Raw genomic sequence first — 109,630 nt, forward strand, 5'->3', positions numbered from 1 at the left:
GCATACTCCTGTTCAGCCATCTCGCAGAAAAACGAGCAAGACGGCAGTGCTTCATTGCGGCGGACGGGGCCATCCGGGATGTCTCGCAGGGAGCAACGCTCACCCGTCTTCCGGTTGCGGAACAGGTAGGCGCCTTCTCCGATTTCGTCCTGAACTTGGCACAGCGCCTCAAACTCGGCGGGGAAGTCCTCGCGGATCGCGCGGAAATACCCCTCGCCACCCTTCACGCACCCAATGCAATTGGCGTTGTCATAGCCCTTGCGATACATGAGCGGAAGTTCGATGCCGGCGCGCTGAATCATCGCCTTGCAGTCATCCTTGCCAAGCCCCTTTTCGATCAGCGGCGCAATGACTGGGCGGTCAGGATTGCGCTCGATGAAGTCTTCAAAGCGGTCCTGTTCTTCAGCCGTGTATCCGAAAACCATCACATCGCCGGGTTGCTTCCAGCCATCCAGAAGTTTCCGCTTCAATTCGCGCGAGCACGGCGCACCCGCAAGCCCCTTCATGAATTGCTTGCGTCGGAATACCTGGATGATGTCTGCGTCGAACTTCTGGTCGCGCAATACCGTGATGGTCCGGCCGAACCACCGTTCACAATCAGCTAGGAATCGGCGGTTGTCTTCGTGCTCGTTCTTCAGAAAGGCATTGACGATCTGCACGTCTTGTCCGGCGTACTCTACTAGGGCCAGCTTGGTAGCAACCGCCGACGCCGCGCCGCATGAGAATTGGCAAACGATCCTGCTCACGATGCATCCCTCTTGTCGCTCTCTGCCGCAGGGCGCAGATAGAGTGCAGTGGTTCCAACGCCGTTGTAGCGGTACAGACGAACGCCATCGAGAACTAGCAAAGGCGGCGTTAGTCGGGCAAGCGCGTCGTCAGGGATGTACGCCACCGCCCCCGCATCGGCATGCACCTGCTGAACGTTCGCAAGATTCTGGTACTGAGTTTTCCAGAAATGAATCGCCCGCTTTGCGTCGTCAAGTTTTACCAACAGGTCCGCCTCGCGCTCATCCTGCTGCGCCGATGCGCTATAGGGAGTCAGCGTGAAGTCACGCTTCCAGCCGGGCCACGTTTCGACAATCGCCTTTGCGCGTGCGAATGTGTCCGGCACCCCTGCGTCTACTTCCCCAGGCTGGCGAGGGAGGGCGAGTATGGCGCGGGCAATGTTCCTTGCATCGATGTAACCCCAGCCTGTACGCCCCATTCCAAGCGACGATTCGGCATGTTCAAGAATCGCGTCAATCTGCACATCCGTCAGCCCATCCCCCGCCGTTTGGCGTTGGGGGGCGGCGAGGATGGCGCGCAGTTCGGACGCGTGCAGATCAAGCCCTTGATTATCGGCGGTGTTCGCTGCCCACATCAGCGCGACTTGCTGCGCGCCCGTCAGCCCATCCCCCGCTGGGAGCCTGTCGGATAGCGCATCAGCAATAGCTGCCTCACGGCTCGCATCATTGGTCACGTATTGGCCTGTGCGATCCAGAAACGAGGCGATTGCTTCATGTGCAACAGCCTTAGCAAATCGAAGGTGGCGCGACCACCCAGGGCGTCCGCGGCCGTCTTTGCAAGCCTCGTCCCATAGCGTCTGCGCTCGCTCATCCGTCAGCGCCCCGCGCGCTTCGTTGTCGTTCGTCATGTTAAATCTCTTCAGTTCAGGGGGCGGGCAAGCTGCACCCGGGCGAATCTGGTCCACGGACAACCGGCGACTGTGTGATCGCCGGCGCCGCAATAGCAGCAGATGAAGGTGTTCATCGCAGCAGGCTCAGCAACGGCACGCCGACAACCAGAAAGAACATGCCGGCGGCGCAGATCATCACGAAGTCATCCATGTGCAGACTCCCTGTGGTTGGAGCGTGATCAGGCGGCGGTGGCCGGCTCGATCTTGGTAAAGGGGTACTTGGTAACCTCCGGCTTGATGAACTTGCCGAAGTGGGCGCCGATCGATTCAGCGCTCTTGAACGCATCGAACTCGGCGGCCGGGAAGTTGGCGTAGTGGTACAGGCTGCCGGCACCGGCCTTGCTCTTGAAGCGGATTGCCAGGGTGCTGGTCGCGGCGTCGTGGCCGATGCTGTGGATCTGCGACGACTCGACTTCCTGCATGGTGATTTGGGGCACGGTGGTTCCTTGTCAGTGAATGAAGCTGGGGAGGTAGGGGACTGCGAGGTTCAGCGCGCCAAGGACCAAGATCACTACGATGGTCCAGCGCTTCAGCGCCTTGTTCGCGCGCATATGGCGAATGGTTGGGTCGTCCATGTCGATCACGATTGCGACTCGCGGGCGGCGAGCATGGCGTCTGCGTACTCGTAGGCGAACTGCGCCAAGCGGGGAACCGCTTTCTTGCCGCAGTTCTCAGGGGCCTTGTGGGGCTGGCTGATCATTGCTGCCAGTGCCTTCGCCGCGAAGTAGTCGCGCAGGGTCATGCCTTCATGACCACGAACCACCTTTTCGTTTGGGTCGCACGTCCTGTGCACGTAATCGCCCTTTGCGAATGCTGGGCCGCCGGTCTCTTTCTTCTCGGTCATTGCGAGCACTCCATCGTTTCGACGATCAGCTTTGCCCAGCACTCGGCTCGGATCAGGCGCTCATCGCCGTTGTAGGGAAAGCGGTGCGGGCCGACTTGGAGAATGGTTTCCGTGACCTCGATTTCATTGGCGTCTTCGTCGTGGATGAAACCCACGCGAAGGAATCCGTCGAGGACCGCGCCATGCGGACCGTTAAATGGCGCGTCGAGGGTGAATGTGTGGCCGGTTCCGATCACGATTGCGCTCCAGCTTTGGCGAGGGCGGCATCGGCGGCGCGGATCTCGTCCGACTTGACTGCGTCCGATGCGAGAAGGCGCTCATGCGCGCGTTTTAGATTGGCGAGAGCCTGGACAAGCTCAGGCAGAAGGTTCTCGTGCGCGGCTTGTCTGGCTGCTGCTTGGTTGGTGTTCATCGCGCCACTCGCATTCGTTATCAACATGCACACATGTTAGCACACGCGTTAGCAAGTGCAAGGGGTGTTAGCACCCCTCGAACGGATTACTTAGAGGCAGCCGCGAATTCGTCCCAGGCGTTTTTGGGCGTGTAGCCGGCCTTGGCGTCGTGCTCGGGGATCCAGCGCCCGTAGTGCTTGATGATCATTTCGGTATCGACGTGGCCCATTTGCTGGGCGACCCAGAGCGGGTTTTCGCCCCTCGACAACAGCGTTGAGGCGAAGGTGTGCCGCGTCTGGTACGGGTTCCGGTACCGGACCTCGGCGTCCTTCAGGACGTGGGTCCAGCAGTTGACGCGGATCTGCTTGTCACCTGTCCAGGGCTTTCCGTTCCACGGGCAGGTAAAGACCCTGCCATGCGGCATTAGCGCCGACCACTGTTTCTGCGCCTCCAGCGCTGCTCGCGCGCTCGGCAGCATCATGACGTCCCGCGTGCCGGCGTCAGTCTTGGTCGTCTTCTCCGTGCGCACGACAACAGCCTGGCGCACACGGATTAGCGCGGCGTCGAAGTCGACGTCCGCCCACCGCAGGCCGATCAGTTCGGACGTGCGCAGACCGGACCAGAACGCGAACTGAAACAGGTTGCGCGCCGGCCCCTCGCAGGCCGCGAGGATAGCCGTGATCTCATCCAGCGAGAATGGGTCCACCTCATAGGTGGATTTTCGCTTCGTCCTCGTGAGGATCTTGTTAAGCGCCAAGCGGTCGAGCGGGTTCGCTTCGATCAACCCGTCATTCAGGGCGTCCTGAAGAACGCTGTGCAATGGGCTAATGACGTTGCGCGCTGTCTTGGCGGTGCAGTCCATGGCGCCGATCCAGGTGCGCAGGGCGGCTGGCGTAACCTCATCCACCGCCAACCGACCCCATTTCACCTTGAGGTTGTTGTCGACGATCTTGCGGTAGCCATGCAGCGTACTGGGGGACATGGCACCGCGCTCTACCGCTGCAGCGCAGTCCTTCATGAAATCGCCGAGGGCATCGAAAATCAGGCGCTTCTGTGTGCCCTTCGTCAGCGACTTCGCATGCTTGCTGTCGGGGAAGTACGACGCATAGTCGAAATCGCCGCGCGCGATGGCGTTCAAGATCTCGCCCCGTAGGCGGGAGGCGTATTTGAGGTTGGCTGGCGTCGCCTCCAACTTCAGGGACTCGCGGCGCTCAATGCCCCGGTATTGGAAGCGGACGCGGATCGTCGACCCCGTTGCGCCGTCCCGGACTTCGATACCTTCGTATTTGGCGTGCTGTTTGCCACCCATTCGTCTACCGCCTCTGTGTTGATCCAGATGCGGCCGTCTCCGGCCGTCTTCCACTCGCGCCCCTCGGCCCAAATACCCCCGCGGCGCTTGTGCATCACGGAGTCTCGGGTCTCGCCGGACATTTCGAGGTACTTCTCCAAGCGGACCCACTTCATACCGGCCCCCCGATCCAAGCAGCAGCCGGGTCGCGCCGCGGGGTCCAGTTGGCCGCCCACTTGGCGTGGGCATTCATGATCTCCGCGCGCGCGAGTTCAGCGACGTCCTTGTCCAGTTCGGCCCGACTTCTGCTTCTGCAGCCCATCGCGTACTTGGTGATTGGCCTTGGCATATCGGGCAGGGTGCCAAGAGCATACGCCGGCTGACCGTTTCGCCAGTCCGCGACGTATAGGCGACCTTCATCCCGCAACCTTTTGACGACGGCCATCGAGCCGCACAGACCGATATCGATTCCCCTGTCCAACTCGGGGCGCGTCAGACCGTGGGCTCCAGCCTTGGTAAAGGACTCGACGGCTGCCTGCAACAATCGATCAAGCTCTTCACCGATAGCCGCGCGCCGCCTGATTCGGTCAGCGCCATCGACTGTCTTGCCCGGCTCCGGACGTCTCCTCTTCGTCATGTCCTACTCCTCCAGATTCATGGCTTGCGCCACTTCTTGCTTGATGGCCAGGCGGACGGCAGTACCCCCGTGCCTGGCTCCCATCTCGTAACAGCGGTCGTGGTCGAGTCCCTTGCACTCGTCGGGCGCGACCGCGATATGCGCAGGGGCGTCGAGCGCTTCAAGAATCCTTTCTCGCTCCACAGCGTGCGCCGCTGCCATGGCATTGATCAATTCGGCCAACTGGCCTGTCATCTTGGAAAGAGTCGCGGCAATGTCCGCGCGTACGTACTCGACGCCGTCAGGCACTGGTGCGAGGCTGACTCCAGCGCCGCCGATGTAGATGCGCTCCTCGGCGGGGTTGTCGTCTACGGGCGCCGAATCGATCGCCACATTCAGGCAGTGCGCGATGTAGCGCGCGGCGGCGACCTTCTTGTCGATCGAGGCGAACTCACCTTCCACGGAAAGCCGGACATCCGGCAGCAGGCGGGCGTGCACGACGTCGCCGCGCTCGTCCGCCAGCCAGTGACCGGTTGCCAGGCTTTCCATGATCAGTGGCCGCAGTGCGGCGTTTCCTCGTCCACGATCTCTGCGCCGCAGCCGAGGCAGCGCTTCGCATGCGCGGCGTCGTCTTCGGACAGAGAGATGTCGGGGGTGATCCAATCGATCAGGTCAGGTTTGGCATCCATGGTGTTTCTCATTTGTGTGCGAATCGCACATGTGTTAGCCAATATGGCGAAGAACAAACGCGTAAGTGAGCAGAGCCAACACCAGACCATAGGCGCCGCCGGCGAGATACTGTCTGGCGCTATCGTTCACAGGTAGCCCCTCGACTCCATCCAACGGTCCTCGCGTATTGCGTCAGCGTGGTCGCAGCGATAGCCTTCCTCGCGAACACGCCACGCGCGCAGGGCAGCGTCCGCGAGCTCGTCGTCGTCCAGGTCATCGACGGACACCGGTTCGTCGGCATCGGCCTGTTTGACGATCTCGGCCTGATGGACAGAGAACGATTCAGGCTCGGGCGGCGAGGCGTTGCCCGAGTAGCCGGCGTAGTGGTAGCCGAGGACCGTTACGGTATGGCCGTCGAAAGGGAAGGTGAGTCGAGTGAGGTTCATGCCTGGCTCCTACAGCGGCAACTTGATCTGCCCGCGTTGGACGTGAGTTGCCAAGATCCGCAGGTAGCCGACTGCCTCCACCAGAAGAGCGGCAACATTCCCCGGCGGGATCTCGAAGGACTGTTCGATCACCAAAGGATGCGCTGCCTCCTGAGGCTTGGCGGCGACTTCAGGTGCACGCTCATCCAGCCACGCGCGCGGCACGTAGTAGACCGGCTGCTCGCCAGCGCCCGCGATGTTCTCCAAGGGGATGCTGTTCGCCATGCACAACTGCAGTTCCTTGGCCTTGTCATGCGGCGAGGACAACTTAAGCCGGGTGAGCGCCTCGCTGGGCGGGACGTGCGATTCCCCGCCGCGACGCGCGATGGCGCGCGGGCCGGTTGCAGCCCCTTTGCGCCAGACCATTACTGCCACCTTGCGCCGGCCGGTCGCGCCGTCGTACGTCTTTTCACCGGGTGCGTGAACGATCCCGGAGGTTTCCAGGTGGCGGAGTGCGTTGGTGATCATGGCTGGCTTGTGCTCCGGCATACGGTGGGCAAGCGCGCGCACATTGAAGTCCTGGGGAAGCTGTTCAAAGTGGTGCAACATGATGGCGCGCGCGCATTCGATGTACTCGGGCGTTCTTCTTTCCATGGTCTCTCTCTGTCAGGGGAGGGGATCAGGCGGCCTGCTTGTGAAGGGCGGCCTCAATGTGGCGCGTCAGTGCAGCACAGATGAGTTCGAAATCACCTTCGTGATACAGCTTGGCGGCCTTGTCCGTAGCTGCGTGCTTAAAGCCGAGGGTCGCTAGGCCCTCAGCAGTCAGCGCGATCGGCGCCAGGCGCTCATTGATCTGACCGAGGCGGAGCGTGGGGGCGCTGGTCGGAGCCGTGCTGGTAGACGCGATCCAAGGCGGGGTCGACTTACCAGTGTCGACGGCAGCGGCAGCCGGAGCGGCAGACGTCGAGATAGGAGTGGGCGCCCCACCAACGTTTCCCGCTGCTGCCTGCGCCGCCTCGTCCGCCTTGCGCTTTGCTTCCTTCTCGTCTTCCTGCCGCTTGTGCTCCGCAATCCGCGTCGTGACGGCCAGTTGAAAGTCCTCGGCCGGTTTCTGAATCAGCGTCTGTAGATCGCGGAACAGGAACGCATGCTCGGCTTGCGGCTTGTACCAATCCAACTTGGCGCGCAAATCCTTGGCGGCGGCATCGGCGGCGATCTTGCCGTTAGCCAGCGCAGTGTCGAGCTTGTCGTAAAGGCTGGCGATCGACTTCAAGCCCTTGATCGCGCCTACGAAGTCAGGTGCCTGGACAACGATGCTCACCTCGCGCAGTTCGGCATTCAGCGCGGCGACGTGGTCGACGTACTTCTGGCGGCGCTCCGCGACGGCGCTTTCTTTGATCTGCTTCTTGCGCTGCTCGACCAGCCTGTCGAGCGCGAGCCGCTTGTCGCGCAATTGCGCCTTGATGTGGTCGACTGTTCGCATCAGTTCGTCGATGCTTGCAGTCTGTGCGATGGCGGCGTTCTTCGCGAGTTCGAGACTATCCTCGGCCTCCTTGCAGAACTTGACGGTCGCGTCAGCCTGCGCGAAGTCCTCGTCCGTCTTTAGCTCGGTCTTGATGTTCGCGATGAACGTCTCAGCGGCAGACCGGAAGGCTGGCAGGTTGCTCGTGATGACTTCGCCGCGTATCTGAACAGCCAGCGCCGGCAGCGCCATGATCGCATCGGCCTTGGGCTTCTCGGGGATGTGGACGGGCACGTATTCGGCGAGGTCCCGTTCGAACTGCGCCCAGCCGGCAACGATGCGCTCTTGCCATGCCTGGTCGGGAAGGACCTCCATGTATTCCATGTTCTCGCCGGTGCCGTCGGAAACTGTGAAGATCACGCGATGGGCACCGTGCACAAGCATGATTTGCTGGCACTGAGGCTGGAATTCTTCCGGCAACACCTTGCCCCGCACCGAGGCGGCCAGCGCCTCGTTCCATTGCTTGTGCTCGAAGGCAGTTTCGTCGTCGAGCGTCAGTCCGTCACAAGACGCCGACAGCAGGCCGAGAGACCGCGTCACCGGGTACAAGTCCTGGCCGATGACTTCCTCGATGATCGGGCGAGCGAGCGCTTCGACCTCATGGCCGTAGTCCAGAATGTTCGTCTGTACCCAGTCGCTGAACTCCTGCGGGGTGCCCGTGTGCTTCATGTGAAGCAGTTCGTTACGCTTGACCTTCGTCGAAATGCCAAGCATGGCGGCGGCTTCGCTGGCGCCGAACTTCGTGAGTCGGAACTGCTTCCACTCATCCGATCCCTGGATCAAGGAATGCGTTTCGCGTTCAGTCATTTTCATGGCTCCAGGCGTCGATCGCGAGCTTTTGGCCTTCGGAGAGCTTCATCTTGGTCTCGATCATCGCGATGAGCTCGGACGGGCCCTTCTTCTTTTCAATGATCAGCTTTCGCCATTCCGGGGACTTGTTCTTAAAGTCCTCTTCGCTGCAAGGCGGGATAACCTTGCCTTCCGTCTTAGGAGCGTCGCCGCTGCCGGCGCTCTGCTCCGCCTTGTTGTCCATTACCGACTTCCAGGTGGCTTCGCCGTCCTTGATGGCGCCGTAGATGCCGCGCAGGTCAACAAGCTCGGTCGGCGAGCAGTTGTCGAGGGCGTGGCCGAGATAGGCAACCAGGTCGGAAGCCTTGACACCGATGCCGGCAAAGGCGTCGGCGATCTTCTTGCGCTCGGAATCGGGATCGCGGGCAGCTTCGTCCATGCGCACGGCCTTGATGATCTCCTCGGCCTCGTCCTGCATATCACCAGGGATGATGCGCAGGCCGAGGGTCCGAATGGCTTTGGAAATCTGGGCGGCCCGCTTGTTCAGCAGATCGTCGTCGTTGGCGGGGACGGTATAGGTCGCCTTGCCGTAGCTGTTTTTGCGCATGGAGATGAAGCTGCCATCGTCCATCGGCTTGGAACGCTCGACCGTCTTCGATACGCGTACGTCGAGCGGGTAGGTGAGGTTCGATTCGAGATCGGTGACCGAAACGCGGTGCACTTCCTTGCCGTCGTCCTCGAAGATCATGGTCGTCTCGACCAAGACGTTCGTCATGCAACGCAGCGCCACCTCGACGAACCGGATGCCCAGACCCTCCACCCCTTGGCCGATCGGCTTGCGGTAGTAGGCGCTCTTGTTGTGGGCGAACGACGGCCGGCGGCATTCGCGCAGGAGCGTCTGACGGACTTGGTCCCAGTCGCGCGGACGTTGCATGGCCATGACATAGCGGGCTTCGACCATTGCCTTTGCCTGTGCAGCAACGGCGGTCGAGGCGGTTTCGACCAGTGCATGGGTGGTGGATTGGGACCCGAATTCGTTACGGGTAGCCAGGGCGGTTCCTGTAGTCATCTTCTCCTCGCTGGTTGGTTGCTAACGTGCATGCACATACGTTAGCAAAAGAATAATGAGTGCGCAAGAGATATTCTGCGCCGCCGTGGTTGGGGCGGCGCCGGATTTCGTCAGTGGAGTTGGTTTATCGCGCTGCTGCGGGCGGTCAGCCAAGCCGCATGGCCCAGCGTTCCGAAGAAGCCGCAGTAGTGGCCTTTGAGGATGTAGAAGTCCAACGGCCCGTGGTCGATCGGAGCATCGACGAACGCAGCTCCGTTGATGAACTGGAACCTCTTCATGAAAGATTCGAGAATCAGGCCGATGTAGCTGCTATCGGGCTTGCGCGAGGTGTTAGCGCTGAGGAACGCCAAGTAGGCGAGCGCCATAGTGCGACCCTTCTCGTAACCGGCAAAGTAGTCGCCTTCAAGCGGGAGGCACCAGAAGCGGTAAGGGGAATTGACGTCGACGAAGGGGAGGGACAGGAATTCGGTCGGCGCTCGCATCTTCCGCGGCGCCGGCGCTGCCTGAACTTCGTAACGGCCAGTCTTGCGAATCGCGGGCAAGACTTCAGCCGTGACCCATTTACGGAATTGGCGGGCCTCGGGCTTGCGGCTGCGGAGGACGAGAGCGTAGAGGCCGGATTCGTTGATGATCGTGACTCGCTGATCACCGCCCAGGGTACTCACATTGTGAGTACCCTTTTCGTCGGCGTCTAAGATGCGTACGGCATTGAAGGCGTCTCGGTAGTCGAGCACCGTGCAGACATCCGAAGCGACGAACCAAGGAGATTCTTCGATCATGACGACCCGAACGTCGTGTCCCTCGTGGAAGCGGAAAGATAGTGTCGACATGTCACGCTCCCTGGCCAATAGAGCGGGAGCGGGGTGCCGTAGCAGCCGGCTGCTGGGAAAGACGCTTGGTATGTTCGATGTCAAACCTGGCTTCGCGAGCGCATTCGATAGCGCGGAAGAGGTCGAACTGATTGCGCGAGGGTGGGCGACGAGTCGATGCGTGCATGGCATTTCCTTGAGTGCGGTCTGTTACCGCCCTCCCGACGCCAATCGGGGTGGCGGACCGAACGAGGTTGGCGTGCCGGACTCAAGGAACCGGTGGGCCTTTCGGCCCCCTCGCCCGGCCCGCCATAGGGTGCCAAGCGTACGCAAACAAAAAAGCCGCGTGCTGATGCGGCGCGGCTTGTTGCGCCTTGAGAATTCCGGGACGCCAATCCCGAATCGCTGTTGTCTCAGCGATGAGCAAAGGTTAGCCACGAGGCGCACACGTGTCAAGCAGCATTTTATGCTAACACGTTAGCAACACGAAACGCAATTGCCCTCATCGTAGAATGTTGCAGCTAGGGAGATAAGAACATGCTGACCTTTTTGTTCTTTGCGGCGGGATTGGGGCTTTTGCTGATCTGCGCATGGGCGCTTTTCAGGAAGCGGGTGCGGTCAAGCGCAGTGATACTGGGATTTTGCGCGGGCCTGATAGTGACCGCCGTCGGAGGTGGGCTAATTGCGTCCAGCCTGTCCGGTGACAACGGTGTCGAAGCAGCGAGGCGAGCCGAAAAGGCAGCGCAACTCGCCGCCGACGAGGCAGCATGTAAAGAGAACCCCAATTGCTGGGGCGCTCGTTTCATCGAGCAAGCCAGCGTGCCGTGTTCGCAAGCGATCGAACGCTATTCGAAGTTTAGTTTCCGATGGAAGGACACACCGACGGAAACGCGTTTTCCACGAGCTGCCTGGGAGGATGAGCCGGCTGGACGGATCGCATTCATTGGGGACCGCATTCAATTTCAAAACGGCTTCGGGGCCTACCAGGACATGAAGTACATCTGCTCCTACGATATACAGGGCGATCGCGTCATCAGTGCGCGGGTGTATGAGGGGCGCCTTTAATCATGGATGGCACCACCCAAGCCTTCGTCACCGAGATCGTGTCCCGCCGGATCGCCGAGAACTGGCTCTACTGGCTGCTGTTCCTGGCATCTTCATTCCTTGCAGCTTTCGCCGGGGCATACATCAAACGTCGCGCGGAGAACCTTGCGACACGTGATGATTTCGAAGAGCTGAAGCGGCAACTGCACCAGACGACAAGGCTGACCGAGGAGATCAAGACTGAGATTGGTCATTCCGAGTGGAAGGCTAGGGAAGTGAATGCGCTCTTACGTACCAAATTGGAGGAATTCACGGAAAACCTATGGTCTTCAAGTACTGCCTTATCCATGTATCTCCGCAAGGCATCAATCGGTGAAGCTAAAGGAGTTGATACCCCCGAAATGACCCGACTCCGCGCGCTTTCTGACCTGTATTTTTCAGAGTTTTCGGAAGCGTTGGAGGCGTACGACAAGCACTGCCGAGAAACCTATATCTGGGGAATGATTCGGAGCATTGAACATGGCAAGCTAAAGGGGCCTGAGAATTACGAGAAGAGTTGCGCGGCGGTAGCAATCACGATGAAGGGGTTCGAGGAACGAGTTCCAGTGCACGATGCCCTCAGAAACGCGCTTGGTACGTTAGCTGCGAAGCGAATGCAGTCCCTCCTTGAGGAGGGGCGCATCAAGACTAAGTCGCTCTCCTAGCAAGTTCCAAGCAGACACCTACCACGCGCTGGCACTCCGCCACATCAAAATGCCCGATGTGGCATTCGTCGACGCTGGCGATGCCAAGTTGCCCGGCCAGCCACTTGTAAGCCTCCGTCCGCGTCATGTGCCCGCTCTACCAGATCGGGTTGAAGACCTGTTTTGCCTGGCCGCGCGCTTCCCGCGTCGGCCCATCGGCCAGCGTCCCGAGCGGAATGTTCGTGAACGGGTGTAGACCGACGTACGCGCCGCAAAGTCGGTTGCCACACAGGAATGCCCATGGCCATTCCCCGAACGGCTTGCCGTATATCTCGCTGTTGTTGACGATCGAGACACGGGCGCCGCAGTACGGGCAGTGCGTCGGTACGGGAAGCGGGCTTTTGACGCGAGCGACCGCTTTCGGGCAGGGGTTCGAGGGCGAGAGGGCTGTCATATGGTCTTTTTCCGTGCTCGGTATGCCTTGGTCAGACCGAAATCAACAGCATGTCCCCGGCTACGAATGATCTTCGCGAGTCGTACGCGCGCGACGTGACTGGACGTCGCCTGCCTGGACAGCCCTAGATAGCTGTTTGCTGCAGCGAAGACATCGCTATCGGGCATCTGCGCTAGCCGTTGCTTGCCGACATTCATCGTCCGTGGCCGCGTATGCCGCGCCCATGGCCTGATCACTTGACCGACAAAGTCGATGCCGCGGTCGATTGGTTGCAGGATCGTCTTGGACGGATTCAAGCGGGCGTTAAGCCGTGCCGGCAGGAATGCTTCGATGTCAGAGAGTGCAGCGTTTAGCCATTGCGGAGACTCATGCAGCAATACGAAGTCGTCCACGTACCTGATGTAGTGGCGAGCGCCGATTCCATGCTTCACGTGCTGATCTAGGACGTCAAGGTAGACGTTCGCAAAGAACTGGCTACTGAGATTGCCGATCGGTAACCCGAGATGCGCGGGTTGCTCCATCAGCCGTTTGTGCGGCGGCACCAGATTCAGCATTGCTGGGTCGCCTCGGTAGGCGAAGTCTTCCCGTGGATCGTGCATCAGCACGATCTCGGTCAACGCGCGCCAGAATGGCTCGGAGATCTTCGCGAACAGCAACTCGCGCAAGACGCGCTTGTCTATGCTGACGAAGAAGTTGGCGAGGTCGCACTTCAGGTAGAACGCGGGCCGTGACCAGTTCTGCGTGATCGATCGCACCTTTCCTTCGAGCCGCTTTGCGGCGTACAGCGTGCCGCGCCCTTTGATGCAGGCGCAAGTGTCGGCGATGAAAGATCGCTCGAACCGAGGTCCGATGCGGTTGTACAGGAGGTGGTGAACGATACGGTCGCGGAATTCTGCTGCCCACACCTCGCGCGGCTTCGGTCGCGTGATGACGAAGCACTTCGACCGGCCCGGAATGTATCCGCCGCCGGACAGTTCGTCGTATAGGCTGCGTAGATTGCTCTCCAGATTGAATTCGAAGGCGAGAGCACTCGAACTGCTGCGCTTCGTGCGCCGGCAGTCGAGATAGGCTTCGACAAGCTCGATGAAAGAAAAGGGGGCGCTTTCGTTCCAACCTGCGGACGGCTCGGGCGCGCAACTCGTTGTTCTGGTTGTTGTTGTTCTGGTTGCCGTTGTTGAAGTTCTGATACCAAGCCCAGCCGGAATGTTCGTGCTATCTACGTCGCCCGTCCGATTGCTCAGTCGGGAAACTGCGCCGGACCTCATCGCACTCTGGCGACCGGTTTCCGTTGTGCGCATGGCGGTGGCCTCGTGAGCCAGCGGCACGACCAGGTTGAAAGATCGCTCAGTCATGACGGCCTTGACCTCCATGAAGCGGGCGATTTGCGAACTTTTTCCAGCCGTTGGCCTGTTTCCCAATCCCGGTGGTTAGCTCGATCGCGTTGGCATACCCCTGCCTCGAGATCAGTCGCTTGTCCATACAAAGGCGCAGAAGCAATTCGATCACCTGGAGGCGTTCAAGCAATTCTTCCAGGTGTGGCGACTTGTCGGTTGCCACGTTGGCACGGAACACCAGCGTCATGATCTCAATGCACTCGACGTTGATCTTCTCGCCGATGTTGCGTTTGAAATCGCGGGCCATGTTCTTGACCAAATCGGTGACAACATCCAAAAGACTGTATGCCGCCTTGTAGATCGGAAGTTGGGTGTGCAGAGCCACGGCGGTTCAAATGGTTAAATTACTGAAGGAATAAACCTGCGGACGGCTCGGGCGCGCAACTCGAGGCCCTGGAAGTTGCGGTTCTGGAAGCCGTCGTCGAAGTACTGATACCAAGCCCAGCCGGAGTTGCCGGCGCGAATCTCTCCAGACCAGTAGGCGCCTTCCTCGAACTCGCTCTTGAGATTTGCGAACAACAGCGCTTGTTCGCGGCGAGTCGGCAGGCCGCCAAGTTGCTCGTCAGCCCATTTGCAGGCATCAGGCCAACTCACGTCTTCTGCTTCTCCAGGCAGGAGGATTAGGTGATGGCTGAACGCGCCGCTCTCGTCGAGAGCGATGCCGGCATATCGTTCGCCAGGGTTGAGTTTGATGGTGGTGCCGCCGATAACAAACTCGCTGGCGGCCTGCTTCTCGAATGCCGAGATCATGTCGCCGAGTCTGGCGTGCTCGGTCTTGATTGCGTCAAGCGTGATCGTCATTTCTGGACTCCTTGTGAAATGGATGAAGGGTTAAATGGGCAACCTGCGGACGGCTCGGGCGCGCAACTCGTGGTTCTGGCTGCGGCTGTGCTGGCCGCCGTAGCCGAAGCCCTGATACCAAGCCCAGCCGGATTCGCGGTGGTGGACCTCATTGCTCCAGTACCAATCCTTCTGGAACTGGTCGCGGAAGTTGGCCCACAGCATGGTCTGCTCGACGCGGGTAGGGAGGTCGCCGCCGATCGACTTAGCCCATTCCATCTGGGCTTGCCACGTCGCATCTTCGCTATCGCCAGCAAGCAGGATGAGGTGGTAGAAGTCGCCATTGGCGTCGCCGATGGCACCGACGTAGATTTCGCCTTCGGAAAGCGGCGGGCGTTGAATTTGCTGCATGCGTTTCTCCTTGCGTGAAAGAAAAGGCGACGCCCGCGGGGGGAGTAGGGCGCCGCAAAAAGGGGGGTGGGGTTAGAAGCGGTACTTGAGCATCAGCGTGCTGGTGCTCTTCCAGATCGCGAACTGCGGGTCGTTGCGGGTCTTGTTGAAGTAGTGCATCAGGGCAAGGCTGAAGCCGTTGCGGCCAATCGAGACGCCGACAACCGGCGCAAATTGGATCGTCGACGGCGACGAGGCGGTCAGCGTCTGACCTTGACAAGCCTTGCAGGGCGGCACGTCGTAAATCGTCGCGTGCCAAGTCGGGCGATACACGTATGCGCCGGCTTCGACACCAAAGCGCCAACCGTTGAACGTGTAGGTCGGCTCCAGCGTCAACTTTGCGCCGATCGAATGTCCGTTCGCTACGTACCGACTCATGTGGTAGCACTCACCTACACATGACTTGGTTTGCGCGCTGTAATTGCTGTCAAGCGGCGTCGCCCACGCGTCGGAATGGACATTCCCCAGGTAGACGCCGCCAACGTGCCAATCCAGCCCCCACCGACCGCGCGTAACAAACGTGTCGGTCAGACCGATTTCGACGGCCGGGGCGCGCAGTTCCAGCTTGTGCGCGAAACCATCTTGATACCAAGTACCATCGCCGCGCGTGGTGTACTGCGCGACCCCGGCGCCGATCTCGAAATCCACGGCCTGAACCGTCGTGGTGGACGCGATGAGGCTCGCGAGGACCGCAAGAATGAGACCTTTTTTCACGTCGTCTTCTCCTAGGTGTCTCAGGGATTGATCTGCTCGGCCCTGAAGGCCGCTACGTCTTGCACAGCTGTGCGCATGGCCTCGTCGACCAGGCGCAGCACTTCGGCGCTGTCCTTGCGCGCCCACGCGGCCACGATGGCCGGGACAGTGGTCGCCGCGCCCTGGAACTCGTCAGCGATAGTCTGGATTGCCGCCGCGTCGCCCTTGGCCAACTGGACGTTGATCAGGTGCACCTCGTCCTCGGTCTGCTCGGCGTAGAACCGGTCGACAGCCTGATTGGCTGCGAAAGCGCGGTCTGCTGCTGCTTCGAAGTGGTTGTCGGTTCGGTTCATGGCTTATCTGTTTGCTAACGTATGTGCACACTGTAGCAAACGGATAACATGTGTGCAAGAACATTAGCAAAAGAAATCACAAGGTGATCAGTCCCGCTCTCGCGAAGTACGGGTCGAGTTCGTCAAAGAAACGCGCCGTCACGGCCTGCATTGCCGATTTCACGGTCGGCTCGTACCGCTGGATGGTCCGCTTGTGGACGCCGATTTTCTCGGCGATGCGTTCGCAGGACATGCAGCGCGCTTGGCCGAATTCGATGTGCCGACGCATCAACAGAAACCGCATGCGGTTGTTACGGATGCCGGTGGAGGTCGCGAGATGGTTGTCCAGGACGTGGTTCCCGGCCTTCCGTTCTCTGTCCTCCCACGAGTAGGCAGCCCATCCATAGGCGCTGAGCAGTTCCGGCAAGCCTTCTACGTGGCCACGAATCATGGCCGCCTGGGCGTGCTGGTCCTGAATGGTTAGATCGCCGTCGGCGCTCTTGTTTGTCGCGCTGGCGCCGGCCATTGCGCGCTGGGCGTCTGACACCTTGCAGATCGGTTGTTGGGGCAGGGCATAGGCCCAGCGCAGTACGGCATCCGTGTCCCGAAAAGCCTTCATGTTCTCTCCCGGTCGTTGTATTGGCGTTCAGCGGGCGCCGTAAAGTTGCTGAATAGTCCAGGCGAGGCAGTCGAGTTCACTCAACTTCATCACTTCCCACATGCGGCGCTGCCCGTGGATTCCGTTGAAGCTGCCTTGATGGCAGTCTTTGCACAGTGGGATCACGCAGAAATTCGGGCTCTTGCGGCCCGGCGTTCGACCTTCGAGGATGTGGTGTGCGTCGCTGGGCCCGGCTGCACCGCAGACGGAGCAATCCATATTCTTGACGCGATCGATGTGCCGCGACTCGGCTTTCGTGGCGGTTTTGCTCATGCGGCCTCCCACCGGAGTTTTCCCTGAGTGGGGTGCATGTCGACTCGGGGCCGGCTTGGGCAATTCCATGAGCCGCCAGCAGTCTCCGCAACTACGCGCCAGCCAGCTGCGCGCAGCGATGCACCACCTTCCTCGGGGAGGGTGTAAGTGATCAACTTGCGATACCCCAGAGCACGCGCCGCGCGCCAAGCGGCTGCATAGAGCTTCGAGCAGGCATTGCGAGTTCCGTCTGTGCAGACCCGGTTCACTTCCAAGGTCCAGCCATCGTCGAGTGCGCGCGCGACCGGCCGCCCCACCATGGCCACGCCCACTACGCGCGCCGTGTCTGCCACCGCAACGCAGAACTTGGTGCCGGTGACCGGCTTGTGGTGGCGGTGGTTCGCCGCGACGAATTCATTCGCCTCGGCGAAGCTGATCGGGACGATGCGCAGGCTCATCGCTCGAACTCCGCGAGCACTGCCTCGACCGCCTCCTCGGCCGCGCCAGGCTTCAGCGCTGGCCAGAGGTAGCGCTGCGCGTGCGGCGTGCGGAGGAAGGCGACGGCCGCCTGGTGAAAGTCACGCATGTCGTCGTCTTCCAGCTTCGCGTACGAGATCGAGCGCGGTACCGGAAAAACGCCACCCTTCGGCCCCGGCATCCAGTCGACGTGCCCGGCGCCGAGCTTCAGCCACAGGCGGAACTGTTCGAAGTCGGTGATGCGCTCCTGCGCTTCGAACACGCGCTGCTCCAGCGCCATATGAAAGCGATGGAATGGGCCGCTGCGCGCCTTGTGCGTGACGATTTCGACGATCTCGCCGGGCTCCATGTTGAACAGCCCGTTGACGAAACGCCGCCATTGCTTCTTGCCCTTCTCGCCGAGGCCGTCCACCGCGCCGAATAGGACACGGCGCGCGGCCTCTCGATCCGGCTGCGAGATCTCGGCCGTCGGCATGCGCACGAGGGTGATTTCACTCATGGCGCTTACTCGACGCGCGGCGCCTTAGCGCTGTTGCTGCGCCATTCGTGGCGTTCGTCCGGCTGTCTGATGTCGTAGCGTTCAACCTCACCGCTTGCATCAGACTTCGCCGTTTCAGCGAAGCCTCGCACCATCCAGCCAACGATGATGCCGATGGTGAACGTAGCAACGAGCGCCGCGATTACTACATGCAGTGCATCCATGACTCTCCTTACATCACAAAGGTTGTAAAGCGGATTTACAACGGATCGGTTGTGAAAAGCAGTTTTGCCGTCTGGCGCGCGAGCTCTTCTTCGAGATAGCGGCTGACTCGCGCTACTTCAGGATCGAACACATATGCGACCGACTCGTGCCCGAAGAACTCAGCCATCCAGGCATTTATCTCGGCTGCAAAAGCAGCCGGAAGGTTCGCGGCAACCTTGGGCGTGAGTTGCATCCGTGGCCGCTTGAGATCGAACGGCACGCGGACGACGCTCATCCCGAACAGCGCGGATGGAGCCGGATCCTTTGGCGGTTCCACCTTGCGAAAGACGGGCTCGCCAACCACGAACACGCTGGGCTTCTGCGACGGACACAAAGGAGACATGTCCGACCAAAGTAATTTGGTGAGGGCTGACAGCGATAGAACGTTCAGGTCATCGGTGATCATTTGCGTTTCCCAATCACGCGCCAAGCCGCGACATAGCCCTCCATCCAATTGGCATGCAGCACCGAGCCTTGCGGGTATGGATTGAAGGCGAAGCCGGTCGGCATCGCATGCATGCACATCGCCTTGCCGTGCTCGAAGGCGGCTGCGCCTTCCTTCTCGACTTCGGGGAGGGAGATCAGCGGCTCGGTCATGCGGGCTCTCCGCTGAACAGGCTCGCAGGCACCACATGACCGAGACGCGAAGCGAGCAACGTGCGCGCGTTGGTCTTGCCATAGGCCACCAGGCAGATTGGTGCGCCAGAATTGAAGCCGGCCCGACTGCCGTCCACGCGGTGGAAGTGCGGCCGGCCCTTGACGAACAGCACGGCATCGGCCTGGCCCCACACGCATTCGTAGAACATGGCCGTCTCGGTGCGCGCGGGAATCAGTGCGATGCCGTTGCCGTGCTCGGCCATGCGGCGCAGCCACTTCACAGCCTCGCGGCCAAACGGCGGGTTGCACCAGACGCGGCCGCCCCATTCCTGCGCGAGGCCATCTTCTTGGATGGTGTAGTGCCGGCTCGCGGTATCCCACGGCCGAATCACTGGCGCGCATGGGTCCAGATCAAAGGCCCCGAGGGGCGAAAGGATTTCCGGCGGCGTCAGCCATTCGTCGTTTCGCATGCGCGCAGACTGGTGTGCGGAAAGGCTCATGCCGGCTCCGTCATTTGATGGGCCGCCGTCACGGCCACGCCCAGCGCCGCCCACGCATGCGACTTGACGCCGTATGTCGGACCGGGCTGCTTCTTGGTTCCTTGCGGGCCGATCAGGTCGATCAGCGCCTGCCGCACGTTGGCGTCCTTCGCGCGCGGCGTCTTGCACAGGTGCAGCTTCACGTCCTGGCGGTAGACGCGCATGACGGCTTCTGGCGAGTGCCAGGCTTGGGTGAAGCGGCCTATCCACCAGACGGTCTCGAAGACCTCGCGGCCCACGGCCATGCCGTAGCTGGCGATCATCTCGATGGCGAGCGTGGTATCGGTGCGCGTCAAACTGACCCCCGTGACGTAGCTCAGCAATGCTGCATTCGGGAGCACGCCAGAAGCGATAGCCGCGCCTTCTGCCAGCACGCACCAGCCGCTCTCCGTCGTGCCGGGATCGATGGCGAGGATTCTCATTGGCCGCCCCGCATGCGCCGCGCGGCGATGGCCGTGTCCATGACGATCTTTTGCTCGACGCCATCGATGCGCGCGATGATCTCCAGGCCGGTAAAGTTGCCGACCCAGCCGAGCCACTTCACGGACTTCGCGTCGAGCCGCACGTCCAGGCCCTTAGCCTTGAACTCGCGCGCGGCGGCGCGGATGATCCGGTCGGCCGTGTCCGGCTTCCGGCCCTTGCCGACGAAGTGCTGCTGGAAAGCCTGCCCCATGACGAAACGGACAGTGGCGAAGCGCTTGCTGAATTGGTCGTGGGATGGGTTCATGCCGACACCTCGTCTTCCAGTGCACGGCCGATGATGCGGAGTGCTTCCCCGATGTCGTCCGCCGATGCGTCGGGGTACTTCGCCCGCAGCCAGGAATCGAGGGTGCCGGCGGCGCGCTGTTCGCGAAGGGTGTCGTAGTCCAAGTCGCGATAGTTGTCCTCGCCCACGTACCAGAGCGAGAACAGACCATTGCAGTTGTCGAAGGCGTACCAGTTGGAATTGCTCCAGCGCGCGTAGCTCATGCGTACCTCGCAAACGGAGCGCCCTCGGCGCGGTGCCAGTGCGAGAAAAGGTAGGCTTCGTAGCCGCGAATGTCGCCCTTGTGGCGATTGCGCTCGACTTCCTTCTCGCTGACAGTTGGCGCCCAATAAACGATCTCTCCGGCGATGTCGCGGCCCTTGCGAATCAACGCGGACTCGGCGGCGCGATTGGCGATCTTCGTCAGCTTGTCTGCTGTCGAGCCAAAGCGGCCAACCAACTGGGCAAGCGTGAATTGCTCGCCGGCGCTGGCGATCAGCGCATCGACGATTTCGATCTGGCGGACGGCTCTCGCGCGATCAGCCTTAGCGGTTCTCATCACTGGGGACGGCATGCGGCGCTCCTCTCCTGTTCTTGGAGTTCGATCTTGATTTGAGTGGTGGTGACGAGACTCGACGCGTAGTCGATCCTCATGGACATCGTTTCGCGGCGGAGAACCGCGATGTCCTCCCGTACTGCTTCGCAGTCGGCCAGAGTCAGCGGACTGGAGTACTCGAGCTTTCGCGCGAACTGGCGGAGACGGTCGAGTGGCATCGTGCGACCGCACCGGACCTGGTGCGTGTGGTAGGCGTCGACAATCCCCTCAATGGCCGGGACAGTCGCGTACCAGCAGCCGTCGTTTCCGTCCTTGAAGATGGGCATGCCCTGCGCGTTGGCCGTAACAGTGCCGGTCTGCTCGATCTGAGCGATGACAGCCTCCAGCGGGCCGAACACGGCGGCGACGCGCCACGGCTGCGTGCGCAGCGTTGCGGTCATCGGACTCACAGGGCGGTGAAGCTTGCGACGGGGTCTCTTATTGCCTGGCATGACTCTTCTCAACGACGACCGTCCGCCCACGCGAGCCGAGATGCCTCTTGCGCAGCAGGAAGACGTTCAAACTTCTTGCACTCGATCTCACGATCGAATGGGCGAAACTTCCCGGCCTGGGTGTCCAAGTCGCAATGCCCATAGCCAAGCCGCGCCATCGCGGGTTCGGCTTTGAGGTTGCAGTGTTGGCAAGGAAGACAGGTCGGCATCAGATAATAGCAATACGAAACGCTAACACGTTAGCATGATAGTCAAAAAGAAACGCCTTGTGGGCGCTTTTCGTATCCCCCTGTTGCGAGCGGCTTAGGCGCGACGCCGAAGAACAGCTTGAACACGCGTTCGTACTCGCCCTCATTGCGCCGGGAGGCTGCCGACAGTTCGCGCTCCATAAGCGCCTCATCGCCGTGTGCCTTGATGACGCGTAGCCGAAACCAGATGTAGTGCTCGCCGTTTTGCTGCTCCAGGCCGTGCCGCTTGGCCATCGACGTGACGGATTCCGTCGAGTCGGCCCAGTCGGCGGAACTGACAGACGCACCACCACTTGGCACGGGCGTGACCGGCGGCGGCGCGTCCACCAATCCGACGAACTTGTCGATCTGGTCAGCGCTACGGAGGATCAGGTCGATCCCGTTGTACTTGGTCCGCTGGTCATTCAGGCCCATGTGGAATGGCGATAGGGCGCATCCATCGATCGCCTTGCGCAGATCGTCGACGGAATAGCCCGCCTTGAGCGCGCTCTTGATAACCTTCTCGCGCTTGGCGTCCAACTTCGATCGTGGCGAACCCATGACCGACTGCCAGTGGTCGAAGACGATATCCACCGGCCTGGGCTCCTGCTGTCTCCGTGAAGAACTGGCTTCGGGAGAGAGTCCCGGCGCATCAGCGCCAGCCGCGCCGCGAAGCGGTGGGGCGGGTATGTGTTGTTCTTCTGCCTTTTGGTTATTGGTTATTGGTTCTTGGTTAGCTTGCGATGAGGATGCGACCGGGTATGCGACCGATATGCGATTCATATGCGTCGTCAATGCGTCCTGTGCGCTGTTGGGCACCGGAATCTCCTCACCGCTACGGGATTCCTCGTAGACGGCCAGAAGGGCAGCCTCTGCGTCTCCCATATGTCCGACCGAAACCTGGTGGAGCAGCGAGGCTTGTGACCCGTATTTGCTTCTGAGTTGATGAAGGCGGCTCTTCAAGTTCGCCGTCACGCCGACCTTGACCGTTTCAGAATCGACACGCACCGCGTAGAGCGTTCCTGCCATCGGCATGTACTCACCGTTGCGATACCGTGTTGCGGCGCTCTTTTTGCCATTCGCTTTCGCCGTTTCAGCCCGCGCGCGATACTCTGCGATCACTCGGTCGCAGGTTTCGTTGCGATAGCCGTCCTCGCTCTTGGCGAACTTGAGCCGAAGCAATCGCTCAACGATGCGGCGCTCGTCGTCCGACTCGACGCCGATCTGGTCGCACAGCAGTTCAAAGTCCGATGGCAGCGGCTTCTCGGTGTCGTAGTAGACGTCCAGCATGTCCCGATAGATCCATCTGGATAGCCGACTCATGTTGACTGTCCCCGAGCGGAAGTCTCCGATGTGGAAGGGGTAGTAGTTCATTTGACCCTCCAAGCGACCGCCGGCGTGCCGCTTCTGCAGGGTTGGTCACTGGTGACTGGAATCATTCGATGCTCCATGCCTCTTTCTGCAATTAGGTCGGGCGCGCGCGGGCCGGAGGCATGCCCGCGCGGCGGTGGCCACCGCCTGCCCGATTGATCGGTGATGCAAGAATGCGACGCACACACGTATGCAACGTCGCACGTGGTCTAGGCAGGTTCCGTTCTTCGGAGTTCGGGCATCTGGTCGAGAACCTTGAACTCGGCAAAGGAACCTTTCGTCGCTTTTTCGAGGCGCTTCGCCAGATCGATGCCGAGCTTTCCCCGGCTGTGAGCGTTGCGGATCGTGTTCATGTTGGTGTCAGCGCGCTTGAGGACGGCCGCTCTGTAGTCGCGGCGCCGCTCTCTCTCGCCGGACGTGATGTCCGATCCGTTGATGCGCGTGGCTTCCAGCCATTGCAGGAGGTTCATGTCGCGTCCTTTCGCGTGTGTATTGAATGCGCTAACAGTTTAGCATCGGTAACGGGTTATCTAAGCGAACATGCGTTGACAGCGTTACGGGGGCGCATACAATAGCGAAATGGACATCAAAACTATCCGCAAACTGAACGTGCGCCTGCTGGAGCGGGAGATCGGCAGCCTTTCCGCCTTGGCTCGGAAGGTCGGCTCGACTCAGTCATACCTGTCTCAGTGCGTTGGCGCGTCAGGAATCCGGTCGATCGGCGAGGAACTGGCGCGTCGGCTTGAGCACGCCATGGGCAAGCCGTATGGTTGGCTCGACGAGGCTCACACGGACGAGGGTGAAATGATGTTGGCGCGCAAGATCTACGACCGACTGCTTTCGGTCAGCGGGGCGAAGAAGCGCGCCATAGCGGAGCTATTGGACATTCGCGCCGACGACGAGGACGTCGTCATCGAAGAAGCAGAGCAACACCAAGGAAAGGCAAAACAACGAACGGGACGGGTCATTACCCTGGAAGACGATGGAAACAAGAAACAACGACGTGGTCAATGAAGATATGGAATCCCTGGAGCAACTGGTCCGGGATTACAAGGAGGGACGTATCAGAGGTCTAGTTCTGACCTATGAGAGAGACGACGGAAAGCCCGTTCACAAGGTGATGGGTGAGTATGCAGACGATCTGACGGCGGCAGCCAGCCAGGTGAGGAGGCTTGATTTGGCATTGAACCGCCATTTTTTTAGCGACCATAGCTAACACGTGTGCAAAATGTTTGCGTATATGCGCCGTGTTTGCTAATATTTGGTTAGTTTAGAGACTGGTCACCCAGAACAACATGAATCGCCCCAACTAGAGCCCGGCATCCCCGGGCTCTTGGCGTTTCTGGACACCAGATTGTACGCGGAGCCCAAATGCGAAAAGCCCCACCTGTGTGGGGCTTCTTCTTGTTGTCGACGGTTTCTGGCGCGGGGCAGAGGCAACCCCCGGGCTCTACGGGATTAGCGCGCGACCCGTGCGCCAGGTACTTGGGGCCGCGCGCTGGATCTTCTTTTCCGGCACCGCCGCGCCGTCTGTCTTCTGGCGCTGGATACCGTGAGTTCGATGCTGTTCATAGGCGAGACTCCTTGTCGGGTTGGCTTGTCAGCGCGTCGCTAATACATGTGCTGTTTGCGCGAAATATAGCGCAACGATTAGCAGAACGCAAACAACTTTTCTGTGACAAGCCGTTTCGGTGTGTTGCAGAAGCCTCAGGGGAGGGCGGGAGAGTGCTGGCGAGGCTGGTTGATCGGGCGCACTTTGCCGCCGACGGCTTGCCCGCTTTCCCTTGAGGCTGCATGCGCCGCTCAACCGGGAAGGTCTTGCCCGGCTCCCCGGGCGCCAATGTGGGGAGACTCCTATCCGGCATCGCTGGCATGCCGCACGAGACCATGCTAGTCCGCGGCGAACAGCGCAGGACTTTCAGGGGCCTGTGTAGTCGGATGTGAGCGAGCGCAGGAATGCGCGGCGCTGGTGGAAGCCCAGCAACCTTCGCGGGCTTGGCCGAGTGGCTAGGCTGCAGCCTTCCAAGCTGTCCACGCCGGTTCGAACCCGGCAGCCCGCTCCAGATTCCTTAACCCCAAGCGGGGCCGTGGCCGCACACGCAGGTGTAGCCTGCCTTGCCGAAGGTTGATTCTCCGCTGGGATATTGGCTGCGGTGATCGCCATCGATCTTTTCCGGGTCGTCGCGGAAGTAGTCATCCTTCTTGCGGCGATTCTGGAAATGCTCCTTGTCGCGATACACGAGCATCGCGCGGGCCGGGCACCGAGGGCAGTAGAGATGTACTCGGATTGGGTTGTTGTCCATGACGACTCCGATGTATTAGGCGGCGACCACGTCGAGATGCTTGCCCAAGACGGCAAGCGCTTCGGCGATGCGGTCGATCTTGGTGGTGTGCTCCAGGTCGATAAGGCGATTTACTTCCTGCTTCGTCGTGCCCAGGCGCTCAGCCAGGTCGATAGGCCGCACGTCCTGCGCCAGCATCTCGTTCAGAAGTAGAACCTTGGCCGCAACGCTGGGAGGAAGCGCAACAAGGCGCTCCCCCTTTCGAGCCTTAGACGGTTGCGGAACGGCGCGCTTGTCATCGAAGTAGAAGTCCATAGCGGTTAGAAGCGCGTCGGCGGCCATATCGAGCGCCTCCTCTTCGGTATCCCCTTGAGTGATCGCCTCGGGAATATCGCGGAAGGTTACGACGAAACCGCCTTCGGTTGCCGGTGCCAACAGTGCCGGATATTGCATGGTGTAGTCCTCAGTATTTGGTGTGCGATGCAAGCGAGTGGGACAAGCCCCTTTCGGGGCCGTCCTCACTTCAAACCGAGTTGTTTTCTGATCGCCTCAACTGTGCCGGTCTTCAACTCCTTGGCATGTCTTGGCACCACCGTTTGTTGACCGTTTAGCGTGACCTTCAGGTGTTTCTTGCCCTGCTTGAAGGTTGCGCCTTTGGCGGCTAACTCACGGACAAACTCACTTTGCTTCACCGCACCTCCGTTGTTTGTTGCGATGTATGTATGGTAATCAAAAACGATTACCAGCGCAAGGATTTTCGTAATCTTTTTTGTGTACCATTTTTGCGGCATAGCTCAGCGGTAGAGCGTGGGGCTCATAACCCCGAGGTCACCTGTTCGATTCGGGTTGCCGCAACCAGTTGTCTCCTCCCGCTCGCTCGAAAGGGCGAGCCCTCCCGCCTCGGCGGGTTTTCTATTCCTGAGGTGTGCCCATGGGTGGCGAAGCTTCGATGCGTGACGTGCGGCCGATGGAACGCCTTCCGCTCGCATGAGAGTCAGCACAATCCCCGGCGACCCGGGATATCGGAGCGATTGCTACGGCTGGCGCGTGACGTTGGACGGCCGCGAGCGCCGCGACGTGGTCACGGCTGATGAGGAAATCGGCATCGTGACGTTTGTGCAGCGTGACCCCTACGGCCGAATCATGGTGAAGGACGGCAGAGTCGTCCACCGCCGGGATGTGGGTATCGTGAAACTGGAGCGGATGTTGGATCGCCAAGACCGAGCGTATGCCGAAGAAGAAGCCGCCAGAAATCGCGCGAGCCTCGCGCCCCATGCCGCCGAGCAACATGGGCGAATGGGACGGAACGCGATGGGGTCCGCTCTACGTGCCGGTCCCTGCGCTGAATGACTGGGTGCACTCGAACATCTTGCGAGATGGCGCGCCGCTGCATAACCCAGACCACGATCACCTGTTCCATGCCGATATCGGCTACCTGTGGGCGGGTGAGCCGAACAAAAGCAAGATGCGCCAGATCATCGGCCAGACCGAGGAGCTGGTCTTCCGGGTGGGGAGGTGGCAGCGCGGGCGGCAAGAGCAGCAGCTATCGGAATGGTTCGGCCGCGTGCCGGGCTGGCTGATCACGCTCGACGCGTCGTACTGCGCTTCGTGTACAGACGCCGAGTTCTGCGCACTGCTGGAGCATGAGCTGTACCACATCGGCCACGACCTCGACGACTTCGGGTCGCCTCGCTTCACGCAAGAGGGATTGCCCAAGCTGGCAATGCGCGGTCACGACGTGGAGGAGTTCATCGGTGTAGTGCGCCGGTACGGAATCGGTCGATCCGATGGTGCGCTTGCCCGGCTGATCGACGCCAGCAACGCCGCGCCGGAGATCGCCAAACTGAACGTCGCCCGGGCATGCGGGACATGTCTGGCACGCGCCGCATAGCTTTTACTCCACTTTTACTGATCCCCATATGGCAACGCTTAACGAGGACGTGAAAGCGTTCATCGTGCAGGCGCTGGCGTGTTACGACACCCCGAGCCAGGTGGTGGACGCGGTCAAGGAAGAATTCGGCATCGAGGTGAGCCGGATGCAGGTGCAGGGATACGACCCGACCAAGGCGCAGGGAAAGGCCCTGAGCAAGAAGTGGCGGGACATCTTCGCTGCGACCCGCGAGAGCTTCGTCAAGGCTACCGCCGAGATCCCGATTGCCACGCAGTCTTTTCGCCTGCGGGCGCTGGAGCGGATGTATCAGAAGGCGGTCGCGCGCGGAAACGTTGCGCTGGCCGCGCAGTTGATCGAGCAGGCGGCCAAGGAAACGGGCGGCATGTTCATGAACCGGCATCGCGGCGATGCACCGGACGAAACGCCGCCAGCGCCGAAGCGGTTCGTCTACAACGTGGTGGACGCGCGCCGGCCCGGGGATGACCCAGATGGGGATGATTGAAACGCTGCCGGACGGCATCGAGGCCACGCTGAACATTCCGCAGGCCAGCTTTCTGCAGATGCCGCACAAGTTCCGCGCCTACGTGGCCGGGTTCGGCTCCGGTAAGACGTGGGTGGGCTGCACGGCGATCGCTGAGCACTTCTGGGAGTGGCCGGGGATCAATCAAGGCTACTTCGCGCCGACGTACCCGCACATCCGCGACATCTTCTACGAGACGATGGAAGAGGTGGCCTTCATCATGGGGCTGCGCGTCGTCATCAATCAGGCGAACCACGAGGTGGCCGCCTATGAAGGGCGCAAATATCGCGGCACTGTGATCTGCCGCTCCATGGAGCACCCGCAGAAGATCGTCGGCTTCAAGATCGGTCACGCGCTGATCGACGAGCTCGACGTGATGCCGCTGATCAAGGCCGAACTGGCTTGGCGCAAGATCATTGCGCGGATGCGCTACAACGTGCCCGGCCTGAAGAACGGCGTGGACGTGACGACGACGCCGGAAGGGTTCAAGTTCGTCTACCAGCAGTTCGTGAAGCAGCTGAGCGAAAAGCCGGCGCTGCGCGACCTGTATGGGCTGATCCAGGCGAGCACGTACGACAACGCGGCGAACCTGCCGGACGACTATATCCCGTCGTTGCGGCAGAGCTACCCGCCGCAGTTGATCAACGCGTATCTGCGGGGCAAGTTCGTCAACCTGGCCAGCGGGTCGGTGTATCCCGAATTTGACCGTGTGAAGAACCACACGGACGATTCCCTGGCCGAGGGCGAGCCGCTTCACGTCGGCATGGACTTCAACGTGCTGCACATGGCGGCTGTTGGCTATGTGATCCGCAATGGCGAGCCGCGCGCGGTGACAGAACTGACCGAGGTGCGCGACACACCCGCGATGGCCAAGTTGCTGAAAGAGCGGTTCAAGGACAAGGGGCATCACGTCAAGATCTACCCCGATGCCAGCGGCCAGAACACCAGCAGCAAGAACGCGTCGGAGTCGGACCTCTCCATCCTGAAAGCCGCCGGCTTCCAGATCGAGGTGAACTCGACGAACCCGGCCGTCAAGGACCGGCTGAACTCGGTGAACGCGCTGATCCTGAACGATCAGGGTGCGCGCCGACTGAAGGTCAACACGCGGCTCTGCCCGGCGTACACGGAAGCGCTTGAGCAGCAGCCCTACGACAAGAACGGCGAGCCGGACAAGACGACCGGTCATGACCACGTGAACGACGCCGGCGGCTATCCGCTGGTCAAGATGTTCCCGATCGTGAAGCGCGTGACGCGCGTCACCAACCTCGTTATGTAAGCGAACCACATGGATCAGCAGCCAAACGTCCGCACTCGCTCGAAGGCGGCCGAGAAGATGGCCGCGAACTGGGCCCTGATTCAGGCTCTTCTAGGTGGCACTGCCGCCATGCGCGCAGCCGGCATTGAGTATCTGCCGCAGTGGCCGAACGAGGAGAAGAATGCATACGAGAACCGGCTGAGGACTGCGACGCTGTTTCCGGCGTTCGCGCGTACGGTGGAAGTGCTGTCCGCCAAGCCGTTCTCCAAGCCTGTCACGCTGGGCGACGACACACCGGCGAAGATCAAGGCTTGGTCCGAGGACATCGACCTTGAAGGCCGGAACCTGCACTCATTCGCGGCGGCTACGTTCGCTGACGCGCTGGCGGCGGGCATGGTGGGAATCCTTGTAGATTTCCCGACCGTCAACACCGACGAGGTGAAGACCCAGGCTGCCGAGGCGAAGATCGGTGCGCGCCCGTACTTCGTGCCTGTCACCGTCGACGCGGTGCTTGGCTGGAAGGACAAGCGCATCAATGGCGTTCGCACGCTGATGCAGCTGCGCCTGCTGGAGACGGCTGTCGAAGACGACGGCCCATTCCACGAGAAGGAAATCGAGCAGGTCCGCGTGCTGGAGCCTGGCCGCTGGGAGATCTGGCGCAAGAAGAAGGTCGACGGCAACAAAGAGGATTGGGTCAAGCATGATGAAGGCCCGACGACGCTGCCGAAGATCGCATTCGTGCCGTTCTACGGCAAGCGCGCGGACTTCATGATTGGCGTGCCTCCGCTGCTGGAGCTCGCGTACATGAACATCGAGCACTGGCAGTCCAAGAGTGATCAGCAGACCATCCTGCACGTTGCCCGGGTGCCGATCCTGTTCGGCAAGAAGTTGGACGTCGATGACAAAGGGGACGTGAAACTGGTGGTCGGCGGCTCTGCTGCGGTCACCTCGGACGATCCCGAGGGCGATCTGAAGTACGTTGAGCACACAGGCAAAGCGATCGAGGCCGGCCGGCTTTCGCTGCAGGACCTGGAGCACATGATGCGCCAGATCGGCGCCGAGTTGCTGGTCATCAAGCCAGGTAACACGACGATCAAGCAGACCGAGGCGGACAACGAACCCGCAATGTGCGCTCTGCAGCGAATGGCAGAAGATCAGGAGGATGCGCTCGACGCCGCGCTCCAACTGATGGCCGAATGGGTCGGTGAGCAGACCGGCGGTCACGTCACCCTGTACAAGGACTTCGGCGTAGCGTCGCTGTCCGAGGCATCGCTCGAGCTGCTGCGCGAGATGAACGTCGACGGAACGCTCTCGGATGAGACGCTGTTCGAAGAGACGCAGCGCCGCGGGGTCATCGGCCCCGAGCGGCAGTGGGGCGAAGAGAAGGAACGGATCAAGGCCAACGCGCCGAAGTTGCCGCCTCCAGCCCCCCACCCCAAACCAGCTAACCCGGCCTCAGCCTAACCCGCTGAGGCTTTTTCTTGCCCAGATACGGTGGATGCCGTAGGGCGCACCGCGGCGGATGCCGCACGAGCACAGGGCGGATGCCCCAAGGAAAGTCACCATGCCATTCAAGCACGACGACGCAGGCAACATCGTCCTTCAAGAGGTCAACGGCAAGAAGCTACCCGTGTTCATCGGCACCGACGGAAAGGAAGCGCCGTTCGATGGCGATAGCACGATCGCAACCATTTCCCGCCTCAATGGCGAAGCGATGGGTCACCGCCAGCGCGCGGAGACTGCGGAGTCCACGCTGAAGACCTTCGAGGGAATCACCGACCCGGCAGCGGCGCTCAAGGCCCTGACGACGGTGAAGAACCTCGATGAGAAGAACCTGATCGCCGCCGGGGACCGCGACAAGGCGGTATCCGAGGCGGTTCGAAGCGTCGAAGAGAAGTACGCGCCCGTCGCCAAGAGGGCGAAGGACCTCGAGGGGCAACTGAACTCGCACCTGATCGGTAGCGCGTTCAATCGCTCGAAGTTCATCGCCGAGAAGTTTGCCGCCGAAGGTCCGGCTGGCGTGGAGATCGCGCAAGCGCTCTTCGCTAACCGGTTCCAAGTCAAGGACGGGAAGGTGTTCGCAACCGACGCGGCCGGGAAGGAAATCTTCTCGCGCACCCGCCACGGTGAACTCGCCGACCCAGACGAAGCGATCGAGATCCTCGTGGATGCGTACCCGCACAAGGCGCACATCCTCAAGGGCTCGGGCGCGTCCGGTGGCGGCGCTCAGGGTGGCGGCGGTGGCGGTGGTGGCAAGCGCACGATCTCCCGTGCTCAGTACAACGCGATGAAGCCGGCCGATCAGGCCGCCGCAGCGCGTGACCAGAACACGGTGATCACGGACTGACAGTCCGCCCATCCCAAGCAATCCCCAGGCCGCCTAGAGCGGCCATTTTCTTTTAAGGGTCTACCCAAATGAAGAGCACTTTCTCGAAGCTGCGCGTGATGGCGCTGGCCGCGGTGGCGTTCGTCATCGCTCTCTACCCGATGGCGGTCGTGGCCAAGGCCACCTCTCGCCTGTTCGAGGTGATGCAGGACGCGGTCACTCGACCGCCGCAGTTCGGCGTGGCGGCCTCCAATACGCTGACCGGCCTGATTCCGACGCTGTACAACGCGCTGGACGTCGTGTCGCGCGAATTGGTCGGCTTCATCCCGGCAGTCACCGGTGACATGACGTTCGAGCGCGCTGCGGTCGGTCAGACGGTGATGTCGCCTGTCGTGGGTGCCTCGCAGGCTACCGACATCACGCCGGCCGTGACCCCGCCGAACGATGGTGACGCGACGGTCGGCAACATCCCGATGCAGATCACCAAGGCGCGCCGGGTGCCGATCCGCTGGAACGGCGAGGAAAAGCTCGGCCTCGACAACAACGGCGCCAGCTACAACATCATCCTGTCGAACCAGATCCAGCAAGGCATGCGCACGCTGGTGAACGAGGTCGAGGGCGACATCGGCGCACTGAACGTGTTCGCCTCGCGCGCCTACGGAACCCCGGGCACCGCACCGTTCGGTACCGCCAACGACCTGACCGACTCGGCCGGCGCGCTCCGCATCCTGGAAGAGAACGGCGCCCAAGGACTCGACTTCCAGCTCGTGCTGGGCACTGCTGCAATGTTCAACCTGCGCGGCAAGCAGTCGGTGCTGTTCAAGGTCAACGAGTCGGGCCGCTCGGACATGCTGCGCGACGGCATCACCGACCGCCTGCAAGGACTGGCACTGCGTCAGTCCGCTCAGGTCAAGCGTCCGACGGCTGGCACCGGCGCAGCGGCGACGACCAATGCCGCCGGCTACGCGGTGGGCGCCACGACCATCACGCTTGCCTCGGCTGGCACCGGCACGATCGTGGCCGGCGACGTGATTACCTTCGCTGGCGACACCAACAAGTATGTGGTGGCTGCGGGCGATGCCGACGTCTCGAACGGCGGAACCATCACGCTGCAGGCCCCCGGCCTGTTGCAGGCCATCCCGGCGTCGGCAACGGCGATCACCGTGGCGGCTGCCGGCTTCCGCAACATGTTCTTCGCCCGCTCGGCCATCGTGCTGGCGACGCGCGCTCCGGCACTGCCGGCGCAGGGCGACTCGGCAGTGGACCGCATGATCATCACCGATCCGCTGACCGGCCTGTCGTTCGAGATCGCGATGTATGCCCAATACCGCCAGATGCAGTACGAAATTTCGCTGGCGTGGGGCTGCGCTGCCGTGAAGCGCGAGCACATCGGCCTGCTGCTGGGCTAATCGCCCCCGCTCCCCGGGGCTTCGGCCTCGGGGCTGCCAAACACATCGGAGAATCGGATGAAGACCATCAAAGTACAGCCGTGGGGCGAGGATCAGGGCGATTTCGTGCTCATCAACGAGGAAGACTTCGACGAGGGCTTCCACAAGCGCTATGACGCAGACGCCAAGAAGGCGGACAAGGCGCCTGGCATTGCTGACCTGCGTGCCGCGCTGACCGAGAAGGGCATCGAGTTCCCCGCAGACGCCAAGAAGGCGGACCTGCAGGCCCTGCTGGACAAGGCCAACGCCGAGAGCGCGGGCGCCGGCAACCAAGGCTGATCCCATGCTGACGGATGCGCAGATGGTGGACGCGCGGCGCTTCGCCGGCTACTCGCTGGTCGGTGACACGCTCGTTGACGACCGGAGCGACCTCGCATGGGGCGTCGTCGGTCCGATCCAGTGGCAAACGCTGGATCACCGGTTGCGCAACCTGAGCCTGCCAGAAGAGACGGTGATGGCAGAGTTCCTGACCACGCTAAAGGGCTTGGAGAAGGCGATCACCGACTCGAGCGACAACCTCGATACCGACCAAGCTGCTGTGTGGAAGCACAACCCCAACGAGGTACGAGACCGGACAAAGCTGTACAACCAGCACCGCCGAAGCATGTGCGGATTCCTTGGGATTCCGCCTGGCCCGGCTCTGGGCGACGGCGTTGCCCGCATTGGAAGGGCGTGAAATGACGGTAATTGCATGGGATGGCCAGACTCTGGCCGCTGACCGGCGCGCGACCGCGGGCAGCGGCATCGCCAGGACGGTAACCAAGATCCAGAAACACGACGATGTGCTGCTGGCGGTCACTGGCAACTGGGATGTAGCGATCGAGATGCGTGAGTGGTTTAGGGCCGGTGCGGTGCCGGCCGACTTCCCCGCCAAGGCGCGTGAAGGCGATGCCACGCTCATCGTGATTCGCCGTGACAGCATCGTGACGTTCACCGCCGGCCCGTATCCGATGCCCATCGAGGAGCAGAAAGCCGCTTGGGGCTCTGGCCGCGACTACGCCGAGGCGACGATGTATCTGGGCGGAACAGCGGAGCAGGGTGTCGCGGTCGCCAGCCACTTCCAGACCGATTGCGGCAACGGTTTCGACACCCTCACGCTCGACTGAAGGACGCTGAATGGACGCAGCCAAGCTTCAGGACAAAATCTACGCCGGTTACGCCAAGGCTGCCAAGCGAATCGGCTACGTCTATGACGTGTACCGGCCGGCGGGCGCTGCGGACCCACTGACGGCTAAGGTCGCGAGCCTGAACGCGTCATTTTCGGCGCAGGAATGGTCGTACACACGACCCGGCTTGCCCGAGAAGCCGTACTGGTACTGCCTGATCGATGGTCGACAGACCCAAGTCGGCGACTACCTAGTGCGCGGCCAGCAGATCTACTTCATCGGCGGCATGCAGGACAACCTGCCTATCGTCGCGGTGGAGTGCAATCGGCGCATCTGGATTACCCGGCCGACGTCTGATGATGATGCGGTGGGCGACGTGGGATACGGCGGCTTGTGCGCGACCGATGACGAACCTGTTCTCGGTTCGCCTGGCGGCGCCGGCGGCTGGCCATGCGCCGAACTTTTCGGCGGCAAGACGCGCACGCATGCCGAACTGCCCGCATCGGGCGATGAGCATGGTTTCCGCATCTGGCTGCCGGTCAGCGTGCCGATCGTGATCGCCTCGGGCGACATCGTCATCGATGACCTCGGCCGCCGCTTCAGCGTTGGGGGCGCTGAGCGCTCCGAGCAGATGTGGCGGCTCGATCTAACTGAGGTGCATGTGTAATGGCCGGACTCGCAGAGGTATCCGCCGCGCTGGTCGCACGCATCGCGCAGATCGTGTACCCGAACGGTACCGGCCAGCCATCGATCATCGGCAAGCCAATCAAGGTGTACGGTGGATGGCCGTCTCCCGATGTGCTGACGAAGGACCTGAAGGCCGACAAGGTGCACATTTCGGTCTTCCCGCCCAACGGGCTGGAGAAGATCGTGGACACGGCCTTTTCCGACTGGCGAACGTTGGTTGAGCCTTCGATCACGCTGTCGCTAACGCTCGCCGGCCAGGCCGTAACTGTCGGGGGCACGGTCAGCACGCCGCAAAACGCGGCGCTGGTGGTCGACGGCAAGGGCTACGTTTACGGAATTCAGGCCGGTGACACGCTCACCTCGATCGCCACGGCACTCGCTGCCCTGGTCGCGATTGACCAGACGGCAACGTCGGCTGGCGCAGTGGTGACGATCCCGGGCGCGAAGGCGATTTCGCCCCGCATCGGCGGCGCTGGCACCAGTATTCGCGAAGTACGCCGGCAGGAGCGCTCGTTCCGCATCACCGTGTGGGCCAACTGTTTCGACTCCCGAGACCCAATCGCCGACCTGCTCGATGCAGAGCTCTCCGGCACGGTGCACCTAACGCTACCGGAACAGATGACGGCCACGCTGCGCTACAAGAGCAGCAGTCAGGACGACAGCGGCCAGAAGGAAGGCGTCTACCGGCGCGACCTGGTCTACGCGGTCGAGTTCTCGACGACGCAGGTCCGCACCGATACGCAGATCACTGTTACCGAGACGAACGTCAGCGCAGGACCGACTCTCGCCGATCAATTCCCGATCGCAACCATTGTGGAGTGAACCCATGAAGTTGATTGTGACCACGCCGTTCGCTGGCCACCAGATCGGTGACGAGATCACCGACGAGAAAGAGGTCGCCGCGGTGCTGGCGAGTGAACAGGTCGCCTTCGTGACGAAGGTCGCAGCGGATCCGCCGCCGGCCATGAAGTAAGCCACACCAGCCGCCCTCGAGGCGGCTTCGTTCATTTTGGGCTGCCTCCGGGCGGCCTTTTTCGTTCCCGGAGGCACAAATGCCGATTGTCCAGCAGGGCAGTATCAACACGACGGCCCTCATCGTTCCCGATCTCTACGTCCAGATCGTCCCGCCGCAGGTCACCCTGCTCAATGGCGTGCCGACCAACGTTCTCGGTGTCGTGGGTACCGCCCAATGGGGTCCGGCCAACTCGCCGACCATCATTGGCGACATGGCGGCGTACGCGCGCACGTTCGGCAACATCCTGAACCGCAAGTACGACATGGGCACGGCGGTCGCGGCGGCGGTCATCAACGGCGCGAACAACTTCCGCTGCGTGCGTGTCACGGACGGAACGGACGCCGCGGCCACTGCCGCCGTACAGACCAACTGCCTGACGCTGAACGGTAAGTACACCGGTACGCTCGGCAACACCGTCGTGGTGTCGCTCGCGGCCGGCTCGGCCTCAGGCACGTGGAAGGTCACAGTCGCAGCTCCGACGCTGCCGCCCGAAGTCTTCGACAACATCGGCGCGGGCTTGACTGCCAACGCGCTGTGGGTCGCGATCGCCGCTGCCATCAACAACGGCAACGGCATCCAGCGCGGCGCCTCGCAGATCATCACGGCGACGGCCGGCGCGGGTACCACTGCACCGGTGGCGGCCAGCTTCACTCTGGCGGGCGGTACCGACGGGGCGACGACGATCACCGGCTCGGTGCTGGTCGGCCAGGACACCGTTCCGCGCAAGGGCATGTATGCACTGCGCAACCAGGGCGTGTCGATCGCCATGCTGACGGATTGCGACGACACGACCACGTTCTCGACGCAGTCGGCGTTCGGTCTGTCCGAAGGCATCTACATGATCGGTACCGGCCCGGCTGGCGACACGATTGCCAACGCCGTGACGACCAAGGCGACCGCAGGCATCGACAGCTACGCCTTCAAGTGGATGTTCGGTGACTGGGTGTGGTTCCTGGACACGGCGAACGGGGTGACGCGGCTGATCTCGCCGCAAGGCTTCGTTGCCGGTCTGCTGGCGAACCTCTCGCCCGAGCAGAGCAGCCTGAACAAGCAGCTTTTCGGCGTGGTGGGCACGCAGAAGTCGTACGCCAACCAGACGTATAGCTCGGCGGAACTGCAGGCGCTCGCCCAGGCCGGCTACGACGTCATTACGAACCCGGTCCCGGGGGGCAACTACTTCGGTTGCCGCATCGGCCACAACACGAGTTCGAACTCACTGACGTACGGGGACAACTACACCCGTATGACGAACTACATCGCCAGCACGATCAATGCAGGCATGGGCAAGTACGTGGGCAAGCTCCAGTCGGTTACGGTGCGCGCTCAAGCCGCCGCGACGCTGTCGAACTTCCTGAGTTCGATGGAGCAGCAGGGGATGATCGGTGCCGTCAACGGTGGGCCGGCTTTCTCCGTGCAGATCGACGCAGCCAACAACCCGCTGAACCGCGTCGCGCTGGGCTACATGCAAGCCGACGTGAAGGTGATCTACCTGTCGGTCATCGAGAAGTTCATCGTCAACGTCGAAGGCTCCCAGGCAACGGTGATCCGGTCGACTACCACGGCGCAGTAACCGCCCAACTGAATCCGAAGCCCGGCCGCGCGCCGGGCGACTCTCTCTCAGGAGAAAGACATGCCGCTTCAAGGCTATTCTGTCGGGCGCGACTGGCAACTGGTCATCCAGACGCCGACCGGCCCCCTGAACGTCCCGAAGGTGACCGGGTTCTCCCGGAAGATGGACGCCACCACCGAGCGCGTGAAGCGCATCGATGGCATCACCGACAACGTCCGCTTCTTTGATGGCTGGTCGGGCACGCTGAGTGCGCAGCGCACCGGCCCGGAAGTCGATCGCTACTTCGCCACGCTGGAAGGGAACTACTACGCCGGGCTGAATGAGCAGCCTTGCCAGATCTACGAGACGATCACCGAGCCGAACGGTGCGTATTCGCAGTATCGGTACGAAGGCGTCATGCTGACCTACGACAACCCGGGCGACGTGGCCGGCGATGCAACGGTCAAGATGCAGTTCTCGTTCACGGCCTCGCGCCGCCTCCTGGTCTCCTAACCGCATATGACAAAAGTCACCATCAACCACGCACCGGCGACGCCCTCGCAGCAGATCATGGCCGAGGCATTGGCTGAGGTAGTTGTGCCGGACGCCAAGGGCCGAAAGTTGACGTTGCGCCGTCCGGGCATCCTCGCGCAGTTCCGCCTGGTCGAGGCAATGGGGCCGGAAGCAGCGTCCAACGATGTGTACCGCTTCATGTGCATGCCGCTGCTCTACCTGGTCGCGATCGACGGGGAGCCGGTCCCTCCGCCGACCAACAAGGTCCAACTCGAAGCGCTCATCCAGCGCGTGGAAGAGGACGGCTTTGCGGCAATTCAGGACGGCTCCCCGAAGCTCTCGGCCGGCGGCCAAGGGCTCGAAGCCTCAAAAAACTAGCCCAGGCTGCGGAATTCCGGCGGGCGCTCTGGCTGGTCAAGAACGGCGTCCCTTGGGACGTCGCCTTCGCAATGCCGGAGCACATGCGCTTCGCCGCGGCGGTGGTCATGAGCGAGCACGAGGGCGCTGAGTTCGACTGGAATGTCCTCAAATTCAAGGACCCCACGCCATGAAGGAATTCCGCAGCCTGGCCGACTTTGCCAATCACCTAACGCGACTGGCGGCTGTCGCGCCGACCGTGACGAACCACATGGTCGAGCAGGCGGCCGAGAAAGTGGAGAAGGTGGCTAAGGCGGAGATTGCGCACTACCAGCCTGCCGTGGGGCCCTTCCCGAAATGGGAAGACCTCACCCCGGAAACCGAGTTCGACAAGATTCGGAAAGGATTCCCGGTCGACGCGCCGCTGCTGCGGACGGGGGAGATGCGCGACAGCATCTCTCACAAGACGTCAGGGAACGAGGCGGTGGTCGGGTCTAACGACGAAAAGATGGTCTGGCACGAGCAGGGTACGCTGCATATCCCGCCGCGCCCGGTGTTAGGTCCAGCGGGTATCCGTGGGATGGCTGACATGCATGCGAGGTTTGCCGCCACTGTCGCGGCTTGGCTTGGCGGCAGGAGTTGGCGCAAACCGCGCATCAAATAGCGAGGAAAGGGCGGCGGCGCCAATGGATCCAACGATCCAAATGGTCGCGAGTGACCAGAACACGCGCCGGACACGCCGGTCCAGCCTTACCTGATCGTGATCCTCCACGTCCGACACCTTCAACGGCTTCGGATACTGGATCGTCGAAAAGTGGTCGGCTAACCACTCGTGAATTCGGTATTTCAGCTTTCGCATGGGGTCGGTTTCGGCTCCGGAATGACAAGTATAGGTCACCATGATCGACGCATATAAGATCGGCACCACTCTGGTCCTGCACGACATGGTCGGCCCGGCCCTCCTGAGGCTCGCGACGGAGTTCCGGAAGCTGGACATCATGGCCGGCAACGTGAACCGGCATTTGTCCGAGATGGAGAAGCACGTCGTCGGCATCCGGGCCATGTCGCGTGCGAACGCCACGCTCGCAACCAATATGGGCAAGGCCAATATGGAGGCTGCCCAGCTTGCCCGCAACATCAACGCCATTCACGCAGCCAGCGCGGCGGCCCAACGAACTGCAGCAATGGGGGCTTTCGGCGTCTTCGGCCCAGGCGGGCGCGGCGGTCATAGTGGACCCGGCGGCCGTGGCCCGGCACTTCCCGGTCCCGGTGGGTTCGCGCCGATGCCGATGCGCCCGCGCTACAACGGCGGGCGGGCGGCGGCAGGTGGTGGTGGCTTTGGTGGTCACGGCGGCAACGTCCACGTCGGCCCGAGCGGCTTCGGCATGGGTGCGGTCGGCATGGGCTTGCCTGGCGGCATGCTCGCGCCGGTGGCGGCCGGCGTCGGCACACTCTACGTGGGTAAGAAGCTCTACGACGCGGCTTCGGACTACCAAATGGCCGAGGCGCGCTTCAAGACGCTGAATCTTGGCGACGCCGTCAACAAGGACGCTGACAAGTTCGCGCGCGGGACGCGTGTGTTCGGTGCGTCGAGCACAGCGCTGATGGAGACCCTTCGGGAGTCCGTTGGCATGTTCGGCGGTTTGGACGTCGCAAAGCAGGTCGCACCCACTATCGCGGCATTGAATGCAGCCAACTCCGGGCTGTTCGGCGGAAAGATCGGAACCATCGATGAGGGCGCTGCGCGCGCCGTCATGCGATTCAACGACATGCGCGGCAAGACCAACAACGCGAAGGAATTCCTCTCGGGTCTGGATCTCGCGCAACGTATGGTGACCGGCTCAGGCGGTGCGATCAACTTCGCTGATCTTGAACAGTTCGCCAAGACGGGCGGCGCCGCGTTTAAGGGCCTGAGCGATCAAGGCATCATGAACATGGCGACGCTCATGCAGGAGCAAGGGGGAGCGCGTACCGGCACTGCATTGATGTCGCTGTACCAGAACCTGATCGCCGGCCGCACCCCGAAGAAGACAATGGCCGCGCTCGCGGACGCTGGTCTCGGGGAAATCGGCGAAGTAGTTAGCGGCAGCGTTGGTGGCAAGCAGATCAAATCGACCGTCCTGAAGAACATCAAGGACGAGCAGATGCTTCGCGAGGATCCGGCCGGCTGGCTCATGAAGTACGGGACGGAAGCCGCCAAGCGGGCCGGCAAGACGACGGACTCCGAAGTCATCGGCTTCATGAACAACCTCGTGTCGAACCGGCAAGGCTCGAACATGGCGGCCAACTTCACGACACAGCAGGCTCAAGCTCTTCGTGACGCGAAACTGGTGGCGAATGCCAAGGGTGTTCAGGGCACGATTGATGTCTTCAAACAAACCGCTGGTGGTGCCGAAGCAGATTTCGTCGCCGCATGGGAATCGCTGAAGACTGAGATGGGGCGCGGTGTCTTGCCGCAAGTCACGAAGGTACTGAACGCCGGTACGGAATTCTTCCGCTCAGTCAACGACTGGGGGCAGAAAAACATGCCGGTGTTCGAGAAGCTTCAGACGGCTGGCACACCGATGAGCAATCCGTTTTCGAACTTCGGGTTCGGTGGCGGCGGCCCCGGTGTCTGGCTGTACCGTCAGGCGAAGGCGCTGATCACTGGCGGCGGCGAGATGACGAAGGCCAATCCGGTAGCTGGTGCTGGTCAATCGACCGTCCAGGTGAACAGCACCATCAAGCTCGACAGCCGCGTGCTGGCCGAGGCGACATCTTTCCACCAAGCGCGCGAACTCTCGCGACCACAGACCGGGCAGTCAACGTTTGACCCCGGAATGTCCTTAACACCCCCTGCAATGAGGTAACGGATGGCAGACGTTGTCCTAAAGCTTGGGGATTTCACCTTCGAACGGAACGAGATCCCCGAGCAAATGCCGTTTGGCGGCGAGCAGGCGCTTGTCGTGCACCGGTTGGTCGGTGGCACGAAGATCGTCCAGGCGATGGGGGACTTTACCGGCCCCATCTCCTGGTCGGGCTGGCTGGAAGGACAGGATGCATTGGCTCGCGCGCGGCAACTCACGGCTATGCGCGTGGCCGGTGTCCCGGTTGTACTGACCTGGTCCGAGCAGTCGTATGCGGTGCTCATCCACACGTTCGAACCGGTATTCCGCCTCTTCCACAAGATCCCGTACCAGATCACCTGCGAGGTGATCGAAGACCTGACGCTGTCCACGGCCGGCACCGGTGACGCGAGCATTGACGACCTGATCAATGGCGACATCCTTGATGCCAGCGGCTTGGCTGAGTCGATCGGCGACTTCACGTTGACCGGACTCATGAACACTGTCAATTCGGCAATCAGTGGCGTTTCCAGCTTCGCCAATGCCGCACAGTCGACCTTGAACAGTGTTCTCCAGCCGATCGCAGCAGTACGCCAGCAAGTCGGCACGCTGATCGCCTCGGTGAACAACACGATGATCAATGTGACGACCCTTGGCGGAATCGTGCCGAACAACCCGATCGCAAAGCAGGTGCAGAACATCTCGAACCAGATCGTGGCGGCGCAACAGTTGCCGCTCCTGGTTGCGATGGACCGCACCGTCGGGCGTGCGCAGATGAACATCGGATCGATTTACTCGAGCGCGAAGCAGATCACCACGGCGGGCGGCAACTTGCTCGACATGGCTGCCAAGGAATACGGCGACGCGATGGCCTGGACGGGCCTCGCGAAGGCTAACCCGCAGCTTGGCGGCGACCCGCAGGTCAGCGGTATCCAGACGATCACGATTCCTCCCTCAAAAGACACCGTTGGAGGTGTCCTGAACTCATGACGACACTCAACCCCCTTCCCGTTTTGCCTGCCGGTCAATCGCCGCGCGGGATTGTGAAGGTGGGGGGTGTCATCGTGCCGGGGTGGATTCATTGGTCGGTGCAGGAGAACACGTTTTACCAGGCGGACACATTTCGCGTGGAGTTCGCCGCGCAAAATCTGCCGGATGAGACGGATGTCGCGTGGTTCTCCAACCAGTCCGAGGCGTTTGTCGAGATCTTCGGCGGATACCCGGCCGACGTTCGGAGCTTCAGCGAGACCGACCTCGTTAGCCATATCTACGGGCGCGTTGACGATGTCGACTACGACCCCGTTAGCGCAAAGCTGACGCTCACGGGGCGGGACCTCACTGCTGCCTTCATCGACGCCAAGATCACCATCCAGTTTCAGAACATGACCTCGTCGCAGATTGCGACGCAACTGGCGCTGAACCACGGCATGTCGTACAGCGGGCCGGCGACAAAGACGCCCGCTGGCACGTACTACGCCTACGACCGGGTCAGCATGACCGACCAGCGCAGTGAGTGGGACATTCTGACGTGGCTTGCACAGCAGGAAGGGTTCAACTGCTACGTGAAGGGCAAGACGTTGTACTTTGAGCCGCAGCCGACGGACGAGACCGTATCGACTCCTGTCGACAAGGCGGCGCTTCAGGCCGAACTCGACCAAGTGAAAGCCGCTTGGGATTCAGATCTGAACAAAGCCAGTGAGGTGCTGAAGAGCGCGCAGGAAGACCATAAAGCAATGGATGCCGCATTCGCCGCTGGTGACGACGCAGCGGGTAAGGTCGCCGGGAAGTCCGCGCTGGCAAAACTCGACGAGTCGCAGAGGCTCAACGACGCAGCCACCGCAAAGTACAAGGCTCGCTACGATCAACTGAAGAAGCAGATAAACGGGCCCAACACCACGGAATCGTCGTCGAACGCGTACGAGTTGCGCTGGGAAGTCGACGAGAACGGCAACCCGGTCGCCAACGTCATGGATCTGCGGGTAGCACGCAGTCTGACCGTGGCAAAAGGCATCACCGTAGTGGTGAAATCCTGGAACGCGAAGCAGTCGAAGGGATTCACCGCCTATTACCCGAGCCGAGGCAAAGGCATCCAGGCGGGTAAGGCTTCGCCGTTTGGTGACCAGCAGGTCTACACGATCACGCGCGGTGGACTCGATCAAGCTGGCGCGCTCGCGCTGGCTCAAAGGACCCATGCTCAGATCACGCAGCACGAGATGAAGCTATGGGCGCGTCTGCCGTCCGACAACGTGATGCAACGGACCACGCTGCTTCGCCTGACCGGCACGAACACCAAGTTCGACCAAGACTACTTCGTCGACACCATCACTCGCTCGATGAGCGTTGAGGGCGGCTATGTGATGGATGTGTCGGCGAAGAACATCAATCCGGAATCGGTGCCAACTCTATGATGCAGCAGTTCAACAACCAGATGCGCTTGGCCGCGCAGATGGCGCAGGCTGGGCGTGCCGAATCTGTTGTAGGGATTGTGAGCAGCTACGACCCGGGCACTGCCGCGGCCAAGGTCCGCATCCAACCGGAAGATCCTGACGACCCCGGGCGCTCTCTGACTGGATGGCTTCCGGTGTGCTCTCCGTGGGTCGGCGACGGCTGGGGATTGGACGCCCCGGTGTCGCCAGGCGACCAGGTCGAAGTGAAATTCTTCGGCGGCGAGGTCGAGAACGGCTACATCAGCGGCCGGCTGTTCAGCGACGCCGCGCGGCCTACGGGCGCGAAGTCTGGCGAATTCTTCCTGACGCACAAGTCAGGGTCGAAGCTGCAGTTCCACAACGACGGCACGGTAACGCTGGTTTCAGCCGGCACCCTGACGAGCCAAGCGCCGCAGTGGAATCACACCGGTCCAATGAAGATTGACGGGACTCTGCAGGTCGTGGACACGATCACGGGGCAGGGCGGCATGGCCGTGTCGGGCGATGCCGGCGGCGGTAAGTCGCTGGCGATCACCGGCGATACGAACTTCACAGGTTCCGTGACGGCCAACGGCAAGCACATCGACAACACGCACATCCATAGCAACGGCAACGGCGGCGCGAACACTGGAACCCCGGTCACATGACGCAACAACTCATGAACGACCTCGACCACTGGGTCGGGGGCGACGTCGGCGTGTCCGCGACTGGCGATCTTGGCACGGTCAACGCCGATACACGAACCAACCAACGCATCGTTCGCCGGCTGGTGACCCCGAAGGGAAGCCTGATCTTTCACCCGAGCTACGGCGCGGGACTGCCTCAGATGATCGGCCAGACGATGAACGTCGCGGCCATCACTGGTGAGATTCGCTCTCAGATCAGCATGGAAGCGGGTGTCGCCAAAACACCAGAGCCGCGCATCACGGTCAAGCCTATTCAGGATGGCGTCAGCGTCGGCATCGTCTACACCAGTTCGGTCACGCGCCAGCCGGTGTCCTTGCAGTTCAACGTGAACGAGTGACATGGCACTTCAGACGCAAGACTTCGTAACGCTGGTGCGAAACCAGGTTACGGCCGTTCAAGGCTACGCCAAGGTCCTAGTTGATCTAACCGTGGGCTCCATCCTTCGCGCCATCGTTGAGTCGAACGCGGCGATTGTGATCTGGCTGCAAGGTCTGATCATGCAGGTCTTGGCGATCACGCGCGCGGCGACGTCGAGCGGCGCCGATCTCGACACGTGGGTGGCCGACTTCGGCGTTACGCGCCTGGCTGCCACATTCGCCACCGGCCAAGTCACCTTCTCGCGCTTCACCACGACGCAACAGGCTGTCGTGCCCGTCGGGGCGACGGTGCAGACCGGTGACGGCAGTCAGCAGTACTCGGTAACGGCCGATGCGACCAATCCCGCCTACAACGGCACCCTAGGCGGCTACGTCATGGTCGCGAGCGTTGGCAGCGTGGTGGTCCCGGTGGTAGCGCTGGTTGCGGGCGCCGCCGGCAACGCGATCGGCGGCGCTGTGTCGACGATCGTGGGGGCGATTTCCGGCGTAGACACCGTCACGAACGCCGCCGGTTTCGCCAATGGCGCAGATGCGGAAGATGACGCGGCGCTGCGGACGCGCTTCATTGCCTACGTGCGAAGCCTCTCCAAGGCCACGAAGGACGCCATCGGTTACGCGATCACGTCGCTTCAGCAGGGTGTCACCTACTCGCTGGTCGAGAACGAGACGTACGCCGGCGCGGTCCAGATGGGCTACTTCTACGCCGTTGTCGACGACGGGTCTGGTGCGCCGACAGGCACGTTTCTCTCGACGGTCTACAACGCGATCGACGCGGTGCGACCGTTCACCAGCAGCTTCGGCGTGTTCGCGCCGGTGCTCGTGAATGCCTCGGTGGGCATGACGTGCACGATCGCGGCTGGCTACGACGCCGCGGCGACGAAAACGCTCGTGTCCAACGCCATCAAGTCCTACATCAATTCGCTAAAGCTCGGCCAGACGCTCACCTATTCGAGGCTGGCCCAGATTGCCTATGACGCGTCGCCTGGCGTGACGAACGTCACGGGCATCACGCTCAATGGCGGAACGGCGGACCTGGCTGCGACGGCAAAACAGGTCATCAAGTGTCTTTCGGTGACGGTGGCATAAATGGCGACAGGTGATCAACAAGATGTGTACCGCCGGCTGCGCGGCTACCTGCCGCCGTGGTTTGGCGACGAAGCCGATACGCAGATCATCAACGGTCTGTTGAATGGCCTGGCGTACGCCGGCGCGTACGTCTATGGCCTGCTGGCCTATGCCCGGCTGCAGACGCGGATCAAGACGGCTACCGATGGGTGGCTAGACATGATCGCGGCCGATTTCTTCGGCAGTGCGTTGCTGCGGGCGGCGAACCAGTCCGACGAGTCGTTCAGGGCACGCATCCTGATCAACATCTTCCGCGAGCGAGCAACTCGGGCGGGGCTGATCCGGATCCTTCAGGACCTGACCGGCCGGACACCCGTGATCATAGAGCCACTTCGGCCAGCCGATACCGGCGCATACGGAGGGCCGACCATCGGCTACGGCGTTGCCGGCGCCTACGGGTCGATGCTGATGCCTTTCCAGGCATTCGTTACCGCGTTTCGGCCAGCAGGCAGCGGAATCCCGCTCATCGCCGGCTATGGCGTGTCGACGGGCGGCTATGGCCAGCCGTCCCGCGCTTCCTACGCATCGATGGCGATGATCCAGGGAAGCGTCACCGACGCGGACATCTACGCCGCAGTGGACAGCGTCAAGCCGGTGGCCACCATCGTTTGGACACGAATCAGCGGATGATGCCTGCGATGCTTTCCGCAATCGCCTTCTGGCTCGCAGCCTCGACGAGGGGGAGCAGCTTGTCCTTTGCTTCGTTGAAAGCTCTAACAATGTGGCGCTGAAGGTAGATTCGCTGCCGGCCAATGAAGAAACACACATCGTCATCGTGCTCGCTGACTGAATTGAAATCCCCTGTCTGAATGAGTGTTCCTTTTCCGTAGAGCACGTTGAGCGAAGCCCGGATATTTCCGGGCTCAAGATAGTGGGCGTCGCTGTCAGGATGGCAAACGGCGTCACGTACATATTTCACAAGATCCGAAACGTGCTTGATCTCGTCTGTTACCACGACATCGTCTGTGAAACGGATGGGCTCGGAGAACTTTCTGCACTTGAACATTAGATCCCTCAGGCAGATCAGCAAATCGATGAACGCAGATCGATACAGTACGTTGCCTATGTGCTTGCGATCAAATATCCCGCTTCCCAGCAGTTCGTCTATTCGCTGGATGCTCTGCTTGATTTCACATTCGTCGAAGAAGTCCATCGTCCCCTCTTTGTAGTCGCCTCGTCGCCGTAGTTTGGCACAGGCTGCATAACCACTAGTTTTCGGCATTAGCCAGCCCGCCTCCGCGCGGGCTTTTTCCATTTCCGGAGCCGCAATGGACCGTCAGATTGTCTATCCCGGGCAAATCCCGCTCGAAACCGACCTGCTCAACACCAACAAGTTCACGATGATCGCGCTGGCGAAGCTTGCCGCCGCGATGTTCGGTACTGCGACGATCGTCAACGGGCTTGCCTGCGTGCCCACCGGGCCGGCATCGCTCCAGGTGGTCGTGAACCCGGGCGAAATGTACTCGCTGGTCGCCGTCGACGCGACCGCATACTCGTCCCTGGCGGCGGACACGACGCACAACATCCTGAAGCAGGGCATCTCCTTGGATGCCGTCAACCTGACCTGCAACCCTCCGGGGACCGCCGGCCAGAGCATCAACTATCTGATCCAGGCGACCTATCAGGATTCCGACACCGGTCTGGTGACGCTGCCGTACTACAACGCCAGCAACCCGTCGCAGGCATGGTCAGGGCCTGGCGGCGGTGGTGCCCAGCAGGCGACGGCACGGAAGGGGATTGTTCTCATCTCGGCGAAGGCTGGTGTGGCGGCCACGACGGGCTCGCAAACCACTCCCGCACCGGATGCCGGCTATACCGGGCTGTGGGTGGTGACGGTTGCCAACGGCCAGACGACTATCACGTCGGCGAACATCACCCAAGCGGCGAACGCTCCCATCCTCCCGAATGACCTGCTGCATGCGATGCAGCAATCTGGCGCGATCGTCGGGGTCGATACCGGCGCTGCCAATGCCTACGCGGTCAGCTACAACCCGGCCATCACCGCGCTCGCCGACGGAATGGTGCTCTGGTTCAAGGTCAAGACCGCGAACACTGGCGCCTCGACACTGAACGTGAACGGACTCGGCGCGTCGCCTGTCGTGGGTGCCGCTCACAGCGCGCTGCAGGGCGGTGAACTTGTCGTCGGCGGTCGCGCACAAGTCGTGTGGCGTGCAGATATTAGTTCGTGGGTGCTGGAGAGTTGCACCGGCGCTGCCCTGCAGGTCGCGCCAGCCACGCAGAGCCAGCATGCCCCGCAGATGGGGCAGGTCGCAGGCGTTGTCGGCTCCACGCGAAATCTTGCGATGAACGTCTCGTCGGCAGGTTCGTCGGCAACGCTTACGGCCGATGAGATCGTCGTCGAGACAGCGCTTGGTGGCATTCGCTATTGCCTGGCAAATTTCAATAAGACGATCAACATTGCCACGACTGGTGCCGGAGGGATGGACACCGGGACTGCCCCAGTCAATGGGTGGGTGGCAGTGTATGCGATATATAACCCAGCTACCACAGATCGAGCACTGCTCGGAGTCAACGCAACTTCGGTTGTCGCACCGGAGATTTATGGCGGCGCCAATATGCCAGCGGGGTATTCCGCGTCAGCGCTTGTCTCGGTGCGGCGAACAAATGGCAGCGGTCAGTTTGCCATTGGATATCAGCTTGACCGAACCGTAGAAACAAGCGTAGTCAGTGTGCTGGCAGGAGGAGCTGCCACGACATACACCACGGTAAGCCTGGCGTCCGCCGTTCCGCCCAATGCTCGCTATGCCAACTTTACCTACGGCATGACGACCAATAGCGCCAGTAACGGGGTGTACTTAATCGCGACCGATACCACAAATGAAGTAGGGCTGCGTCGAGCGATTAGCCAGGTTGTAACGCAAATATTGGGCGGCGCGTGGGCGGACGTGAGGCTGTTCACGCCGCAATCGGTGATCTACAAGAACGATGCAGTAGGCGGCACGCTCGGTCTCAACGTCGTTGGCTACAAGTTCTGATAGGGAGTGAAGACATGACTACGGCGTTTATCAAGACTGCGGAACGGTACCTGGTGCGCATCGCCGAGGATCCCACGCCATCCCCGGACGAAACCGCAATTCCGATGGCGGACGACGACTTTCTAGAGGCCGGGAAATGGCGTTGGACTGGCGAAGATTGGGAGCCTGGCAAGCTGGTGTGGAGCAGTGATCTGCCCGGCTACGTGTTTGTCCCCGAGTGATCCCCCGCAGAGGGCGGGGCTTCGGTCTCTGCCGGATGCCACCACACACAACAGAACCAAGTAGCCCGCTTCGGCGGGCTTTTTCTTTATCCCCGGGGAAATAAATGATCGAGGCCGACATGGCAAACGAAGTGGTGAAGCTCGCTCCTGCAGCGCCTGTGACCGTGATGACATTCATGGGTTACAGCGTCCAGGACTGGGCCAGTTGGCTGACTGCCTTCTACGCGCTGCTGCTGATCGGGAATTTCATCTGGAAGGCCGTCCGCCCGTGGCTGGGCAAGCGCCGAGACGAGGAGGGGCCGGATGCTTAAGCAACGGATCGCGGTAGTACTACTGACGATGTCGGCGGCCGGCCTCGCAACATGGGAGGCATCGGAGGGCTATACCGACCGCGCCGTCATCCCGACCAAGGGCGACGTTCCGACCATCGGGCATGGCTCGACCAGGTACGAGGACGGCCGCCCGGTTCGGATGGGCGACACGATCACGCGCGAGCGTGCGGCGGTGCTGGCGCGGAACCTGATGACAGCCGACGAGAAGCGCTTCGCAGCCAGCCTGCCAGGCGTGAAGCTTCATCAGGAAGAGTTCGACGTCTATATGAACTTCGTCGGTCAGTTCGGCATTGGGAATTGGCGCGCATCGAGCATGCGGCGTAATTTGCTTGCCGGCGACTACATCGGGGCGTGCGACGCGCTGCTGCTCTACAAATTCTCGGCCAAGTACGACTGCAGCACCGAGATCAACGGCGAGCCGAACAAGCGCTGCTACGGTGTATGGACTCGGCAGCAGGAGCGCAATCGCAAATGCCTGGAGGCCCAATGAGATACGGAAGCCGGAAGTTCCTGACCGCGCTGCTGGTCATCGCGTCCGCTGATGCGATGCTCCTGGTCGGATCGATCGACGCCGCAGTGTGGGGTGCGACCGTCGGCAGCGTCGTCGCCGCCTACATCGTTGGCAATGTCGCGCAGAAGGCGGTGACGAAATGACATTCGTTGATCCGAAGTTCTGGTTGGCGCTGGTCGTCGGCTTGCTGCTGGCATATGGCGGCGGCCGATGGGAGCAGCACCGAGCCGATGCTGCGAAGTACGAGGCGGAGCACACGAAGGCCGCATTGTCGGCCACCGTCGATCAGGTGAAGGCCGTGGACGCGGCCCGTCTTGAGGAGCAGCGTCGCACGACGGCACAAACGGAGATTGCCAATGCAGCAACAAAAGACCTTGCCCTTGCGCGGGCCGATGCTGGCGCCGCTGCTGATGCTGCTGGCCAGCTGCGGCAGCGTGTCGACCAACTACTTGCCGCCGCCCGAGCCGCCAAAGATACCGGCACTGCCGGCGGTGGCCAGGACAAGCCAAGTGGTGACCCCCTTGATGTGCTCGTCGACGTGCTCGGACGGTCTGACAAAACTTCGGGAATCCTGGCTGACTACGCCGACCAGATCAAAATAGCCGGTCTGGCTTGTGAGCGCTCATACGACGCGCTCGATGGAAAGTAGCGGATACAATCAGCCCGTGAAAAAAATAATCAGATAGGGGCTGAAGTGCTTTTCACTTCATTAACATTCCTTTTCGCATATCTGCCCATTGTGCTGGTTGGCTACTTTGTGCTGGGTCGATTTCACAGAGTCGCCGCGGCTGGGTGGCTGGCAGCGGCATCGGTATTTTTCTACGGCTATTGGAGCGTCAAGTACGTTCCGCTCCTGCTTGGCTCGATCCTATTCAACTATGGGATCGGGTATGCCATTTCCGTACGACGCGACCGCTCTCCCTGGGCTCGCCGGGCACTGATTTTCGGTGTCATTGCTGATTTAGGGTTGCTGGCGTACTACAAGTACGCCAACTTTTTTCTTCTGCAGGTGATCAACCCGCTGGGTGGCCACGCGCAAGCGCTGAACATCATCCTGCCTATCGGAATATCGTTCTTCACCTTCACGCAGATTGCCTTTTTAGTGGACGTCTGGAAGGGGAAGGCGCGTGAGTTCAATTTCGTGCGCTATCTGCTGTTCGTGACCTGGTTTCCACACCTGATAGCCGGTCCAGTTCTACACCACGGGCAGATGATGCCGCAGTTCGCGGATGCCAAAATCTATCGCATCCGCTCGCGCAACCTGGTGATCGGGATGGTGCTATTTGCCATCGGACTGGCGAAGAAACTGCTGATCGCCGACCCGATCAGTGCATACGCCGATCCGGTGTTCGAGGCAGCCGCGGCTGGTGATGCCATCGGGGCATTGATGGCATGGACTGGCGCGCTCGCGTACACGTTCCAGATTTATTTCGACTTCTCCGGCTACTCGGATATGGCGGTCGGCCTGTCGATGTTGTTCGGTGTGAGGCTTCCGATCAACTTCAATTCCCCCTACAAGGCAACCAACATCATAGAGTTCTGGCGGCGTTGGCATATGACGTTGTCGCAGTTCCTGCGCGACTATTTGTACATTCCGCTCGGTGGCAATCAGCATGGTCAAGCACGGCGCTACTTCAACCTTTTGGCGACGATGGTGCTCGGCGGACTATGGCACGGCGCTGCCTGGACGTTTGTCATTTGGGGGGCAATCCATGGTGCGCTGCTTTGCGTGAACCACGGATTTCGCTGGGCTTGGATGAGGCTCGGCATTGCGGGAAGGACGCCGCGCTGCATTGCGACGGCAGCTGGCGTAGCCGTTACCTTCCTTTCAGTCGTGGTGGCATGGGTGTACTTCCGCGCCGACACGGTTGCTGCGGCAAACAGCGTGCTGCTATCGATGGTATCAAGTACGGACTCAGTAGAGTGGACCACCGTTTTCAGGGACAAGAGCGCAATGTCATTTGCCGGCTACGCCTCGCTGTCGTTCCTGATCGTCTGGGTCTTCCCCAACGCCTACGAAGCGATCGACTTCGTTGAGAACCGAATGACAGTGGGCGGAGAGGAAGGGCGTCGGGTGGGCGTGATGCTCACTGTTGGGGCTGCAACCATTACGGTCGGCCTGATCGCCGCCAGTCTTCTGTCGACCTTCGGCACGAACGTTGCCAGTCCGTTCCTATACTTCCAGTTTTGATATGCGGCTGACTCGTATCTACCTGATCGCAGCCGCTGTCGCTGCAATTTCTATCATCGGATCGTACGCTGCCCTGTATAGGTACCAGCTTGGCGCTCCAATTCTCGCCTCCTACGACGTCAAGAACTGGCTGCGCCTTAAAGAACGGGTCGCCGCCAACACTCAGGGAAGCAAGATCCTGATGGTGGGAGATTCGAATGTGCTTTTTGGATTCGATAGTACCTATGCTCAGTCGAAACTCGGTCGACCTGTGGTCAACATGGGCCTGCACGGCGGTCTACCGATGGATTGGATTCTCAGCGTTGCCGTGCGCAATGCCAAGCCAGGGGACACGGTCGTGTTTCCGCTGGTGTGGCTTTACTACACCTCGGACTACAGCGCCCCGAGTGATTGGATGCTTGACCAGATCGTTGCCTGGGACGTCGAGTACCTCAATTCGCTTCCGTTTAATCGACGGTTGAAGTACTTCACGGCGCTTTCGCCGCTCAAGCTCGTCCAGAACGTGGATACGCAGATGAACCGGGGGGCTGTCCTTAAAGCTAACCCGCACCGTAAACTGTTACCGAAAGACGAGGCGCTGGCGTATTACGATCAGGTGGCGAGTATGCAAACGGCGTTCTCGTACACGTATCTGAATATGAATGCGCGGGGCGACATGCGGCACACTTGTGGTCATCTAGTCGAAGTTTCCGGGGCCTCCTACCCACCGCCCGCGAAGGCGAAGGTCAATCCAAAGACCGTGAAGTTAATGGTCGATACGATCAAACTGCTGCGAGCGCGCGGCGTGCAAGCCTACGTCTCCGCTTCTGTTGTGGTTGACGATGAAACAACCAGGGCGCCGCGATTCCAAAAGCTGCTGACTGACATATGGGGTGAACTTCGTAGCAACGGCGTGCCGCTCATCGGATCTCCAACCGACTATTTTTTCCCGCCACATGCCTTCTTCAATACGAATTTCCACCTCAATTGCGACGCTACCCGAGCGCGTACGGAGATATTCGTGAAGAAGTTTGAGGAAGCGGTGAATGCCTCTTCAGGTGCGAATGCAGACGTTACGCCTACGAATCGAGATGCGGGTTAGCTGACGATTCCTGCATCGCGTTCCAAAGCGAAGCCACACCACAAATCCTACGCTCACTTGGTACACAGTCGCGATGGATTTTCCGCGCGGAGGGCTTCACAACGGTACTTGATGCCCTCGGATCTGTCGGATCAAAAAAAACGCCACGGGCCGGGGTGGACGTGGCGAATTGGTTTGCGAAGGGACCGATTTCTCGGCGACGCAACTTTCGCATGACCCGCGTGTGCTGTGAATCGCCCGAAAGGGTCAGGAGTTTCTGATTGGTCAGAGAGGGGATAGCACTTCTCGAAATGCCGCCGCCCATACCGCCTCGGCCACCCCCCTGAATCCGTAGTTGCGGCCGGCGACTTGTACCGCCTCGGTCTTCCAGACTCGCTCAAAAGCCTCCGGGTCGAAGTCAGCCCCTGTCAAAAGCCGCGCTTGCCGCGGCGTATCAGCCAGCAGGATCGCGAGCTCGCGTCTTGCCTCCTCCAACTCGTCGCCCACCGACTCGCCCGCGCCATTTTCCCAGCCGTGAAATCCGGTGACCTCAGTTCCGGATGTGAGCCGGTCCAAAGCATCGAGCAGTCGCGTTGCTGCTTGGCGGACAGTCGGTCGCGCCGCGCGCTCTTCCGGAAACTGGCATCCGGCAGCCGATTTGGTGTTGCCCATCTCTTTGTTCCGTTTCTGTCAATGGGTGCCAAGGATCACATTAAAAAACCCAATTGGCAGGTGGTGGTGGCAGTGCAGACACTGACTATATACTGTACAAATATACAGTAGTTCGGGACTGTATGACGGCTCGCGGCAGGGGCGGCGGGCGACGAAAACGGACGCACCACAAGACAGAGAGGGGTAAGTGAACGCAATGAATCAGGGCATGACGCCGGCGCCGGCCGGTCTGGAAGGTGCAAGGAAGATCGCGGAAGGCGTGGCGGGGATCTTCAGTGCAATCCAAGCATTGGGCATCGATGACCCAGAGGTCGAGAGTCTGTGCCAGGTCGGGGCGGCGCTCACGCTCAACTTGAGCAACGAGTTGGAGGTCGCAGAAAAGGAGGAGAAGACGAGACCAAGGCTGAGAGCCGTGCCGGTCGTCAATTTCTTCAACGCTGACGATTCATTGGAAGGGGAAAGCTAATGGGTGCGCAGAAGGTATGTGCGACTTGCACATGCCTTCCCGCAAAGCGTTATCGCCCAAATGGGAGCATTTGGGCGGACGCCAACGCGCATGCACACATATCCGCACACACGTTAGCGAACGCAACCCCTTGAAAAGACAGATAAGTCATTGTTTTTCAAGGGGGGATGTTGGTGGAGCCGGCGGGAATCGAACCCGCGTCCGCAAGCCCTCCACAGAGAGTTCTACATACTTAGTTCTGTCATTTGATTTAACCGGCGCATCGCGGACGAACACGCTCTACGACGGCGAGTCACTAGGTTTTCGTCCTCGGGCCCGTGACACTCCCGAAGCTTATCTGACGTAAATGACCTCGCTGGTTCTTGCGAACCCTAGCCCGTCAGCGAGCCAGTGCGAGGACGGCTAGCCCTTAGGCAGCCAGTGCGTAACGTTCGTCGTTAGCAGTTATTGCATTCCCATTGATTAACGAGGTGACGGGTCCTCGGTATGCCCTCCACTGCTTTGTAACCCACGTCGAAACCAGGTCGGCCCCAATGTGCGTAGTCAAACGCGAAAGAACCGCGATTGTACTCCGTTTCGACGCCGCTGGCGCACGGTGGTTCCTTCTGGGCTACGGGGACTCAGCGAAGCAGCGTCAGCAGCTCCGACGGATGCTGGATCAGGTAGTCGGCGTGCCAGGTCTCGGGCGGCTCGGCGTCGCCGCAATAGCCGTAGGCGGCGGCAACGGTTGCCATGCCCGCGGCCTTGCCGGCCTGGATGTCGCGCAGGTCGTCCCCAACGTACAGGCAGCGGGTCGGGTCCACGCCGCTCACTGCGGCGGCGTGCAGCAGGGGGGCAGGGTGGGGCTTGGCGTGTGCGGTGGTGTCACCGCTGACGACGGCTGAAGCGCGCGGTGTCAGGCCGATGGCGTCTACCAGCGGCACGGTAAAGCGGGCGATCTTGTTGGTGACGATGCCCCAGCGTATGCCGTCGGCTTCCAGGGCCGCGAGCACCGTGTCCATGCCGTCGAATAGCCGCGTATGCACGGCGATGTCCGCTTCGTAGTAGTTCAGGAACGTATCGCGAAGCGCGGGGAATTCCGGATCTTCGGGTCGCTTGCCGAACGCGACGCCAATCAGTCCGCGCGCGCCATGTGAGGCGACGGGACGGAGTTTCTCGTAGGCGACCGGGTCCCGCCCGTGCTCCACGACAAGGCGGTTGGCCGCCGCGGCCAGGTCCGGGGCGGTGTCGGCCAGCGTGCCGTCGAGATCGAAGAAAACTGCGTCGAATGTTGGCATCGTTTTAGCGTGGCTTGCGGAATGCCATCATGTAGTTGACGTCAGTATCACGGCCCAGCGCATAGACCTGCGTGATCGGGTTGAAGGTCATGCCGCGCATCTCGATGAGCTCCAGGCCGACTACGCGGGCAAAGCGGGCCATTTCCGAGGGCGTGATGAATTTCTCGAAGTCGTGCGTGCCGCGCGGCAGCATGTTGAGGACATACTCGGCGCCGACGATTGCCAGCAGATATGCCTTCAGATTCCGGTTGATCGTCGAGAGGAAGACATAACCGCCCGGTTTGACCAGCGCGGTGCAGGCGCGCACGATCGACTGCGGATCGGGCACGTGTTCGAGCATTTCCATGCAGGTCACCACGTCGACGCTGGCTGGCGCGCGCGCGGCCAACGCCTCGACGGCGATCTCTTCGTATGTCACTGCCACCCCGGATTCCAGGCTGTGCAGGTCGGCCACCTTCAGTGCCTTCGTTGACAGGTCGATGCCGCGGACGGTGGCGCCCAGGCGCGCCATGCTTTCGGACAGGATGCCGCCGCCGCAGCCGACGTCGATGACCTGCTTGCCCGAAAGGCCGGCGATACCATCGATCCAGCCGAGCCGGAGCGGGTTCAGGTCATGCAGCGGTTTGAACTCGCTATTCGGGTCCCACCAGCGGTGAGCGAGCTCGCTGAACTTGTCGATCTCTTTCGGATCGGCGTTGAGCCCGGGGCGGGAATCGAGCGAGGAGGTGAGCGTGGACGAATGCGACATCTTAAGGCCGGGCGACCGGCGGTCTCGTGAGAAGGCTGCGGCAACTTTACCAAAAAACCAGAGCCGCATTGGCATGCGAGGCGGAGATGCGCCTGGTTTTCCAGTGGAAACACGGAAGGCATAAACGAAAAAAAGCCCAGCTTGCGCTGGGCTTTCTTCATCGGAAGCGTTCCGATTAACGTGCGCTGCGGGTGCCGACCACTTCGACTTCCACGCGGCGGTTCGGCTGCTGGCAGGCGATCTGAGCGGTGCGGTTGCCCTTGCACGACTTCGGATCAACCTTCAGCTGGCGCTTGCCCTTGCCTTCGGTGTAGACGCGGTTGGCTTCGACGCCCTTGCTCACCAGGTAAGCCTTGACCGATTCAGCACGACGGATCGACAGGCGATCGTTGTACTTGTCCGAACCGAACGAGTCGGTGTGGCCAACGGCGATGATGACTTCCAGCGTGATGCCTTGCAGCTTCGAGACCAGGTCGTCCAGCTTGGCCTTGCCTTCGGGCTTCAGAACAGCCTTGTCGAAGTCGAACAGCGTGTCAGCAGCGAAAGTGACCTTCTCGCTGGACACAACCGGCGGTGCCACCGGGGTCGGTGCCGGAGCCGGAGCAGCAGCCGGAGCCAGTGCGCCATCGCACAGGGCATTGGCCGTTGCCGGGGTCCAGGAGCTGTCGCGCCAGCAGAGCTCGTTCGTGCCATTCTTCCACACGTACTCGCTCGTACCGTTGCCCCAGTTATCGTTCACGGCCTTCTTTTCATAGGGGACGGACTGGGCTTGAGCGGATGCAGCCATTACTGCGGTAGCTGCAACGAGTGCGAGCTTGGCAAATTTTTTCATATTTCTCCTCTCAGGATGAGATCACCGCAGGGTTACTGCGAGCAAATGGACGAAAACAAGTCATACATTCTTCGGAGTATAACATTCGCGATGTGGAGTATGCTCCACTTCGAACAATGTCTGGCTCTTCGCTGGGGAATTGTGCCACAAGGCTCGTTTCCTAAGAAGTAAATATATTCGATCTAACCACGTGGTTTTGGGCCTGTGGTGTTTGTGCAACATCGGACTTGCGGCGCCTGCAAACCCTTGTCCTGTATGGGTTGCCGGGTAGGGGGTTTCGGTATCCGGGGCGTTTGGAGAGGCTCCGGACGGGGTCCTCGGGGGAGGGCGGGAAGGGGTTGCGCGCGTGTTAGAATGCCATGTTCGCCCGTCGTCGACAGGCCCTTCCGGGCTTCCGATTTCGCGGGCTTCATTTGCTTAAACCCGCCGCATAAACCACGTCGCAATGGATCAATTCGCCAAAGAAACCCTGCCGGTCTCGCTGGAAGAGGAAATGCGCCGCTCATACCTCGATTACGCAATGAGCGTTATCGTGGGGCGCGCGCTGCCCGATGTCCGGGACGGCCTGAAACCGGTACACCGGCGCGTGCTCTATGCGATGCATGAGCTCAACAACGACTGGAACCGGGCCTATAAGAAGTCCGCCCGTATCGTCGGCGATGTGATTGGTAAGTATCACCCGCACGGGGATACTGCTGTCTACGACACGATCGTCCGCATGGCGCAGAATTTCTCGCTGCGTTACATGCTGGTGGACGGCCAGGGTAACTTCGGTTCGGTGGACGGAGATAACGCCGCGGCGATGCGTTATACCGAAATCCGCCTTTCCAAGATTGCCCACGAAATGCTCCACGATATCGACAAGGAAACTGTCGATTTCGATCCGAACTATGACGGTTCGGAGAAAGAGCCGGGCATTTTGCCGGCCCGTATTCCTAATCTGCTGATCAATGGTTCGTCGGGTATTGCGGTGGGTATGGCCACCAATATCCCGCCGCATAACCTTAATGAAGTCGTCGATGCCTGCCTGCATCTGCTCCGTAATCCCGATGCGACGATCGACGAGCTGATTGAACTGGTGCCGGCACCCGATTTTCCGACGGCCGGCATTATCTATGGCATTCAGGGCGTACGCGAAGGCTACCGCACCGGCCGCGGCCGGGTGGTCATGCGTGCGCGCACTCACTTCGAGGATATCGACCGTGGCCAGCGCCAGGCGATCATCGTCGACGAACTGCCGTACCAGGTGAACAAGCGGACGCTTCTTGAGCGTATTGCCGAGCTGGTTACCGAGAAGAAGGTCGAGGGCATCTCGGACATCCGTGACGAATCCGACAAGTCGGGCATGCGCGTGGTGGTCGAACTCAAGCGCAACGAGGTGCCGGAAGTCGTCCTGAACAACCTGTACAAGAACACGCAGCTGCAGGATACGTTCGGCATGAACATGGTGGCGCTGGTCGACGGCCAGCCGCGCCTGCTGAACCTGAAGCAGATGCTCGTGGCGTTCCTGTCGCATCGCCGCGAGATCGTGACCCGCCGTACGGTCTTCGAACTGCGCAAGGCGCGCGAGCGTGGCCACGTGCTGGAAGGCCTGGCTGTGGCGCTGGCGAACATCGACGAGTTCATCGCGATCATCAAGGCCGCGCCGACGCCTCCGCTGGCTAAAGCAGAGCTGATGGCCAAGCCCTGGGATTCGGGCCTGGTCCGCGAAATGCTGGCACGTGCCGAAAGCGACACTTCGGGTGGCCGCGCCTCGTATCGTCCGGATGGTTTGCCTGCCGTGTTCGGCATGCAGCCGGATGGCCTGTACAAGCTCTCCGATGGTCAGGCGCAGGAAATTCTGCAGATGCGTCTGCAGCGCCTGACCGGCCTGGAGCAGGACAAGATCGTCCAGGAGTACCGCGAGGTCATGGGCGTGATCGCTGACCTGCTCGACATCCTGGCGCGTCCGGAACGTATCACCACGATCATCACCGACGAACTGGGCGCCATTCGTGCCGAGTTCGGTGACGAGCGCCGTTCGCAGATCGAGATGAACGCGACCGAGCTCGACACCGAGGACCTGATCACGCCGCAGGACATGGTCGTGACGCTGTCCCACTCGGGCTATATGAAGAGCCAGCCGATCTCCGAATACCGGGCGCAAAAGCGCGGCGGGCGCGGCAAGCTGGCCACGGCGACCAAGGAAGACGACTGGATCGATACGCTGTTCGTGGCCAACACGCACGACTACATCCTGTGCTTCTCGAACCGTGGCCGCCTCTACTGGCTCAAGGTCTACGAGGTGCCGCAAGGTTCGCGAAACTCGCGTGGTCGTCCGATCGTGAACATGTTCCCGCTGGCTGACGGCGAGAAGATCAACGTGATCCTGCCGGTGCGCCAGTTCGATGCGGAGCACTTCATCTTCATGGCCACCGCGCGTGGCACGGTGAAGAAGACCGTACTGACGGATTTCTCGAACCCGCGCAAGGCTGGCATCATCGCCGTCGATCTTGACGAGGGTGACTTCCTGATCGGTGCAGCCGTGACCGACGGCAAGCACGACGTCATGCTGTTCTCGGACGCCGGCAAGGCCGTGCGCTTCGACGAGAACGACGTCCGCCCGATGGGCCGTCAGGCCCGTGGCGTGCGCGGCATGAACTTGGACGAAAGCCAGTCGGTGATCGCCATGCTCGTGGCGCCGGCAGAAACTGATGCCGCCGAGACTCCCGAAGCCAGCATCACCGCCCCGGTGGGCAGCGTGCTGACGGCCACCGAGAACGGCTATGGCAAGCGTACGCCTATCAGTGAATACACTCGACACGGGCGCGGCACCAAGGGCATGATTGCGATCCAGACGAGCGAGCGCAATGGCCGTGTGGTCGCTGCTGCGCTGGTTTCGCCTGAAGACGAGATCATGCTGATCACGACGGGCGGTGTGCTGATTCGCACCCGTGTCGCGGAAATCCGCGAGATGGGCCGCGCCACGCAGGGTGTCACCCTGATCAACGTGGATGAGGGCACGCGGCTGTCGGGGCTGCAGCGCATCGTCGAGACCGACGCCGACACCAATGGCGTGGATGACGACGAGGCGGCGGACGACACCACGGGCGCCAGCGACGCAGGCGCCACTGACGCAGACGCGAATTCGTAATTTGTTGCAACAATGGGACGGCGGCCGGAACTCGCCAGACGGCCGACCGGACTAATCCGGACGTATTTTCCAGGGAGTCATAATGCTCAAAACCTATCGACGTATCGCTGTTCTGGCTGCTTTCGCTCCGCTCATGATGCTGGCGCAAGGTGCGCACGCTCAGGAAGACAAGGACAAGACTGCGGCCATCAAGGAACTGCTGTCCGTCATGCAGGCCGACCAGGCAGTGAAGGGTCAGGCCGATAACTGGCAACAGGGTGCGAAGCAGGAAGCCCCGCTGGTGCTGGAGCAGGTGCTGGTCGAGAACAAGACGCTGAACGACAAGCAGAAGCAGGCCGCTGTCGAGAAGCTCAAGAAGAACGGCGCAGTGCAGCGCATGGTGGATGGCGCGGGCACCGCGTTCAACACCGATGGTTTCCGCAAGGACGCCATCCAGGCGCACTACGACGCGTTCGGCAAGTACTACACGACGCAGGAACTGAAGGACCTGACCACGTTCCTGAAGTCGCCGACGGGCCAGAAGTTCATGCAGAACCAGGGCAAGGCCACCCAGGAAATCTGGGGTTCGATGATGCAGAAGTACGGTCCTCAGGTTGGCAAGTCGATGCGCGACGCCGCCGAGAAGGAAATCACTGCTGCCTCGAAGTAAGCACGCAAGTGATCGACGGTCGGCCTCGTCGGGCCTGATGGTCCGGCGATCCGGCTGTTCCCACCCCGCTCCGGGCGCCTACGGTGTCCAAGGGGCGCGGGTTTTGGGGGATAATGGCTGCCTGGTTCAATCCGGCAGCCATTTTTCTTTTTCCTCCATGAACGATCCCCAGAATCCCGCCCTGACCGGCCTGCAACGTTCGCTGGCCGAGCGCGTCTACAACTTCTCGCCCGGTCCCGCCGCATTGCCGGCCGAGGTCCTGCAGCAGGCCGCGGAAGAAATGCTGTCATGGCGTGGCACCGGGGTGTCGGTGATGGAGATGAGTCACCGCAGCAAGGATTTTGAGAGCATCCATCAGCAGGCGATGGCCGACCTGCGCGAACTGCTGCATATCCCGAAGAATTTCCGCATCCTGTTCATGCAGGGCGGGGCGATTGGCCAGAACGGCATCGTACCGCTGAACCTCGCGGGCCGCGTGCAGGGTGCCAAGCCGAAGACCGATTTCGTGGTCACGGGTACGTGGTCGGTCAAGACCGAGCAGGAAGCGCAGCGCTACAGCGAGGTGAATATCGCCGCGTCGAGCCAGGATCAGAAGTGGCACAAGATTCCCGACGCCAAGTCGTGGAACCTGTCCGACGATGCCGCGTATGTCCACCTGTGCACCAACGAGACCATCGTCGGGGTGGAGTTCCAGGAGATCCCGGACATCGGCCAGACCGGCGTGCACGACAAGGGACGCATTGTCGTGGCCGACGCATCGAGCCATATCCTGTCGCGACCTATCGACTGGTCGCGTGCGCAGGTAGTCTATGGCGGTGCGCAGAAGAACATCGGCCCGGCCGGCGTCACCATCGTCATCGTTCGTGAAGACCTGATCGGCTTCGCACATCCGATGTGCCCGTCGGCGTTCAACTGGCGTCTGGTGGCCGAACATGATTCGATGTACAACACGCCGCCCACCTATGCGATCTACATCGCCGGACTCGTGTTCCAATGGCTCAAGGCCCAGGGCGGCGTGGCCGCAATCGAGCAGCGCAATATCGCCAAGGCGCGTGCGCTGTACGATTACCTGGACCAGAGCGACTTCTACCGTAACGAAATCGATCCCAGCTGCCGCTCGCGCATGAACATACCGTTCCTGCTGCGCGACGAATCGCGCAACGAAGCGTTCCTGACCCAGGCGCGCGCGAATGGCCTGGTACAGCTCAAGGGCCACAAGTCCGTGGGCGGCATGCGCGCCAGCATCTACAACGCAATGCCCCTCGAAGGGGTTGCCGCGCTGGTCGAGTTCATGCGCGAATTCGAGCGCACCGCCGCTTGACGGCGGTGTATCCGACCCCGCTGCCTGGGCGGCGGGCCGTCGTTGCCCCAGACTTTTCCGAGGCCGCCACGACGCGCGGCCCACAGGCCCTGATATGACACAGCAAGACAAGCCGGGCGCAGATGCCGGCGTGCAACGCCCCGACGCCAACGGCTCCAATCCGGGACCGAGTCCGCAGGAACAGGCGCTGTCAGCAGACCTCGCGCCGTTGCGCGACCAGATCGATACCGTTGACCGTGAACTGTTGGCGCTGCTGAACCGCCGTGCGCAACTGGCGCTCGACGTGGGCGAGGTCAAGAAGAAATACGGTGCGCCGGTGTTTCGGCCCGAGCGCGAACTGCAGGTCATCCGCAAGGTGCAGGGTGCCAATCCAGGGCCATTGCTCGGCGAGAGCGTGGCGTCCATCTGGCGTGAGGTGATGTCGGCCTGTCGTGGGCTGGAGAAGCCGCTGGAGATTGCATTCCTTGGCCCGGCCGGCACGTTCTCGGAACAGGCGTTGTACGCGCATTTTGGCCATGAGGTCTCGGGCGTGCCGTGCCCGAGCATTGACGAGGTGTTCCGCGCCGTGGAGGCGGGTACCGTCGAGTATGGCGTGGTGCCGGTGGAAAACTCGACCGAAGGCGCGGTGTCGCGCACGCTCGATCTTTTCCTGCAGACTTCGCTGAAGATCAGCGGCGAGATTGCGCTGAAGGTGCATCACAACCTGATGGCTTCCACGCCTGACATGAAGGGCGTGAAGGTAGTGCGCGCCCACGCGCAGGCGCTGGCGCAGTGTCAGCACTGGCTGACCGCGAACTTTCCGCATCTGGAGCGGCAGGCCGTATCGAGCAACGCCGAGGCCGCGCGCATGGCAAGCGAGGATCCTACCGTGGCAGCGATCGCAGGTGAGTCTGCGGCCAACCGCTATCACCTGCACATTGTCCGCACGCATATCCAGGACGATCCACACAACCGCACGCGCTTTGCCGTGATCGGCCGTTACGAGACGGAGCCGTCGGGCAGTGACCAGACGTCGATGATCCTGTCGGTGCCGAACAAGGCTGGCGCGGTGTATCAATTGTTGGCGCCGCTGGCCGAGAACGGCGTGTCGATGTGCCGATTCGAATCGCGTCCGGCACGTAGCGGGGCGTGGGAATACTACTTCTATGTCGATGTGGAAGGCCATCAGCACGATCCGTCCGTAGCGCGCGCGATCGACATGCTGCGCGCCAATGCGGCATATCTGAAAGTGCTGGGCTCTTACCCGTCGAGCAAGTAACCGGAGCAGATCATGGCAGAGCAGGGTAACGCGGCAGACTACTTCGGTCCCACCTACGTCCGGAAGATTTCGCCGTACATCGCAGGAAAGCCGATTTCCGAGGTTGCGCGCGAGTTCGGACTCGATGAGGCGCGCATCGTCAAGCTGGCGTCGAACGAGAATCCGCTCGGCATGCCGGCTTCGGCCAAGGCCGCCGTCGCAGAGGCGGTGGAAGATTTGGGCCGCTATCCCGACAGCAACGGCTTTGCGTTGAAGGCAGCGTTGTCGGAAAAGTATGACGTGCCGGCGGAATGGCTGACGCTGGGCAATGGCAGCAACGATATTCTGGAGCTGGCCGCGCACGCGCTGGTGCGCGCCGGTGAATCGATCGTCTATGCCGAGTATTCGTTCGCGGTCTACGCACTGGCTACGCAGGAAGTGGGTGCGCGGGCCATCGAGGTGAAGTCGCGTCGGTACGGTCATGATCTCGATGCGATGGCTGCCGCCATCACGCCCGACACAAAGCTGGTGTTCGTTGCCAATCCGAACAATCCGACGGGCACGTTCGTGTCCGCAGCCGAGATCGAAGCGTTCCTTGCAAAGGTGCCGTCGCACGTCGTGGTTGTGCTCGACGAGGCGTACAACGAGTATCTCGATCCGGCGCAACAATACGAGTCCGTGGCATGGGTGCGGAAGTATCCCAACCTGATGGTGTCCCGGACGTTCTCGAAGGCGTACGGCCTCGCGGGTTTGCGCGTGGGATACGGCGTAGCGCAGCCCCCGCTGACCGACCTGCTCAATCGTGTGCGCCAGCCGTTCAATGTCAACAGCCTGGCGCAGGCCGCTGCGGTGGCAGCGCTGGGTGATGCAGATTTCCTGCAACGCAGCGCGGCACTGAACCGCGCTGGCAAGGCGCAACTGGTGGCCGCCTTCGAGCGGTTGGGTCTGGAATACGTCCCGTCGTCGGGCAACTTCGTCATGGTCCGCGTGGGGACCGACGATGGCGCTGGCGCGCGCGTGAATCTGGCGATGCTCAAGCAGGGTGTGATCGTGCGGCCCGTGGCGAACTATGGGTTGCCGCAGTGGTTGCGTATCACGATTGGTTTGCCCGACGAGAACGCCGCGTGCATCGCGGCGCTCGAGCAGGCGTTGAAGTGAATCCAGGCAGGTTTGAATCCGTGAACGCTCTGCATTTTTCCCGTGTTGTGATTGTCGGTGTCGGCCTGATCGGCGGATCGCTGGCGCTGTCGCTCAAGCGTGCCGGCGTAGTGGGCACCGTCGTGGGAGTGGGCCGCTCGGCGGCGTCGCTCGACAAGGCCATGAAGCTTGGCGTAATCGACGAGGCCGCGACGTCGCTGGCCGACGCCGCACGTGGCGCCAGCCTGATCGTGCTGTGCGCGCCGGTGGCGCAGAACTTTGCGTTGCTGCATGCGCTGGAGCCGCACCTGGAACCGGGCACGATTGTCACCGATGCGGGCAGTACGAAGTCCGACGTGATCATGGCGGCCAAGACGGCACTCGGTGACAAGGTTGCCCAGTTCGTGCCCGCCCACCCGATCGCCGGGCGAGAGTTGAACGGCGTGGAAGCTGCGCTGAACGATCTGTATCTCGGCAAGAAAGTGGTGCTGTGCCCGCTGCAGGAGAACAGCCGCACCGATGTGGCCGCGGTGCGCGCGATGTGGGAGTCGGCAGGCGCCGATTGCCACGTGATGTCCGCTGTGCAGCATGATGCCGTGTTCGCATCCGTCAGTCATCTGCCCCACGTGTTGGCCTACGCGCTGGTGGCGCAGACCGCCAATGCGGAGGACGCCGCGTTGAAGCTGGATTTCGCAGGTGGCGGCTTCCGGGATTTCACGCGCATCGCGGCCTCGTCGCCGGAGATGTGGCGCGATATCTGTGTCGCGAACAAGGATGCTCTGCTGCGCGAGATCGACACCTACGAAGCAGTGCTCGGCTATCTGAAAAAGCAGATCAAGGCGGGCGATGGTGAGGCGCTGGAGCGCGTATTCAAGCGCGCCAGCGAGACCCGCCTGAAATGGGGCGCCGCGCGTGCGACCGCCCTCCATAACGTAGAACCCTGACGCTGTCGCGCCATTAGCGTGATGGCCATGCTGCCAAGACCATGGAACATCTGACCCTCGGCCCCCTGACCCGTGCATCGGGTACGGTCCGCCTGCCCGGCTCGAAGAGCATTTCCAATCGAGTGCTGCTGCTGGCCGCACTGGCCACCGGCGAAACCCGCGTGCGGGACCTGCTCGATTCCGACGACACGCGTGTCATGCTCGAAGCGCTGAACATGCTGGGCGTGACATGGCGGCGCGATGGCGGCGACTGCATCGTGACGGGCGTGGGTGGGCAGTTTCCGACCAAATCGGCTGACCTGTTCATGGGCAATGCCGGCACCGCCATCCGTCCGCTGACTGCCGCGCTGGCCCTGCAGGGCGGCGCGTACAAGCTGAGCGGGGTGCCGCGCATGCACGAGCGGCCGATCGGCGATCTGGTCGACGGACTGCGGCAGGTGGGGGCTGCTATCGACTATCTGGGTACGCCCGGCTATCCGCCGTTGCAGATCCAGCCTGCCGAAATCCGTATCGACGCGCCGATCCGCGTGCGCGGCGATGTTTCCAGCCAGTTCCTGACTGCGTTGCTGATGACGCTGCCGATGGCCAAGTCGGCGTCGGGCAAGATCGAAATCGAGATGGTGGGAGAGCTGATCTCGAAGCCGTATGTCGAGATCACGCTGAACCTGCTGGCGCGCTTCGGTATCGATGTGGAGCGCCAGGGTTGGGAGCGGTTCATCCTGCCGGCCGAGGCCCAGTACCAGTCGCCGGGCGAGATCTATGTGGAAGGCGATGCCTCGACGGCTTCGTACTTCCTGGCGGCGGGTGCCATCGGTGGTGGTCCGGTGCGTGTGGAGGGCGTGGGCCTGTCGAGCATCCAGGGGGACGTGCGCTTTGCAGACGCGCTGAATCGCATGGGCGCCAATGTGATGGCCGGCGATAACTGGATCGAGGTGCGCGGTACCGAGCGCGACGATGGCCGGCTGAACGGCATCGAACTCGACTGCAACCATATTCCCGATGCAGCGATGACGCTGGCCGTGGCCGCGCTGTTCGCCGACGGCACTACCACGCTGACCAATATCGCGAGCTGGCGCGTCAAGGAAACGGATCGCATCGCTGCCATGGCCACGGAGTTGCGCAAGCTCGGTGCGGAGGTGGAGGAAGGTGCGGACTACCTGAAAGTGACGCCACCGGCATCGCAGTCAGCCTGGCAGACCCCGGCAGACGGAATTGGCACCTATGATGATCATCGGATGGCCATGTGTTTCTCGTTGGCCGCTTTTGGGCCGCTGCCGGTGCGGATCAACGAACCCGGCTGCGTCGCCAAGACGTTCCCGGAATACTTCGCGGTATTTGGCGGCGTGACGCAGTAAGTATGAGGATGGTTGCGCAGCCTTTTGTGGGGGCGGGTAGTAACGCGCCGCCGCGCAACCATGGTCCCCATCGTAACGATTCACGATTGATTCCGGAAATCAATAGTTTCAAGCTAACCAATAAAGAATGACTATTATCGACGTCATCACCATTGATGGTCCAACCGCATCCGGCAAAGGCACGGTGGCCCATAAGGTGGCAGACGCCCTCGGCTTTCACCTCCTCGACAGCGGCGCGCTCTATCGGCTCGTGGCGCTGGCCAGCGATCGCGCCAATGTCGACGTGCAGGAGGTGGATACCCTCGCAAAGATTGCCCTGCGCCTCGATGTGAAGTTCGGCCCGGATCGGGTCTGGCTCGAAGGCGAGGAAGTCAGTCAATTGATCCGCCAGGAAGCCATTGGCAACCGGGCCTCGGCGCTGGCCGTGCATCAGCCGGTTCGCGATGCGTTGACGGCACTTCAGCGTGGTTTCCGCAAGCTCCCCGGCCTTGTGGCGGACGGCCGCGATATGGGCACGGTGATCTTCCCGGAGGCCCCGCTCAAGGTATTCCTGACCGCGAGTGTCGAGGCGCGCGCCCGCAGGCGCTATAAACAATTGATTGATAAGGGAATTTCTGCTAATATCGAAGACCTTTTGCGTGACCTCGAGGCGCGCGACGCGCGGGATCGTTCCCGTGCCGCCGCGCCGCTGCGTCCCGCAGAGGGTGCGTATCGCCTGGATACCTCTGAAATGACGGTGGACGAGGCGGTGACGCAGGTGCTGGAGTGGTTCGCCGCCGTGCGCGTTTCGCAGTAGCTCGCAAGAAATTTTCAAGCGCGCTGCTGATGGCGCGATAACGTTGGGAAAGCCCCGACACCAAGGAGCCCGGATCGAAAATCTTCGACGCCCGGGTGTATTGCAACCTAACCCCGCTGCACTGGCAGACTGAGCACGACCCTCGTGCCGGCCAATGTACTGCGGATTGCTACTTACGTTTATGTCCGACCTGCAAACTAACGAATCCTTTGCCGCACTGTTCGAGGAATCGATCGCCCGCTCCAATATGAAGGCTGGCGAAGTGATTTCCGCTGAAGTCGTGCGCATCGACCACAACTTCGTGGTCGTCAATGCCGGCCTCAAGTCCGAAGCATTTGTGCCGGTGGAGGAGTTCCTGAACGACCAGGGCGAACTCGAAGTGCAGGCCGGCGACTACGTCTCCGTGGCCATCGATGCACTCGAGAACGGCTATGGCGACACGATTCTCTCCCGCGACAAGGCCAAGCGCCTGGCATCGTGGCTGAACCTCGAGAAGGCGCTGGAAGACGGCGAGATCATCTCGGGTACCGTGACCGGCAAGGTCAAGGGCGGCCTGACTGTCATGGTCAACGGCATCCGCGCATTCCTGCCGGGTTCGCTCGTCGACGTGCGTCCGATCAAGGACACCACGCCGTACGAAGGCAAGACCCTGGAATTCAAGGTCATCAAGCTCGATCGCAAGCGTAACAACGTCGTGCTGTCGCGTCGCGCCGTGGTGGAAGCCACGCTGGGCGAAGAGCGCCAGAAGCTGATGGAAACGCTGAAGGAAGGCGCCATCGTCAACGGTATCGTCAAGAACATCACCGACTACGGCGCGTTCGTGGACCTGGGTGGTATCGACGGCCTGCTGCACATCACCGACCTGGCCTGGCGCCGTGTCCGCCACCCGAGCGAAGTGCTGTCGGTTGGTCAGGAAATCACCGCCAAGATCCTCAAGTTCGACCAGGAAAAGAACCGCGTCTCGCTGGGCGTGAAGCAACTGGGCGAAGATCCGTGGGTGGGCATCTCGCGCCGTTACCCGCAAGGCACGCGTCTGTTCGGCAAGGTGACGAACCTGACCGACTACGGCGCATTCGTGGAAATCGAAGCCGGTATCGAAGGCCTGGTCCACGTGTCGGAAATGGACTGGACCAACAAGAACGTGGCCCCGTCGAAGGTTGTCCAGCTGGGCGACGAAGTCGAAGTCATGGTTCTGGATATCGACGAAGACAAGCGTCGTATCAGCCTGGGCATGAAGCAGTGCAAGGCCAACCCGTGGGACGATTTCAGCCGCAACCACAAGAAGGGCGACAAGCTGGCCGGCCAGATCAAGTCGATCACCGACTTCGGCGTGTTCATCGGTCTGCCGGGCGGCATCGACGGCCTGGTGCACCTGTCGGACCTGTCGTGGCAAGAGACGGGCGAAGAAGCCGTGCGCAAGTACAAGAAGGGCGACGAAGTGGAAGCTGTCGTCCTGGGCATCGACGTCGACAAGGAACGCATCTCGCTGGGTATCAAGCAGCTGTCGGGCGATCCGTTCAACAACTTCATCTCGGCTAACGACAAGGGTTCGCTCGTTACCGGCACGATCAAGACTGTTGATCCGAAGGGTGCTGTCGTGCAACTGGCAGACGACGTGGAAGGCTACCTGCGTGCTTCGGAAATCTCCGCAGACCGCGTGGAAGATGCCCGCAACGTGCTGAAGGAAGGCGAGCAGATCACCGCACTGGTGGTGAACGTCGACCGCAAGTCGCGCAACATCAACCTGTCGATCAAGGCCAAGGACAGTGCTGACCAGCAAGAAGCCATGCAGAAGTTCCAGGCTGATACCGGCGCCGCTGGTACGACCAACCTGGGCGCGCTGCTGAAGGCCAAGCTGGGCCAGGACAACCAGTAATTTACGAGCGCCGCGCGAACAGCGAGACCGCCCATGACCAAGTCTGAGCTCGTCGAGAAACTGGCTGCCCGTTTTCCGCAGTTGCTGCTGCGGGATGCGGACATTTCAGTGAAAACGATACTCGACGCGATGTCCGAGGCTCTGGCCGATGGTCATCGTATCGAGATCCGTGGCTTCGGCAGCTTTGGTCTGAACAAGCGGCCGCCTCGCGTGGGTCGCAACCCCAAGTCCGGCGAACGAGTGCTGGTGCCCGAGAAACGGGTGCCGCACTTCAAGGCGGGCAAGGAGTTGCGCGAACGGGTGGATCGCCCGGCAATGCCGCAAAGTGGCGTTATGGCCTCCAACGGCCAGGCGTTGCACGGCAAGGCCGGGCAGTTGTCGGCGCCGCAGTCTTCCGCTCCGGCGGGGCTGCATGACGACAGCCAGCTGAATCTGGTCCGCTCGTAGGAAAGCTCGCCATCACTGGCAGCCTGTTGAAAAGCGCTCCCCCGGGAGCGCTTTTTTCGTTTACCGATGCGACCAATGGTTACCGTTTGCAGGAAGTGATTCCGCTACAATGCCGGGAATCCGTCGCCCGGCGTTCCATAACGCATCCTGCCCGGATGCCCGCTCCTGTTCCGATGGCCCTCACCGCATGAAACTCGTCGCCTGGATCTTCCGCATCGTCCTGTTCGTCCTGTTGTTCGTGCTGGCGCTGCGCAATACCGCCGATGCCGACCTGCAACTGTTCTTTGGCGCGGTCTGGCATGCGCCGCTGATCCTGATTCTGCTCGCCGCATTCGGGCTCGGTATCGTGGCGGCGCTGGCTGCCGTGGCGCCTGGCCTGATGCGCCAGCGGATGGAGGCCGCGCGGCTGCGTCGCGCGCTGAGCCAGGTGCGTGCCGCAACCGCTCCCGTCGATCCCGTGCCGCCAGAGGCAAAGCCGGGCGTTCCCTATAACGTAGTCGGCCCGAAAGTCTGATCCATGATGTTTGAAACCTGGTGGCTGCTAGCGCTGCCACTTGTCTTTGGCCTTGGCTGGATGGCGGCGCGGTTTGATCTGCGCCAGCTGATCAGCGAGCAAGGCGCGTTGCCGCGCTCCTACTTCAAGGGCCTCAATTTCCTGCTCAACGAACAGCCTGACCAGGCGATCGATGCGTTCGTCGAGGTTGCCCGGCTCGATCCCGAGACCACGGAACTGCATTTCGCGCTGGGCGCGCTGTTCCGCCGCCGGGGCGAAACGGAGCGGGCCATCCGCGTGCACCAGAACCTGGCGACGCGGCCCGACCTTCCCGAGCCCGAACGTGAGCACGCACTCTACGAACTGGGGCAGGACTACTTGCGTGCAGGTCTGCTCGACCGTGCCGAGGAATCGCTGCGCCGGCTGATGTCGGGTCCGTATGCGGCATCGGCCAAGCGCGTGCTGCTGGAACTGTACGAAGTGGAAAAGGAATGGCTCAAGGCCATCGACGCCGCGCGCGAGCTGCAGACACTCGAACAGAAGGATTACCGCATACAAATCGCCCAGTTCTGCTGCGAACTGGCGCAGGACGCGCTACAGAAGAAAAAGCCCGAAGACGCCGTCACCTGGCTGGGCCGTGCCCGCGAGGAGAATCCGGCCAACGTCCGCGCGCCGATCCTGCTGGGTGACGTATCGGCTGCTGCGGGTGACCTGCCGGGCGCCCTGAAGCATTGGCTCGCCATCGAATCCCAGGATGCTGCCTACCTGCCGCTGGTGGCCGATCGTGTGGTGAAGGCGTATGCCACGCTTGGCGAGCAAGGCAAGGCGCTGGACTGGCTGCGTGGGCTGCTCAAGGGCAACCTCGCGGCCGAACTGCTCGACACTGCGTATCGGACCGAACTCGAAGTCAATGGGCCGGTGGGCGCGGCAACACTGATGCGCGAGCAACTGCGCCGCCAGCCGACGCTGCTGGCGCTGACAAAGTATTTCGAAGCGCAGGCCGCCGAGAAACAGGCCGCTGACGCGGGCGGCGTGGGTACGCCAGACGAGCAGGCGCAGGAAACCGCTGCTATCCGCGATCTGTTGCAACTTCGCACGCGCAATCTGGCGCGCTACACGTGCCGCGAGTGCGGCTTCCGCGCGCGCCTGTTTTATTGGCAGTGCCCGGGCTGCAACCGCTGGGAAACTTATGCGCCGCGTCGCTCCGAAGCGCTTGGCTAGGACAATTCAGGCGAACGTCACAGTTCTGGAGCCTCAGTAAATGAAAGTCACGATTATCGGCAGCGGCTATGTGGGTCTGGTGACCGGCGCCTGCCTGGCCGAACTCGGTAACGCCGTATTTTGCCTCGACGTAGATGAAAAGAAGATCGCGCTGCTCAATGCTGGCGGTGTACCGATCTACGAGCCGGGCCTCAAGGAATTGATCGACCGCAACCGCGCGGCGGGGCGGCTCACGTTCTCCACCGATGTTGCGGCCAGCGTCGAACATGCCGATGTGCAGTTCATCGCCGTAGGCACGCCGCCGGACGAGGATGGCTCGGCGGACCTGCAGTACGTGCTGGCTGCCGCGCGCAATATCGGCCGGCACATGACCGGATTCAAGGTGGTGGTGGACAAGTCCACGGTGCCCGTCGGCACTGGCGATCGTGTCACTGCTGCAATCCGCGAGGAGCTGTCCGCGCGCGGACTGGAAGACCTGCAGTTCTCGGTGGTGTCGAATCCGGAATTCCTGAAGGAAGGCGCGGCCGTCGAAGACTTCATGCGGCCCGACCGCATCGTGCTGGGTTGCGCGCCCGACGCCGCCGGCCGCCATGCGCAGGCGATCATGCGCCAGCTCTACTCGCCGTTCAACCGCAATCATGAACGCACCTTCTATATGGATGTGCGCTCGGCCGAGTTCACCAAGTACGCCGCCAATTCGATGCTGGCCACGCGGATCTCGTTCATGAACGAATTGGCCAACCTGGCCGATGAAGTGGGTGCCGATATCGAACTGGTGCGCATGGGTATCGGCTCGGACCCGCGCATCGGTTACAGCTTCCTCTACGCGGGCGCCGGCTATGGTGGTTCATGCTTCCCGAAGGACGTGCAGGCACTGATGCGTACGGCCAGCGCTCATGGCAAGCCGATGCGCGTGCTCGAGGCCGTGGAGGCCGTCAACGACGCGCAGAAGCAGGTGCTGGGCGAGAAGGTCATTCGCCGTTTTGGCGAAGACCTGAGCGGCAAGACTTTCGGCATCTGGGGTCTGGCTTTCAAGCCGAATACCGACGATATGCGCGAGGCCCCGTCGCGCGTGCTGGCGCGTGAACTGGTGTCGCGTGGCGCGTCGCTGCGCGTGCATGATCCCGTGGCGATGGCCGAGGCCCGCCGCGTGATGGAAGCCGATCTGGCCGGCATCGAGGGGGGGATGGCGCGCGTGCAATTCTGCGACGCGCAGATGGACGTGCTGACGGGCGCCGATGCGCTGGTGATCGTGACGGAATGGAAGGTGTTCCGCAGCCCCGATTTCGCGCAGATCCGCACGATGCTGAAAACGCCGGTCGTCATCGACGGCCGCAACCTCTATGAACCCGATGCAATGGCCGATGCCGGCATCGAATATCACGCGATCGGGCGTTCGAACGCCCATCCCTGATTGGTATGCCTGACCGCGCCTGACCGGCGCGAGGCGTGTCGCAAAGGACAGTTCATGAGCAAGAACATCATTCCGCAGGAACAAATCCAGAAGGCCCAGGTGCTGGTGGTGGGCGACATGATGCTGGACCGCTACTGGTTTGGCGATGTCGAGCGCATCTCGCCCGAGGCGCCAGTCCCCGTGGTGCAGATCAAGCGCAGCGACGAACGACTGGGCGGTGCCGCCAACGTGGCGCGCAATGCCGCGGCGCTGGGTGCACGAGTTGGCATGCTGGGCGTGGTCGGCGACGACGAACCCGGCCGCACGCTTGAGGCCCTGCTGGCGGCCAGCCATGTGCAACCATACCTGCATCACGACCGGTCGCTGAGCACGACGATCAAGCTGCGCGTGATGGCGCACCAGCAGCAACTGCTGCGCGTCGATTTCGAGAACGCGCCGGCCAGCGAAGTGCTGGCATCGGTACAGGATCGGTATAACGCACTAGTGAAGGACTATCAGGTACTGGTGCTGTCCGACTACGGCAAGGGCGGGCTGACGCACGTCGGCCGCATGGTCGAGGCGGGGCGCGCCGCTGGCCGGACCGTGCTGATCGATCCGAAGGGCGATGACTACTCGCGCTATCGCGGCGCCACGCTGATCACACCGAACCGTTCCGAAATGCGTGCCGTAGTGGGCGCCTGGAAGACCGAAGCGGACCTGACGATCCGCGCCCAGAACCTGCGCCGCGACCTGCATCTGGAGGCGTTGCTGCTGACGCGCTCGGAAGAGGGCATGACGCTCTACACCGAAGCGGAAGTACTCCACGTCTCGGCCCAGGCCCGCGAAGTCTATGATGTATCGGGGGCCGGCGATACGGTGATCGCCACGCTGGCCACGATGCTCGGCGCCGGTGTGCCGCTCAAGGAAGCGGTGCAGCACGCCAACCGCGCCGGTGCCATCGTCGTCGGCAAGCTCGGCACCGCTGTTGTCAGTTATTCCGAATTGTTCGGCGCCTGAAGCGCGCCCTAGCCAGAATCCGCCATGACCATCATCGTGACCGGCGCTGCCGGCTTTATCGGCAGCAACATCGTCAAGGGCCTCAACGATCGCGGCGAGACCGACATCGTTGCCGTGGATAACCTGACGCGTGCCGAGAAATTCAACAACCTCGTGGATTGCGAGATTGCCGATTACCTGGACAAGACCGAGTTCGTCGAGCGCTTCAAGCGTGGCGAGTTTGGCAAGGTCCGCGCGGTGTTTCATGAAGGCGCGTGCTCCGATACCATGGAGACCGACGGCCGCTACATGATGGAGAACAACTACCGCTATACGCTGGCGCTGATGGAGGCGTGCCTGGAACAGGGCACGCAGTTCCTGTACGCGTCCTCGGCGGCCACCTATGGCGCTTCGACCATGTTCCGCGAAGACCGCGACTACGAGAAGCCGCTGAACGTCTACGGTTACTCGAAGTTCCTGTTCGACCAGGTGGTGCGTCGTCGCCTGCCCACCGCGCTGTCGCAGATCGTAGGCTTCCGATATTTCAATGTCTATGGCCCGCGCGAGTATCACAAGGGCCGCATGGCGTCGGTGGCGTTCCACCACTTCAACCAGTTCCGTGCCGAGGGCACCGTGAAGCTGTTCGGCGAGTACAACGGCTACGCGCCGGGTACGCAGAGCCGCGACTTCGTGTCGGTGGAGGATGTGGTCAAGGTCAACCTGTACTTCCTCGATCACCCGGGCAAGTCCGGCATCTTCAACCTCGGGACAGGCCGGTCGCAGCCGTTCAACGATATCGCGGTGTCGGTGGTCAACGCGCTGCGCGAGGCGGACGACAAGCCGCCGCTCTCGCTCGACGAGATGGTGCAGGAAGGGCTGGTCGAGTACGTGAAGTTTCCCGATGCGCTGCGCGGCAAGTACCAGTGCTTCACGCAATCCGATGTGTCGCGCCTGCGCGCCGCCGGCTACGACGCACCGTTCCTCACGGTGCAGGAAGGCGTGGAGCGTTACTGCAAGTGGTTGATGGAACGTAGCTGACCCGTCGGATGTTGTTTTTGATGTGGTTTGCGTGCGACGCTGATGGCGCGCAAACCTCGTAGGAATTTGGGAGTGCAACGCTCCCATTGCAGTGCGGACACATAAGCGCGCGGAAGTCGTGAACTTGTGTGTCCGGCCGTTTCTGAGGCCCATTCGGAAACCTATCCTGACCTTCCCTGCTGCCATCCGGCGGCGGGTCAACAAAAAAGGAAAGGAGTTCCTGATGCACAAGATCCTCGTACATTCCCTCTCGAAAGTGTTCCATGCCGTCCGCGACGGCTGGCGCGATGTGGCCGTGGCGCTCGGCATGGCAGTGGCCCTGCTCGGCATGGGTCCCGCTTACGCCAATGTCGACGTCAATACGGCAGACGAGGCCGCGCTTACCGCGCTCAAGGGAATCGGACCGGCCACGGCCAAGCGCATCCTCGACGAACGTGACAAACATGGTGCATTCCAGGACGCTGCCGATCTGGCCGATCGTGTGCCGGGCGTGGGATCGAAGTCGGCTGCCAATCTTGAAGCTTCGGGGTTGACCTTTGGTAAACCTGCAGCGGCGCCCAAGGCGACGCGCAAGGATGCCCGTCCGGTAGCGAAGTCAGCTCAGGCATCCAGCCAGAAGCCTGCAGCGACGCGCTGACCCGCGGCGGGGCTGCCTCTCCCGGTGGCCCTGTCCGGCGTCAACAGGTTGCGGCTGGTATGCGTTGTGCTTGGCTGGCATTCGTGCGCCGGCCGTGCCGATTTGCACGGTTCGGGGTGCGCGGTATCATCCGCATCGCTGAGAAAGCGTGCAGGTGCATGCCGTCACCTGCTGCACCAGGACGCTATACGCGCGTCGACACATTCCAACAAACAGGCATACCGCTGACAGGGAGAGAACAATATGGCGAATGGCCAGGACAGTACCGACAGCAATCATGACGAGGGTTTCCTGCCGAAATGGCGGCTCAAGACCACGGGCGTGATCGGCCCCGATGAACGCCTGCCGGCCGGACAGACGCTGCTGGCGGGCATCCAGCACGTGGTGGCGATGTTCGGCTCCACGGCCATCGCGCCGATCCTGATGGGATTCCATCCCAACATCGCGATCCTGTTCTCGGGCATCGGTACCTTGCTGTTCTTCCTGTGCGTGCGCGGGCGCGTACCGAGCTACCTCGGTTCGAGCTTCGCATTCATTGCCGTGGTGATCGCTGCCACCGGCTACGGCGGTAGCGGCCCCAATCCGAATATTCCCGTGGCGCTCGGCGGCATCATCGCGGCCGGTGCGCTCTATACGGTGATCGGACTTGTGGTGCAGGCCGTGGGCTATGCGTGGGTCGAAAAGCTCATGCCGCCCGTGGTCACTGGCGCAATCGTCGCTGCCATCGGGCTGAACCTCGCACCGGTAGCGGTCAAGGCCGTCAGTGGCGCGCCGCTCGACACATGGGTGGGGCTGCTGACAGTGCTCGCCGTGGGCCTCATCGCGGTCCGTGCGCCGGGTATGCTGGGGAGATTGCCGGTCCTGCTGGGCGGCCTGGCTGGCTATCTTGCCTACTTTGTTGCCACTAACCTGATGGGTATGGGCAAGGCGATCGATTTCTCGGGCGTGGCGGCGGCCAGCTGGTTTGGCATGCCTGAATTCACGACGCCGGTCTTCGAGTTCAATGCGATGCTGCTGATCGCGCCGGTGGCCATCGTGCTGGTCGCGGAGAACCTCGGGCACATCAAGGCTATTGGCGTGATGACGGGTCGCAATCTTGACCCGTACATCGGCCGCGCGTTCATTGGCGATGGCGTGGCCACGATGCTGTCCGCGTCGGGTGGCGGCACGGGTGTGACCACCTACGCCGAGAACATGGGCGTGATGGCTGTGACGAAGATCTACTCGACGCTGATCTTCGTGGTGGCTGCTGCCGTGGCGATCCTGCTCGGTTTCTCGCCGAAGTTCGGCGCATTGATCCTGACGATTCCCGGTCCGGTGATCGGTGGCCTGACCATCGTCGTCTTCGGTCTGATCTCGGCAACGGCCGGCCGGATCTGGGTGCAGAACCACGTCGATTTCTCGAGTTCGCGCAACCTGATCACGGTGGGTGCGACGTTGACGGTGGCTGCCGGTGACCTGACGCTGAAGCTGGGCGGCATGACGCTGGGGGGCATCGGGACTGCGACGTTTGGTGCGATCCTGCTCTACCATCTGCTCGGCAAGGGCCGTGAGGAAGAGCAAGGGCTGACGCACTGAAAGTCCCGGCCACCGGTGCGGGTAAGGTGGGTGCATTACAATGGCCGACGAAAATCTGAGCGACCCCGCACCATGGCCTATAAAACGATTGAAGACACCATCGGCAACACGCCGCTGGTGAGACTGCAGCGCATTCCCGGCGCTGCCATCGAAGCGCGCGGCAACGTGATCCTTGGCAAGCTCGAGGGAAACAATCCCGCCGGGTCGGTCAAGGACCGTCCCGCACTGTCGATGATCCGCCGAGCAGAAGAGCGCGGCCGCATCAAGCCGGGCGATACGCTGATCGAGGCCACGTCGGGCAATACCGGCATTGCGCTGGCCATGGCCGCAGCGGTGCGTGGCTACCGCATGATCCTGATCATGCCCGAGGACCTGAGCCTTGAGCGCCGCCAGAGCATGGCGGCGTATGGTGCCGAGATCATTCTGACCCCGGTGAAGGGCGGTATGGAGTACGCACGCGACCTGGCGGATGCCATGGAGCGCGAAGGCAAGGGTGTCATCCTCGACCAGTTCGCCAATCCGGACAATCCGCTGGCGCACTACGAGACGACGGGGCCCGAGCTGTGGCGCGATACCGAAGGCCGCATCACGCACTTCGTCTCGGCCATGGGCACGACCGGCACCATCACCGGTGTGTCGCGCTATCTGAAGGAAAAGAACCCCGCAATCCAGATCGTCGGCGCCCAGCCGGCCGAGGGTTCGCGCATTCCAGGCATTCGTAAATGGCCGGAAGCGTATCTGCCGAAAATCTATGACCCGAAGTTCGTCGATCGCCAGGAGCCGGTGACGCAGGCCGATGCCGAACATATGGCCCGCCGCATGGCCCGCGAGGAAGGCATCTTCTGCGGCATCTCGGCCGCTGGCGCACTGTGCGTGGCCCTGCGCGTCGCCGAAGAAGTAGAGAACGCGACGATCGTATTCGTGGTCTGCGACCGCGGGGATCGGTATCTGTCGACGGGCGTGTTTCCGGCTTGAGTCGGTAGCGATCCCTCTGTTTTTCTCCCCTCTCCCGCCTTGCGGGAGAGGGGAGAAAACCACGCCAACAACAGGCGCCTCACCCCATCGCTGCCTTCACCGCCTCTCCCAGCTGGTACACCGCCAGCGCATAGAAGAAGCTGCGGTTGTAGCGCGTCAGCACATAGAAGTTTCGCAGCCCAATCATGTATTCGACGGGCTGGTCTGGCGTGGGCAGGTCCACCACGAGCACGCCGGTTTCGCCTTCGCGCTGTGTGTCGATCGGCTCGTCCACACGCAGTCCCGCACGCGTGAGCTGGTTCAGTGTGCGCGTCGGCCAGGGTTCACCGTCAGCGGCGGCTGCGGCAACGCCCAGGCTGCCCGCATCGCTGGCGATGCGCCAGGCCACGGGGCGGTTCGCTTCCCATCCATGCAGTTGCAGGAAACGTCCGACACTACCGATGGCATCGGTGGGGCTGTTGCGCAGGTCGACATGGCGGTCGCCGTCATAGTCCACGGCGTACTCGCGCAGACTCGTCGGCATGAACTGCGGAATGCCCACCGCGCCGGCATAGGAACCGAGCACCGAGAACACGTCAGTCTTCGTCTCGCGGCACCAGAGCAGGTAGTCGGCCAGCTGGTTGCGGAACAACTGGGTGCGGGCGGCGCGGTTCGGGGTGTCCGGGTAATCGAAGGCTAGCGTCGACAAGGAGTCGATCACGCGGAACGTTCCCATGTCCCGGCCGTAGATCGTCTCGACGCCGATGATGCCGACGATTACCGACGCCGGCACGCCAAATTCGGCTTCGGCGCGGCGCAGTGTTTCGCGGTTCTGCTGCCAGAAGCGCACACCGGCATTGATCCGGATCGGTTCGATGAAGCGTGAGCGATAGGCGCGCCAGCTTTTCTTGCCGGGAGTTGTCGGCGGCATGATCAGCCGCGCCACAGTGGCCGAGAACACGGCCTGGCTGAAATACGATTCAAGCTCGGCGCGCGGGAAGTTGTTGCGCGCCACCATATCGTCGATGAACGCCCGTGCCTGGGGATGGTTCTGATAGCGGCCCGGTTCGATTTCCTCTTCCCGGGTACTGCTCACGCGACGCTTGCCAGCGGCAAGCAGCTTGGGAGAAACGCCGCACAGGCCCAATGCGGCAGCGGTGAGTGCGGCGCCCAGCAGGGGGCGGCGCAGGGAGCGCTGTTGGTCGGTCATGTTGTCCTTTGCAAGTCGGACCGAGTATAGCGGATGCGATACATGCGAAGTCCGACGGCCCCGGCCTTGGAAGCGGGGCTCAGTGGCGCTCGGGCATCCGCGAAAGACCCGGCACGTCCTGTGCTAACGTAACGTCTGGAGACAAACTTGACCCGCAAACGAAAATGCCAACGGGCTATTACACGCATCCGTCGTTCCTGTTGCACGAGATGGGGCATTTCCACCCCGAGTGCCCGGAACGGCTGCAGGCCATCGAAGACCATCTGATTTCCCATGGGATGGACGGCTTGCTCGACCGGCGCGATGCCCCGGCCGCCACCGAAGACCAGATCGAACGTGTGCACCGGCCCGACTACGTGGCCAGCCTGACGGCGAACATCCCGTCAGCGGGGAGCTACTATCCCATCGATCCCGATACCTCGATGAACCGCCATACGCTGGCGGCTGCCACCCACGCAGCGGGGGCGGCCGTGGCCGCTACCGACGCAGTGATCACAGGAGAGATCGAGAACGCTTTCTGCTGCGTGCGCCCGCCTGGCCACCACGCCGAACCGGATCGCGCGATGGGTTTCTGCTTCTTCAACAACGTGGCGATTGCCGCGCGCCACGCGCTGGCGGCACACGGTCTGGCGCGCGTGGCAGTGATCGACTTCGATGTCCATCATGGCAACGGTACGGAATCGGCCTTCCTCGACGAGCCGCGCGTCATGATGTGCAGCTTTTTCCAGCACCCGTTCTATCCGTACAGCGGCACCGAGCATTTCGCGGCAAACATGTCGAATATTCCGCTGCCGGCTTACACGAACGGCATGGCCGTGCGCGAGGTTGTCGAGACGATCTGGCTGCCGCGCCTGAACGAGTTCAAGCCCGAGATGCTGTTCATCTCGGCGGGTTTCGATGCGCACCGCGAGGACGACCTCGGCCAGATGGGGTTGGTGGAACAGGACTACGCCTGGATCACCGAGCAACTCGTTCAAGTGGCCAGGACCCATGCAAAGGGCCGCATCGTCAGTTGTCTGGAAGGCGGCTACAACCTGAGTGCACTGGCGCGCAGCGTGTTTGCACATATCAAGGTGCTGATGGAGGCGTAGTTTCCGCTCAATCGGTCTTAAATGACTTTTGCAGCATTTTCACCGCGTCTATATGACGCCAATGCATAACGCCATCAAAAAAATCTCGTTTGAGGTATGAAGCGGATCGCATAAAATGCGGGCTTCATAAAAATATCTACGGCAACAACGCAGGAGACCCCGCGCTGTTGCCGTTTTTTCGTTTTCCAATGATCGAATTGCAAGGGCTGTCGCAGCGATTCCCCGGCGGGTCGGGGGAAGTGCATGCGCTGCGTGACGTCAGCCTATCCATCGCATCCGGCGAGATCTTCGGCATCATCGGCCGAAGCGGCGCCGGCAAGAGCACGCTGGTGCGTGCCATCAACCTGCTGAACCGGCCCTCCGGTGGCCGCGTAATCGTGGCCGGCCAGGACCTGACCGCACTGGGCAAGTCCGCGCTGCGCGAGGCGCGCCGCGAGATCGGCATGATCTTCCAGCATTTCAACCTGCTGTCCTCGCGCACCGTCTACGACAACGTGGCGTTGCCGCTGGAGTTGGCGGGCAAGTCGAAGCAGGAGATCGCCACCACGGTGGAGCCTCTGCTTGAACTCGTGGGACTGACAGTATTGCGCGACCGCTATCCGGCACAGATCAGCGGCGGCCAGAAGCAGCGCGTGGGCATTGCGCGTGCGCTGGCCAGCAAGCCCAAGGTGCTGCTGTCGGACGAAGCCACATCGGCGCTCGATCCGGAGACCACGCGCTCGATCCTCGAACTGCTCAAGCGGATCAACAAGGAACTGGGCCTGACCATCGTGATGATCACCCACCAGATGGAAGTCATCAAGCAGGTCTGTGACCGCGTGGCTGTGCTGGAAGCGGGGCAGGTCGTGGAGACAGGCCGCGTGATCGACGTGTTCCTGCGTCCGCAGCACGAGGTGACGCGTGCCATGATCGGCGACGTCATCGCGCAGGAACTGCCGGTCAGCGTGCTCAAGCGCGTGGAAAGCCGGCTCGGCAATGGCCGTGACCACGTGTATCGCCTGGCCTTCACGGGCGATAACGTTGACCAGCCCGTGCTGGCGCAGGCGATTCGTCAGCACGGCCTCGATTTCAACATCCTGCATGGCCATATCGACGAGATCCAGGGCCAGGCATTCGGCTCGCTGGCGATCATGGCAACCGGTGACCCGGCCAGCGTGCGCGCGGCCATGGAGTATCTGCAGAATCAGGGCGTGGTTGTAGAGGAGATCGATCATGTCGTCTGAACTGCTCGATATGTTCCTGTCGTCGTTCAATCAGACGCTGCTGATGGTGGGCATTTCCGGCGTGGTTGGCGCATTGCTCGGCGTGCCGCTAGGTGTGTTACTGCACCTGACGAACAACGGTGGTGTGGTGTCGAACCTGTTCTTCAACCGCACGATCGGTGTGGTCGTCAACGCGGTGCGCTCGATTCCGTTCATCATCCTGCTGGTGCTGGTGATTCCACTGACGCGATTCCTCGTCGGTACGTCGATCGGCACCACGGCGGCTATCGTGCCACTGACCATTGCGGCCGTGCCGTTCATCGGGCGGCTGGTGGAAGCGGCACTGCGCGAAGTGGACAAGGGCCTTGTGGAAGCAGCGCAGTCGATGGGCGCCACGACACGGCAGATCGTCTGGAAGGTGCTGCTGCCCGAGGCCATGCCCGGTATCGTCGCGGGCCTGACCATCACGTTCGTGAGCCTGGTGGGCTATTCGGCCATGGCGGGTGCGGTGGGCGGCGGTGGTCTGGGTGACCTCGGCATTCGCTACGGCTACCAGCGTTACGAGACCGAGATCATGGTCGCCGTGGTGCTGGTCCTGATCGTGTTCGTACAGGCTGTGCAGAGCTTTGGCGACTGGCTGGTGCGCCGGATCAGCCATCGCTGATTCGCAAGTTTCAACAGGGAAAACAGGGTAAATCGAGATGCAACGTCGTAATGTGCTGAAGGGCGCCGTGGTGGCGCTGAGTTTGACGGTATCGGCTGGCGTGTTCGCGCAGGACAAGCCGATCAAGATCGGCGTGACGGGCGGCCCGCACGCGCAGATCATGGAGCAGGTGAAGAAGGTGGCAGCCAAGGATGGCCTGAACATCCAGCTCGTCGAGTTCAGCGACTACGTTCAGCCGAACGCCGCGCTGGCCGCTGGCGACCTCGACGCCAACAGCTACCAGCATCTGCCGTACCTCGAAGCGCAGATCAAGGATCGCGGCTACAAGTTCACGCATATTGCCTTCACGGTGACGTTCCCGATGGGCGTCTACTCGAAGAAGATCAAGTCTCTGGACCAGATCAAGCAGGGCGCCCGCGTTGGCGTGCCGAACGATCCCACCAACGGTGGCCGTGGCCTGCTGCTGCTGCAGGCCAAGGGCCTGATCAAGCTGCGTCCGGATGCGGGCCTGAAGGCCACGCCGCTGGATATCGTCGAGAACCCGAAGAAGATCAAGATCGTGGAACTGGACGCTGCCCAACTGCCGCGCTCGCTGGACGATCTCGACGCCGCTGCCATCAATGGCAACTACGCGGAATCGGCTGGCTTGTCGCCCACGCGCGATGCCATCGCCACGGAAGGACCGAAGGGTCCGTACGCGAACCTGATCGCCATCCGCGAAGCCGACAAGAACAAGCCATGGGTGGCCAAGCTCGTAAAGGCGTACCACTCGCCGGAAATCAAGCAATACGTGCAGACCACGTTCAAGGAGTCGGTGATTACAGCCTGGTAAGTTCTAGGGGTTTTCATCCATACGCTGTGCCTGCAGGGCATCCTGCGGCACAATGAGCGCGGATTTTTCGAATTGCCGGCTATGCCCGGCAATTCTTTGTCTATAAAATAGTACGATCGTTCGAAAATCAAAAGCGTCGCCACCCCGGTGGTTATAATGGCGAGCGATTCAAAACTTTGGACTATCAGCTATCAGTGGAGTGAGCGCATGAAAGTACTCGTCGCAGTCAAGCGGGTGGTGGACTACAACGTCAAGGTCCGTGTGAAGTCGGATGGTTCGGGTGTCGACCTGGCCAACGTCAAGATGAGCATGAACCCGTTCGACGAAATCGCCGTGGAAGAGGCCGTGCGCCTGAAGGAAGCCGGCGTCGTCACGGAAGTGATCGCCGTATCGTGCGGCGTGGCGCAATGCCAGGAAACGCTGCGTACCGCGATGGCCATCGGTGCCGATCGCGGCATCCTGGTGGAAACCACCGAAGACCTGCAGCCGCTGGCCGTGGCCAAGCTGCTCAAGGCTCTGGTGGACAAGGAACAACCGCAACTGGTGATCCTCGGCAAGCAGGCCATCGATGACGATTCGAACCAGACCGGCCAGATGCTGGCCGCGCTGGCTGGCCTGCCGCAAGCCACCTTCGCCTCGAAGGTCGTGGTGGCGGATGGCAAGGCATCGGTGACGCGTGAAGTGGATGGCGGTCTGGAAACGCTGTCGGTGAAGCTGCCGGCCGTGGTGACCACCGACCTGCGCCTGAACGAGCCGCGTTACGTGACGCTGCCGAACATCATGAAGGCCAAGAAGAAGCAGCTCGATACCGTCAAGCCGGAAGATCTCGGTGTGGACGTGAAGCCGCGTCTGTCGACCGTGAAAGTCGTTGAACCGGCCAAGCGCAGCGCTGGCCAGATGGTCCCGGATGTGGCCACGCTGGTGCAGAAGCTGAAGTCTGAAGCCAAGGTCATCTGAGCGCGCGGAGATAAAACATGACTGCACTTGTCATTGCTGAACACGACAACCAATCGATCAAGGCCGCCACGCTGAATGCCGTGACGGCAGCCACCCAGTGCGGTGGCGATGTCCACGTGCTGGTGGCTGGCTCGAATGCCAAGGCCGCTGCCGATGCCGCCGCGAAGATCGCGGGCGTGTCGAAGGTCCTGCTGGCCGATGCACCGTACTTTGCTGACCAGCTTGCCGAAAACGTGGGCGACCAGATCCTGGCCATCGCCAACGATTACTCGCACATCCTGGCGCCGGCCACCGCATCGGGCAAGAACATCCTGCCGCGCGTGGCTGCCAAGCTGGACGTGGCTCAACTGTCGGACATCACCAAGGTGGATGCCGCTGACACGTTCGAGCGTCCGATCTACGCCGGCAACGCAATTGCCACGGTGAAGTCGGCCGACAAGATCAAGGTCATCACCGTGCGTGGCACGGCGTTCGACCCGGCTGCCGCCGAAGGTGGCTCGGCCAGCGTGGAAACGCTGCCGGCCGTGGCCGACGCGGGCATCTCGCAATTCGTGTCGCGTGAAGTGACCAAGAGCGACCGTCCGGAACTGACCGCTGCCAAGATCATCGTGTCCGGTGGCCGTGGCGTGGGTTCGGGCGAGAACTACACGAAGGTGCTGACCCCGCTGGCCGACAAGCTCGGCGCAGCAATGGGCGCCTCGCGTGCGGCAGTCGATGCCGGCTTCGTGCCGAACGACTACCAGGTCGGTCAGACGGGCAAGATCGTGGCTCCGCAGCTGTACATCGCCGTCGGTATCTCGGGTGCGATCCAGCACTTGGCCGGTATGAAGGACTCCAAGGTGATCGTCGCGATCAACAAGGACGCGGAAGCCCCGATTTTCTCGGTGGCGGACTACGGCCTGGTTGGTGACCTGAACACCGTGGTGCCGGAACTGGTAGCCGCACTGGGCTGATCGCCCGCCCGGCCGGTTCCCCCTTGGTGAGCCGGCCCGTATAGAAGAACAAGAAGCCGTTCCGGGTATTTCCCGCGAGCGGCTTTTTTACAACGACAGGAGACGTCGATGACTTATCGCGCACCGCTCAAGGACATGCTGTTCGCCATGAACGAACTGGCTGGCCTCGCGCAACTGAGCCAGTTGCCTGGCTATGAGGACGCTACCCCCGATACCGCGCAAGCCATTCTCGAGGAAGCCGCGCGCTTCAACGAGGAAGTCGTGGCGCCGCTGAACCGTGCCGGTGACATCGACCCGAGCAGCTGGAAAGACGGTGTCGTGACGACCACGCCGGGCTTCAAGGATGCGTTCCGCCAGTTTGGCGAAGGTGGCTGGCAGGGCGTGCTGCACCCGGCTGACTTCGGCGGGCAGGGCCTGCCCAAGCTCGTGGCGACGCCGTGCAACGAGATGCTCAACGCCGCGAACCTGTCGTTCGCGCTGTGCCCGCTGCTGACCGATGGCGCCATCGAGGCGCTGCTGACCGCCGGCACGGACGCGCAGAAGCAGGCCTACCTGCCGAAGCTGATCTCGGGCGAGTGGACGGGCACGATGAACCTGACCGAGCCGCAGGCCGGTTCGGACCTGGCTGCGGTGCGCACGCGTGCCGAACCGCAGGGTGACGGCACGTTCAAGATCTTCGGCACGAAGATCTTCATCACCTATGGCGAACACGACATGGCGAAGAACATCGTCCATCTGGTGCTCGCGCGCACGCCCAATGCACCGGAAGGCGTGAAGGGTATCTCGCTGTTCACCGTGCCGAAATACCTGGTCAATGCCGATGGCTCGCTGGGCGAGCGCAACGACGTGCAGTGCGTGTCGATCGAGCACAAGCTCGGCATCAAGGCCAGCCCCACTGCGGTGCTGCAATTCGGCGACCACGGCGGGGCCATCGGCACGCTGGTGGGCGAGGAGAACCGCGGCCTCGAGTACATGTTCATCATGATGAATTCGGCCCGCTTCTCGGTGGGCATGCAGGGCATTGCCGTGTCCGAGCGTGCGTACCAGCAGGCTGTGGCGTACGCGAAGGATCGTGTGCAAAGCCGCCCAGTGGATGGCTCGGCGCGCGAGGCCGTGACGATCATCCATCATCCCGACGTCAAGCGCATGTTGATGACGATGCGCGGACTGATCGAAGGCGCCCGCGCCGTGGCCTATTTCGCAGCGGCTGCCAGCGACGTGGCGCACCAGCATCCGGACGAGGCCGTGCGAAAGCAGAACATGGCGCTCTACGAGTTCCTGGTGCCGATCGTGAAGGGCTGGAGCACCGAGCTGTCGATCGACGTGACGAGCCTGGGTGTGCAGGTTCACGGCGGCATGGGCTTCATCGAGGAAACGGGCGCCGCGCAGCACTATCGCGATGCACGCATCCTGCCGATCTATGAAGGCACGACGGCCATTCAGGCCAACGACCTGGTTGGCCGCAAGACCGTGCGCGATGGCGGCGCGGTGGCGCGCAATCTCTGCGCGCAGATCGCCGAGACCGAGGCGGCGCTTGCCCTGCACGGGGGCGTAGCCTTCAAGGCAGTGTCGGCGCAGCTCAAGCAGGGCCGTGAGGCACTGGAAGCCGTGGTGCAGTTTGTGGTGGACAACGCCAAGAGCAACCCCAATGCGGTGTTCGCCGGCAGCGTGCCGTACCTGAAGCTTTGCGGCATTGTGTTCTCGGGCTGGCAGTTCGGCCGTGCCATGCTGGCGGCCGATGCGAAGCGCTCGGAAGACCCGGCGTTCTACGAGGCGAAGATCGCCACGGCACATTTCTTCGGCGAACACATCCTGTCGCAGGCGAGCTCGTTGCGCGCGGGGATTGTGGCGGGTGCGGACGCGGTGAATGCGCTGGGGGCGGAGCAGTTTTGAGGCGCTAGTTTGCCCTCTTGGTTTTTTCCCCTCTCCTGGGAGAGGGGCAGGGGAGAGGGCAAGCCGTTCAAATTGCGACGTGATCGGCAAGCAGAACCTCCGGCCCTCTCCCCCAACCCCTCTCCCGCCTTGCGGGAGAGGGGAGCAAAAACAGAGCGGGAGAGGGGAGCAAGCAGCAGGAAACAAAAAAGGCGACCCTCGGGTCGCCTTTTTTACGCCGTCACCGGCCTCGGCGCATGGTGCGTGCGCGCCGACTTCCGATATCGATCCACCGACAGGTCATCGGCACGAATCGCCGGACGCGCGCCCGAGACCAGGTCGGAGAGCAATTGTCCCGAACCGCAAGCCATCGTCCAGCCGAGCGTGCCGTGTCCGGTGTTGAGCCACAGGCCGCGAATGCCGGCAGGGCCCACAACCGGGGTGCCGTCGGGCGTCATCGGGCGCAGGCCGGTCCAGAACGTGGCGCGGCTCACGTCGCCGGCGCCGGGGAACAGGTCGGTCACCACGTGTTCCAGCGTACGGCGCTTGTTGGGGTCGAGCGAGCGGTCGTACCCCACGATCTGCGCCATGCCGCCCACGCGGATGCGGTCGTCGAAACGCGTGATGGCAACCTTGTAGGTTTCGTCTAGCACGGTGGAAACGGGGCTCTTATCGGCATCGACGAGCGGCACCGTGATCGAGAAGCCCTTGAGCGGGTACACGGGCAGGTTCGACAGACCGGGTAGCACGTGCTTCACGAACGGGGTGGACCAGCTGCCCAGCGCCACGACCACGGCGTCCGCCATCATCGGCTTGCCGCCGACGAGCGCGCCGGTGACTGCATTACCTTCGGTGAGCAGTCCGTCGATCGACTGGTTGTAGCGGAACTCCACGCCAATGGATGCAGCCATGGCCGCCAGCCGCTCGGTAAACAACTGGCAATCGCCCGTTTCGTCGTTGGGTAGACGCAAGCCGCCAGCCAGCTTCTGACCCGCCGCGGCAAGCGCCGGTTCGCTCGCGCCGAGTTCTTCGCGCGAGAGCAATTGGTAGGGCACGCCTGCCTCTTCGAGCACGGCGATGTCCCGCGCTGCCGCTTCAAGCTGTGCTTGCGTGCGGAACACCTGCAGCGTGCCTTGCTGGCGGCCTTCGTAGGCAATGCCGGTATCGGCCCGCAGTGCGCGGATGCAGTCGCGGCTGTATTCGGCCAGCCGTACCATGCGCTCCTTGTTGATCGCATACCGGTCGGCGGTGCAGTTCTGCAGCATCTGCCACATCCATTGCAGTTGGAACAGCGTGCCATCGGGCTTGATGCTCAGCGGTGCGTGTTCCTGGAACATCCACTTGATGGCCTTCAGCGGCACACCCGGTGCGGCCCACGGCGATGCGTAGCCCGGCGAGATCTGGCCGGCATTGGCAAAGCTGGTACCCAGCGCGGGGCCGCCTTCGCGGTCCACCACGGTCACTTCATGACCGGCTCGGGCCAGGTACCACGCACTGGTGACGCCAATCACGCCACTGCCAAGAACAAGAACGCGCATTTTCGGGGGCTCCGTACTGCAAAAACAATCTGTCTAAGAATTCGCTTCTATACTATGGACTTTTAGCCAGTCATAGTTTCTGAACTTTTTACAGAAACAGGAAAAAATCATGAGAACGAGCCGTCAACCGATACGGGCACTGGACCGGCTGGATCGCAAGATCCTGGAGGTACTTCAGGCCGATGGCCGGATCTCGATGAAAGACCTGGCCGAGGCGGTGGGGCTGACCATCACGCCTTGCATCGAGCGCGTGAAGCGGCTCGAACGTGACGGGGTCATCATGGGTTACTACGCACGGCTGAATCCGGCGTTGCTCGGCAGCGCGCTGCTGGTATTCGTGGAGATTTCGCTGGGCAACAAGTCCGGCAACATGTTCGAGCAGTTCCGCCGCGAGGTGCTGCGCATTCCCGAGGTGCTGGAGTGCCACCTGGTCTCGGGCGATTTCGATTACCTGATCAAGGCGCGTATCCGCGAGATCGGTGAGTACCGCCGGCTGCTCGGCGATATCCTGCTGCAGCTGCCTGGCGCGGCGCAGTCCAAGAGCTACGTGGTGATGGAAGAGATCAAGGAGACGCTCGCCATCCTGGTGGAGCCCCGGGAGGGTGGCGGACCCGGCATGGCCTGAAAAATGGGTTTGGGTGGCAGGGGGAATACTGTATATTTATACAGTATTCGTTTGATGTCCCGCCAAGGGGAAATCCCATGCCCTCATACCGCGCGCAGGCCCAGAAGGGCAGGGGCGCCACGTCCAATGTGGAATCCCGTTTCGACGGCTGGCAGCGCGAGGTGGACCTCGACGGACTGGCTGGCGAGATCGAAGCCCATGGTGAGCGCACCGTGCCCCGCACCACGGTAACGATCGAGACCGTCCGGTCGATCATCACGCACAACCAGTCGCCGGACTTGCCTTTCGACCAGTCGATCAACGTCTATCGCGGCTGCGAGCATGGCTGCTCCTACTGCTTTGCCCGTCCGACGCACGCCTATATGGGCTTGTCGCCCGGGCTCGATTTCGAGACCCGGCTCTTCGCCAAGCCCAACGCTGCCGAACTGCTGCGCAAGGAACTGTCGAAGAAGTCCTACCAGCCGTCCGTCATTGCCATCGGCACCAATACCGATCCCTATCAGCCGATCGAGCGAGAGCTGGGCCTGGCGCGCTCCGTTCTGGAAGTGCTCGAAGCATTCAACCACCCGGTGGCGATCACGACGAAGTCCGCGCTGGTGACGCGCGACATCGACATCCTTGCCCGCATGGCCGAAAAGGGACTCGCGCGGGTCTACATCTCGGTCACGTCGTTGTCTGCCGACATCGCACGCAGGCTGGAGCCGCGCGCCAACACGCCTGCGCGACGGCTCGAAGGCATCCGGCGGCTGGCCGACGCGGGCATTCCCACCGGCGTCATGGTGGCCCCGATCATTCCGGCGCTGACCGATACCGAGATCGAACGCATCCTCGAAGCCGCCGCCGAGGCTGGCGCTGCGTCTGCCGGCTACGTGATGCTGCGGTTGCCGCTGGAAGTGCGCGATATTTTCGTCGAATGGCTCGAGCAGCATTACCCGGGCCGCAAGCGCCATGTGCTGAGCCTCATCGAGCAGATCCGCGATGGCCGGCAGAACGACTCCACGTTTGGGCAGCGGATGCGCGGCACGGGCATCTTTGCCGAACTCGTGGAAAAGAGATTCCAGCAAGCCTGCCGTCGATTCGGTCTCAACAAGGAGCGCCCCCCGCTGCGACTCGATCTGTTCAGCGTGCCGGTGCCGCCGTCCCCGCAAGGGAGTCTGTTCTGATCCCGGTGCCAATGCCGGGGGTGGACGTTATGCCGGAAGGCGATAGCCGAGATGAATGTACGTGCGTGGCTCGCGATGACCCGGCACGCCATACTGACATCCGCGTTTCACCAAGACACTCATAGCATTGGAAAAACCGGTTCTGACGTTGACGTACGACCAACTCGACCAGTGGATCGAGTCCCTCCAACCCATGCTGCTCGAAGAAAAATTCGGCGCCAGCATCGGCATATTGCGAGGCGGCGCTCCCCTCGCGTAGATGGTCTCGCACGCGATTGGCGCGCCGGTGGCATTTCTGGCCTACGACCGGCCGACCCGCCGCGTGTTGTGGAACTCGGCCGGGCCGCTGCCGCCGCCGGGAACGAAGGTGCTGCTCTGCGAGGATATTGCGGGCCGCGGGTTCACGCTGGTCGACTGCATCGCGTTCCTGGAGCGGCATGGCCTTGTGGTCAAGACGTTGACCGGGGCGTTCGACGAGATCAGCCGGATTCGCCCCGACTATGCCAACGACTCGACGGGGTTCTTCACGATGTTTCCGTGGGAGCGCCAAGCCTATACGGAACGTTATCGGGACGACTGGTCGCGCGTCGAGGCGGGTGCTGCGGCGGGCATGCGCGACGATCACGAATATGCGCGCTACGCCATCGACCTGGACGGCATCCTGCTACCCGACATCCCGCTTTCCCGATACGACGAGGACCTGGCCGCAGCGTTGCAGGAACGCGATGCACTGTTACCCTTCGAGGTCGTGCCGTCCGTCGATTTCGAGAACGTCAGGGCCATCATCACGGGGCGGCCCAGCGTCGACCGGGTGCGCACGCAGGCATGGCTCGATCGGCACGGCTATGGGCACCTGGATCTGATGATGCGGCCGGACGGCTACGACGGAACGCCTGCCGGTGCCGCTGCCCACAAGGCGAACGCCGCGCGGCAGGCCGGCGTGACGCATTACATCGAGAGCGATCCCTTGCAGGCGTTGTTTATTGCCCGCGCCGCGCCGCTATTGCGTGTGATCTGGTGGGATGCACTGCGTCAGGCGGGCATGCTGATCAACGCCGCGACGTGGCGGGAAGCCGTGCCCGGCTGAGAGGGACGCAACACGAAGGGTTTCAACGCCTTACTCCCGCAGCGTACCCGCGACCTGCAGCACGGATCGGAACAGCGTTTCCACCAGCGGCAGGGTCTGGCGGCCGGTGCGTTTGACGACGACGATGCGTCGGCGCAGCAGCGGGCTCCGGATCTTCACCTTGCTCAGTCCGTACTCGTTAAGCAGCTTGTCCGGCAGCCGGGACGGCAGGATGCTGTCGCCAACGCCCAGGGATACGAGCTTGAGAATGGCATCGACGGTTTCGGCCTCGGCGACATACGGATGCTGAAGGCCCGCGATTTCGACCATGCGACGCAACGCATAGCCCTTGGGAAATCCCACCAGCCGAAGTATCTGCTCGCGCAGGTTGATCCCCGCTTCGGCCAGTGCGGCATCGGGCGTGCGCGAGGTGACCAGGCACATGTCGTCCTCGAAGAGCGGGTGTACCGCCAGCCCGGCGGTATCCACAGCGGTGTCGTAGGCGATACCGAGATCGGCCCGGCCGGCTTCCACGAGCGCGACGACGTCCGCCGAACTGCGCCCCATCAGCGAAAGATTGATGTCGGGGTAGTTCGCAAAGAAGCTCGCCACCGCATCAGCCAGAAAGTAATAGTTGACGGTGTGGACGAAGGCGATCCGCAACGTGCCCTGTGTGGTGCCGTGGGTCTCGCGTATGGACTCTACCGCCATGTCGATGGCGCGGTACGGCGCCTCTATGGCCGCCTGCAGCTTGCATCCGGCCTCGGTCAGCGCAACGCCGCGCCCCGTTCGTACGAACAATGGCTTGCCGACATGCGCTTCGAGCATGGCGAGTTGCTTGCTGATACCCGACTGGGTTTGTCCCACGCTGTCGGCAGCCTTGGACAATGATTCGAGTTCGGCGATCCGAAGAAAGCTTCGGAGAAGACGGTCTGGTGTTTCCATAACCTAACGGGGTGGCGACGAGCCGGATGGCCGGTTCATGCATGCAGCCTGCTCGTGCCCTGTATCCGGGTTGTGTGGAAAACGCCGGGAATTGTATCGGCGAGTAACCTCGCCGCCGGATCGGTGCCAGCGTCGCCGTACCCTACCGTTCGCGCAATGCCTCCGCCGCGCGGTTGAATGGCTTGACCAGATATTCGAGCACGGTGCGGCGCCCAGTGCGGATCTCGGCCGTCGCCACCATGCCGGGCAGAATCGGATGCCGTTTGCCGTCCTTCGTCTCCAGCCACGCATGGTCGGTCAGCACATAGACCCGGTAGTAGTAGATGCGGCGGTCCACCTGGTCTTCGATCGTGTCCGGCGAGATGCGGTCCACCTTGGCGGGCAGCGTGCCGTAGACCGACGATTCATACGCCGAGATTTTCACCGTGGCTTCCTGCCCCGGATGGATGAACGCGATATCGCGCGGACTGATGCGCGCCTCCACAAGTAACTGATCGCCCAGCGGCACGATCTCCATCAGCACGCCACCGGGTGCCACCACGCCGCCGATGGTCGAGATGCGGATGTCCTTGACGATGCCGCGCGCAGGCGATGCCAGTGCGGTGCGCCGCAGCAGGTCGGCACGGCCTTCGCGAATCTTCAGCAGGGGACCGAGATCGGCCATGGTGGTGGCGTAGTCCGATTTCAGTGCCACGTAGTATTCGCTCTGCGTGGCCGATAGCTTGGTGGTCAGTTCGGCCACCTTCTGCCGCAAACGCAGGATTTCTACTTCGTTGGTTGCACCGGTACGCAGTAACGGCAGGGCGATATTGAGTTCGTTCTGCGCCAACCGAAGCTGTTCGCGCAGGTTGCCGGCGTTCTCGCGGAAAGCGCGACGATTGGTCAGGAAGGCTTGCCGCTCGCGCTCGGTCACGGCGGGCGCTTTCGCGAGTTCGGCGGGAAACTGCACCGTATCCGCATCGTTCATCTCGGCCTGCAGTCGTGCCGCACGGGCCTGTAGCGCTGTGATCTTTTCGAGCGTTTCTTCCATCGATGATCGCGCAAGTACCGGATCGAGCGTGGCGAGTTGCTGGCCGGCCTTCACTACGTCGCCTTCGCGCACGGTCAACTCTGCCAGCAGGCCGCCTTCGAGACTCTGGATCATCTGTCCCTTCGAGGCAGGCGTGACGCGACCCTCGCCCACGGCGACCTCGTCGAGTCCGGCCAGCGCGGCCCAGGCGATGAAGATCGCCAGCGCAACGATGATCGTCCACAACAGGTAGCGGGGCGCGTCGCCGCGCTGGCCGATTCGCATCCACGTTGCAAAGGCGTCCATGGTCGTTACTCCGCCGCGCGCACGGCCGGGCCGGTTGCGGGAGACTGGCCACGCAGCGCGGCCAGCACGTCATCCTTGGGGCCGTCACGCACGATGCGGCCATTGTCGATCACGATCAGACGGTCTGCCAACGCGAGCACGGGATAGCGGTGCGTGGCCACCACCAGCGTGCGTCCGCCAAGCCATCCGCGCAACTGGCGGATGATGGCCAGTTCGGTGGCTTCATCGAGCGAGGCGGTGGGTTCGTCGAGCAGCAGCACGTTCGGCGCGCGCAACAGCGTGCGCGCCAGGATCAGCGCCTGCTTCTGGCCGCCTGAAAGTCCAACGCCGTTCTCTCGGATGCGCAGGTCCAGGCCGTGCGGTTGGTTCAGCAGCAGACGATCGGCGCAGGCCAGTCGCAGCGCAGCCAGCAGGGCGTCGTCGGTGGCCAGCGGGTCGGCAACCAGGAGGTTGTCGCGCAGCGTGCCGTAGAACAGGCTGGCTTCCTGCAACACGATGCCGACGTCGCGGCGCACATCGGCCACGTCGATCATCGGCATGGGTGTGTCGTTGAACATCACGCGGCCCTGCTGCGGCGTCGACAGCCCGGCCAGCAGGCGCAACAGCGTGGATTTTCCGGCGCCTACGCGCCCCAGTATCGCAATGCGTTCACCGGGTTCGATGCGCAGATCCGCGACCGTCAGCACAGGTTTTTCCTGCGGATCGTAACCATAGACCACGTTCTCCAACCGGTACTGGCCCAGCAATGCCGTGCGGTGATAAGCATCGCGGCCGGGTTCGTGATCGACGGGCAACGTCAGCAACGTATCGAGCGCCTGTTTGCCGACGCGCGCATTCTGGATGCGGCCCAGCACGGCGGGAATCTGCGAGAGCGGGGCGATGGTCCGGCTGGTCAGGATCGAGCAGGCCAGCACCGCGCCGAAGGACAGGTCGCCGTCGAGGATGCCGTACACGCCAGCCACCAGCACGCCAACATAGGCCATCTGCTGCACCATCTGCGCCATGTTCATCAACAGCCCGGCCAGGAAACGCTGTTTCAGGCCCACCTCGCCGTTCACTTCGTTGGTGTGCTGCCAGAGCTTGCGGAAGCGCGGCTCCGCCTGCAGGGACTTGATGTCCTCGATGCGGTAGATCGATTCCATCAGGATGGCATTGCGCAACGCAGACTCCGACATCCCCTGCTTCGAGAGCCGCGCCAGCGGCACCTGCGCCACCACGCCGGGTAGCACCAGCAGTGGAATAGCGAGCAGCGGCACCAGCACCAGCCAGCCGCCGAGCAGCCAGATGATGAACAGGAAGGCCAGTACGAATGGCAGGTCGATCAGCACCCCGAGCGTGCTGGACGTCAGCAGTTCGCGCAACTGTTCGAGGTCTCGCAACTGGGCCACCAGTGTGCCTGGCGATTGCGGTCGCGCATCGTTGCGGATATCGAGCACGCGTGCGAAGAACATCGCCGAGAGTTTCAGATCGACCTGCTTGCCGAAGTGATCGGCAATGGCCACGCGGGCGGTGCGGATCATCAGTTCGAGCACCAGTGCCAGCAACACTCCGGCGGCCAGCACCCACAGCGTGTGGATCGAGCGCGCGGGCACCACACGGTCCCACACCTGCATCGCGAACAGCGATGTGGCGATGGCCAGCAGGTTGCCGAACAACGAGCCCAATCCCAACTCCAGCATCGTGCGCCAGTTCGTGGTGAAGGCCGCGCGCAGCCATTCTCGTGGACGGGCGGCCATGTAGGCATCGAGACGGTCGCTACGCGGGGTCTCTCGCTCGCGCACCAGCAGCACGTGCAGGCGGCCGTCGCGCAGCAGCGTGTCCAGCTTGGGCGTGCGCTCCAGCACGCCGCTATCGGTGGGCACGTGCAGCGCGGCGCGGCCTTCGGCTACGGCGACGATCATGCCGACGTAGCACGCATCCACGCACACGAGCGCGGGCAGCATCACGTCTGTCAGCGCATCGGGTGGCAAGGACACGAACTGCGCGTTGAGACCGGCTGCCGCAGCCATCTCCACCACCGCGCGGCCGGTGTCGGAGGCATCGGCCCAGGCCGCAGCGCCGCGCACGAGTTCGGGCGAATTGGGCAGGCCCAGGTGCCGCGCGGCCAGCAGGATGGCCTCGGCCCAGCGTCCGAGGTCGGTCACCTCCGGATGCGGGTCCGGCGCGCGCTTGTCACTACTGCGATTGGCTTCCAAGTTCCTGCTCCCGTAGCAACTCCACGAACCGGCCTACCGCCACATGTGCCTTGATGCGCGCCAGCATGCTGTCTGCGATGGCGGTGATGCGTTCCTGCTCCGCGATGAAAATCTCCCGTTCGGGATTGATCACATCGGTCAGCGTGCGCTTGTTGAGCATGTATTCCTGCCAGTACAGATCGCGCGAGGCATGCAGCAAGCCGATCACTTCCTCGAAGCTGCGCTGTCGCGCCGACGCACCGGTGGCTTCGGTCGAGGCCGCGTTCAACGCGGTGCGGGCCTGCAGCCGTTCGTTGTCGAGGGAGTCCAGGGCCGCGCGCTGCTCGGCCTTGGCGGCGGCGATGCGATGCCGGTTGAGACCGCCCAGCGAGAAGTCGCCGGCAATCTGCACGCCGATCCAGGTGTCGTCGTTGGCATTGGTGGGGCCGGTGGACGCTGCGCGGCTGACGCCGACGCTGATCGCCGGAAAGCGCTCGGCCTCCGCCTGCGTGACGTGGGCCTGCGCAGCCTCCACGGCGGCGCCGGCCGCCAGCACGGACGGCGTTTGCTCCACGTCGCCGCGCTCGTCGCCCATGCTGCGCACGTCTTCGTCCGCGTTGTTCAATTCCGCCACGCGCGGTGGGCGGGCGCCAATCAACTGGGCCAGCCGCGTGGCAGCCACGTCGAAGCGGCTGCGTGCCTTGAGTTCGTCCGCACGCGCGCGCTGGATCGCCACATCGGCCATGTTGCGGTCGGATGTCACCGATAACCCGGCGCGTACACGGTCCCCGATCTTGCCGCGTATGCCGGTCAGGGCCTCGATCTGCCGCTGGGCTGCAGCCACGATCTCCTGGCTGGCGGAGAGATCGACGAACGTTGCGGCGGTGTTGGCGGCCACGTTCTCGATGCTTTCGGCCAGCAGGTGCCGGCTGCGCGTCAGCGACGCATCGGCTGCCGCCACCTTGCTCGACGTACGGCCGAAGTCGTAGACCAACTGGCTGACGCCGATTGAAGCACGCGCGCCCACGTTGTTGCCGCCGGTGCCGAAGGTGCCTCCATAGCCGGGCCGCACGCCATACTCGAGTTTTGGATACCAGGCGGCCTTGGCAACGGCCACCTCGGAGGTGCCTTGCGCCACCACGGCATTGGCGCGGCTGATGTCCGGATGGCGCGAGATCGCGATGCCGATCGCTTCTCGCATGTTCAGTCCCTGCAGCGCGACGTGCCGGGTGGTGTCGGGTGCGGTGGATGGTATGGAGGAGGGTGCCGGGAGCGGTCCCGTCACCTGCGCGAGCGCCGTGACCGGCGTTGCCGCCGTGGCGGACACCTGCCAGCCGCCAGCGATGGACACGCCCAGCAGGCCAAGCATGATCGTGAGTCGAACCCGTCGGACCGGACCGGCCACGGGTGGTGCATCCGGGTCATGAGCATGTGTCGGCAATCGGCGGCGTCCCCGATGAAGTTGGTGTCGATGGCTGGGCGTTTCTCACACAAGGATCTGATGATTGGCGAGCAGGGTCTCCAGGTTCGTGGTGACGTTGTTCAGCGTGACCAGCGTTTGCGAGCCGAACGCACCGCCCGCGCCGTCGCGGTCTATCGACACGACGGTGTTGCCATTGACGTTGGTGACCGACAGGTAGTTGCGGATCAGGTCGCCCTGGTCGATGGTCGCCACGCCATTGACGTAGTGCGCGGGGCCATCCGCGTCGGACTGGTAGCCGATCAGCAGCGCGGAGACATCCAGGCGGTCCAGGCCGGTCTGGTTCGGGCTGGTCCCGACGTTGAAATCCGTGATCGTGTCCGTGCCATTGCCGCCGGTGCCGTTGGTGTTGTCGAAGACCTCCCAGAGGAACACGTCGCCGCCTGTGCCGCCGGTCAGCGTGTCGTTGCCGGCGCCCCCGATCAACAGGTCGTTGCCTGCGCCGCCGTTGAGCGCGTCGTTGCCTGTGCCGCCGCGCAGCAGATCGTTGCCGCCCAGCCCGTTGAGCGTGTCATCCCCGCCGTAGCCGTAGAGCCGGTCGTCGCCTGCAGATCCATTCAGGGTGTTGCCGGTGGCGGTTCCTTCGACGATGGCCGAGGGCTGCGTGCCGCCGAGCAGGTTGGTCAGCACGCCGGCACTGAGCAGTTGCGCCGCACTGCTGGTGGCACTGAGGCCAGTGGAATCGGTGGCGGTGATCTGTAGTGAATTCAGCAGGCCGACATTGATGCCGAGCAGGCCGTTCGACAGCGTGACGGAGCCGAGGAATTCGTTCAGATGCAGGTTGTCGATCGTACCGCCATTCAGCGACGTGATCGTCATCACCGATGAGGCACCGATTCCGAGCAGGCCAGGATCATTGACCACCTGGAAGCGCAGGCCCAGTTCGGCGGCCAGCGCCGCATTCGCGTTCAGTTGCTGCAGCGCCAGCAGGTCCAGCACGCCGCCGAACGAGATGCGCACCTGCTGGATGTTGTTGTTGTAGTCGCTCGCCGCGAAGAACTGCTGCTGCCCGAGTTCGATCAGGCCGAGCAGGTTGGCATCGGCGATGCCCAACAGTCCACCCGCATCGCGCACGGTCACCTGCGGGGCCACGTTCGTGACGATGGAGAACGCCTGCGTGGATGCGGTGCCGAGATTGCCGGCGGCATCTACCACGCGCGTGCTGACCGAGTGGGCGCCATCCGTGAGTTGGCCCGGCGCATACCACTGCCAGCTTGTGCCGCTGACTACGGCATTGGTCCAGGTCGTGCCGCCATCGAGGCTGACCTGCAAGGTTTCACCCGCGCCCAGCGCGCCACTCAGCGTGCCGCCAACGATGGGCGAATGATCGCCGGTGACCCAGTCGCCCACGGTGCCGGTATCGTCGGTCAGCGTCGAGATTGTGGCGGTGACGGTCGGCGCGATGGTGTCGACGGTCACGGTGAACGTGGGACTTGGCGCACTGACGTTGCCCGCTGCATCGGTGGCGGTGACGGCCAGCGCATAGGTGGCATCGGCCAGGATCGCCGTGGTGAAGCTCCAGTTGCCGCTGCCATCGGCGCGCACGGTGCCCAGCAGCGCGGAGCCGTTGTAGACCGAGACCAGGCTGTTGGCCTCGGCCGTGCCGGCCAGTGTCGGTGTGGTGTCGTTGGTGTTGCCGCCGTTGACCAGCGTGCCGGTCACGGGCGAGACGTTGTCCGTGACGGTGGTGATTACTGGTGCGGCAGGCGCCAGGGCATCTACCGTGGCAGTGGCAGCCAGGCTGGTGTTTCCGGCTGCGTCGGTGGACGTGACGCTGATTGTGATGCCGTTGGTCAGTGCGGGCGAAGGCGCGAAAGTCCAGTTGCCGCCCGTGTCGGCCGTCACGCGAGCGTCGGCCGTGCCATCGCCATTGAGGTCGAGGTTCACCGTGCTGCCTGCTTCGGCGGTGCCGCTCAGCGCTACACCGCTGCTGCGTGTGATGACCGGCATGAGGGGCGCATTCGTATCGACGGTCAGGTTGAACGCTGTCGTGGCGGTGCTCGTATTGCCGACGGCATCGGTGGCGGTCAGCGTCAGCGCATGGGGGCCGTTGGTCAGCGCCGGAGACGTGAACTGCCAGTTGCCGTTGATATCGGCAGTGGCCGTGCCGAGCAGGGTGAGGCCGTCGAAGACGGTGATAGTGGCGCCGGCCTCGGCCGTGCCGGCCAGCGTCGGCGTGGTGTCGTTGGTGGCTGCGCCGCTGATGAGCGTGCCGGCTACGGGGGCCACATCGTCGGTAACCGATAGCAGCACCGGCGTGGCGGGCGCGGCGGCATCCACGGTGACATTCGCGGCGGCGCTGGTATTGCCGGCGGCGTCAGTGGCGGTGGCACTCACGACAATGCCGTTGGCCAATGGCGTTGCAGGCGTGTACGTCCAGACGCCTGCGCCGTTCGCGTTGACGGTGACATCGATCACGCCATCGCCGGTGTAGTCGATGCCGACAGTGCTGTTGGCCTCTGCGCTGCCCGTCAGTGTGGTGCCGTTGGTGGCGGCAATCGTCGGCAAGACCGGCGCCACGGTATCGACCGTAAAGCTGAACGCCGTGGACGGCGCACTGGTGTTGCCCAGCGCATCGGTGGCGGTGGCCGTGACGGTGTATCCACCATCGATCAGCGTGGCGGCAGTGAAGCTCCAGTTCCCGAGACCATCGGCGGCCACCGTGCCCAACAGCGTGGTGCCGCTGAACAGGCTGACGGTGCTGCCAGGCTCGGCCGTGCCCGAGAGCGTGGGCGTGGTGTCGTTGGTGCTGCCGCCGCTCAGCACGGTGCCGGCCAGCGGCAGGGTGTTGTCGGTGAGGGTGGCGATAACCGGTGCAATCGGCGCCACGCCGTCTATCGTCACGGTGGCATTGCCGCTGGTGTTACCTGCCGAATCGGTGGCCGACACGTTGACGGTTGTGCCATCGGGCAGTCGCGTGGGCGGCGTGTAGGTCCACACGCCGCCGGCAGTGGCGGTGACGGCGGTATCGGGCGTGCCGTTGCCGTCGAGATCGAGGTTCACGGTGCTGCCAGCTTCCGCCGTGCCGGTCAGTACGGTGCCGTTGCTGGCATTGACGGTGGGCACGGCAGGTGGCGTGACGTCGTTGAGGTCGATGTCGACCGTGGTGCTGTCGGCTGCGCCCGTGTTGCCGGCGCTGTCGGTGGCGGTCACCGAGACCACCACGCCATCGCCCAGCGGTGAGGCCGGCATGTAGGACCAGTTGCCGCTTGCGTCGGTGCCCACGGTGGCGTCGATGCTGCCGTTGTTGCCGATGTCGATGTTGACGAGGCTGCCTGGCTCGGCCGTGCCCGTGAGCGACGTGCCGTCGCTGGGCAGGATGTCCGGCGCGGCGGGGGGGGCGGTGTCGATGGTGAACGTGAACGATGCGCTTGCGTCGCTGCTGTTGCCTGCCGCATCGGTGGCGATGGCCGTCAGCGTATAGGTGTCGTCGGGCAGCGTGGCGGGAGAGATCTGCCAGTTGCCGTTCTCGTCGGCGACGGTGCTGCCGATTAACGTGCCGTCGTTGTACAAGGCGATGTTCGAGAAGGGCTCGGCCACGCCGGCGATCAACGGTGTGGCGTCGTTGGTCTCGCCGCCCGGCACCACCGGCACACCCGGCCCCGCGCTGTCCTTGGTGACGCTGAGGATCGACGGCGCATCGGGCACCACGGTATCCACCGTGAGCGTGAACGGTGCGCTGGCCGTGCTGGTATTCCCGGCCGCGTCAGTGGCGGTGACGGTGAACGTGTAGCTGCCATCGTCGAGCCCGTCGGGCGTGAAGGTCCACGCCCCGGTGCCACTGGCGGCGGTGACGGTACCCAGCAACGTGGTGCCGTCGTAGACGTTGATCACGCTGTTGGGCTCGGCGGTGCCGGCCAGGGTGGGCGTATCGTCGTTGGTGCTCGCGCCGCTCGACAGCGTGCTGGTGGCGGGCGGGTTGTCGTCGGTGACCGTGACGATCACGGGCGGCAGCGGCGCGGCGGCATCGATGGTGGCCGTGGCCGGACCGCTGGTGTTGCCTGCGGCATCGCTCGCAGTCACCGACACCGCCAGCCCGTTGGCCAGGCCACCCGCAGGTGCGTAGGTCCAGTTGCCGTCAGCATCGGCGGTGACGGTGGCATCGGCCTCGCTATCGCCATCCAGATCGATGTTGAGCGTGCTGCCTGCTTCGGCGGTGCCACCCAGCGCAGTGCCGCTGCGGATGTCGATGATCGGCGTGGCGGGGGGCGCGGTGTCCACGGTAAGGGTGAAGGGGGCGCTGTCCGGACTGGTGTTGCCCACGGCATCGGTGGCGGTGGCCGTGACGACGTAGGTGTCGTCGACCAGCGCCGGATCTGGCGTGAACGACCAGTTGCCGTCGGCATCGGCATCCACGGTGCCCAGCAGTGCCCCCCCGCTGTAGAGGTTGATGGTGCTGTTGGGTTCGGCGGTGCCGGTCAGCGTAGGCGTGGTGTCGTTGGTGCTGCCGCCGTCGAGTACTGGCGTGGTGAGCGGCGTCGCGTTATCGGTGGCGGACACGATGACAGGTGCGGCGGGCGCTGCGGCATCGATCGTGACCGCTGCGACGGCGCTGGTGTTGCCTGCGGCATCGGTAGCCGTCACGCCGAGTACGGCGCCGTCCGGCAGCACGGGTAAGGGGGTGTAGGTCCACGTGCCGTTGTTGTCGGCGGTAACGGTTGCGTCCGCGGCACCATCGCCGTCGAGATCGATGCCGATCACGCTGTTGGCCTCTGCCGTGCCCGTCAGCGTGGTCCCGTTGCTGCCGGTGACATTGGGCGCGTCGGGTGGCGCGGTATCGACGGTCAGCGTGAACGCGGGACTGGCGGCCCCGGTGTTGCCGGCTGCATCGGTGGCCGTGGCGGTCAGCGTATAGACGCCGTCGGTCAGCGGCACCGTGGGCGTGAAGGTCCAGTTGCCGTCTTCGTCTGCCGTGGCTGTGCCAAGCACGGCACTGCCATTGGAGATCTCGACGATGCTGCCCGGTTCGGCCGTGCCGCTCAGCAGCGGCGTGGTGTCGTTGGTGCTGTCGCCGCTGGCTAGGGCGCCTGTCGCAGGGGTCGTGTCGTCGGTGGCCGCATCGATGGATGGCGCATCGGGCGCGGCGCCGTCGATGGTGATCGTGGCCGGTTCGCTGGCGTTGCCCGCGGCATCGGTGGCGGTCACGCTGACCACGGCCCCATCGCCGAGCGTGGGCAGGGGCGTGTAGGTCCATTCGCCATCGTCGTTGGCGGTGACCGTGGCATCGGCGGTGCCATCGCCGTCGAGGTCGATGTCGATCGTGCTGTTGGCTTCCGCCGTGCCGCTCAATGTGGTGCCGTTGCTGGTGACGATGGTGGGCGCAGCGGGCGGCGTGGCGTCGACGGTCAGCGTGAAGGCCGCGCCGGGAATGCTGGTGTTGCCGGCCGGATCGGTCGCGACGGCCGTGACCGTGTAGCTGCCGTCGACCAGTGCCGGCGATGGCGAAATGGTCCAGTTGCCGTTCTCGTCCGCCACCCCCGTGCCCAGCAGCGTGGTGCCGCTGTAAAGATTGACCGTGCTGCCCGGCTGGGTGTTGCCGCTGAATGCGGGTGTGGTGTCGTTGGTGATGCCGCCGTTCAGCAATGGTCCCGTGCCGGGATCGGCGTTGTCGGTGACCGTGCCGATGGCAGGGCCTGCGGGTGGCGAGGTGTCGATGACGAGTTCGAACGCCGTGCTCGGGCCGCTGGCATTGCCAACGGCGTCGGTCGCGATGGCTTCGATTGCATACGCGCCGGGCGGCAGGGCGCTGGGCGGCGTGAATGTCCAGTTGCCGTCACCATCGACGGTCGTAGCGCCGAGCACGTTGCCGCTGACGGTGTCAGTAAGGGTGATGGTGCTGCCAGGCTCCGCGGTGCCCGCGAACGTGGGCGTGGTGTCATTGGTGCTCCCACCCGTTGTCAGCGGACCTGTGATGGGCGATGCGTTGTCAGTGACGGTGCCGATGGCAGGCGTGGGCGGTGCGCTGGCATCGACGATGGCCGTAGCCGGCTGGCTCGTGTTGCCGGCGCTGTCTGTGGCGGTCACGCTGACGGTGACGCCATCGTCAATGGGTGGGACCGGCGTGTAGGTCCAGTTGCCTTCGTCGTCGGCCTCGACGGTGGTATCGACCGTGCCGTCGTTGTTCAGGTCCAGGTTGACGGTGCTGCCGGCTTCCGCAGTGCCGGACAGTGTTGTGCCCGCGGTTGGCGCGATGGTTGGCGTGGTGGGCGGCGTGGTGTCGACGATGCTGGTATCGATCGTGGTCGATGCGGATGGGCTCGCGTTGCCCGCCGCATCGGTGGCGGTGACGGTCACCACCGCGCCGTTGCCCGGCGGCGTGTCCGGTGCATAGGACCAGTGCCCGCTGGTATCGGCCTCGACGCTGGCGTCGGCGGTGCCGTCGCCGTCGAGATCGATCAGGACGGTGCTGCCCGCATCGGCCGTGCCGGACAGGACCGCGCCATTGCTGGGCGATACCGTGGGTGTGCCGGGCGGCAAGGTATCGACGGTCAACGAGAACGGTGCCGTGGCGGCGCTGGTGTTACCTGCTGCATCGGTCACCGTGACGGTCAGCACGTGCGAGCCTTCGGACAGCGACGCAGTGGGCGTGAACTGCCAGTTGCCATCGCCATCCGCGACCACAGTACCGAGCACGGCAGTGCCGTCGTAGATCGTGACGAGGCTGTTGGCCTCGGCCCTGCCGGACAGGGTGGGCGTGGCATCGTTCGTGGTGTCCCCGCTGGCCAGCGTACCTGTCACGGGCGCCCGGTCATCGGTCACGCTGTCGAGATCGGGCGCATCGGGCACCGTGCTGTCGACGGTGGCCGCTACGGGCGCGCTGGCATTGCCCGCCACATCCGTGGCGATCACGGTGATCGTCGTGCCATCGGGCAAGGCGGGCGAGGGCACGTAGCGCCAGTTGCCCGCGCCATCGGCGGTGACGGTGGCATCGGCCGTGCCGTCGCCATCGAGATCGATCGAGATCAGGCTGCCCGCTTCGGCCGTGCCGGCGAGTCCTTGCGCATTGCTTTGCGTAACCGTGGGCGCGGCTGGCGGTGCGGTGTCGATGACGAGCGTGAACGGCGAGCTCGCCACGCCGGTATTGCCGGCGGCATCGGTGGCCGTGGCCGTGAACGTGTAGCTGCCGTCGGGCAGGGCGGTGCCAGGCGTGAACGACCAGTTGCCGTTGGCATCGGCCATCACGCTGCCGATCAACGTGGCGCCGTTGAAAATCTGTACGGTGCTGCCAGCCTCGGCCGTACCGGTGAGCGTCGGCGTACTGTCGTTCGCGCTGGCCCCGCTGGTGACGGGACCCGTCCCCGGCGTGGCATCGTCGCTGACGTCGGTCACTACCGGGGCGGCAGGCGCTTGCGTATCGACAGTGAAATCGATCACGGTGGGTGCGCTTGTGGTGCCATCGGGTGCCGTCTGCGTGATCACGATCTGGTGGGCGCCATCCGGCAACTGCTGCGGCAGTGTGTAGCTCCAGTTGCCGTTGGCATCGGCGCGCACGGTTGCCAGCGGACGGCCGTCGAGCAGGATCGATATCGTGCTGTTGGCGGGCGCGCCGCTACCTTGCAGCGTTGGCGCGGCATTGTCGGTGGCTTGCGAGCCGTTGCTGCCGATCACGTTGCCGATGGGCGCGACGGATGGCGCGGCGGGCGTGGTGCCCGTGCCGCCGCCGCTACCACCACCGCCCACGTTGCCGCCGCTATCGCTATCGCCCCCGCCGCCGCCAGCCACGGCGGCGATGATGCCCGCACCAGCGGCCACACCCAGCAGCGCCAGCAAGGCGGTGGTGGACGTACTCTGCGAGATCGGCGTGTAGGCCACCGCCGCGTCGGCGATCTGATCGCCGCCGGGCACCATCGCCTGGTCGAACGAAGCCAGCCAGCTGCCATCGTCCTGGACAAACACAAGGTTGTGGGTCTGTGTGCCGTTGGCGAAGAACCCCTCGATGCGCAGCGTGTGGCCGTCCTTGAACGACACCAGCAGGTCGTTGCCCTCGCGGGCGTAGTTCTGCACGCTTTCGCGCGACGCGGAAACCAGGAAGTTGGTGGGGCCTTGCGGGGCAGCCACGGAGGTGGCGCCGGCGGCGACAGAAACGTTGGCGTGGTTCTGCAATGCGGCGGGCGTGCTCATACGCGCTCCTGGCGAGAATGGTCCATATGCCCGGCGGGGCCGGGCATATCAAGGAACAATCCCCCATCTGCAGCGCGCGCCTAAGGCCGTGCCAATGCAGTTGTCTCTGTTGTTGTTATGTCTGAATGGTCAGGAATCTATCCACGAACTGTGCGAATTGCATGAAGCACAAAAAGCGAACGATTTGCCATATCGGCGAGTATGGCGAAGTAAACGCACATTTCATTTCCCCACTTACGTTTGGTTGCATCTTTGCAACCAGTGGGAATTGAAGCAGTGCGCTACTCCTGCGAGAGCGCCTTGGCGGCTTCCACCTGGGATTCGAAGAACGTCTGGAAGCTGATCGCCAGTCCGGCCATCAACAGGCCAGTGCCGATCATCAGCGAAAGGATCACGAGAATGATCACCGGCCAGCCAGAGCGCGTGGGTTGGCCGTGCGGGTTGTAGCGGGCATCCCACTTTTCGTCGGGACGCAGTCCGAACACGATGGCCGTGAGGAAGGCGGCAACGATAGACGCTCCACCGGCTACCGCAAACGTCCAGTTCAATGCCGCATTGCCGGTGCCCAATGCCATCGACGTGACGCCAATCGCACCAGCCAGCATGGCCAGCAGGTGGGTCCAGGCGAATTTGTCGCCCAGGCCATGCAGATAGAAGCGGTGCAAGCCGACACTTCCCAGCAGGAAGGCCAGCGCAACGGTGACGAGCTTGGATTTTCGGAGCGGACGTCCGGCGGGGGATTGAGGCGCGACGACAGGGGCTTGGCTTGCGGCAGGCATCGTGAGCGGGGCGATGGGGCAGGGATGCCGCATTGTACGCCCCGTCACCCAGGCGCTGGCCGAAGGGGGAGTCAGCGTCCGCCGTCGCGTCCGCGTGCCTGCCAGCCGGGGCCGACGTTGGTGGGGCGAACGTCGGTGCCGCGCATCGCACCGTTGTCGCCGGTGTTACGATCCGGTCCACCCGCCTGGCGCGCCCGCTCGTCGCGGTTGCCGGGTTCGGGGGGGCGTCCGCTCAGGCGGTCGTCGTTGCGGGCGCGTTGCTCCATGCGGTCGATTTGCTGCTGCACGTGCTGCCGATTTTCGGCGCGTACCGCGGCAACATCCCAGCTATCGGCGCCAAGGCGAACCGCGCGCACCGGATTGTCGACGGCGCGCTGCCAGAAGGCGACTTGTGCGTGGCTGGTGGCGATCGCGCCAACCAGGCCGATGACGGCCAAGGTACCAGCCACCAGTGAGCGCAGGTGGGGGCGGGCAAGCATGCGGATTCCCAATGTCCAGGTGATGAGTCAGGCGTTGGGTCCATGGTACGCAGCGCGCCTGTGATGGCCTATGCGAAACCCGTTACTGGTGTAACGGATTGTTTCGTCATTTTTGCCAGCTTTGACGCCTGTTTGGCGGCGGTTGAGGTTGCTCCATCTGAGCGGCCAGAAAGTGCATCATCGGACTGTTGCTGCAGAGCCGCTTCGCGGTTTTCGCCACGGCCCGGCGGCTCCGATGTTGCGTCGAGGGCGCTTCGGCGCCGGCGCGGGGTACGGGATCGCCCTAAGTGTTTGTTTGGGCTGCGGAACTGGGCTATACTCCTGCGTTTCGTGTTCGCACACCCCGTTTTTTCGAGGAATTTACAATGGTCGTAATCCGTCTGGCTCGCGGCGGCAGCAAGAAGCGCCCCTTCTTCAATATCGTTGCTACCGATTCGCGCAACCGTCGCGATGGCCGTTTCATCGAGCGCGTTGGCTTCTACAACCCGCTGGCGACTGAAAAGCAAGAAGGTCTGCGCCTGGTGCACGACCGTCTGGCCTACTGGCAAGGCGTTGGCGCACAACTGTCGCCGACGGTTGCCCGCCTGGTGAAGCAAGCCGCCAAGGCTGCTCCGGCTGCTGCCTGATAGTCATATCGCCTGTGCGCCGGTTTCCGGTGCGTGGCGATGTCTGACCGACGCTCCGCCAACGTGACTGGCAACGCCACCGGCCGCAAGCCGCTGAACCTGTCGAACGCCGCCACGCAAGGCGGTGTCGCTGCGCGTTCAGCAAAGCTGCCCGCCGGGCTGCTCTGTACCGACGCGCTTCCCGACGACCTCATCGAGGTTGGCTACGTGGGCGCGGCGTATGGTATCCGGGGCTGGATCAAGGTCCAGCCGCATGCGGACGACGCCTCCGCATTGCTCCACGCCCGCCGCTGGTGGCTGCTTCCTGCGCCACCCGCTGGCAGGCTGGCGGCACCGGCGTCGCCGTCGGAGGCAGTGAGCGTCAAGATTGCCCAGTCGCGTGAACATAGCGGTACCGTGGTGGCGCAAGCTACCGGTGTCTCGGAACGCAATGTGGCCGAAATGCTCAAGGGCAGGCGCGTCTGGATCCGGCGGGAGGACTTCCCCGCGCCGGAAGAGAATGAATTCTACTGGGTCGACCTGATCGGTTGTGCGGTGGTCAACGAGCAGGGCGAAGCGCTCGGCGAGGTGACTGGCCTGATCGACAATGGCGCCCATCAGATCCTCGAGGTGGCTTACCAGCTGCCGGACGGTAAGGCCGCCGAGCGGCTGATTCCGTTTGTCGACGCATATCTGCGCTCGGTGGATATTTCCGCCCGGCGCATCGTGGTCGACTGGGGGCTCGATTTCTGAAGTACTGAAGTGACGTCCTGGGAGGCGCGATGCAGTTCGACGTGATCACGCTGTTTCCCGAGATGTTCCGTGCGCTGACCGACTGGGGCATTACCAGCCGGGCGGCCAAGCAGCAGCGTTACACGCTGCGCAGCTGGAATCCCCGCGACTTCACCGTCGACAACTACCGGACGATCGACGATCGGCCGTATGGTGGCGGACCCGGCATGGTGATGCTGGCCAAGCCGCTGGACGATACGCTCGATGCCGCGGCTGCGGCGCAGCGTGACGCCGGGGTGGAAAAGCCGCATGTGGTGCTGATGTCGCCCCAAGGCGCGACGCTGACGCATGACAAGGTCATGTCGCTGGCGCAGCGCCCGGGACTGGTGCTGCTGTGCGGACGATACGAGGCCATCGACCAGCGTCTGATCGATCGTCGCGTGGACGAGGAAATCAGCCTCGGCGATTTTGTGCTGTCGGGGGGCGAACTGCCTGCGATGGCCCTGATCGACGCGGTGGTGCGGCATCTGCCCGGCGTGCTGGGCGATGCGCAATCGGCGGTGCAGGACAGCTTTGTCAACGGCCTGCTCGATTGTCCGCACTACACGAGGCCGGAAGAATATGAAGGTGTGCGGGTGCCCGACATTTTGCTCGGGGGCCATCATGCCGAGATCGAAAAATGGCGGCGGCAGCAGGCGCTGGCCAATACCGCTCGCAAGCGTCCCGACCTGATCGTGGCCGCGCGTGGGCAAGGATTGTTGTCCAAGGCCGACGAGAAGTATCTGTCGGAACTGGCGGCGAAAGCAGGGCGGGAGTTCGCTCCCGCCAAGTGAAACTACCATCCTCTGCCGGGGCCCAGCAAAGTTCTGGGGCATTGAACGCTGGCATGATGGTCAAGGAGAAAACGATGAACATCATCGAGCAGATCGAGAAGGAAGAAATCGCGCGTCTGACCGCGAACAAGTCCATCCCCGTGTTCGCACCTGGCGATACCGTTATCGTCAACGTGAATGTGGTGGAAGGTACGCGCAAGCGCGTGCAGGCTTACGAAGGTGTGGTGATCGCCCGCCGTAACCGTGGCCTGAACAGCTCCTTCATCGTGCGCAAGATCTCGTCGGGTGAAGGCGTGGAACGTACGTTCCAGCTGTACTCGCCGCTGATCGCCGGCATCGAAGTCAAGCGTCGTGGCGACGTCCGTCGCGCGAAGCTGTACTACCTGCGCGAGCGCTCGGGCAAGTCGGCACGTATCAAGGAAAAGCTGGTAGCGAAGACCCCCAAGGTCGCCGCCGCTGCAGAGTAAGCTTTTCTGACAGCACCGGGAAACCGGTGCTACGCCAGACCGGCTTTGCGAAGGACACCCCTCGGGGTGTCCTTTTTGCATTGTGGGGCGCCCGGCGCGGTACGTCGCTTCCTGTCATACTTGCCGGTGTTATGCGCCCCATATTCGATCCCGAAACACTTCCGGTCGTCGCGACCGACCATCAGCGCGCGCCGCTTTCCGCGCCGCGCATGCAGCCCGATTTCATCCGGCACCGGCTGCTCTCGCCGCCCGCCTGGGAGCCTGAACTGACCGACGAGTCGCGCATCTACGACAAAACGCGTGGGTTGCGCGAGGCTGCAGTGCTGGTGCCGTTGGTGGAGCACAAGCACGGGCTGACCGTATTGCTGACGCAACGCAATGCCAATCTCTCTTCCCATGCGGGGCAGATCAGTTTTCCGGGTGGCCGTCAGGAAACCTATGACGCCGACCGGATCGCCACGGCACTGCGCGAGACCGAAGAGGAAGTTGGTATCGGACGGGATTTCGTCGAGGTGCTGGGCTCGCTGCCCGACTACATCACGGGCACGGGCTTTCACGTGAGCCCGGTCGTGGGCCTGGTGCGGCCAGGCTTCACGCTGCAACCCGATGCGGGCGAAGTGGCCGATGTCTTCGAAGTGCCGCTGGCGTTCCTGATGGACCCATCGCGGCATGAGCGCCGCATCTATCGGTATGAGGGCGGCGAACGCCAGTTCTATGCGATGCCGTATCCGCTCGAAGCGGGTGGCCATCGCTTCATCTGGGGCGCCACGGCGGGCATGCTGCGCAACCTCTATCACCTGCTGGCAGCTTAAGCGCCCGAAGACGCTCAGGCCGCGGCGGCGTCCGCGCAATGCGGGCAACTCTTGCCCACCACGTACTTCGGATGTTGCTGTTCTTCCGACGTGACCACGGCGCGGCACGCGAAGCACTGCACCGGACCGGAGGGTTCGAGATTCGGGTTCAGGGCGGTGCGATAGTCAAAGACAAAGCAGTCGCCTTTGTAGTGGCTGCCGCCCACTTCCTCGAAATACTTCAGGATGCCGC

At 62.6% G+C, this 109,630-nt stretch carries 123 protein-coding genes, 2 tRNA genes, 1 other RNA gene and 2 pseudogenes (1 of these 128 cut by a window edge); 71 read left to right on the top strand and 57 right to left on the bottom strand.

All coding sequences use genetic code 11. The features are described 5' to 3' along the window. The 16 genes from ABDB81_RS05045 to ABDB81_RS05120 all read right to left on the bottom strand — a co-directional run. Window positions 1-659 (bottom strand): hypothetical protein (locus ABDB81_RS05045; protein WP_346810037.1); only part of this gene is annotated, 659 nt, incomplete at its 3' end. Between the two features lie 83 nt (window positions 660-742). Continuing rightward, window positions 743-1,633, bottom strand: a complete 891-nt coding sequence (locus ABDB81_RS05050; RefSeq protein WP_346810038.1) for a hypothetical protein — start codon at window positions 1,631-1,633, stop codon at window positions 743-745. A 221-nt stretch (window positions 1,634-1,854) separates the two neighbouring features. Continuing rightward, on the bottom strand, window positions 1,855-2,097 hold the full coding sequence (locus ABDB81_RS05055) for a KTSC domain-containing protein (protein WP_346810284.1): 243 nt from the start codon (window positions 2,095-2,097) through the stop codon (window positions 1,855-1,857). A gap of 27 nt (window positions 2,098-2,124) precedes the next feature. Further along, window positions 2,125-2,250: a hypothetical protein gene (locus ABDB81_RS05060; RefSeq protein ID WP_346810040.1), complete on the bottom strand. Its 126-nt coding sequence runs from the start codon at window positions 2,248-2,250 to the stop codon at window positions 2,125-2,127. A gap of 5 nt (window positions 2,251-2,255) precedes the next feature. Then, a complete protein-coding gene (locus tag ABDB81_RS05065; RefSeq protein ID WP_346810042.1) occupies window positions 2,256-2,519 on the bottom strand; it encodes a hypothetical protein in 264 nt (87 codons plus the stop codon). Continuing rightward, window positions 2,516-2,755, bottom strand: a complete 240-nt coding sequence (locus tag ABDB81_RS05070; RefSeq protein ID WP_346810044.1) for a hypothetical protein — start codon at window positions 2,753-2,755, stop codon at window positions 2,516-2,518. The genes ABDB81_RS05065 and ABDB81_RS05070 overlap by 4 nt, the downstream gene beginning before the upstream one ends. Next, window positions 2,752-2,931, bottom strand: a complete 180-nt coding sequence (locus tag ABDB81_RS05075; RefSeq protein ID WP_346810045.1) for a hypothetical protein — start codon at window positions 2,929-2,931, stop codon at window positions 2,752-2,754. Before ABDB81_RS05075 ends, ABDB81_RS05070 begins: the two co-directional genes overlap by 4 nt. Window positions 2,932-3,017: 86 nt before the next feature. Then, window positions 3,018-4,220, bottom strand: a complete 1,203-nt coding sequence (locus ABDB81_RS05080; protein ID WP_346810047.1) for a site-specific integrase — start codon at window positions 4,218-4,220, stop codon at window positions 3,018-3,020. Between the two features lie 151 nt (window positions 4,221-4,371). Beyond that, the gene (locus tag ABDB81_RS05085) at window positions 4,372-4,836 is read right to left on the bottom strand and encodes a hypothetical protein (RefSeq protein ID WP_346810049.1); all 465 of its coding nucleotides are present in this window, start codon (window positions 4,834-4,836) and stop codon (window positions 4,372-4,374) included. 3 nt (window positions 4,837-4,839) lie between these two features. Further along, window positions 4,840-5,364, bottom strand: a complete 525-nt coding sequence (locus tag ABDB81_RS05090) for a hypothetical protein (protein ID WP_346810050.1) — start codon at window positions 5,362-5,364, stop codon at window positions 4,840-4,842. A gap of 2 nt (window positions 5,365-5,366) precedes the next feature. Beyond that, on the bottom strand, window positions 5,367-5,504 hold the full coding sequence (locus ABDB81_RS05095) for a hypothetical protein (protein ID WP_346810052.1): 138 nt from the start codon (window positions 5,502-5,504) through the stop codon (window positions 5,367-5,369). Between the two features lie 126 nt (window positions 5,505-5,630). Continuing rightward, the gene (locus tag ABDB81_RS05100) at window positions 5,631-5,930 is read right to left on the bottom strand and encodes a hypothetical protein (RefSeq protein WP_346810053.1); all 300 of its coding nucleotides are present in this window, start codon (window positions 5,928-5,930) and stop codon (window positions 5,631-5,633) included. A gap of 9 nt (window positions 5,931-5,939) precedes the next feature. Then, a complete protein-coding gene (locus ABDB81_RS05105) occupies window positions 5,940-6,563 on the bottom strand; it encodes a hypothetical protein (RefSeq protein WP_346810055.1) in 624 nt (207 codons plus the stop codon). Window positions 6,564-6,588: 25 nt separating this feature from the next. Continuing rightward, entirely contained in the window at window positions 6,589-8,244 is a 1,656-nt protein-coding gene (locus tag ABDB81_RS05110) for a YqaJ viral recombinase family protein (protein WP_346810057.1), read from the bottom strand. Then, window positions 8,231-9,289 (bottom strand): hypothetical protein, encoded by a 1,059-nt coding sequence (locus tag ABDB81_RS05115; protein ID WP_346810058.1) that lies wholly within the window; start codon window positions 9,287-9,289, stop codon window positions 8,231-8,233. The genes ABDB81_RS05110 and ABDB81_RS05115 overlap by 14 nt, the downstream gene beginning before the upstream one ends. A gap of 110 nt (window positions 9,290-9,399) precedes the next feature. After that, complete coding sequence (locus ABDB81_RS05120) at window positions 9,400-10,119, bottom strand: Bro-N domain-containing protein (protein ID WP_346810060.1); 720 nt, start codon at window positions 10,117-10,119, stop codon at window positions 9,400-9,402. 516 nt (window positions 10,120-10,635) lie between these two features. Here ABDB81_RS05120 and ABDB81_RS05125 point away from each other — a divergent pair. Both ABDB81_RS05125 and ABDB81_RS05130 read left to right on the top strand, forming a co-directional pair. Further along, window positions 10,636-11,163 (top strand): hypothetical protein, encoded by a 528-nt coding sequence (locus tag ABDB81_RS05125; RefSeq protein ID WP_346810062.1) that lies wholly within the window; start codon window positions 10,636-10,638, stop codon window positions 11,161-11,163. 2 nt (window positions 11,164-11,165) lie between these two features. Further along, a complete protein-coding gene (locus ABDB81_RS05130; RefSeq protein WP_346810063.1) occupies window positions 11,166-11,846 on the top strand; it encodes a hypothetical protein in 681 nt (226 codons plus the stop codon). Here the strand turns inward: ABDB81_RS05130 and ABDB81_RS05135 are convergent. From ABDB81_RS05135 to ABDB81_RS05240, 22 genes and pseudogenes are all read right to left on the bottom strand, one after another. After that, window positions 11,830-12,279, bottom strand: a pseudogene (locus ABDB81_RS05135) (zinc-finger-containing protein). The gene ABDB81_RS05130 and the pseudogene ABDB81_RS05135 sit on opposite strands and share 17 nt — an antisense overlap. After that, on the bottom strand, window positions 12,276-13,286 hold the full coding sequence (locus ABDB81_RS05140) for an RNA-directed DNA polymerase (RefSeq protein ID WP_346810287.1): 1,011 nt from the start codon (window positions 13,284-13,286) through the stop codon (window positions 12,276-12,278). Before ABDB81_RS05140 ends, ABDB81_RS05135 begins: the two are co-directional and overlap by 4 nt. Before the next feature lie 337 nt (window positions 13,287-13,623). Beyond that, a complete protein-coding gene (locus ABDB81_RS05145) occupies window positions 13,624-13,998 on the bottom strand; it encodes a four helix bundle protein (protein ID WP_346810065.1) in 375 nt (124 codons plus the stop codon). Between the two features lie 14 nt (window positions 13,999-14,012). Continuing rightward, complete coding sequence (locus ABDB81_RS05150; protein ID WP_346810067.1) at window positions 14,013-14,474, bottom strand: DUF1566 domain-containing protein; 462 nt, start codon at window positions 14,472-14,474, stop codon at window positions 14,013-14,015. A 30-nt stretch (window positions 14,475-14,504) separates the two neighbouring features. Then, on the bottom strand, window positions 14,505-14,864 hold the full coding sequence (locus ABDB81_RS05155) for a DUF1566 domain-containing protein (RefSeq protein ID WP_346810069.1): 360 nt from the start codon (window positions 14,862-14,864) through the stop codon (window positions 14,505-14,507). Between the two features lie 72 nt (window positions 14,865-14,936). Further along, window positions 14,937-15,617 (bottom strand): hypothetical protein, encoded by a 681-nt coding sequence (locus ABDB81_RS05160; RefSeq protein ID WP_346810070.1) that lies wholly within the window; start codon window positions 15,615-15,617, stop codon window positions 14,937-14,939. A 20-nt stretch (window positions 15,618-15,637) separates the two neighbouring features. After that, window positions 15,638-15,949 (bottom strand): hypothetical protein, encoded by a 312-nt coding sequence (locus tag ABDB81_RS05165; protein ID WP_346810072.1) that lies wholly within the window; start codon window positions 15,947-15,949, stop codon window positions 15,638-15,640. A 76-nt stretch (window positions 15,950-16,025) separates the two neighbouring features. Next, window positions 16,026-16,547 (bottom strand): hypothetical protein, encoded by a 522-nt coding sequence (locus tag ABDB81_RS05170; RefSeq protein WP_346810073.1) that lies wholly within the window; start codon window positions 16,545-16,547, stop codon window positions 16,026-16,028. Window positions 16,548-16,574: 27 nt separating this feature from the next. After that, entirely contained in the window at window positions 16,575-16,859 is a 285-nt protein-coding gene (locus tag ABDB81_RS05175; protein ID WP_346810075.1) for a hypothetical protein, read from the bottom strand. Continuing rightward, window positions 16,856-17,296 carry an XF1762 family protein gene (locus tag ABDB81_RS05180; protein WP_346810077.1) on the bottom strand — a complete coding sequence of 147 codons (441 nt, stop codon included), beginning with the start codon at window positions 17,294-17,296 and terminating at the stop codon, window positions 16,856-16,858. The genes ABDB81_RS05175 and ABDB81_RS05180 overlap by 4 nt, the downstream gene beginning before the upstream one ends. Further along, entirely contained in the window at window positions 17,293-17,814 is a 522-nt protein-coding gene (locus tag ABDB81_RS05185; protein ID WP_346810079.1) for a DUF1367 family protein, read from the bottom strand. Before ABDB81_RS05185 ends, ABDB81_RS05180 begins: the two co-directional genes overlap by 4 nt. A 5-nt stretch (window positions 17,815-17,819) precedes the next feature. After that, window positions 17,820-18,017, bottom strand: a complete 198-nt coding sequence (locus tag ABDB81_RS05190) for a hypothetical protein (RefSeq protein ID WP_346810080.1) — start codon at window positions 18,015-18,017, stop codon at window positions 17,820-17,822. Between the two features lie 35 nt (window positions 18,018-18,052). Further along, on the bottom strand, window positions 18,053-18,463 hold the full coding sequence (locus tag ABDB81_RS05195; RefSeq protein WP_346810082.1) for a hypothetical protein: 411 nt from the start codon (window positions 18,461-18,463) through the stop codon (window positions 18,053-18,055). Next, complete coding sequence (locus ABDB81_RS05200) at window positions 18,460-18,654, bottom strand: hypothetical protein (RefSeq protein WP_346810083.1); 195 nt, start codon at window positions 18,652-18,654, stop codon at window positions 18,460-18,462. The genes ABDB81_RS05195 and ABDB81_RS05200 overlap by 4 nt, the downstream gene beginning before the upstream one ends. After that, window positions 18,651-19,154, bottom strand: a complete 504-nt coding sequence (locus tag ABDB81_RS05205) for a DNA N-6-adenine-methyltransferase (protein WP_346810085.1) — start codon at window positions 19,152-19,154, stop codon at window positions 18,651-18,653. Before ABDB81_RS05205 ends, ABDB81_RS05200 begins: the two co-directional genes overlap by 4 nt. Then, the gene (locus ABDB81_RS05210) at window positions 19,151-19,615 is read right to left on the bottom strand and encodes a hypothetical protein (protein WP_346810087.1); all 465 of its coding nucleotides are present in this window, start codon (window positions 19,613-19,615) and stop codon (window positions 19,151-19,153) included. Before ABDB81_RS05210 ends, ABDB81_RS05205 begins: the two co-directional genes overlap by 4 nt. Continuing rightward, window positions 19,612-19,920, bottom strand: coding sequence for a hypothetical protein (locus ABDB81_RS05215; protein WP_346810089.1), 309 nt, complete (start codon window positions 19,918-19,920; stop codon window positions 19,612-19,614). The genes ABDB81_RS05210 and ABDB81_RS05215 overlap by 4 nt, the downstream gene beginning before the upstream one ends. After that, a complete protein-coding gene (locus tag ABDB81_RS05220) occupies window positions 19,917-20,162 on the bottom strand; it encodes a hypothetical protein (protein WP_346810091.1) in 246 nt (81 codons plus the stop codon). Before ABDB81_RS05220 ends, ABDB81_RS05215 begins: the two co-directional genes overlap by 4 nt. Next, window positions 20,159-20,512, bottom strand: coding sequence for a hypothetical protein (locus ABDB81_RS05225; protein ID WP_346810092.1), 354 nt, complete (start codon window positions 20,510-20,512; stop codon window positions 20,159-20,161). The genes ABDB81_RS05220 and ABDB81_RS05225 overlap by 4 nt, the downstream gene beginning before the upstream one ends. Next, a complete protein-coding gene (locus ABDB81_RS05230; protein ID WP_346810094.1) occupies window positions 20,497-20,934 on the bottom strand; it encodes a hypothetical protein in 438 nt (145 codons plus the stop codon). Before ABDB81_RS05230 ends, ABDB81_RS05225 begins: the two co-directional genes overlap by 16 nt. A gap of 302 nt (window positions 20,935-21,236) precedes the next feature. Then, the gene (locus ABDB81_RS05235) at window positions 21,237-22,586 is read right to left on the bottom strand and encodes a YdaU family protein (protein WP_346810096.1); all 1,350 of its coding nucleotides are present in this window, start codon (window positions 22,584-22,586) and stop codon (window positions 21,237-21,239) included. 206 nt (window positions 22,587-22,792) lie between these two features. After that, window positions 22,793-23,053: a hypothetical protein gene (locus ABDB81_RS05240; protein WP_346810098.1), complete on the bottom strand. Its 261-nt coding sequence runs from the start codon at window positions 23,051-23,053 to the stop codon at window positions 22,793-22,795. A 109-nt stretch (window positions 23,054-23,162) separates the two neighbouring features. Between ABDB81_RS05240 and ABDB81_RS05245 the strand changes: the two genes are divergently transcribed. From ABDB81_RS05245 to ABDB81_RS05255, 3 genes are all read left to right on the top strand, one after another. After that, window positions 23,163-23,597, top strand: a complete 435-nt coding sequence (locus ABDB81_RS05245) for a hypothetical protein (protein ID WP_346810101.1) — start codon at window positions 23,163-23,165, stop codon at window positions 23,595-23,597. After that, a complete protein-coding gene (locus ABDB81_RS05250) occupies window positions 23,587-23,799 on the top strand; it encodes a hypothetical protein (protein ID WP_346810104.1) in 213 nt (70 codons plus the stop codon). The genes ABDB81_RS05245 and ABDB81_RS05250 overlap by 11 nt, the downstream gene beginning before the upstream one ends. A 773-nt stretch (window positions 23,800-24,572) precedes the next feature. Continuing rightward, window positions 24,573-24,646: transfer RNA gene (locus ABDB81_RS05255), tRNA-Gly, on the top strand. Between the two features lie 6 nt (window positions 24,647-24,652). Here ABDB81_RS05255 and ABDB81_RS05260 read toward each other — a convergent pair. The 3 genes from ABDB81_RS05260 to ABDB81_RS05270 all read right to left on the bottom strand — a co-directional run bounded on the left by ABDB81_RS05260 (window position 24,653) and on the right by ABDB81_RS05270 (window position 25,656). Then, a complete protein-coding gene (locus ABDB81_RS05260) occupies window positions 24,653-24,886 on the bottom strand; it encodes a hypothetical protein (protein ID WP_346810107.1) in 234 nt (77 codons plus the stop codon). Between the two features lie 15 nt (window positions 24,887-24,901). Beyond that, window positions 24,902-25,318: a type II toxin-antitoxin system HicB family antitoxin gene (locus tag ABDB81_RS05265; RefSeq protein WP_346810109.1), complete on the bottom strand. Its 417-nt coding sequence runs from the start codon at window positions 25,316-25,318 to the stop codon at window positions 24,902-24,904. A 65-nt stretch (window positions 25,319-25,383) separates the two neighbouring features. After that, on the bottom strand, window positions 25,384-25,656 hold the full coding sequence (locus ABDB81_RS05270; RefSeq protein WP_346810112.1) for a type II toxin-antitoxin system HicA family toxin: 273 nt from the start codon (window positions 25,654-25,656) through the stop codon (window positions 25,384-25,386). Between ABDB81_RS05270 and ABDB81_RS05275 the strand changes: the two genes are divergently transcribed. The 24 genes from ABDB81_RS05275 to ABDB81_RS05390 all read left to right on the top strand — a co-directional run bounded on the left by ABDB81_RS05275 (window position 25,649) and on the right by ABDB81_RS05390 (window position 45,602). Further along, window positions 25,649-25,723: transfer RNA gene (locus tag ABDB81_RS05275), tRNA-Met, on the top strand. The genes ABDB81_RS05270 and ABDB81_RS05275 overlap by 8 nt on opposite strands. A 370-nt stretch (window positions 25,724-26,093) precedes the next feature. Next, window positions 26,094-26,756, top strand: a complete 663-nt coding sequence (locus tag ABDB81_RS05280) for a putative metallopeptidase (RefSeq protein WP_346810114.1) — start codon at window positions 26,094-26,096, stop codon at window positions 26,754-26,756. Between the two features lie 28 nt (window positions 26,757-26,784). Then, on the top strand, window positions 26,785-27,258 hold the full coding sequence (locus ABDB81_RS05285; RefSeq protein WP_346810116.1) for a DUF2280 domain-containing protein: 474 nt from the start codon (window positions 26,785-26,787) through the stop codon (window positions 27,256-27,258). Further along, window positions 27,251-28,552, top strand: coding sequence for a terminase family protein (locus ABDB81_RS05290; protein WP_346810118.1), 1,302 nt, complete (start codon window positions 27,251-27,253; stop codon window positions 28,550-28,552). The genes ABDB81_RS05285 and ABDB81_RS05290 overlap by 8 nt, the downstream gene beginning before the upstream one ends. A 9-nt stretch (window positions 28,553-28,561) precedes the next feature. Beyond that, window positions 28,562-29,995 (top strand): DUF4055 domain-containing protein, encoded by a 1,434-nt coding sequence (locus ABDB81_RS05295; protein ID WP_346810121.1) that lies wholly within the window; start codon window positions 28,562-28,564, stop codon window positions 29,993-29,995. A 100-nt stretch (window positions 29,996-30,095) separates the two neighbouring features. Next, window positions 30,096-30,878, top strand: coding sequence for a DUF6651 domain-containing protein (locus ABDB81_RS05300; RefSeq protein ID WP_346810122.1), 783 nt, complete (start codon window positions 30,096-30,098; stop codon window positions 30,876-30,878). Between the two features lie 68 nt (window positions 30,879-30,946). Further along, window positions 30,947-32,266: a P22 coat - protein 5 family protein gene (locus ABDB81_RS05305; RefSeq protein WP_346810125.1), complete on the top strand. Its 1,320-nt coding sequence runs from the start codon at window positions 30,947-30,949 to the stop codon at window positions 32,264-32,266. A gap of 57 nt (window positions 32,267-32,323) precedes the next feature. Further along, on the top strand, window positions 32,324-32,584 hold the full coding sequence (locus ABDB81_RS05310) for a HeH/LEM domain-containing protein (protein ID WP_346810128.1): 261 nt from the start codon (window positions 32,324-32,326) through the stop codon (window positions 32,582-32,584). A gap of 4 nt (window positions 32,585-32,588) precedes the next feature. Beyond that, the gene (locus ABDB81_RS05315) at window positions 32,589-32,981 is read left to right on the top strand and encodes a hypothetical protein (RefSeq protein ID WP_346810130.1); all 393 of its coding nucleotides are present in this window, start codon (window positions 32,589-32,591) and stop codon (window positions 32,979-32,981) included. A 1-nt stretch (window position 32,982) separates the two neighbouring features. Continuing rightward, the gene (locus ABDB81_RS05320) at window positions 32,983-33,411 is read left to right on the top strand and encodes a hypothetical protein (protein ID WP_346810133.1); all 429 of its coding nucleotides are present in this window, start codon (window positions 32,983-32,985) and stop codon (window positions 33,409-33,411) included. A gap of 10 nt (window positions 33,412-33,421) precedes the next feature. Continuing rightward, window positions 33,422-34,078, top strand: coding sequence for a hypothetical protein (locus ABDB81_RS05325; protein WP_346810135.1), 657 nt, complete (start codon window positions 33,422-33,424; stop codon window positions 34,076-34,078). After that, on the top strand, window positions 34,078-34,920 hold the full coding sequence (locus tag ABDB81_RS05330) for a hypothetical protein (RefSeq protein ID WP_346810138.1): 843 nt from the start codon (window positions 34,078-34,080) through the stop codon (window positions 34,918-34,920). The genes ABDB81_RS05325 and ABDB81_RS05330 overlap by 1 nt, the downstream gene beginning before the upstream one ends. A gap of 4 nt (window positions 34,921-34,924) precedes the next feature. Further along, window positions 34,925-35,071: a hypothetical protein gene (locus tag ABDB81_RS05335; protein ID WP_346810140.1), complete on the top strand. Its 147-nt coding sequence runs from the start codon at window positions 34,925-34,927 to the stop codon at window positions 35,069-35,071. A gap of 79 nt (window positions 35,072-35,150) precedes the next feature. Then, window positions 35,151-36,683: a phage tail protein gene (locus ABDB81_RS05340; RefSeq protein ID WP_346810143.1), complete on the top strand. Its 1,533-nt coding sequence runs from the start codon at window positions 35,151-35,153 to the stop codon at window positions 36,681-36,683. A 60-nt stretch (window positions 36,684-36,743) separates the two neighbouring features. Continuing rightward, complete coding sequence (locus ABDB81_RS05345) at window positions 36,744-37,175, top strand: hypothetical protein (RefSeq protein ID WP_346810146.1); 432 nt, start codon at window positions 36,744-36,746, stop codon at window positions 37,173-37,175. Window positions 37,176-37,181: 6 nt separating this feature from the next. Next, window positions 37,182-37,553: a hypothetical protein gene (locus tag ABDB81_RS05350; protein ID WP_346810149.1), complete on the top strand. Its 372-nt coding sequence runs from the start codon at window positions 37,182-37,184 to the stop codon at window positions 37,551-37,553. Window positions 37,554-37,722: 169 nt separating this feature from the next. Continuing rightward, window positions 37,723-38,196, top strand: coding sequence for a hypothetical protein (locus ABDB81_RS05355; protein ID WP_346810152.1), 474 nt, complete (start codon window positions 37,723-37,725; stop codon window positions 38,194-38,196). Window positions 38,197-38,431: 235 nt separating this feature from the next. Next, on the top strand, window positions 38,432-40,381 hold the full coding sequence (locus ABDB81_RS05360) for a hypothetical protein (RefSeq protein WP_346810155.1): 1,950 nt from the start codon (window positions 38,432-38,434) through the stop codon (window positions 40,379-40,381). A 3-nt stretch (window positions 40,382-40,384) separates the two neighbouring features. Then, window positions 40,385-41,347, top strand: a complete 963-nt coding sequence (locus ABDB81_RS05365; protein WP_346810156.1) for a hypothetical protein — start codon at window positions 40,385-40,387, stop codon at window positions 41,345-41,347. Then, entirely contained in the window at window positions 41,344-42,765 is a 1,422-nt protein-coding gene (locus tag ABDB81_RS05370) for a hypothetical protein (RefSeq protein WP_346810159.1), read from the top strand. Before ABDB81_RS05365 ends, ABDB81_RS05370 begins: the two co-directional genes overlap by 4 nt. After that, window positions 42,762-43,430, top strand: coding sequence for a phage baseplate assembly protein V (locus ABDB81_RS05375; protein ID WP_346810161.1), 669 nt, complete (start codon window positions 42,762-42,764; stop codon window positions 43,428-43,430). Before ABDB81_RS05370 ends, ABDB81_RS05375 begins: the two co-directional genes overlap by 4 nt. Window positions 43,431-43,441: 11 nt before the next feature. Beyond that, window positions 43,442-43,807 carry a phage tail protein gene (locus ABDB81_RS05380; RefSeq protein WP_346810164.1) on the top strand — a complete coding sequence of 122 codons (366 nt, stop codon included), beginning with the start codon at window positions 43,442-43,444 and terminating at the stop codon, window positions 43,805-43,807. A gap of 1 nt (window position 43,808) precedes the next feature. After that, window positions 43,809-44,933, top strand: a complete 1,125-nt coding sequence (locus tag ABDB81_RS05385) for a baseplate J/gp47 family protein (RefSeq protein ID WP_346810168.1) — start codon at window positions 43,809-43,811, stop codon at window positions 44,931-44,933. Beyond that, on the top strand, window positions 44,934-45,602 hold the full coding sequence (locus tag ABDB81_RS05390; protein ID WP_346810171.1) for a hypothetical protein: 669 nt from the start codon (window positions 44,934-44,936) through the stop codon (window positions 45,600-45,602). On the opposite strand, the gene ABDB81_RS05395 is transcribed toward ABDB81_RS05390, so the two are convergent. Then, the gene (locus ABDB81_RS05395) at window positions 45,592-46,227 is read right to left on the bottom strand and encodes a hypothetical protein (RefSeq protein ID WP_346810173.1); all 636 of its coding nucleotides are present in this window, start codon (window positions 46,225-46,227) and stop codon (window positions 45,592-45,594) included. The two genes, ABDB81_RS05390 and ABDB81_RS05395, sit on opposite strands and share 11 nt — an antisense overlap. A 13-nt stretch (window positions 46,228-46,240) precedes the next feature. On the opposite strand from ABDB81_RS05395, the gene ABDB81_RS05400 reads away from it, so the two are divergent. From ABDB81_RS05400 to ABDB81_RS05435, 8 genes are all read left to right on the top strand, one after another. Further along, a complete protein-coding gene (locus ABDB81_RS05400) occupies window positions 46,241-47,968 on the top strand; it encodes a hypothetical protein (protein ID WP_346810176.1) in 1,728 nt (575 codons plus the stop codon). A 14-nt stretch (window positions 47,969-47,982) separates the two neighbouring features. Next, window positions 47,983-48,189 (top strand): hypothetical protein, encoded by a 207-nt coding sequence (locus ABDB81_RS05405; RefSeq protein ID WP_346810179.1) that lies wholly within the window; start codon window positions 47,983-47,985, stop codon window positions 48,187-48,189. Window positions 48,190-48,308: 119 nt separating this feature from the next. Beyond that, window positions 48,309-48,500, top strand: coding sequence for a hypothetical protein (locus ABDB81_RS05410; RefSeq protein WP_346810182.1), 192 nt, complete (start codon window positions 48,309-48,311; stop codon window positions 48,498-48,500). Continuing rightward, window positions 48,493-49,011, top strand: coding sequence for a glycoside hydrolase family protein (locus ABDB81_RS05415; protein ID WP_346810185.1), 519 nt, complete (start codon window positions 48,493-48,495; stop codon window positions 49,009-49,011). The genes ABDB81_RS05410 and ABDB81_RS05415 overlap by 8 nt, the downstream gene beginning before the upstream one ends. Next, a complete protein-coding gene (locus ABDB81_RS05420; protein ID WP_346810188.1) occupies window positions 49,008-49,175 on the top strand; it encodes a hypothetical protein in 168 nt (55 codons plus the stop codon). The genes ABDB81_RS05415 and ABDB81_RS05420 overlap by 4 nt, the downstream gene beginning before the upstream one ends. Then, window positions 49,172-49,681, top strand: a complete 510-nt coding sequence (locus ABDB81_RS05425) for a DUF2514 family protein (RefSeq protein ID WP_346810192.1) — start codon at window positions 49,172-49,174, stop codon at window positions 49,679-49,681. The genes ABDB81_RS05420 and ABDB81_RS05425 overlap by 4 nt, the downstream gene beginning before the upstream one ends. Before the next feature lie 45 nt (window positions 49,682-49,726). Then, on the top strand, window positions 49,727-51,223 hold the full coding sequence (locus ABDB81_RS05430; RefSeq protein WP_346810194.1) for an MBOAT family protein: 1,497 nt from the start codon (window positions 49,727-49,729) through the stop codon (window positions 51,221-51,223). Between the two features lies 1 nt (window position 51,224). Next, window positions 51,225-52,304, top strand: a complete 1,080-nt coding sequence (locus tag ABDB81_RS05435; RefSeq protein WP_346810196.1) for a hypothetical protein — start codon at window positions 51,225-51,227, stop codon at window positions 52,302-52,304. 264 nt (window positions 52,305-52,568) lie between these two features. On the opposite strand, the gene ABDB81_RS05440 is transcribed toward ABDB81_RS05435, so the two are convergent. After that, the gene (locus ABDB81_RS05440) at window positions 52,569-52,955 is read right to left on the bottom strand and encodes a hypothetical protein (protein ID WP_346810199.1); all 387 of its coding nucleotides are present in this window, start codon (window positions 52,953-52,955) and stop codon (window positions 52,569-52,571) included. 187 nt (window positions 52,956-53,142) lie between these two features. On the opposite strand from ABDB81_RS05440, the gene ABDB81_RS05445 reads away from it, so the two are divergent. Continuing rightward, window positions 53,143-53,421, top strand: coding sequence for a hypothetical protein (locus ABDB81_RS05445; protein ID WP_346810202.1), 279 nt, complete (start codon window positions 53,143-53,145; stop codon window positions 53,419-53,421). A 171-nt stretch (window positions 53,422-53,592) separates the two neighbouring features. Here the strand turns inward: ABDB81_RS05445 and ssrA are convergent. From ssrA to ompA, 4 genes are all read right to left on the bottom strand, one after another. Beyond that, window positions 53,593-53,953, bottom strand: a transfer-messenger RNA (tmRNA) gene (gene ssrA / locus ABDB81_RS05450). Window positions 53,954-54,041: 88 nt separating this feature from the next. Beyond that, window positions 54,042-54,698, bottom strand: coding sequence for a phosphoglycolate phosphatase (gene gph, locus ABDB81_RS05455; protein WP_137926650.1), 657 nt, complete (start codon window positions 54,696-54,698; stop codon window positions 54,042-54,044). A 4-nt stretch (window positions 54,699-54,702) separates the two neighbouring features. Next, window positions 54,703-55,446 (bottom strand): bifunctional 2-polyprenyl-6-hydroxyphenol methylase/3-demethylubiquinol 3-O-methyltransferase UbiG, encoded by a 744-nt coding sequence (gene ubiG / locus ABDB81_RS05460; protein ID WP_346810290.1) that lies wholly within the window; start codon window positions 55,444-55,446, stop codon window positions 54,703-54,705. Between the two features lie 175 nt (window positions 55,447-55,621). After that, complete coding sequence (ompA, locus tag ABDB81_RS05465; protein WP_066739225.1) at window positions 55,622-56,278, bottom strand: outer membrane protein OmpA; 657 nt, start codon at window positions 56,276-56,278, stop codon at window positions 55,622-55,624. A 445-nt stretch (window positions 56,279-56,723) separates the two neighbouring features. Between ompA and gyrA the strand changes: the two genes are divergently transcribed. The 18 genes from gyrA to cysM all read left to right on the top strand — a co-directional run bounded on the left by gyrA (window position 56,724) and on the right by cysM (window position 77,504). Continuing rightward, window positions 56,724-59,411 carry a DNA gyrase subunit A gene (gene gyrA, locus ABDB81_RS05470; protein ID WP_346810207.1) on the top strand — a complete coding sequence of 896 codons (2,688 nt, stop codon included), beginning with the start codon at window positions 56,724-56,726 and terminating at the stop codon, window positions 59,409-59,411. A gap of 82 nt (window positions 59,412-59,493) precedes the next feature. Then, a complete protein-coding gene (locus ABDB81_RS05475; RefSeq protein WP_137926450.1) occupies window positions 59,494-60,060 on the top strand; it encodes a DUF2059 domain-containing protein in 567 nt (188 codons plus the stop codon). Between the two features lie 157 nt (window positions 60,061-60,217). Continuing rightward, a complete protein-coding gene (gene serC / locus ABDB81_RS05480; protein WP_137926449.1) occupies window positions 60,218-61,381 on the top strand; it encodes a 3-phosphoserine/phosphohydroxythreonine transaminase in 1,164 nt (387 codons plus the stop codon). A 94-nt stretch (window positions 61,382-61,475) separates the two neighbouring features. Further along, complete coding sequence (gene pheA / locus ABDB81_RS05485; RefSeq protein ID WP_346810213.1) at window positions 61,476-62,639, top strand: prephenate dehydratase; 1,164 nt, start codon at window positions 61,476-61,478, stop codon at window positions 62,637-62,639. A 12-nt stretch (window positions 62,640-62,651) separates the two neighbouring features. Continuing rightward, window positions 62,652-63,776: a histidinol-phosphate transaminase gene (gene hisC / locus ABDB81_RS05490; RefSeq protein ID WP_346810215.1), complete on the top strand. Its 1,125-nt coding sequence runs from the start codon at window positions 62,652-62,654 to the stop codon at window positions 63,774-63,776. A gap of 20 nt (window positions 63,777-63,796) precedes the next feature. Beyond that, the gene (locus ABDB81_RS05495) at window positions 63,797-64,699 is read left to right on the top strand and encodes a prephenate dehydrogenase/arogenate dehydrogenase family protein (protein WP_137926446.1); all 903 of its coding nucleotides are present in this window, start codon (window positions 63,797-63,799) and stop codon (window positions 64,697-64,699) included. 41 nt (window positions 64,700-64,740) lie between these two features. After that, window positions 64,741-66,054: a 3-phosphoshikimate 1-carboxyvinyltransferase gene (gene aroA, locus ABDB81_RS05500; RefSeq protein WP_160471658.1), complete on the top strand. Its 1,314-nt coding sequence runs from the start codon at window positions 64,741-64,743 to the stop codon at window positions 66,052-66,054. A gap of 127 nt (window positions 66,055-66,181) precedes the next feature. Then, window positions 66,182-66,850 (top strand): (d)CMP kinase, encoded by a 669-nt coding sequence (gene cmk, locus ABDB81_RS05505; protein ID WP_137926444.1) that lies wholly within the window; start codon window positions 66,182-66,184, stop codon window positions 66,848-66,850. A gap of 181 nt (window positions 66,851-67,031) precedes the next feature. Beyond that, the gene (gene rpsA / locus ABDB81_RS05510; protein ID WP_137926443.1) at window positions 67,032-68,726 is read left to right on the top strand and encodes a 30S ribosomal protein S1; all 1,695 of its coding nucleotides are present in this window, start codon (window positions 67,032-67,034) and stop codon (window positions 68,724-68,726) included. 33 nt (window positions 68,727-68,759) lie between these two features. After that, window positions 68,760-69,173 carry an integration host factor subunit beta gene (locus ABDB81_RS05515; protein ID WP_137926442.1) on the top strand — a complete coding sequence of 138 codons (414 nt, stop codon included), beginning with the start codon at window positions 68,760-68,762 and terminating at the stop codon, window positions 69,171-69,173. A gap of 187 nt (window positions 69,174-69,360) precedes the next feature. Continuing rightward, a complete protein-coding gene (locus ABDB81_RS05520) occupies window positions 69,361-69,687 on the top strand; it encodes a LapA family protein (protein ID WP_137926441.1) in 327 nt (108 codons plus the stop codon). A 3-nt stretch (window positions 69,688-69,690) separates the two neighbouring features. Beyond that, window positions 69,691-70,887, top strand: a complete 1,197-nt coding sequence (lapB, locus tag ABDB81_RS05525; RefSeq protein WP_160471663.1) for a lipopolysaccharide assembly protein LapB — start codon at window positions 69,691-69,693, stop codon at window positions 70,885-70,887. A 40-nt stretch (window positions 70,888-70,927) separates the two neighbouring features. Beyond that, complete coding sequence (locus ABDB81_RS05530) at window positions 70,928-72,301, top strand: UDP-glucose/GDP-mannose dehydrogenase family protein (protein ID WP_160471665.1); 1,374 nt, start codon at window positions 70,928-70,930, stop codon at window positions 72,299-72,301. A gap of 54 nt (window positions 72,302-72,355) precedes the next feature. Further along, window positions 72,356-73,297, top strand: a complete 942-nt coding sequence (gene rfaE1 / locus ABDB81_RS05535; protein WP_137926438.1) for a D-glycero-beta-D-manno-heptose-7-phosphate kinase — start codon at window positions 72,356-72,358, stop codon at window positions 73,295-73,297. A gap of 24 nt (window positions 73,298-73,321) precedes the next feature. Beyond that, the gene (gene rfaD / locus ABDB81_RS05540; protein ID WP_346810227.1) at window positions 73,322-74,314 is read left to right on the top strand and encodes an ADP-glyceromanno-heptose 6-epimerase; all 993 of its coding nucleotides are present in this window, start codon (window positions 73,322-73,324) and stop codon (window positions 74,312-74,314) included. Between the two features lie 223 nt (window positions 74,315-74,537). Further along, window positions 74,538-74,951: a helix-hairpin-helix domain-containing protein gene (locus tag ABDB81_RS05545; RefSeq protein WP_160471666.1), complete on the top strand. Its 414-nt coding sequence runs from the start codon at window positions 74,538-74,540 to the stop codon at window positions 74,949-74,951. A 243-nt stretch (window positions 74,952-75,194) separates the two neighbouring features. Then, window positions 75,195-76,529, top strand: coding sequence for a solute carrier family 23 protein (locus tag ABDB81_RS05550; protein ID WP_160471668.1), 1,335 nt, complete (start codon window positions 75,195-75,197; stop codon window positions 76,527-76,529). A 72-nt stretch (window positions 76,530-76,601) separates the two neighbouring features. Then, window positions 76,602-77,504 (top strand): cysteine synthase CysM, encoded by a 903-nt coding sequence (gene cysM, locus ABDB81_RS05555; protein WP_137926434.1) that lies wholly within the window; start codon window positions 76,602-76,604, stop codon window positions 77,502-77,504. A 79-nt stretch (window positions 77,505-77,583) separates the two neighbouring features. Here the strand turns inward: cysM and mltB are convergent, their stop codons facing one another. Further along, window positions 77,584-78,693, bottom strand: coding sequence for a lytic murein transglycosylase B (gene mltB, locus ABDB81_RS05560; RefSeq protein ID WP_137926433.1), 1,110 nt, complete (start codon window positions 78,691-78,693; stop codon window positions 77,584-77,586). Window positions 78,694-78,857: 164 nt separating this feature from the next. On the opposite strand from mltB, the gene ABDB81_RS05565 reads away from it, so the two are divergent. From ABDB81_RS05565 to ABDB81_RS05595, 7 genes are all read left to right on the top strand, one after another. Next, window positions 78,858-79,784, top strand: a complete 927-nt coding sequence (locus ABDB81_RS05565) for a histone deacetylase family protein (protein WP_346810232.1) — start codon at window positions 78,858-78,860, stop codon at window positions 79,782-79,784. A gap of 188 nt (window positions 79,785-79,972) precedes the next feature. Beyond that, window positions 79,973-81,007: a methionine ABC transporter ATP-binding protein gene (locus ABDB81_RS05570; RefSeq protein WP_346810235.1), complete on the top strand. Its 1,035-nt coding sequence runs from the start codon at window positions 79,973-79,975 to the stop codon at window positions 81,005-81,007. Beyond that, window positions 80,997-81,650 carry a methionine ABC transporter permease gene (locus ABDB81_RS05575; protein ID WP_137926430.1) on the top strand — a complete coding sequence of 218 codons (654 nt, stop codon included), beginning with the start codon at window positions 80,997-80,999 and terminating at the stop codon, window positions 81,648-81,650. The genes ABDB81_RS05570 and ABDB81_RS05575 overlap by 11 nt, the downstream gene beginning before the upstream one ends. Window positions 81,651-81,687: 37 nt before the next feature. Then, window positions 81,688-82,482: a MetQ/NlpA family ABC transporter substrate-binding protein gene (locus tag ABDB81_RS05580; protein ID WP_346810238.1), complete on the top strand. Its 795-nt coding sequence runs from the start codon at window positions 81,688-81,690 to the stop codon at window positions 82,480-82,482. Between the two features lie 207 nt (window positions 82,483-82,689). After that, on the top strand, window positions 82,690-83,439 hold the full coding sequence (locus ABDB81_RS05585; protein WP_137926428.1) for an electron transfer flavoprotein subunit beta/FixA family protein: 750 nt from the start codon (window positions 82,690-82,692) through the stop codon (window positions 83,437-83,439). 17 nt (window positions 83,440-83,456) lie between these two features. After that, window positions 83,457-84,392 (top strand): FAD-binding protein, encoded by a 936-nt coding sequence (locus ABDB81_RS05590; protein WP_137926427.1) that lies wholly within the window; start codon window positions 83,457-83,459, stop codon window positions 84,390-84,392. Window positions 84,393-84,500: 108 nt separating this feature from the next. Continuing rightward, window positions 84,501-86,285 carry an acyl-CoA dehydrogenase gene (locus tag ABDB81_RS05595; protein ID WP_137926426.1) on the top strand — a complete coding sequence of 595 codons (1,785 nt, stop codon included), beginning with the start codon at window positions 84,501-84,503 and terminating at the stop codon, window positions 86,283-86,285. Window positions 86,286-86,497: 212 nt separating this feature from the next. Here the strand turns inward: ABDB81_RS05595 and ABDB81_RS05600 are convergent, their stop codons facing one another. Then, complete coding sequence (locus ABDB81_RS05600) at window positions 86,498-87,802, bottom strand: D-amino acid dehydrogenase (RefSeq protein WP_346810241.1); 1,305 nt, start codon at window positions 87,800-87,802, stop codon at window positions 86,498-86,500. Between the two features lie 109 nt (window positions 87,803-87,911). Between ABDB81_RS05600 and ABDB81_RS05605 the strand changes: the two genes are divergently transcribed. From ABDB81_RS05605 to ABDB81_RS05615, 3 genes and pseudogenes are all read left to right on the top strand, one after another. Further along, entirely contained in the window at window positions 87,912-88,427 is a 516-nt protein-coding gene (locus tag ABDB81_RS05605) for a winged helix-turn-helix transcriptional regulator (protein WP_137926424.1), read from the top strand. Between the two features lie 77 nt (window positions 88,428-88,504). Continuing rightward, a complete protein-coding gene (locus ABDB81_RS05610; protein ID WP_346810244.1) occupies window positions 88,505-89,590 on the top strand; it encodes a PA0069 family radical SAM protein in 1,086 nt (361 codons plus the stop codon). A 127-nt stretch (window positions 89,591-89,717) separates the two neighbouring features. After that, window positions 89,718-90,677: pseudogene (locus ABDB81_RS05615) on the top strand (phosphoribosyltransferase). 30 nt (window positions 90,678-90,707) lie between these two features. On the opposite strand, the gene ABDB81_RS05620 reads toward ABDB81_RS05615, so the two are convergent. From ABDB81_RS05620 to ABDB81_RS05650, 7 genes are all read right to left on the bottom strand, one after another. Further along, window positions 90,708-91,601, bottom strand: coding sequence for a LysR family transcriptional regulator (locus ABDB81_RS05620; protein WP_346810247.1), 894 nt, complete (start codon window positions 91,599-91,601; stop codon window positions 90,708-90,710). Window positions 91,602-91,743: 142 nt separating this feature from the next. Beyond that, on the bottom strand, window positions 91,744-92,916 hold the full coding sequence (locus ABDB81_RS05625) for an HlyD family efflux transporter periplasmic adaptor subunit (protein ID WP_160471682.1): 1,173 nt from the start codon (window positions 92,914-92,916) through the stop codon (window positions 91,744-91,746). 5 nt (window positions 92,917-92,921) lie between these two features. Continuing rightward, a complete protein-coding gene (locus ABDB81_RS05630) occupies window positions 92,922-95,111 on the bottom strand; it encodes a type I secretion system permease/ATPase (RefSeq protein ID WP_346810251.1) in 2,190 nt (729 codons plus the stop codon). After that, window positions 95,092-96,459 carry a TolC family protein gene (locus tag ABDB81_RS05635; RefSeq protein WP_346810254.1) on the bottom strand — a complete coding sequence of 456 codons (1,368 nt, stop codon included), beginning with the start codon at window positions 96,457-96,459 and terminating at the stop codon, window positions 95,092-95,094. The genes ABDB81_RS05630 and ABDB81_RS05635 overlap by 20 nt, the downstream gene beginning before the upstream one ends. A gap of 117 nt (window positions 96,460-96,576) precedes the next feature. Next, window positions 96,577-104,691, bottom strand: a complete 8,115-nt coding sequence (locus tag ABDB81_RS05640) for an Ig-like domain-containing protein (RefSeq protein WP_346810256.1) — start codon at window positions 104,689-104,691, stop codon at window positions 96,577-96,579. A gap of 281 nt (window positions 104,692-104,972) precedes the next feature. Then, entirely contained in the window at window positions 104,973-105,470 is a 498-nt protein-coding gene (locus ABDB81_RS05645; RefSeq protein WP_137926417.1) for an NINE protein, read from the bottom strand. A 71-nt stretch (window positions 105,471-105,541) separates the two neighbouring features. After that, window positions 105,542-105,949, bottom strand: coding sequence for a hypothetical protein (locus tag ABDB81_RS05650; protein WP_137926416.1), 408 nt, complete (start codon window positions 105,947-105,949; stop codon window positions 105,542-105,544). A gap of 365 nt (window positions 105,950-106,314) precedes the next feature. On the opposite strand from ABDB81_RS05650, the gene rpsP reads away from it, so the two are divergent. The 5 genes from rpsP (at window position 106,315) to ABDB81_RS05675 (ending at window position 109,398) form a co-directional block, all read left to right on the top strand. Further along, complete coding sequence (gene rpsP / locus ABDB81_RS05655) at window positions 106,315-106,575, top strand: 30S ribosomal protein S16 (RefSeq protein WP_137926415.1); 261 nt, start codon at window positions 106,315-106,317, stop codon at window positions 106,573-106,575. Window positions 106,576-106,638: 63 nt separating this feature from the next. Continuing rightward, window positions 106,639-107,307, top strand: a complete 669-nt coding sequence (rimM, locus tag ABDB81_RS05660) for a ribosome maturation factor RimM (RefSeq protein WP_346810292.1) — start codon at window positions 106,639-106,641, stop codon at window positions 107,305-107,307. Between the two features lie 29 nt (window positions 107,308-107,336). Further along, window positions 107,337-108,119, top strand: coding sequence for a tRNA (guanosine(37)-N1)-methyltransferase TrmD (gene trmD / locus ABDB81_RS05665; RefSeq protein WP_137926414.1), 783 nt, complete (start codon window positions 107,337-107,339; stop codon window positions 108,117-108,119). 74 nt (window positions 108,120-108,193) lie between these two features. Beyond that, window positions 108,194-108,586, top strand: a complete 393-nt coding sequence (gene rplS, locus ABDB81_RS05670) for a 50S ribosomal protein L19 (protein WP_137926413.1) — start codon at window positions 108,194-108,196, stop codon at window positions 108,584-108,586. A gap of 131 nt (window positions 108,587-108,717) precedes the next feature. Further along, the gene (locus ABDB81_RS05675) at window positions 108,718-109,398 is read left to right on the top strand and encodes a CoA pyrophosphatase (RefSeq protein ID WP_137926412.1); all 681 of its coding nucleotides are present in this window, start codon (window positions 108,718-108,720) and stop codon (window positions 109,396-109,398) included. Window positions 109,399-109,412: 14 nt separating this feature from the next. Here the strand turns inward: ABDB81_RS05675 and ABDB81_RS05680 are convergent, their stop codons facing one another. Further along, window positions 109,413-109,630, bottom strand: partial view of a sulfurtransferase gene (locus ABDB81_RS05680; protein ID WP_346810265.1) — the 3' portion only. Its footprint extends 622 nt past the window's final position; the window shows 218 of its 840 coding nt (coding positions 623-840); the start codon falls outside the window, past its right edge; the stop codon is at window positions 109,413-109,415.

This window comes from Cupriavidus sp. DL-D2, assembly GCF_039710735.1.
In the GTDB taxonomy this organism is placed as follows: Bacteria; Pseudomonadota; Gammaproteobacteria; order Burkholderiales; family Burkholderiaceae; genus Cupriavidus.

Excerpts from the sequence above, each read along its gene's own strand:
- ABDB81_RS05650 (WP_137926416.1), bottom strand. The coding sequence starts at position 105,949 with ATGCTTGCCCGCCCCCACCTGCGCTCACTGGTGGCTGGTACCTTGGCC.
- ABDB81_RS05055 (WP_346810284.1), bottom strand. The coding sequence starts at position 2,097 with ATGCAGGAAGTCGAGTCGTCGCAGATCCACAGCATCGGCCACGACGCC.
- ABDB81_RS05585 (WP_137926428.1), top strand. The coding sequence starts at position 82,690 with ATGAAAGTACTCGTCGCAGTCAAGCGGGTGGTGGACTACAACGTCAAG.
- ABDB81_RS05295 (WP_346810121.1), top strand. The coding sequence starts at position 28,562 with ATGGATCAGCAGCCAAACGTCCGCACTCGCTCGAAGGCGGCCGAGAAG.
- ABDB81_RS05350 (WP_346810149.1), top strand. The coding sequence starts at position 37,182 with ATGACAAAAGTCACCATCAACCACGCACCGGCGACGCCCTCGCAGCAG.
- ABDB81_RS05105 (WP_346810055.1), bottom strand. The coding sequence starts at position 6,563 with ATGGAAAGAAGAACGCCCGAGTACATCGAATGCGCGCGCGCCATCATG.
- lapB (WP_160471663.1), top strand. The coding sequence starts at position 69,691 with ATGATGTTTGAAACCTGGTGGCTGCTAGCGCTGCCACTTGTCTTTGGC.
- ABDB81_RS05240 (WP_346810098.1), bottom strand. The coding sequence starts at position 23,053 with ATGAACCTCCTGCAATGGCTGGAAGCCACGCGCATCAACGGATCGGAC.
- ABDB81_RS05050 (WP_346810038.1), bottom strand. The coding sequence starts at position 1,633 with ATGACGAACGACAACGAAGCGCGCGGGGCGCTGACGGATGAGCGAGCG.
- ABDB81_RS05190 (WP_346810080.1), bottom strand. The coding sequence starts at position 18,017 with ATGGATGCACTGCATGTAGTAATCGCGGCGCTCGTTGCTACGTTCACC.
- ABDB81_RS05290 (WP_346810118.1), top strand. The coding sequence starts at position 27,251 with ATGATTGAAACGCTGCCGGACGGCATCGAGGCCACGCTGAACATTCCG.
- ABDB81_RS05130 (WP_346810063.1), top strand. The coding sequence starts at position 11,166 with ATGGATGGCACCACCCAAGCCTTCGTCACCGAGATCGTGTCCCGCCGG.
- rpsA (WP_137926443.1), top strand. The coding sequence starts at position 67,032 with ATGTCCGACCTGCAAACTAACGAATCCTTTGCCGCACTGTTCGAGGAA.
- ABDB81_RS05565 (WP_346810232.1), top strand. The coding sequence starts at position 78,858 with ATGCCAACGGGCTATTACACGCATCCGTCGTTCCTGTTGCACGAGATG.
- ABDB81_RS05100 (WP_346810053.1), bottom strand. The coding sequence starts at position 5,930 with ATGAACCTCACTCGACTCACCTTCCCTTTCGACGGCCATACCGTAACG.
- aroA (WP_160471658.1), top strand. The coding sequence starts at position 64,741 with ATGGAACATCTGACCCTCGGCCCCCTGACCCGTGCATCGGGTACGGTC.
- rpsP (WP_137926415.1), top strand. The coding sequence starts at position 106,315 with ATGGTCGTAATCCGTCTGGCTCGCGGCGGCAGCAAGAAGCGCCCCTTC.
- ABDB81_RS05550 (WP_160471668.1), top strand. The coding sequence starts at position 75,195 with ATGGCGAATGGCCAGGACAGTACCGACAGCAATCATGACGAGGGTTTC.
- ABDB81_RS05335 (WP_346810140.1), top strand. The coding sequence starts at position 34,925 with ATGAAGTTGATTGTGACCACGCCGTTCGCTGGCCACCAGATCGGTGAC.
- ABDB81_RS05340 (WP_346810143.1), top strand. The coding sequence starts at position 35,151 with ATGCCGATTGTCCAGCAGGGCAGTATCAACACGACGGCCCTCATCGTT.
- ABDB81_RS05170 (WP_346810073.1), bottom strand. The coding sequence starts at position 16,547 with ATGAAGGCTTTTCGGGACACGGATGCCGTACTGCGCTGGGCCTATGCC.
- gyrA (WP_346810207.1), top strand. The coding sequence starts at position 56,724 with ATGGATCAATTCGCCAAAGAAACCCTGCCGGTCTCGCTGGAAGAGGAA.
- ABDB81_RS05595 (WP_137926426.1), top strand. The coding sequence starts at position 84,501 with ATGACTTATCGCGCACCGCTCAAGGACATGCTGTTCGCCATGAACGAA.
- ABDB81_RS05580 (WP_346810238.1), top strand. The coding sequence starts at position 81,688 with ATGCAACGTCGTAATGTGCTGAAGGGCGCCGTGGTGGCGCTGAGTTTG.
- cysM (WP_137926434.1), top strand. The coding sequence starts at position 76,602 with ATGGCCTATAAAACGATTGAAGACACCATCGGCAACACGCCGCTGGTG.
- ABDB81_RS05235 (WP_346810096.1), bottom strand. The coding sequence starts at position 22,586 with ATGAACTACTACCCCTTCCACATCGGAGACTTCCGCTCGGGGACAGTC.
- ABDB81_RS05520 (WP_137926441.1), top strand. The coding sequence starts at position 69,361 with ATGAAACTCGTCGCCTGGATCTTCCGCATCGTCCTGTTCGTCCTGTTG.
- ABDB81_RS05185 (WP_346810079.1), bottom strand. The coding sequence starts at position 17,814 with ATGAGTGAAATCACCCTCGTGCGCATGCCGACGGCCGAGATCTCGCAG.
- ABDB81_RS05390 (WP_346810171.1), top strand. The coding sequence starts at position 44,934 with ATGGCGACAGGTGATCAACAAGATGTGTACCGCCGGCTGCGCGGCTAC.
- ABDB81_RS05370 (WP_346810159.1), top strand. The coding sequence starts at position 41,344 with ATGACGACACTCAACCCCCTTCCCGTTTTGCCTGCCGGTCAATCGCCG.
- ABDB81_RS05330 (WP_346810138.1), top strand. The coding sequence starts at position 34,078 with ATGGCCGGACTCGCAGAGGTATCCGCCGCGCTGGTCGCACGCATCGCG.
- ABDB81_RS05545 (WP_160471666.1), top strand. The coding sequence starts at position 74,538 with ATGCACAAGATCCTCGTACATTCCCTCTCGAAAGTGTTCCATGCCGTC.
- hisC (WP_346810215.1), top strand. The coding sequence starts at position 62,652 with ATGGCAGAGCAGGGTAACGCGGCAGACTACTTCGGTCCCACCTACGTC.
- rfaD (WP_346810227.1), top strand. The coding sequence starts at position 73,322 with ATGACCATCATCGTGACCGGCGCTGCCGGCTTTATCGGCAGCAACATC.
- ABDB81_RS05230 (WP_346810094.1), bottom strand. The coding sequence starts at position 20,934 with ATGACCGCAACGCTGCGCACGCAGCCGTGGCGCGTCGCCGCCGTGTTC.
- ABDB81_RS05325 (WP_346810135.1), top strand. The coding sequence starts at position 33,422 with ATGGACGCAGCCAAGCTTCAGGACAAAATCTACGCCGGTTACGCCAAG.
- ubiG (WP_346810290.1), bottom strand. The coding sequence starts at position 55,446 with ATGTCGCATTCGTCCACGCTCACCTCCTCGCTCGATTCCCGCCCCGGG.
- ABDB81_RS05380 (WP_346810164.1), top strand. The coding sequence starts at position 43,442 with ATGAACGACCTCGACCACTGGGTCGGGGGCGACGTCGGCGTGTCCGCG.
- ABDB81_RS05215 (WP_346810089.1), bottom strand. The coding sequence starts at position 19,920 with ATGAACCCATCCCACGACCAATTCAGCAAGCGCTTCGCCACTGTCCGT.
- ABDB81_RS05115 (WP_346810058.1), bottom strand. The coding sequence starts at position 9,289 with ATGACTACAGGAACCGCCCTGGCTACCCGTAACGAATTCGGGTCCCAA.
- ABDB81_RS05420 (WP_346810188.1), top strand. The coding sequence starts at position 49,008 with ATGAGATACGGAAGCCGGAAGTTCCTGACCGCGCTGCTGGTCATCGCG.
- ABDB81_RS05195 (WP_346810082.1), bottom strand. The coding sequence starts at position 18,463 with ATGATCACCGATGACCTGAACGTTCTATCGCTGTCAGCCCTCACCAAA.
- ABDB81_RS05305 (WP_346810125.1), top strand. The coding sequence starts at position 30,947 with ATGAAGAGCACTTTCTCGAAGCTGCGCGTGATGGCGCTGGCCGCGGTG.
- ABDB81_RS05315 (WP_346810130.1), top strand. The coding sequence starts at position 32,589 with ATGCTGACGGATGCGCAGATGGTGGACGCGCGGCGCTTCGCCGGCTAC.
- ABDB81_RS05625 (WP_160471682.1), bottom strand. The coding sequence starts at position 92,916 with ATGGACGCCTTTGCAACGTGGATGCGAATCGGCCAGCGCGGCGACGCG.
- ABDB81_RS05635 (WP_346810254.1), bottom strand. The coding sequence starts at position 96,459 with ATGCTTGGCCTGCTGGGCGTGTCCATCGCTGGCGGCTGGCAGGTGTCC.
- ABDB81_RS05245 (WP_346810101.1), top strand. The coding sequence starts at position 23,163 with ATGGACATCAAAACTATCCGCAAACTGAACGTGCGCCTGCTGGAGCGG.
- ABDB81_RS05530 (WP_160471665.1), top strand. The coding sequence starts at position 70,928 with ATGAAAGTCACGATTATCGGCAGCGGCTATGTGGGTCTGGTGACCGGC.
- serC (WP_137926449.1), top strand. The coding sequence starts at position 60,218 with ATGAACGATCCCCAGAATCCCGCCCTGACCGGCCTGCAACGTTCGCTG.
- ABDB81_RS05080 (WP_346810047.1), bottom strand. The coding sequence starts at position 4,220 with ATGGGTGGCAAACAGCACGCCAAATACGAAGGTATCGAAGTCCGGGAC.
- ABDB81_RS05365 (WP_346810156.1), top strand. The coding sequence starts at position 40,385 with ATGGCAGACGTTGTCCTAAAGCTTGGGGATTTCACCTTCGAACGGAAC.
- ABDB81_RS05150 (WP_346810067.1), bottom strand. The coding sequence starts at position 14,474 with ATGACGATCACGCTTGACGCAATCAAGACCGAGCACGCCAGACTCGGC.
- ABDB81_RS05395 (WP_346810173.1), bottom strand. The coding sequence starts at position 46,227 with ATGGAAAAAGCCCGCGCGGAGGCGGGCTGGCTAATGCCGAAAACTAGT.
- ABDB81_RS05600 (WP_346810241.1), bottom strand. The coding sequence starts at position 87,802 with ATGCGCGTTCTTGTTCTTGGCAGTGGCGTGATTGGCGTCACCAGTGCG.
- ABDB81_RS05225 (WP_346810092.1), bottom strand. The coding sequence starts at position 20,512 with ATGCCGTCCCCAGTGATGAGAACCGCTAAGGCTGATCGCGCGAGAGCC.
- ABDB81_RS05075 (WP_346810045.1), bottom strand. The coding sequence starts at position 2,931 with ATGAACACCAACCAAGCAGCAGCCAGACAAGCCGCGCACGAGAACCTT.
- ABDB81_RS05440 (WP_346810199.1), bottom strand. The coding sequence starts at position 52,955 with ATGGGCAACACCAAATCGGCTGCCGGATGCCAGTTTCCGGAAGAGCGC.
- ABDB81_RS05280 (WP_346810114.1), top strand. The coding sequence starts at position 26,094 with ATGCCGAAGAAGAAGCCGCCAGAAATCGCGCGAGCCTCGCGCCCCATG.
- ABDB81_RS05060 (WP_346810040.1), bottom strand. The coding sequence starts at position 2,250 with ATGGACGACCCAACCATTCGCCATATGCGCGCGAACAAGGCGCTGAAG.
- ABDB81_RS05265 (WP_346810109.1), bottom strand. The coding sequence starts at position 25,318 with ATGCAATATCCGGCACTGTTGGCACCGGCAACCGAAGGCGGTTTCGTC.
- ABDB81_RS05410 (WP_346810182.1), top strand. The coding sequence starts at position 48,309 with ATGGCAAACGAAGTGGTGAAGCTCGCTCCTGCAGCGCCTGTGACCGTG.
- ompA (WP_066739225.1), bottom strand. The coding sequence starts at position 56,278 with ATGAAAAAATTTGCCAAGCTCGCACTCGTTGCAGCTACCGCAGTAATG.
- ABDB81_RS05090 (WP_346810050.1), bottom strand. The coding sequence starts at position 5,364 with ATGGAAAGCCTGGCAACCGGTCACTGGCTGGCGGACGAGCGCGGCGAC.
- trmD (WP_137926414.1), top strand. The coding sequence starts at position 107,337 with ATGCAGTTCGACGTGATCACGCTGTTTCCCGAGATGTTCCGTGCGCTG.
- pheA (WP_346810213.1), top strand. The coding sequence starts at position 61,476 with ATGACACAGCAAGACAAGCCGGGCGCAGATGCCGGCGTGCAACGCCCC.
- ABDB81_RS05085 (WP_346810049.1), bottom strand. The coding sequence starts at position 4,836 with ATGACGAAGAGGAGACGTCCGGAGCCGGGCAAGACAGTCGATGGCGCT.
- ABDB81_RS05570 (WP_346810235.1), top strand. The coding sequence starts at position 79,973 with ATGATCGAATTGCAAGGGCTGTCGCAGCGATTCCCCGGCGGGTCGGGG.
- ABDB81_RS05095 (WP_346810052.1), bottom strand. The coding sequence starts at position 5,504 with ATGGATGCCAAACCTGACCTGATCGATTGGATCACCCCCGACATCTCT.
- ABDB81_RS05320 (WP_346810133.1), top strand. The coding sequence starts at position 32,983 with ATGACGGTAATTGCATGGGATGGCCAGACTCTGGCCGCTGACCGGCGC.
- ABDB81_RS05605 (WP_137926424.1), top strand. The coding sequence starts at position 87,912 with ATGAGAACGAGCCGTCAACCGATACGGGCACTGGACCGGCTGGATCGC.
- ABDB81_RS05620 (WP_346810247.1), bottom strand. The coding sequence starts at position 91,601 with ATGGAAACACCAGACCGTCTTCTCCGAAGCTTTCTTCGGATCGCCGAA.
- ABDB81_RS05300 (WP_346810122.1), top strand. The coding sequence starts at position 30,096 with ATGCCATTCAAGCACGACGACGCAGGCAACATCGTCCTTCAAGAGGTC.
- ABDB81_RS05065 (WP_346810042.1), bottom strand. The coding sequence starts at position 2,519 with ATGACCGAGAAGAAAGAGACCGGCGGCCCAGCATTCGCAAAGGGCGAT.
- ABDB81_RS05200 (WP_346810083.1), bottom strand. The coding sequence starts at position 18,654 with ATGACCGAGCCGCTGATCTCCCTCCCCGAAGTCGAGAAGGAAGGCGCA.
- ABDB81_RS05155 (WP_346810069.1), bottom strand. The coding sequence starts at position 14,864 with ATGCAGCAAATTCAACGCCCGCCGCTTTCCGAAGGCGAAATCTACGTC.
- ABDB81_RS05575 (WP_137926430.1), top strand. The coding sequence starts at position 80,997 with ATGTCGTCTGAACTGCTCGATATGTTCCTGTCGTCGTTCAATCAGACG.
- ABDB81_RS05590 (WP_137926427.1), top strand. The coding sequence starts at position 83,457 with ATGACTGCACTTGTCATTGCTGAACACGACAACCAATCGATCAAGGCC.
- ABDB81_RS05515 (WP_137926442.1), top strand. The coding sequence starts at position 68,760 with ATGACCAAGTCTGAGCTCGTCGAGAAACTGGCTGCCCGTTTTCCGCAG.
- mltB (WP_137926433.1), bottom strand. The coding sequence starts at position 78,693 with ATGACCGACCAACAGCGCTCCCTGCGCCGCCCCCTGCTGGGCGCCGCA.
- ABDB81_RS05310 (WP_346810128.1), top strand. The coding sequence starts at position 32,324 with ATGAAGACCATCAAAGTACAGCCGTGGGGCGAGGATCAGGGCGATTTC.
- ABDB81_RS05405 (WP_346810179.1), top strand. The coding sequence starts at position 47,983 with ATGACTACGGCGTTTATCAAGACTGCGGAACGGTACCTGGTGCGCATC.
- ABDB81_RS05355 (WP_346810152.1), top strand. The coding sequence starts at position 37,723 with ATGAAGGAATTCCGCAGCCTGGCCGACTTTGCCAATCACCTAACGCGA.
- ABDB81_RS05260 (WP_346810107.1), bottom strand. The coding sequence starts at position 24,886 with ATGGACAACAACCCAATCCGAGTACATCTCTACTGCCCTCGGTGCCCG.
- ABDB81_RS05210 (WP_346810087.1), bottom strand. The coding sequence starts at position 19,615 with ATGAGAATCCTCGCCATCGATCCCGGCACGACGGAGAGCGGCTGGTGC.
- ABDB81_RS05180 (WP_346810077.1), bottom strand. The coding sequence starts at position 17,296 with ATGAGCCTGCGCATCGTCCCGATCAGCTTCGCCGAGGCGAATGAATTC.
- ABDB81_RS05360 (WP_346810155.1), top strand. The coding sequence starts at position 38,432 with ATGATCGACGCATATAAGATCGGCACCACTCTGGTCCTGCACGACATG.
- ABDB81_RS05675 (WP_137926412.1), top strand. The coding sequence starts at position 108,718 with ATGCGCCCCATATTCGATCCCGAAACACTTCCGGTCGTCGCGACCGAC.
- ABDB81_RS05220 (WP_346810091.1), bottom strand. The coding sequence starts at position 20,162 with ATGAGCTACGCGCGCTGGAGCAATTCCAACTGGTACGCCTTCGACAAC.
- ABDB81_RS05640 (WP_346810256.1), bottom strand. The coding sequence starts at position 104,691 with ATGAGCACGCCCGCCGCATTGCAGAACCACGCCAACGTTTCTGTCGCC.
- rfaE1 (WP_137926438.1), top strand. The coding sequence starts at position 72,356 with ATGAGCAAGAACATCATTCCGCAGGAACAAATCCAGAAGGCCCAGGTG.
- rplS (WP_137926413.1), top strand. The coding sequence starts at position 108,194 with ATGAACATCATCGAGCAGATCGAGAAGGAAGAAATCGCGCGTCTGACC.
- ABDB81_RS05645 (WP_137926417.1), bottom strand. The coding sequence starts at position 105,470 with ATGCCTGCCGCAAGCCAAGCCCCTGTCGTCGCGCCTCAATCCCCCGCC.
- ABDB81_RS05120 (WP_346810060.1), bottom strand. The coding sequence starts at position 10,119 with ATGTCGACACTATCTTTCCGCTTCCACGAGGGACACGACGTTCGGGTC.
- ABDB81_RS05435 (WP_346810196.1), top strand. The coding sequence starts at position 51,225 with ATGCGGCTGACTCGTATCTACCTGATCGCAGCCGCTGTCGCTGCAATT.
- gph (WP_137926650.1), bottom strand. The coding sequence starts at position 54,698 with ATGCCAACATTCGACGCAGTTTTCTTCGATCTCGACGGCACGCTGGCC.
- ABDB81_RS05385 (WP_346810168.1), top strand. The coding sequence starts at position 43,809 with ATGGCACTTCAGACGCAAGACTTCGTAACGCTGGTGCGAAACCAGGTT.
- ABDB81_RS05205 (WP_346810085.1), bottom strand. The coding sequence starts at position 19,154 with ATGAGCCTTTCCGCACACCAGTCTGCGCGCATGCGAAACGACGAATGG.
- ABDB81_RS05270 (WP_346810112.1), bottom strand. The coding sequence starts at position 25,656 with ATGCCGCAAAAATGGTACACAAAAAAGATTACGAAAATCCTTGCGCTG.
- ABDB81_RS05610 (WP_346810244.1), top strand. The coding sequence starts at position 88,505 with ATGCCCTCATACCGCGCGCAGGCCCAGAAGGGCAGGGGCGCCACGTCC.
- ABDB81_RS05110 (WP_346810057.1), bottom strand. The coding sequence starts at position 8,244 with ATGAAAATGACTGAACGCGAAACGCATTCCTTGATCCAGGGATCGGAT.
- ABDB81_RS05400 (WP_346810176.1), top strand. The coding sequence starts at position 46,241 with ATGGACCGTCAGATTGTCTATCCCGGGCAAATCCCGCTCGAAACCGAC.
- ABDB81_RS05345 (WP_346810146.1), top strand. The coding sequence starts at position 36,744 with ATGCCGCTTCAAGGCTATTCTGTCGGGCGCGACTGGCAACTGGTCATC.
- ABDB81_RS05165 (WP_346810072.1), bottom strand. The coding sequence starts at position 15,949 with ATGAACCGAACCGACAACCACTTCGAAGCAGCAGCAGACCGCGCTTTC.
- ABDB81_RS05285 (WP_346810116.1), top strand. The coding sequence starts at position 26,785 with ATGGCAACGCTTAACGAGGACGTGAAAGCGTTCATCGTGCAGGCGCTG.
- ABDB81_RS05425 (WP_346810192.1), top strand. The coding sequence starts at position 49,172 with ATGACATTCGTTGATCCGAAGTTCTGGTTGGCGCTGGTCGTCGGCTTG.
- ABDB81_RS05125 (WP_346810062.1), top strand. The coding sequence starts at position 10,636 with ATGCTGACCTTTTTGTTCTTTGCGGCGGGATTGGGGCTTTTGCTGATC.
- ABDB81_RS05375 (WP_346810161.1), top strand. The coding sequence starts at position 42,762 with ATGATGCAGCAGTTCAACAACCAGATGCGCTTGGCCGCGCAGATGGCG.
- cmk (WP_137926444.1), top strand. The coding sequence starts at position 66,182 with ATGACTATTATCGACGTCATCACCATTGATGGTCCAACCGCATCCGGC.
- ABDB81_RS05175 (WP_346810075.1), bottom strand. The coding sequence starts at position 16,859 with ATGAGCAAAACCGCCACGAAAGCCGAGTCGCGGCACATCGATCGCGTC.
- ABDB81_RS05415 (WP_346810185.1), top strand. The coding sequence starts at position 48,493 with ATGCTTAAGCAACGGATCGCGGTAGTACTACTGACGATGTCGGCGGCC.
- ABDB81_RS05475 (WP_137926450.1), top strand. The coding sequence starts at position 59,494 with ATGCTCAAAACCTATCGACGTATCGCTGTTCTGGCTGCTTTCGCTCCG.